The organism is Chitinophaga sp. 22308 (genome assembly GCF_052045305.1).
Lineage (GTDB): Bacteria > Bacteroidota > Bacteroidia > Chitinophagales > Chitinophagaceae > Chitinophaga > Chitinophaga varians_A.
Map to the genome: position 1 here is coordinate 922744 of NZ_JBQEOP010000004.1, position 95204 is coordinate 1017947.

General features: G+C 50.2%; 72 protein-coding genes (1 of these 72 running past the window's edge). 43 read left to right on the forward strand and 29 right to left on the reverse strand.

All coding sequences use genetic code 11. The features are described from left to right. A protein-coding gene (locus tag ACTJJS_RS19835) for a class I SAM-dependent rRNA methyltransferase (RefSeq protein ID WP_168869963.1) crosses the window boundary here: on the forward strand, nucleotides 1-289 show its end. It extends 884 nt beyond the left edge of the window; the window shows 289 of its 1173 coding nt (coding positions 885-1173); its start codon lies beyond the left edge, outside the window; its stop codon occupies nucleotides 287-289. Between the two features lie 88 nt (nucleotides 290-377). On the opposite strand, the gene ACTJJS_RS19840 is transcribed toward ACTJJS_RS19835, so the two are convergent. From ACTJJS_RS19840 to ACTJJS_RS19860, 5 genes are all read right to left on the reverse strand, one after another. Continuing rightward, nucleotides 378-731, reverse strand: a complete 354-nt coding sequence (locus tag ACTJJS_RS19840; RefSeq protein WP_247654837.1) for a T9SS type A sorting domain-containing protein — start codon at nucleotides 729-731, stop codon at nucleotides 378-380. Between the two features lie 185 nt (nucleotides 732-916). Further along, nucleotides 917-1948, reverse strand: coding sequence for a PorP/SprF family type IX secretion system membrane protein (locus ACTJJS_RS19845; protein ID WP_440664967.1), 1032 nt, complete (start codon nucleotides 1946-1948; stop codon nucleotides 917-919). A 16-nt stretch (nucleotides 1949-1964) separates the two neighbouring features. Beyond that, the gene (locus tag ACTJJS_RS19850; RefSeq protein WP_440664968.1) at nucleotides 1965-4817 is read right to left on the reverse strand and encodes a PKD domain-containing protein; all 2853 of its coding nucleotides are present in this window, start codon (nucleotides 4815-4817) and stop codon (nucleotides 1965-1967) included. 115 nt (nucleotides 4818-4932) lie between these two features. Then, the gene (locus tag ACTJJS_RS19855) at nucleotides 4933-9783 is read right to left on the reverse strand and encodes a PKD domain-containing protein (protein WP_440664969.1); all 4851 of its coding nucleotides are present in this window, start codon (nucleotides 9781-9783) and stop codon (nucleotides 4933-4935) included. A 90-nt stretch (nucleotides 9784-9873) separates the two neighbouring features. Then, the gene (locus ACTJJS_RS19860) at nucleotides 9874-14709 is read right to left on the reverse strand and encodes a PKD domain-containing protein (protein ID WP_440664970.1); all 4836 of its coding nucleotides are present in this window, start codon (nucleotides 14707-14709) and stop codon (nucleotides 9874-9876) included. A gap of 47 nt (nucleotides 14710-14756) precedes the next feature. Between ACTJJS_RS19860 and ACTJJS_RS19865 the strand changes: the two genes are divergently transcribed. Continuing rightward, the gene (locus ACTJJS_RS19865) at nucleotides 14757-15374 is read left to right on the forward strand and encodes a methyltransferase domain-containing protein (protein ID WP_440664971.1); all 618 of its coding nucleotides are present in this window, start codon (nucleotides 14757-14759) and stop codon (nucleotides 15372-15374) included. A 6-nt stretch (nucleotides 15375-15380) separates the two neighbouring features. Beyond that, on the forward strand, nucleotides 15381-16067 hold the full coding sequence (locus ACTJJS_RS19870) for a rhodanese-like domain-containing protein (protein WP_440664972.1): 687 nt from the start codon (nucleotides 15381-15383) through the stop codon (nucleotides 16065-16067). A gap of 66 nt (nucleotides 16068-16133) precedes the next feature. Here the strand turns inward: ACTJJS_RS19870 and ACTJJS_RS19875 are convergent, their stop codons facing one another. Both ACTJJS_RS19875 and ACTJJS_RS19880 read right to left on the reverse strand, forming a co-directional pair. Beyond that, entirely contained in the window at nucleotides 16134-16925 is a 792-nt protein-coding gene (locus ACTJJS_RS19875; RefSeq protein WP_440664973.1) for a DUF4382 domain-containing protein, read from the reverse strand. A 263-nt stretch (nucleotides 16926-17188) separates the two neighbouring features. Further along, nucleotides 17189-18700: a carboxypeptidase M32 gene (locus ACTJJS_RS19880; RefSeq protein WP_440664974.1), complete on the reverse strand. Its 1512-nt coding sequence runs from the start codon at nucleotides 18698-18700 to the stop codon at nucleotides 17189-17191. Nucleotides 18701-18744: 44 nt separating this feature from the next. Here ACTJJS_RS19880 and ACTJJS_RS19885 point away from each other — a divergent pair, with 44 nt between their 5' ends. The 5 genes from ACTJJS_RS19885 to ACTJJS_RS19905 all read left to right on the forward strand — a co-directional run bounded on the left by ACTJJS_RS19885 (nucleotide 18745) and on the right by ACTJJS_RS19905 (nucleotide 24982). Then, complete coding sequence (locus ACTJJS_RS19885; RefSeq protein ID WP_440664975.1) at nucleotides 18745-19839, forward strand: Nif3-like dinuclear metal center hexameric protein; 1095 nt, start codon at nucleotides 18745-18747, stop codon at nucleotides 19837-19839. 3 nt (nucleotides 19840-19842) lie between these two features. Then, on the forward strand, nucleotides 19843-20595 hold the full coding sequence (locus tag ACTJJS_RS19890) for a zinc ribbon domain-containing protein (RefSeq protein WP_168810381.1): 753 nt from the start codon (nucleotides 19843-19845) through the stop codon (nucleotides 20593-20595). 282 nt (nucleotides 20596-20877) lie between these two features. Then, entirely contained in the window at nucleotides 20878-22365 is a 1488-nt protein-coding gene (locus ACTJJS_RS19895) for a tetratricopeptide repeat protein (RefSeq protein ID WP_168869953.1), read from the forward strand. 39 nt (nucleotides 22366-22404) lie between these two features. Beyond that, nucleotides 22405-24051, forward strand: a complete 1647-nt coding sequence (recN, locus tag ACTJJS_RS19900; RefSeq protein ID WP_168869952.1) for a DNA repair protein RecN — start codon at nucleotides 22405-22407, stop codon at nucleotides 24049-24051. 115 nt (nucleotides 24052-24166) lie between these two features. Next, nucleotides 24167-24982: an enoyl-ACP reductase FabI gene (locus ACTJJS_RS19905; RefSeq protein WP_440664976.1), complete on the forward strand. Its 816-nt coding sequence runs from the start codon at nucleotides 24167-24169 to the stop codon at nucleotides 24980-24982. A 166-nt stretch (nucleotides 24983-25148) separates the two neighbouring features. Here the strand turns inward: ACTJJS_RS19905 and ACTJJS_RS19910 are convergent, their stop codons facing one another. Next, nucleotides 25149-25370 (reverse strand): DUF2795 domain-containing protein, encoded by a 222-nt coding sequence (locus ACTJJS_RS19910; RefSeq protein WP_012794455.1) that lies wholly within the window; start codon nucleotides 25368-25370, stop codon nucleotides 25149-25151. A gap of 100 nt (nucleotides 25371-25470) precedes the next feature. On the opposite strand from ACTJJS_RS19910, the gene ACTJJS_RS19915 reads away from it, so the two are divergent. Then, nucleotides 25471-26121 carry an ABC transporter ATP-binding protein gene (locus ACTJJS_RS19915; protein ID WP_343745406.1) on the forward strand — a complete coding sequence of 217 codons (651 nt, stop codon included), beginning with the start codon at nucleotides 25471-25473 and terminating at the stop codon, nucleotides 26119-26121. 102 nt (nucleotides 26122-26223) lie between these two features. On the opposite strand, the gene ACTJJS_RS19920 is transcribed toward ACTJJS_RS19915, so the two are convergent. From ACTJJS_RS19920 to ACTJJS_RS19930, 3 genes are read right to left on the reverse strand one after another with little or no spacing between them, the layout of a single operon-like run. Further along, entirely contained in the window at nucleotides 26224-27126 is a 903-nt protein-coding gene (locus ACTJJS_RS19920) for a histone deacetylase family protein (RefSeq protein ID WP_440664977.1), read from the reverse strand. A 13-nt stretch (nucleotides 27127-27139) separates the two neighbouring features. Beyond that, the gene (pdeM, locus tag ACTJJS_RS19925) at nucleotides 27140-27805 is read right to left on the reverse strand and encodes a ligase-associated DNA damage response endonuclease PdeM (protein ID WP_168869948.1); all 666 of its coding nucleotides are present in this window, start codon (nucleotides 27803-27805) and stop codon (nucleotides 27140-27142) included. 20 nt (nucleotides 27806-27825) lie between these two features. Then, complete coding sequence (locus tag ACTJJS_RS19930; RefSeq protein ID WP_440664978.1) at nucleotides 27826-30276, reverse strand: ligase-associated DNA damage response DEXH box helicase; 2451 nt, start codon at nucleotides 30274-30276, stop codon at nucleotides 27826-27828. A gap of 51 nt (nucleotides 30277-30327) precedes the next feature. Between ACTJJS_RS19930 and ACTJJS_RS19935 the strand changes: the two genes are divergently transcribed. After that, nucleotides 30328-31650: an NCS2 family permease gene (locus ACTJJS_RS19935; protein WP_440664979.1), complete on the forward strand. Its 1323-nt coding sequence runs from the start codon at nucleotides 30328-30330 to the stop codon at nucleotides 31648-31650. Here ACTJJS_RS19935 and ACTJJS_RS19940 read toward each other — a convergent pair whose 3' ends face one another. Both ACTJJS_RS19940 and ACTJJS_RS19945 read right to left on the reverse strand, forming a co-directional pair. Further along, a complete protein-coding gene (locus tag ACTJJS_RS19940; RefSeq protein ID WP_440664980.1) occupies nucleotides 31651-32682 on the reverse strand; it encodes a S66 peptidase family protein in 1032 nt (343 codons plus the stop codon). Between the two features lie 85 nt (nucleotides 32683-32767). Then, nucleotides 32768-33352, reverse strand: a complete 585-nt coding sequence (locus ACTJJS_RS19945; protein WP_440664981.1) for a porin family protein — start codon at nucleotides 33350-33352, stop codon at nucleotides 32768-32770. A gap of 201 nt (nucleotides 33353-33553) precedes the next feature. Between ACTJJS_RS19945 and ACTJJS_RS19950 the strand changes: the two genes are divergently transcribed. Beyond that, on the forward strand, nucleotides 33554-34138 hold the full coding sequence (locus ACTJJS_RS19950; RefSeq protein ID WP_440664982.1) for a hypothetical protein: 585 nt from the start codon (nucleotides 33554-33556) through the stop codon (nucleotides 34136-34138). Here the strand turns inward: ACTJJS_RS19950 and ACTJJS_RS19955 are convergent. Continuing rightward, entirely contained in the window at nucleotides 34135-34740 is a 606-nt protein-coding gene (locus ACTJJS_RS19955) for a hypothetical protein (RefSeq protein WP_440664983.1), read from the reverse strand. The genes ACTJJS_RS19950 and ACTJJS_RS19955 overlap by 4 nt on opposite strands. A gap of 43 nt (nucleotides 34741-34783) precedes the next feature. Then, a complete protein-coding gene (locus ACTJJS_RS19960; protein ID WP_168869941.1) occupies nucleotides 34784-35275 on the reverse strand; it encodes an Lrp/AsnC family transcriptional regulator in 492 nt (163 codons plus the stop codon). 120 nt (nucleotides 35276-35395) lie between these two features. On the opposite strand from ACTJJS_RS19960, the gene ACTJJS_RS19965 reads away from it, so the two are divergent. Further along, nucleotides 35396-36784, forward strand: a complete 1389-nt coding sequence (locus ACTJJS_RS19965) for an MFS transporter (RefSeq protein ID WP_440664984.1) — start codon at nucleotides 35396-35398, stop codon at nucleotides 36782-36784. 3 nt (nucleotides 36785-36787) lie between these two features. Here ACTJJS_RS19965 and ACTJJS_RS19970 read toward each other — a convergent pair whose 3' ends face one another. From ACTJJS_RS19970 to guaA, 4 genes are all read right to left on the reverse strand, one after another. Beyond that, nucleotides 36788-38431 carry an ATP-dependent DNA ligase gene (locus ACTJJS_RS19970; protein ID WP_440664985.1) on the reverse strand — a complete coding sequence of 548 codons (1644 nt, stop codon included), beginning with the start codon at nucleotides 38429-38431 and terminating at the stop codon, nucleotides 36788-36790. Continuing rightward, nucleotides 38394-39401, reverse strand: a complete 1008-nt coding sequence (locus tag ACTJJS_RS19975; protein ID WP_440664986.1) for a ligase-associated DNA damage response exonuclease — start codon at nucleotides 39399-39401, stop codon at nucleotides 38394-38396. Before ACTJJS_RS19975 ends, ACTJJS_RS19970 begins: the two co-directional genes overlap by 38 nt. An 86-nt stretch (nucleotides 39402-39487) precedes the next feature. Then, nucleotides 39488-40798, reverse strand: coding sequence for an ABC transporter substrate-binding protein (locus ACTJJS_RS19980; protein ID WP_440664987.1), 1311 nt, complete (start codon nucleotides 40796-40798; stop codon nucleotides 39488-39490). A 123-nt stretch (nucleotides 40799-40921) separates the two neighbouring features. Further along, nucleotides 40922-42460 (reverse strand): glutamine-hydrolyzing GMP synthase, encoded by a 1539-nt coding sequence (gene guaA / locus ACTJJS_RS19985; protein ID WP_343745397.1) that lies wholly within the window; start codon nucleotides 42458-42460, stop codon nucleotides 40922-40924. A 94-nt stretch (nucleotides 42461-42554) separates the two neighbouring features. Between guaA and ACTJJS_RS19990 the strand changes: the two genes are divergently transcribed. From ACTJJS_RS19990 to ACTJJS_RS20035, 10 genes are all read left to right on the forward strand, one after another. Further along, on the forward strand, nucleotides 42555-43283 hold the full coding sequence (locus tag ACTJJS_RS19990; protein WP_440664988.1) for a head GIN domain-containing protein: 729 nt from the start codon (nucleotides 42555-42557) through the stop codon (nucleotides 43281-43283). Nucleotides 43284-43565: 282 nt separating this feature from the next. Continuing rightward, a complete protein-coding gene (locus tag ACTJJS_RS19995) occupies nucleotides 43566-44486 on the forward strand; it encodes a hypothetical protein (protein ID WP_440664989.1) in 921 nt (306 codons plus the stop codon). 182 nt (nucleotides 44487-44668) lie between these two features. Further along, complete coding sequence (locus tag ACTJJS_RS20000) at nucleotides 44669-45805, forward strand: beta-ketoacyl-ACP synthase III (RefSeq protein ID WP_440664990.1); 1137 nt, start codon at nucleotides 44669-44671, stop codon at nucleotides 45803-45805. 23 nt (nucleotides 45806-45828) lie between these two features. Next, nucleotides 45829-46227: a hypothetical protein gene (locus tag ACTJJS_RS20005; RefSeq protein ID WP_168869933.1), complete on the forward strand. Its 399-nt coding sequence runs from the start codon at nucleotides 45829-45831 to the stop codon at nucleotides 46225-46227. A gap of 107 nt (nucleotides 46228-46334) precedes the next feature. Continuing rightward, entirely contained in the window at nucleotides 46335-47339 is a 1005-nt protein-coding gene (locus ACTJJS_RS20010; protein ID WP_440664991.1) for a BtrH N-terminal domain-containing protein, read from the forward strand. A gap of 48 nt (nucleotides 47340-47387) precedes the next feature. Next, a complete protein-coding gene (locus ACTJJS_RS20015; protein ID WP_168869931.1) occupies nucleotides 47388-48134 on the forward strand; it encodes an ABC transporter ATP-binding protein in 747 nt (248 codons plus the stop codon). 17 nt (nucleotides 48135-48151) lie between these two features. Next, on the forward strand, nucleotides 48152-49444 hold the full coding sequence (locus tag ACTJJS_RS20020; protein ID WP_440664992.1) for an ABC transporter permease: 1293 nt from the start codon (nucleotides 48152-48154) through the stop codon (nucleotides 49442-49444). A gap of 92 nt (nucleotides 49445-49536) precedes the next feature. Next, on the forward strand, nucleotides 49537-49794 hold the full coding sequence (locus tag ACTJJS_RS20025) for a phosphopantetheine-binding protein (RefSeq protein WP_078668748.1): 258 nt from the start codon (nucleotides 49537-49539) through the stop codon (nucleotides 49792-49794). 13 nt (nucleotides 49795-49807) lie between these two features. Then, complete coding sequence (locus tag ACTJJS_RS20030) at nucleotides 49808-51022, forward strand: beta-ketoacyl-[acyl-carrier-protein] synthase family protein (RefSeq protein ID WP_440664993.1); 1215 nt, start codon at nucleotides 49808-49810, stop codon at nucleotides 51020-51022. Between the two features lie 16 nt (nucleotides 51023-51038). Beyond that, nucleotides 51039-52055 carry a beta-ketoacyl synthase chain length factor gene (locus ACTJJS_RS20035; RefSeq protein WP_440664994.1) on the forward strand — a complete coding sequence of 339 codons (1017 nt, stop codon included), beginning with the start codon at nucleotides 51039-51041 and terminating at the stop codon, nucleotides 52053-52055. Here ACTJJS_RS20035 and ACTJJS_RS20040 read toward each other — a convergent pair. From ACTJJS_RS20040 to rpsT, 3 genes are all read right to left on the reverse strand, one after another. Next, nucleotides 52052-53194 (reverse strand): PDDEXK nuclease domain-containing protein, encoded by a 1143-nt coding sequence (locus tag ACTJJS_RS20040; protein WP_440664995.1) that lies wholly within the window; start codon nucleotides 53192-53194, stop codon nucleotides 52052-52054. The genes ACTJJS_RS20035 and ACTJJS_RS20040 overlap by 4 nt on opposite strands. Nucleotides 53195-53368: 174 nt before the next feature. Next, nucleotides 53369-55099, reverse strand: a complete 1731-nt coding sequence (locus tag ACTJJS_RS20045) for a M14 family metallopeptidase (RefSeq protein WP_440664996.1) — start codon at nucleotides 55097-55099, stop codon at nucleotides 53369-53371. An 88-nt stretch (nucleotides 55100-55187) separates the two neighbouring features. Next, nucleotides 55188-55442: a 30S ribosomal protein S20 gene (gene rpsT / locus ACTJJS_RS20050; RefSeq protein WP_168810442.1), complete on the reverse strand. Its 255-nt coding sequence runs from the start codon at nucleotides 55440-55442 to the stop codon at nucleotides 55188-55190. Between the two features lie 253 nt (nucleotides 55443-55695). Here rpsT and ACTJJS_RS20055 point away from each other — a divergent pair, with 253 nt between their 5' ends. From ACTJJS_RS20055 to ACTJJS_RS20065, 3 genes are all read left to right on the forward strand, one after another. Continuing rightward, nucleotides 55696-58452: a 2-oxoglutarate dehydrogenase E1 component gene (locus tag ACTJJS_RS20055; RefSeq protein WP_168869925.1), complete on the forward strand. Its 2757-nt coding sequence runs from the start codon at nucleotides 55696-55698 to the stop codon at nucleotides 58450-58452. Nucleotides 58453-58554: 102 nt separating this feature from the next. After that, complete coding sequence (odhB, locus tag ACTJJS_RS20060; RefSeq protein WP_440664997.1) at nucleotides 58555-60120, forward strand: 2-oxoglutarate dehydrogenase complex dihydrolipoyllysine-residue succinyltransferase; 1566 nt, start codon at nucleotides 58555-58557, stop codon at nucleotides 60118-60120. 70 nt (nucleotides 60121-60190) lie between these two features. Beyond that, entirely contained in the window at nucleotides 60191-61348 is a 1158-nt protein-coding gene (locus ACTJJS_RS20065; protein ID WP_440664998.1) for an Fmu (Sun) domain-containing protein, read from the forward strand. A gap of 54 nt (nucleotides 61349-61402) precedes the next feature. Here the strand turns inward: ACTJJS_RS20065 and ACTJJS_RS20070 are convergent, their stop codons facing one another. Both ACTJJS_RS20070 and mnmA read right to left on the reverse strand, forming a co-directional pair. Further along, the gene (locus tag ACTJJS_RS20070) at nucleotides 61403-61945 is read right to left on the reverse strand and encodes a GNAT family N-acetyltransferase (RefSeq protein WP_168869922.1); all 543 of its coding nucleotides are present in this window, start codon (nucleotides 61943-61945) and stop codon (nucleotides 61403-61405) included. Between the two features lie 79 nt (nucleotides 61946-62024). Then, nucleotides 62025-63137 (reverse strand): tRNA 2-thiouridine(34) synthase MnmA, encoded by a 1113-nt coding sequence (gene mnmA / locus ACTJJS_RS20075; RefSeq protein ID WP_168869921.1) that lies wholly within the window; start codon nucleotides 63135-63137, stop codon nucleotides 62025-62027. Nucleotides 63138-63337: 200 nt separating this feature from the next. Here mnmA and ACTJJS_RS20080 point away from each other — a divergent pair, with 200 nt between their 5' ends. From ACTJJS_RS20080 to ACTJJS_RS20100, 5 genes are read left to right on the forward strand one after another with little or no spacing between them, the layout of a single operon-like run. Continuing rightward, entirely contained in the window at nucleotides 63338-64831 is a 1494-nt protein-coding gene (locus ACTJJS_RS20080) for a tagaturonate reductase (protein ID WP_440664999.1), read from the forward strand. Between the two features lie 10 nt (nucleotides 64832-64841). Then, on the forward strand, nucleotides 64842-66236 hold the full coding sequence (gene uxaC / locus ACTJJS_RS20085) for a glucuronate isomerase (RefSeq protein WP_440665000.1): 1395 nt from the start codon (nucleotides 64842-64844) through the stop codon (nucleotides 66234-66236). After that, the gene (locus ACTJJS_RS20090; protein WP_440665001.1) at nucleotides 66237-67235 is read left to right on the forward strand and encodes a PfkB family carbohydrate kinase; all 999 of its coding nucleotides are present in this window, start codon (nucleotides 66237-66239) and stop codon (nucleotides 67233-67235) included. 2 nt (nucleotides 67236-67237) lie between these two features. Continuing rightward, the gene (locus ACTJJS_RS20095) at nucleotides 67238-67900 is read left to right on the forward strand and encodes a bifunctional 4-hydroxy-2-oxoglutarate aldolase/2-dehydro-3-deoxy-phosphogluconate aldolase (protein ID WP_168869917.1); all 663 of its coding nucleotides are present in this window, start codon (nucleotides 67238-67240) and stop codon (nucleotides 67898-67900) included. Between the two features lie 36 nt (nucleotides 67901-67936). Further along, nucleotides 67937-69223 (forward strand): MFS transporter, encoded by a 1287-nt coding sequence (locus tag ACTJJS_RS20100; RefSeq protein ID WP_168869916.1) that lies wholly within the window; start codon nucleotides 67937-67939, stop codon nucleotides 69221-69223. Between the two features lie 237 nt (nucleotides 69224-69460). Here the strand turns inward: ACTJJS_RS20100 and ACTJJS_RS20105 are convergent, their stop codons facing one another. Further along, on the reverse strand, nucleotides 69461-71107 hold the full coding sequence (locus ACTJJS_RS20105) for a UxaA family hydrolase (protein WP_440665002.1): 1647 nt from the start codon (nucleotides 71105-71107) through the stop codon (nucleotides 69461-69463). A 294-nt stretch (nucleotides 71108-71401) separates the two neighbouring features. Between ACTJJS_RS20105 and ACTJJS_RS20110 the strand changes: the two genes are divergently transcribed. From ACTJJS_RS20110 to ACTJJS_RS20145, 8 genes are all read left to right on the forward strand, one after another. Then, nucleotides 71402-73348 (forward strand): heparinase II/III domain-containing protein, encoded by a 1947-nt coding sequence (locus ACTJJS_RS20110; RefSeq protein WP_440665003.1) that lies wholly within the window; start codon nucleotides 71402-71404, stop codon nucleotides 73346-73348. Between the two features lie 231 nt (nucleotides 73349-73579). Beyond that, on the forward strand, nucleotides 73580-73720 hold the full coding sequence (locus ACTJJS_RS20115; protein WP_440665004.1) for a hypothetical protein: 141 nt from the start codon (nucleotides 73580-73582) through the stop codon (nucleotides 73718-73720). 265 nt (nucleotides 73721-73985) lie between these two features. Further along, nucleotides 73986-74828 carry a 5-dehydro-4-deoxy-D-glucuronate isomerase gene (kduI, locus tag ACTJJS_RS20120; RefSeq protein ID WP_440665005.1) on the forward strand — a complete coding sequence of 281 codons (843 nt, stop codon included), beginning with the start codon at nucleotides 73986-73988 and terminating at the stop codon, nucleotides 74826-74828. 21 nt (nucleotides 74829-74849) lie between these two features. Further along, nucleotides 74850-77069 carry a DUF4861 family protein gene (locus tag ACTJJS_RS20125; protein WP_440665006.1) on the forward strand — a complete coding sequence of 740 codons (2220 nt, stop codon included), beginning with the start codon at nucleotides 74850-74852 and terminating at the stop codon, nucleotides 77067-77069. Nucleotides 77070-77078: 9 nt separating this feature from the next. Beyond that, entirely contained in the window at nucleotides 77079-77840 is a 762-nt protein-coding gene (locus ACTJJS_RS20130; RefSeq protein WP_440665007.1) for an SDR family oxidoreductase, read from the forward strand. 27 nt (nucleotides 77841-77867) lie between these two features. After that, on the forward strand, nucleotides 77868-78920 hold the full coding sequence (locus ACTJJS_RS20135; RefSeq protein WP_440665008.1) for a LacI family DNA-binding transcriptional regulator: 1053 nt from the start codon (nucleotides 77868-77870) through the stop codon (nucleotides 78918-78920). Nucleotides 78921-78942: 22 nt separating this feature from the next. Beyond that, complete coding sequence (locus ACTJJS_RS20140; protein WP_440665009.1) at nucleotides 78943-80136, forward strand: glucuronyl hydrolase; 1194 nt, start codon at nucleotides 78943-78945, stop codon at nucleotides 80134-80136. 8 nt (nucleotides 80137-80144) lie between these two features. Next, entirely contained in the window at nucleotides 80145-81401 is a 1257-nt protein-coding gene (locus tag ACTJJS_RS20145) for a DUF2264 domain-containing protein (RefSeq protein WP_440665010.1), read from the forward strand. Nucleotides 81402-81416: 15 nt separating this feature from the next. Here ACTJJS_RS20145 and ACTJJS_RS20150 read toward each other — a convergent pair whose 3' ends face one another. The 3 genes from ACTJJS_RS20150 to ACTJJS_RS20160 all read right to left on the reverse strand — a co-directional run bounded on the left by ACTJJS_RS20150 (nucleotide 81417) and on the right by ACTJJS_RS20160 (nucleotide 86633). Further along, on the reverse strand, nucleotides 81417-81929 hold the full coding sequence (locus tag ACTJJS_RS20150) for a GNAT family N-acetyltransferase (protein WP_168869907.1): 513 nt from the start codon (nucleotides 81927-81929) through the stop codon (nucleotides 81417-81419). A 9-nt stretch (nucleotides 81930-81938) separates the two neighbouring features. Further along, a complete protein-coding gene (locus tag ACTJJS_RS20155; protein ID WP_440665011.1) occupies nucleotides 81939-85895 on the reverse strand; it encodes a Pls/PosA family non-ribosomal peptide synthetase in 3957 nt (1318 codons plus the stop codon). A gap of 318 nt (nucleotides 85896-86213) precedes the next feature. Continuing rightward, entirely contained in the window at nucleotides 86214-86633 is a 420-nt protein-coding gene (locus ACTJJS_RS20160) for an SRPBCC domain-containing protein (protein ID WP_440665012.1), read from the reverse strand. Nucleotides 86634-87139: 506 nt separating this feature from the next. On the opposite strand from ACTJJS_RS20160, the gene ACTJJS_RS20165 reads away from it, so the two are divergent. Together ACTJJS_RS20165 and ACTJJS_RS20170 are read left to right on the forward strand one after the other, a co-directional pair. Then, complete coding sequence (locus ACTJJS_RS20165; RefSeq protein WP_440665013.1) at nucleotides 87140-90268, forward strand: SusC/RagA family TonB-linked outer membrane protein; 3129 nt, start codon at nucleotides 87140-87142, stop codon at nucleotides 90266-90268. Nucleotides 90269-90276: 8 nt separating this feature from the next. Continuing rightward, nucleotides 90277-91743, forward strand: coding sequence for a RagB/SusD family nutrient uptake outer membrane protein (locus ACTJJS_RS20170; RefSeq protein ID WP_440665014.1), 1467 nt, complete (start codon nucleotides 90277-90279; stop codon nucleotides 91741-91743). Nucleotides 91744-91923: 180 nt separating this feature from the next. Here ACTJJS_RS20170 and ACTJJS_RS20175 read toward each other — a convergent pair whose 3' ends face one another. Further along, nucleotides 91924-92754 (reverse strand): bifunctional helix-turn-helix domain-containing protein/methylated-DNA--[protein]-cysteine S-methyltransferase, encoded by an 831-nt coding sequence (locus ACTJJS_RS20175; protein ID WP_168869903.1) that lies wholly within the window; start codon nucleotides 92752-92754, stop codon nucleotides 91924-91926. Between the two features lie 242 nt (nucleotides 92755-92996). Here ACTJJS_RS20175 and ACTJJS_RS20180 point away from each other — a divergent pair, with 242 nt between their 5' ends. The 3 genes from ACTJJS_RS20180 to ACTJJS_RS20190 form a co-directional block, all read left to right on the forward strand. Further along, nucleotides 92997-93398 carry a c-type cytochrome gene (locus ACTJJS_RS20180; protein ID WP_168869902.1) on the forward strand — a complete coding sequence of 134 codons (402 nt, stop codon included), beginning with the start codon at nucleotides 92997-92999 and terminating at the stop codon, nucleotides 93396-93398. 222 nt (nucleotides 93399-93620) lie between these two features. Then, nucleotides 93621-94949: a DEAD/DEAH box helicase gene (locus ACTJJS_RS20185; protein ID WP_247654835.1), complete on the forward strand. Its 1329-nt coding sequence runs from the start codon at nucleotides 93621-93623 to the stop codon at nucleotides 94947-94949. A 54-nt stretch (nucleotides 94950-95003) separates the two neighbouring features. Further along, a partial coding sequence (locus tag ACTJJS_RS20190) for a hypothetical protein (RefSeq protein WP_440665015.1) occupies nucleotides 95004-95204 on the forward strand: 201 nt, incomplete at its 3' end.

Here is a 95204-nt window from a genome sequence, read left to right on the forward strand (position 1 = left end):
GCCGGCTTTCACCAAGAGCCGTGAGAATATCCGGAAAGCCGTTACCGGTTATAAGGAAATTAATCTCAGGGGTATGAAACTGCTCAATCAGGGCGGTTTTCTGGTCACAGCTTCCTGCACCAACCTGGTATCACCGGAACTCTTCCTGGAAACGATCGACGCTGCTGCAAAAGATGCTAAAAAACGCCTTCGCCAGGTCACTTTCCAGACACAGGCAAAAGATCACCCCATTTTGAGGAATATTGAGAATACGACGTACCTGAAATTTTTGATCGTGGAGATCGCGTAAAAAAAGATAAGTAGAGTAGCTTTCGGTATAGGCTTTCTTTAGGATAATGTAAGCATAATCTGTTTGAGGGAAAGTCGGTAGCTGAAAGCTATTTTACAACATTGAACTTGCCTGATTCCACCAGGTTCCCCCGCTGATCACGAAGCTGGAAGATATAGAGACCATTGTAGTAGTTGTCCAGATTGACAGTAGTACGACTGCTGATGCTCTTTATCTGATCAATTTTTTTACCGAGGAAATTGTACACAATAAGATCGTATATGCGGTCGTTATTATGCTGTTGAATTTCAAAATTGATGACGTTGGTGGCAGGGTTGGGGTAAAGTTTTACAATTTGCCTACCCCCCTCCGGATTATTCGGCAGGGACCCGCTTTGAGCTTTACCCACAAGGGATAAGAGGCAGAAAACTGTAAGAAAAATGAGGGTAGAGGTTTTCCACATAGTATTATAAAAATAAAGTTTTTTTCAAATATTTCCCAATTTTTTGTTTGTTAATAACAGCGCATTAGCCCTTTGTCTCACTCATAAAAATAACAAACTATGCGCCATTTTGTTAGGTTTCCCGCTTTTTTAGATAAAATTTAACGCTTTTAATTTGGTGATGTAAGTTGTTGGTTATCAATAGTTTAGAATCTAGGACAGTTCAAACGCTCCAAAGTGCTGTTCCTGCTGTTGAGGAAACCCTTGAAAACCAATGACACTTCAAACCCGCCGAAGCTCTGACTGGCAGTCCGCAACTGCGAAATATTGGCATCGTAGCTCATGGCCACCTCAAATTTTTCCATATCTATTTTTATAGTGGGGATAATGGCGTCATTCCAGCGGAGAAATAGGCCGCCATATATGGCCCGGGTCGACTCCAGTCCTTCGTTCATTAGGCCATAACCAATCAGTGCGCCGCCGATATACTCGGAATAACCACCCTGATGCAGCTGGTTATAATGTGCAATCAGCTTCACCCGCTCTTCCAGCGGAATGGTGATACCGGCATTGAAGGTCAGCTTGGGCGCCAGCTCGATGTTTTTATCATTGTAGAAGGAAATCTTTGCCCGGTTGAAGTGGTACAAGGCGGCGCCGATGAAGTAGGCCACATCTTCCCCTATCACGCTGTTGTAGCTAAGGCCCACCCCCGCATCAAGATAGGTATAACCTTTCAGTGCCAGTTTGCCCTCTTCGCCTGTAGGTGCTGCCGGATCAAAACGGCCGTTGGTGTACTGATTGTTGAACGTCATGTTGGTAGGATCAAACTGCCGCTGTACCAGTCCGCCCATAACGCCGAGGGAAAGAAAACTTGTCTTGTCTTCATTCAGTGACTTGTGATAGTTGAACGCCGGAAAGATCTGGGTGGATTGCAGTTTGGAGGTACCGGCCCGGTCATAGGTCAGTTGCAGCCCGGTGGTAATATAGTCGTTGCTGTTACCTACAGGAAACTTGATTTCACCGCTCACGGTGCCGGTTTGATATGGAATGGTCACGCTGTTCCACTGGTTGCGGTATACGGCCTGAAAGCGTACATCACCGTTGAAAATACCGATCAGGGCCGGGTTACGGAGTATCGGTGTTTCATAAAACTGTGACAGGTGTATGTCCTGTGCCTTCAACTGTAATCCACAGCTGAGGCCAATGACTGTCAGTAAGACTTTATATACAGTTTTCATATAGAACCGCTTTTTATTATCTGAGTAATGTTACGTTGCCTTTCAGGCGGAAAAATTCGTTGGCGTCGCAATATGCTTCCACGAAATAAATGTATACGTCTGATCCCTGTGGCAGCCCGTTGAAGGTGCCGTTCCATCCTGCATTGACATCTTCCACCTGAATGTTTTCCCGATGGAATACTTCCTGTCCGAGGCGGTTAAAGACGCGGAACGATTTCACCAGGCTGATGCCTTTACCGCGCAGGTAGAAAATATCGTTTACCCCGTCACCGTTAGGCGTGAAAGTATTGGGAATGAATATCAGGTCCGTATTGCAGACGAGGTCGATTTTTACCACGTCACTTTTCGTACATCCGTATTGGTTAGTTCCCGTGATAGCATAGGAAATGGACTTTCTGACCGCCGCATTGGTAAAAGGCGACGTCGGATTATCGAGATAGTCGGCGGGTGACCATTGCCATTTCACGATATCGGAGCTGCCGTTGGCCATCAGGCGGACCACATCTCCGGCCATGACTGTCTGGTCGTTGCCGGCGCTGATAGTGGGCACTTTTTTTACAGACACTTTTACAGACAGCGGTGCGCTCATCGGGCAGAGCGCATCATTGGTACCAGTTACCTGGTAGGTAATGTCTTCAACAGGCGTGGAAACCGGATTGGCGATAGTATTGCTGGTCAGGCCGGTAACCGGTGTCCAGTTATAGATGGCGGCGCCGCTGGCTTTCAGTTGTACAGAAGAACCGTAGCAGGCGATCGTGTCTTTGCTGACGGTGAGGTTTACCTTAGGCACTACAGCGATGTCAGTAGAGTCCCTTGTCGTACAACCGTATATGTTAGATGCTTCCACCAGGTAGCGGGTATTGATCACCGGAGAGGCTACCGGGTCCGGGCAGTACGCGCAACTGAGGCTGGCTGCATTGAGCCATTGCACGGTGGCGTCGGACTGGGCGTGCAGGGTTACGGCGCTGCCTTCGCAGATTTTAGGTTGTGCCGCGGAGGCGCGGACAAAAGGCGTAGCATTGATATTGATATCTTTCGTCACAGAATCCTGACAGTTGCGGGCATCGGTGATCACCAGTTTCACCGGATATCCGCCGGAGGCGGAATAAGTGGTGGCAGGCGGTGTTTGCGCGGACGACACTTTACCATTGCCAAAGTCCCACTGCCATCCGGCAATCGGGATGTTGGTGGCAGGCGTGGAATTGTTGGCAAAAGAAACTGGTTGCCCTGCGCAGGTGGTGGAGGCGATCGTAAAGTCTGCCTGCGGCGCCAGGATGCTGATATTGTTTGCTTTGGTAACAATATCGGCGCAATAGGCGGGATCTTTATAACGGATGGTCAGTTGGTCGGTGAAGATACCGGCGGTAGTCCATGTTTTTACAAAACGCTGCTCGGTAGTGATATAGGTGGAGCCGTCGCCAAACTGCCAGGTGTAATCGGCCACCAGGTTGACGGGCACGTTCAATACCTCATAGGTGGCTTTGCTGCCGCGGCATATGCTGCTTACGCCTGCCGAGAAGTCGGCTTTGAAATAATACACGGTCTGATAACTGCTGTGGGTGCAGTTGCTGCTGTTGTCGCTGATAGTCAGGCGTACTGTGTATTTGTCCGGTGTGGTATAGGAATGAGAAGCATTCAGACCGGTAGTCACCGGCGTGTTGTCGCCAAAGTCCCACTGGTAGGTGGTAGTTGGCGTTGTGCCGGTGGAAGTGTTGGTGAAAATGAATTTGCTCTTGTCGTTACAATCCCGGGTAACGGTGAACTGTGATACCGGACCGGTAATGTTAACCATAACCGGGGCTGCGGGCGTATAACAACCGTTGCTGCCGGCTTTCATATTGATCGTGATAATGCCGTTGGTGGCAAAACCATGACGGATATCGTTGGTATATACTTCTTCTTTGGTGCCGTCACCATAATCCCAGCTATAGCTGTCGGCGTATTTGGCGCTGGCCAGCAGTCTTACGGGCGCGCCTACGCAGGCGCTGGCAGGTGTGGCGGTGAAACTTACGTCTGATGGCGGATTGCCGGTACGTACCTGTTTATCGAATGTTTTACTGATTTCACAGCCGCCGTTGGTGCGGATGGTCACTGTTACAGTGTAGGTGCCGGTTTGCACATAGGCGTGTGAGGTTGTGCCGGTGGTAGTGGTGGCAGTGCCGCCGTCGCCAAAGTTCCATTTCCATTCGGCCACCGGATCATTGAGGTCGTTGGTGGACGTGGCATTGAAAGTGGCAGTATAAGGTACGCAACCGCTTACAGGTGCGTCCAGGGATATTTGCGGCTGGGAGATGGTGATGTAGGCCGCTTTTTTCAGCACAGCCTGGCAACCGTTGCTGTTGGTAACGGTCAGTGTTACATCGTATTTGCCGGCTTTCGTGTAGGCGTGCGAGATAAATGCGTTACTGGTGGTAACTGGCGTGGTGCCATCGCCAAAGTCCCATGTACGGGCCATGGCGTTCGGCGTGGCGTCTGTAAAATTGGCGGTATAGAGCTTGCAACTGTTGGTCACATCGGCGCTGAAAGCTACTTGTGGGGTAGCTCCCACCTCAAAGGTACGGTAGTAAGTGCTGGTCCCGTTGGAAAAAGTAGCTACCAGCGTTACTTTTTTGGGTCCCGGCGCCGTATAGGTGATCTGCGGATTGGTGTCGTGAGATGTCCTGCCGTCACCGAAATCCCAGCTGTAGGCAGTGGCACTGCCTGTGCTGTTGTTTTTAAAAGTGAGTGTGACCGGATTGCATAATGTAGCCGGTGAGGAGGTATAGGAAAAATCAGCCTGCTGTGCCAGCAAATAATTGCCCGGCACGAGGAACATCAAAAGCAATAAGATGCTCAGACATTTAACCTGGTGGTATTTCAGAGGATACATACCACAAATTAACTAAAAATATTATATATGTAATTTATTAATTTATGATTTTTTGATTTATTTCCCGTCTTTCAGCCGCCGGAGCAGGGTTTTAGTGGTCTGAACCAAACACTGGTTACCGGATCAGCGTAATATTTCCTTTCAAAATGGTGGATTCCCCGTTGTCACAAACAACTTCCGCATAATAGACGAATACGTCCGGATTGAGCAGGACACCTTTGTAACGTCCGTCCCATCCGGCGGAAGCGTCATCGGTAGCCAGGCCAAAGCGTTCAAACATCACCTGCCCCAGGCGATTATAGATCCGGAAAACACGTACGCTCTGTAAACCGGTCCCTCTGATATAGAAAACATCGTTCATACCGTCCCCGTTAGGAGAGAAGGTGTTGGGTATGAAGATGTTGGCCCCGTTGCAAAGGGTGGTGATGTGGATATCATCCCCTGCAATACAGCCGTATTGGTTCATCACGCTGATGTGGTAGGTAATGGACGATTTGGCGGTAGCCACAGGTGTGAGGCAGTCGTTACAACTCAGGCCTGCTGGCGGTTGCCATGTAATGCCGGTGATATCGCTGCTTCCTTTGGCGGTAATGGGCACTTTAGTGCCAGTAGATACAGTTACGTCCGGCCCGGCGTCCACCTGTGGCAGCGGGTTTACAGTGACCGTGGCGAAAGTGGTATCGGTGAAACATCCTGCCTGGTCAAACCCTACTACCCGATAGGTGATGGTACGGGACGGACTGGCAACAGGTTCGGCTATGTCAGGGTGGTCCAGCCCTTCGGAGGGAGACCATTGGTACCTGAAGGCGCCGCCTGTCTGCATTTGTATGCTTTTCCCAAAACAGATGCTGGCATTGAGCGCAAACATTTTGAATGGCTGTATCACCCTGACAGAGACAGTCGCTTCGTTTTTACAGCCAAACTCGCTGACAGCCTTTACAGTGTAGGTAGTATCCTGGTCAGGTCTTACCACGGGTGTTTTACTGGTGGCGCTGGAGATATTGTATGGCGTCCAGCTGACGGTGGCGGCAGGGTCGGTATTGGCGGATAGCTGAAGGGAGGCACCCTTGCAGATAGTGGCTTCCGCTGGTGTAGGACGCAGGTTGGGTGCCGGATGTACAACGATATTGGTGTTGGCCACTCCGGGGCATGATCCGTCGGCGTTGGTAATAGTAAGCGTCACCGGCGTAATGCCAACAGTATTGATATTGACATCAGGGGGATTGGGGACGTTGTATTGCAGTCCATTGCCCAGCTGCCATTTCCAGAGTGTGTTTGGGATGTTCCTGTTGTCAGTGCCATGCAGCTGCACCGTGCCGGAAATACACAATTCCGGAATAGGCGTGATGGTGGGTTGCGGTTGTGTAGGAACCAATACCGGCAATGTTTTGCTGTCTTTGCAGCCATAGCTGCTTGTCATTTCCAGTGTTACCTGGTAGGTGCCTGTGGCAGGATAGGTAAAGGAGCCATTTGTGTTGACGGAGGTACTGCCGTCACTGTAAATCCACTTGCTGCTGAAGGGCAGATGGAGTGAATCGTTGGTAACAGCGGTACTGGTATTTTTAAACAAGACGTTTCCGCCGCCGCAGGCAGCGCTGTTATCGACCGTAAAGTTGGCAGTCATCTTATCTGCTACGATCTGGTAGTTACCATCTGCTTTTACTGCACAGCCCCTGTTGTCTACCAATGAAACGCGCGGCGTATAAATACCCGGCTGGGCATAGGTATGTGGCGGCGCTTGTGGCGTTGATGTTGTGACTACAATTCCGTCGTCAAAATCCCATTGGTAGGTAACGGTTTTATTGGCGGTGGCAGTCATCGTTACCGGCAGCGGGACGCAGCCAGTAACAGGAGTGGCGGTAAACGATCCCTGTGGGCCTTCCACAGTCACCGGCGCCGTTTTAACAGCGGAACAATTACCATCTGCATAAACGGTGAGCGTGACATTGTAGGTCCCGGGTTTGACATAGATGTGCGCACCAGGATCGTTTTGAGTGGATGTGCTGTTGTCGCCGAAATCCCAGGCTGACCTGGTAAAGCCGCTGGAAGTATTGGTAAACTGCACTTTCACCGGCGGACAGAGTTCCTGGATAGACGGGAAGGTGAAATCCGCTACCGGGTTGGGCACCTGTAATATGCCTGGCTTACTGATCTGGTCTGTGCAACCTATGCGGGATGTGACTTTTAGTGAAACATTATAGGTGCCGGGGGCGCTGTAGGTTTTAACAGGATTGGCACCTGTGCCGGTGGTATTGTCACCGAAATCCCATGCGTAATCTACAATATCACCGGTTGATGTACTGGTAAAGGTAATGGGACTGTTTTTGCAGGCTACGCCTGACTGAACGGTGAAGTCGGCTTTGACAACTGAGATGTTTACCGTTTGTTGTGTCTTTGTCTGGCAGCCATATTGATCGGTGGCCGTTAACGTTACTACATAGGCATTAAAATCCGTGTACCGGTGTGTTGTTTGTAAAGGCTGTGTCGTGCTGCTTTCATCCGGACTGCCATCTCCAAAGTTCCATGTCCAGTTGACAATACGGTTCCCGGCATCTATAGTGGATTGGTCCGCAAAAGTAAGCAGGTTGTTTTTGCATGGCTGACCAGTGACCGTAAAGTTGGTCATCGCGCCGTGTACGGTTATTGTTACAGGAGGAGCAATTCTTTTGCACCTGTTGGAGTCGCCAAGCGTCAGTTGAATAACATAGGTGCCGGAGCGTTGGTAGGTATGGGAGAGTCCTTTTGCCGGATCGATGTCGGTACCTGCCAGTTCCAATACAGTCCCGTCTCCCCAGTCCCACAGATAGTATCTGATATTGGCGGGGTTCACCGGACCTATGCCTACATGCAATGATTTACCAAGACATATCTGGGTTGTGTCGGGGAGTAATACCGGTTTTTCATCGATGATATAAATGTCTGTGGAGGTTGTTGAGTGGCAGACACCATCGAATATTGTTAAGGTGACGGTTTTCTTACCAGTGGAGGTATACCGGAAATCAGGATTTTGCAGCGTGGAAGTGGCGCCCCCTTCGCCGAAATTCCACAGCCATTGTTTTTGGGCCGGGGCCGGTCCGAAATTGGATTGGTCAGTAAATTTCCGGTGGTAGAAATCATCACAATCGGGCGTGGTCGTAAACTCCGCTTTAGGAGGCTGAATTTTGATGTACTGGGTTTTGACCAGCTGGCTGATACAACCGTTGTTATTAACGATCAGGCGGATATCGTGCAGGCCGGGTTCCGTAAACCGGTGAGCCGGATTTTCTTCCGTGCTGGAGCTATTGTCCTGCGGGAATATCCACAGATAGGTGACGCCCGGTCCCTTTGGGGTAGAAAGATTTGTAAACTGCACCGGCTCCATGGGACAAGACTGTAACGGTGAAGCAGTGAAGTCAATCACTGGCGGTGTGCCTACGCGGAAAGCAACATTGGCATTCACTATGCAGCCCAGGGCAGATGTTGCCCGGAGCGAAACAGTATAAGCACCCTGTTGCGTATAGGTGTGAGCGGGGTTGGGCAGTGTGGAAGTGGTGCCATCGCCAAAATCCCATTGATAGTCGGTGATGGCTTCGGCGGGGTTAAGGGCGGCGGTAAAACTCACGTTGTAGGGAATACAGCCGGAGTCGCCTGACGGCGTAATAGTGAGTGCCGGCAGGGAAATGTTGATATAATTAGTGCGGGTAACGGTGGTGGCGCAACCAACACTGTTGGTGGCAGTCAGCGTCACTGAAAAAGTTCCGTTGCTGGTGTACGTGTGGAAGGGATCTTTTGCGGTGGAAGTAGTGCCATCACCAAAGTTCCATTGCCAGGAGTCTGCAAATTGTGACTGTGCCTGAAAGGACGTTGTAAAAGGCGCCGTGCAGCCACGCAGGGGCGTGGCGATTGGGTCCACAACCGGACGTGGATCGACCACTACCGTTTGTTGAATTTCCCGCGAGCAGCTGCCAAACCTGAGTGCCATTTTTACGGTATAGGAACCTGGCGCGCCGGCAATAAAACCAGCGGTGAAGCCACTGGCAGTACTGCCATCCGGCAGTGTCCAGGTGATATTATCCGGTGTTGGCGTGGTAGTGCTGGTAAGTGTTACCTGATCACCGGGGCATTTTGTTTGCGCTGAAAACCCCGGGACAATTTGCTGGATGACGATATAGTTTTTTTTCTGCAGGGGCGTTGCGCAGCTGTTGGGCGTTGTAGGTATCAGTGTTACGGTATAGCTGCCTTCTGCTGTATAGGTATGACTGGCATCGGTGCCAGTGGAGCCGTCGCCGTAGTCCCACATATACGAAATGGGCGTGCCGGTATTATTGACAGTAGTATTTTGAAACGTAACGGTGAAGGGTGCAGAACAGCTTTTTGTCTGGTCTGCGGTAAAAGACAGCACTGGTATTTCTTTCACAGTGATGCTCACCGGGTTGCCGGACGCTTTGCAACCCTGACTGTTGGTCACCAGGCTGATAACATTGTACGTGCCCGGGGAGGTAAACTGGTGGGTAACGGTTGTCCCCTGATCGGCGGCACCGTCGCCAAAATTCCAGAGGATATTGGCGATGGTGGTTCCCTGGCCGGGATCGGACTGATCTGTAAAGTGGGCTGTCAAAGGTGTACAACCACTGGTGTTATCCACAGTAAACGAAACCTGTGGATTGTTAAAGACGTTAATGTCTACAGATTTGACTATCTGAGTTCCCGGGTATTGAACTGTTAAGGTAACATGATAGGTGCCCGGTGTCGTAAATATCCTGGAGGGCGACAGATTGCCGGTTACCTTCGCGCCTACACTAAAGTCCCATTCCACATTGGTATAACCCGGATCGAGTCGGGCATTGAAATTTACCGTTAGCGGAGCGCAGCCGCTGGTTTTATCGGTGATGATCGCCACACTTTGTGCTAACAGCGCGCTGGTGGGGGCCAGCGGGATGAGAAAAGTGCTGAGAAGCACCATGAGGGGAATGTGCGTCTTTATCATCGGGGCAGTAGGTGTCAGTTGGTTGATGTACCAATAAACATAACGCCTGTCCCTTTAATATAGTTTACACGATCACGTGGTATGTCCGTGTTATCTGATCAGTGTCACATTGCCCTTCATGATGATTGATTCCCCGCTGTCACAGATGACTTCTGCGTAATACACATATACGTCCGGGTTGAGTATGGTGCCTTTGAAACGGCCGTCCCAACCGAAGGAAGGATCATCGCCATTGATACCGAAACGCTCAAACATTACCTGGCCCCAGCGGTTGTATATGCGGAATACACGGACGGTCTGCATGCCACGGCCACGGATATAGAAAATATCGTTCGTGCCGTCGCCATTGGGCGAGAAGGTATTGGGAATGAAGATATTACCACCGTTGCAGATCGTTTTGATATGGATATCGTCGCTGGCGATACAGCCGAAGCGGTTTGTCACACTTACGTGGTAGGTGGTGTTGCCTTTGGGCGTAACCACGGGCGCCAGGCAGTTGTAACAGCTCAGGTTCGTGATGGGCGTCCATTCCACCTGCGTGATATCACTGCTGCCTACGGCAGGTATGGGTATTACGCTGCCGGCAGCTACTTCCATGTCAGGCCCGAGGTTGATCTGCGGCGATGGCTGTACTGTCACTTTTGCCAGCACCGTATCGGTAAAACAACCGATATCGTCATGTCCTATTACCTGGTAACTGGTGGTAGTAGCGGGACTGGCAACAGGGTCCGGGATAGTGGCGTTGCTCAGTCCTTCGGAAGGCGTCCATTTATAGCGATAAGCGCCGCCGGATTGCATTTGTACGCTTTTGCCAGAACAGATGGTGGCATCCAGCGCAAACATCCGGAACGGCTGTATCACAGTCACGCGTACACTGCTTTTGCTTTTACAGCCAAACTCGCTGGTGGCCTGCACTTCGTAAACCATGTCCCTGTCAGGCGTGACGAGCGGAGTTTTGCTGTTTGGACTCGAAATATTGTAAGGTGTCCAGCTTACGGTAGCATTGGCGTCTGTGTTGGCAAATAATTGCAGCGATGCGCCTTTACAGATGCTGGACTCCGGCGGTGTGGGTTGGAGGCCCGGGGCGGGATGCACCACGATATTAGTAGCGGCTGTTGCAGGGCAGGAGCCATCAGCATTGGTGATGGTCAGTTTAACCGGCGTTACGCCAATGGTATTAAAATCCATGTCCGGCGGCGATGGAACATCAAACTCCTGTCCATTGCCCAACAGCCATTTCCATTTGGTGGCCGGGAGATTTTTGGTATCGCTGCCACGCAGCTGTATTTTTCCTGCTATGCATAACTCAGGGATAGCGGCGATAACAGGCTGTGGTTGCGGCGGTATTACCACCGGCAGTGTTTTCTGGTCTTTACAGCCGTAGTTGCTGATTATCTCCAGGGTAACGTTATAATTGCCGGGCTGCGGATAATTAAATGAACCGTCTTTTCCGGTGCTGGTGTTGGCGGGCGCATACGTCCATTTGCTGGCGAAGGGAAGTCCCAGCAGATCGTTGGTCACAGCGGTACTGTTGTTTTTAAACAGCACGTTGCCACCACCACAGGCGGCAGTGTTATCCACCGTGAAATCCGCCACGGCATTGTCTGCCACCACCTTGTCGTTTCCTTCGGCTTTTACAGCGCAACCTTTATCATCTATCAGTGATACCCGGGGTGTATAAATGCCCGGCTTGGTATAGGTATGCGCAGGCGCAACAGGAGCCTGTGTTTTTAATACGGTGCCATCGTCAAAGTCCCACTGGAAATTGGTGGTTTTGTTGGCGACAGCTGTAATGTTTACTGCCAGCGGCACGCAGCCGGTTGCCGGCGTCACGGCAAATGATCCGTCAGGTCCTTCGATCGTCACCGGGATGGTTTTGCTGGCGGGACAATCTCCTTCTGAATACACTGTCAGTTTAACGTTGTATGTTTTGGCCCTCACATAGATGTGGTTACCGGGATCGTTTTTAGAAGAGGTGCTGTTATCGCCAAATTCCCACAGGGATTTCACATAATCGCTGGATTTGTTGGTGAATGGTACAGTTACCGGCGGACAGAGCTCCAGGTTGGGCGGGAAAGAGAAGTCTGCCACGGGATCGGGTACACGCAGCGCCTGTTTTTTGGTGATCTGGTCCGTACATCCTTCGCGGGTGGTGATCTTCAGCGTTACATCATAGGTGCCGGGGGCGGTATATACTTTAGCCGGATTAACACCGGTGCCGGTGGTGTTGTCACCGAAATCCCAGGCATAGTCCACTACGCTGCCGGCGGACCTGTCGTTGAAATAAAACCGGCTGCCTTTGCACACCACGTTTGCCGGTTGCGCGAAGTCGGCTTTCACCGTTTCCAGGTATACCTGTTGCTGCGCCGGAATGATACATCCAAATTGATCGGTGGTGGTCAGCGTTACCGTATAGGCTTTGAAGTTAGTATAGGTATGTTTGCTGTTGAGCGGTTGGGTGTTATTGCTTTCCACGGGGCTTCCATCGCCGAAGTCCCATGTCCAGTTAACGATTTTGTTGCCGGCGTCGATGGTGGATTTATCCGTAAATGTCAGTTCATCTTTGATACATTTTCTGCCGGATACGGTAAAGTCGGCCAATGCGCCGTGTACAACAGCAGTAACGGGAACGGCTGTACGTATACATCCGTTTTTATCCGTTATTGTGAGTTTGATGGTGTAGGTGCCTGATTTCCGGTAGATGTGAGACAGTCCTTTAGACGGATCAATTTCATAACCCATGAAGTAAAGCTGTGTGCCGTCGCCCCAGTCCCATGCATAGGAGTTGATATTGCCGGCAGTCAGCGGACCGAGGCTCACATGTAATGATTTACCGATGCATACCCAGGGAACATCTGGTATCAGTACAGGTTTTTCATCAATGATATTGATATTTATGATGGTGTCGGATTTACACACGCCGTTGTCCACGCGCAATTTCACTGTTTTACTGCCGGTAGTGGTATAGCGGAACTCCGGGTTTTGCAGCGTGGAGGTGGCACCGTTTTCTCCAAAATCCCAGAACCATTTTTTCTGTGGCGCTGGTTCCGGCCCGAAATCAGAGGCATCATTAAATTGCCGGTGATAGGGGTCCACACAGTCTGGAATCACTGTGAACCGGGCCTGTGGCGGTAATATCTGAATGTATTTGGGTTTGAACAGTTCGCGGATACACCCGTTGTTGTTCACCACCAGGCGTACATCGTGCTGGCCTATGTGGTTAAAGCTGTAGGAAGGGTCTTTGCCGGTGATGGTGCCGTTGTCCTGTGGGAAAATCCACATGTAGGTCACATAAGGGCCCACCGGTGTGGACAGGTTGGTAAACTGCACGGGGTCGATCGCGCAGGAAATGAGCGGTGTCGCCGTGAAGTCCACGACGGGCGGTGCTCCGGTATGGAAAACAGTACTGGCCTCCGCCGTACAGCCACTGGCTGTGGTTATCTTCAGCGTAACGGTGAAAATTCCCTCTTTGTCAAAAATGTGCGTAGGATTTTGCTGGTTGGAGGTAGTGCCATCGCCGAAGTTCCATTCATAGCTGACCACGGCATCGATACTATTGACCTGCGCCTGAAAGGGGATGGTCATCGGCAGACAGCCTTCCGTACCGGCGGGAAAGATGGTGGCAGACGGCGGCAGTATGACAACGTAGCCGTCTTTTCTGGCTGTGGTGGTGCAATTGCTGCCGCTGGAAGCCTGGAGCGTAACTGAATATGAGCCCTGGCGTGTATAGGTATGCGTTGGATTTTCTTCTGTAGAAGTAGTGCCGTCGCCGAAATCCCATAACCATGAAGTAGCGTTCTGCGACTGTGCTTTGAAGCTGGTGGTCAGCGGGGCAGCGCAGGACCTGGTAGGAGTGCCTGTCGGATCGATCGTCGGGCGTTCATTGATACGTACTGTTTGTTCAATATCCTGAGCGCAGGTGCCAATGATAGCGCTCATCTTCACTTTATAATCGCCGGCGGTGGCCGCAAAAAACGAAGCGTTGGTACCTGTGGAAGTGGTACCGTCGGGCAGTACCCAGGTGACCTTGTCCGGTGTGGGCACGGTAGTGCTGGAAAGTGTGGCCAGTGAGCCTGCGCATCCCTGTTTCAGTATGAAGCCGGGCGTCAGTTTTTTGATGACGACAAAGTCCTTTTTTACCAGTGGTGCTGCACAACTGTTGGTGCTGGTGGGGATAAGCGAAACGGTATAACTGCCCTCGGCGGTGTAGATGTGTGTGGCATCGGTGCCGGTGGTGCCGTCGCCGTAGTCCCACACATACGAAACAGGATCGCCGGTAGTGTTGGTGCTGGTATTCTGAAAGGTGACCGTTAATGGCGCTACGCAGCTCTGTGTTTTATCTGCCGTAAAAGACAATACGGGTGCTTCTTTGGCGGTGATGGTCATGGGATCGCTGCTGGTACGGCATCCTTTGCTGTTGGTCACCAGGCTGATAACGTTGTAGGAGCCGGTCTCCGTGAATTCATGGGAAACCGCGGGACCGCCATCCGCGCTGCCGTCGCCGAAGTTCCAGATAATACTTTCGATGGTGCCGTCGCCCGGTGTGGAGTGGTCTGTAAAATTGACCTTCAGTGGTTTGCAGCCGCTGGTTTTATCTGCCGTAAAGGAAACGACCGGCCTGTTGTAAACCGTGATGTCTACTGTTTTAACGATTTTTTTGCCGGAATAGTCCACCGTGAGGGTGACGTGATATACGCCCGGATCGGGGAATATCCTGGAAGGAGCAGGGTTGCCTGTCACCCTGGCGCCAATGCCGAAATCCCATTCCAGGCTGGTGTAGCCGGGATCGAGCCGGGAGTTGAAGGCAACTGTGAAAGGCGGACAGTCGGCAGTTTTATCAGGTAAAATCTCTACGTTTTGCGCGAACAGGTCACAGGAAAATACAAGCAGGAGTAGCAAAACGATGGCAATCGTAGTGTTTTTCATCAGGCATAGGGTGGTCAATCTGGAAATAAAGTATAAAAATAACAATTATGTTTGTAAATAGCGATTTTAAGAAGAATGATAACATGGAGACTACAGACCCGCAATACTGGAATAATCGTTATCTGACAGGAGATATTGGCTGGGATATGGGACGGGTATCACCGCCCATGCAGGCATATATCGATCAGCTGGAGCACCGGGACCTGGAGATACTGATACCGGGCGCAGGGAACAGCTACGAAGCGGCTTATTTGCTGGAGAAAGGATTTCGGCGGGTAACGGTGCTGGACATAGCGCCGGCACTGATAGAACAGCTGCGGAAAGCTTTCGCCGGTACTGCCTTACAGATCGTGGAGGGTGATTTTTTCCGGCATCAGGGCAGCTATGATGTGGTATTGGAACAAACGTTCTTCTGCGCGCTGGACCCTTCCCTCCGCCGGGACTATGTCACGCATATGCATACGCTGGTCAAGCCTGGTGGGCATCTGGCGGGTGTATTGTTTAACAGAAGTTTTTCACATGATGGCCCGCCTTTTGGGGGGACCATGGCTGAATACCGGGAGTTGTTCTCGCCGTTGTTTGAGCTGAAAACATTGGAGATGTGTTATAATTCCCATCCTGCCCGGCAGGGATCTGAAGTGTTTATTAATTTTTTACCGAAATAATCAAGTATGTACCGTTTTTTGATGGCCGCCCTGCTGGTATGCATGGGTGGCGCTTTACAAGCCCAACAGCCGCAACAGGAAGATGCCAGAACTTTTGCGAAGGACATTCAACAGCCAGGCGTACAGGTATTTGATGTGCGTACGGCGGAGGAATACAACACGGGTCATCTGCCTAAAGCTTTACAGGCTGATTATACCAACAAACCGGAGTTTAACGAACGGGTGAAATACCTGGATAAACAGAAGCCGGTGTATATCTACTGCCTCAGCGGAGGACGCAGCAGCAAAGCGGCGCAATGGATGCGCGAGAATGGCTTCACCAGGGTAGTGGAACTGGAAAATGGCGTGAATGCCTGGAAGCAGGCTGGTTTGCAATTGGAAGGCGTGAACACTAAAAAAACACAGCTGACTATGGAGGCCTACAACAAAGGAATCGCCAAAGGTGTGGTGCTGACAGATGTAGGTGCTGAGTGGTGCCCTCCCTGCAAGCAGCTGGAGCCGGTGCTGGCAGCTTTTCTCAAAAGCCATCAGCAGGTGAAGCTGATGAAGGTGGATGGCGGCAATGATACCGATGTCATGAAAGCCATTGGTGCCAAAGGGTTACCGACATTGATCGTGTATAAAAACGGCAGGGAAGTGTGGAGGAAGCAGGGGGTGGCCACTGCAGAGGAACTGGCCGCAGCCGTGAAGTAGCGGAGGAAAAGATATTTACAGTAGAAGCCCCGGGCCACGGCCCGGGGCTTTGTGTTATAGATTAGATTACAAATGAAGTGTGATGGAGTTGACAGTAGTTACCTGGCCGGTGGTGACATTCACATTGGTTACCAGCGTGTCTTTTACGGTGCCGTCCCCTACAATGGAAACGTTATAGGCGCCGGCGTTCAGACCAGGGATCAGATAGGCGCCTGTCAGCGGATCGGGCTTGGCCACTGCTATGGTATCAGCATTTTGCAGCGCATAAACGCCGGACACATGGAGCAGCGGTAAGGCGATGCCTTTGATAGAGCCGCTGGTAGCCTGTGTGTAAGTACGGATAACCGGTTTCAGGATATAGTTGCCGTTGCCGGTAGTTACTACAGAACGGTTCGCATCAAAGTCCAGCCACAGGCGGTATTCGATGCCGGCCGTCAGCGAAGCGTGCACGTTAAGTTTCAGACCTGACTGTTGTGCGGAAGGCGTAGACAGCGGATAAGAAGTACCGCCTATCACTACGCTGTTGTTAGTGCCCAGCACCAGCCTGATTTGTGAAATATCGCCGGCGGGCAGGTCCTGTGAAGCCAATACGGTGTCAAGGCCGTTCCTGAAGTTGAGCAGGTTATACACCCCGGGGCGCAGCAGATGGATGGATTGCCAGCCATTGTCGGTGTTGGTGGCGTTCACCTGAACGTCCTGGATGTCTACATTCACTGCGTCATAGTTGGCCGGAGCATCGGTAAGTAACACCGTCATTTTAGCGGAGCCACTGTTGTTAGAATCATTTTTGTTGCAGGCGGTAAATAGCAGTGTAAGTGCAGGCATGGCCATGATAAAGGCCCAGATTCGGTTTTTCATGATTAAATGTTTAGACAGATATTGAATTGCAAAAAAATAATATATGTATTTAATATTTCATGTATCGTTTTTCCGACAATCTGATTTGGTCGTTTGGCTGTCTGGTGATTTGCATTTCCAACATTCATCAACGTTATAACAAACCACAGGCCAATTCCTGTGACTGCTTGTCTGTGTTGAAGTTTAACGATGTGAATAACTGAAAAGGCCTGCTGACGCAAGTCTGCAGGCCTTTTTTCCGGGTATCTTTTTATTGGCGTGGCTTACCAGTTGTAAATGCCAGCATATTTCTTCTCTGCATAGTCAAGGAAATAGCTGAACTGTAGTTCCTGGCCGGTCACTTTCTTACAAAGTTCGTTGGACGTATAAAACCGTCCGAAAGGATGGATATGGGTGCGGAGCCATTCCAGCAGTGAATGGTAATTGCCGTGGCTGATGGCATCGTCGAGTCCGGGCACCTGCTTTTGAGCGGTGGTAAAGAACTGGGCGGCGTAGAAGCTGCCAAGGGAGTAGGTCGGGAAATAGCCGAAGCTGCCGTGCGACCAGTGGATATCCTGTAAAACGCCCTGTGCGTCGTCCGGTACGGTAACGTGCAGGTATTTCCGGTAGTATTCATTCCAGACGTGTTGCAGCTCGTTGACCGGGATACTGCCGTCCATCAGCCCTTTTTCTATTTCATAGCGGATCATGATATGGAAATGATAGGTCAGTTCATCTGCTTCCGTGCGGATCAGGGAGGGCTGCACCTGGTTGATGGCCTGGTAGAACCTATCCAGCGATACGCCGCCCAGGTTTTCGGGAAACTGTTGCTGGAGGCGGCCGTAGTGGAACTTCCAGAAATTAAGGCTGCGGCCTACGTTGTTTTCCCACAGGCGTGACTGTGACTCGTGGATGCCCAGGCTGGTGGCTTCTCCGCAGGGCAGGCCGTATTGTTCGGGCGGGAGGCCCTGTTCATAGAGGGCGTGGCCCCCTTCATGGATACAGCTCCAGGTCATGTTGCCGAAGTCATTTTCATCGATGCGGGTAGTGACCCTTACATCATGGGGGTTGAAGCTGGTGGTGAAAGGATGTTCTGAAATATCCTGCCGGCCGGCCTGGAGGTCGTAACCCATTTCTTTCAGCAGGTCGAGGCCCAGTTGCCATTGTTTGTCCCGGTCGTAGTGTTTCAGCAGAAAATCTTTTTCCACCTGTGGCCTGGCTTCGATTTTAGCCAGCAGGGGAGACAGGGCGTTTTTCACGTCCTCGAAGATTTTATCCAGCATGGCAGTGGTGGCTCCTTTCTCGTATTCGTTGAGCAGTGCGTTATATGGGTGCCCTTCATAGCCCAGGATGGTGGTTTCCTGTTTTTTGAGGGCGATCATTTTAGTGAGGGCCGGTGCAAAGATGCTGTAGTCGTTGGCTTTGCGGGCTTTGATCCAGGCATGGTAACTTTCGTTGGTGGCGTTGGACATCTCTGCCACGAACGATGCCGGGTATTTTTTGTTTTTATCGTAGTCTTCCAGCGAGAGGGTTATATTTTTCTGCTGGAGGGCGTCAAGTTCGTTGTGGCCGTGCAGTTGCCGGAGGAGGTCGCCGAGGGCGTCTTCGGTGAACAGTTCGTGGGCGATACCACTGAGGGTAGTGAGTTGCCGGCCTCTGAAGGCGGCGCCTTTTTCAGGCAGGTATGTTTCCTGGTCCCAGCCCAATACAGCCATGGCATTTCTTACGTCTGCAATTTTTTGCATCTTTGACTGGTACCCGGTATATTGTTCTGCAGTAGATTTGCTTCCTGTCATAACTGGATTTTTTTGCAAATGTACAGGATACCAATTGCTTTGCTATGAAGATAAAAGAGATCATACAGGTACTGGAGGCTTATGCGCCTTTGCCGTACCAGGAGAGTTACGATAATGCCGGCCTTATTTTCGGTGACCCGTCATGGGAGGTGACCAATGTGCTGCTGACGCTGGATGCCACCGAGGCGGTCATCGATGAGGCGATTGCCCGGGGGTGCAACCTGGTGGTGGCGCATCATCCGATTGTTTTCGGCGGTCTGAAAAAGATCAATGGCCGGTCTTATGTGGAGCGGGTGGCTATTAAAGCCATCAAGCATGATATTGCGGTATATGCAGCCCATACCAACCTTGACAATGTGCGCAACGGTGTATGCGCGCAGATGGCCGGCAGGCTGGGACTGGAGCGGTGCAGGGTATTGCAGCCGAAGACCGGTCTGCTGAAGAAACTGTACACTTTTGTGCCGGTGGCTGATGTTGAGAAGGTAAGGGCCGCTTTGTTTGCCGCCGGTGCCGGTCATATTGGGAATTACAGTGAATGCAGCTTTAATGCCGCCGGGGAGGGCACTTTTAAGGGCGGTGAGGGTACGGTCCCATATGTAGGCACGCCGGGGGAAAGACATTTTGAGGCGGAAATAAAGTTGGAAGTGATTTTTCCGGTATATTTGGAATCCGGGATTGTACAGGCCCTGTTAATGAGCCATCCCTATGAAGAGGTGGCTTACGATGTGGTGACGCTGGACAATGCCTACCAGCAGGTAGGTTCAGGCCTGGTGGGAGAGTTGCCGGAGCCGATGGAGGAACAGGCGTTCCTGGCATGGGTGAAGCAGCAGTTCGGGACTGGTTGTGTACGGTATACTCCTTTGAGGGGCCGTCCGGTAAAGAAGGTGGCTTTATGTGGGGGAGCGGGCAGCTTCCTGCTGAAGCGGGCCATTGCGGCGGGGGCTGATGCCTACATTTCCGCGGACTTCAAATATCATGAATTTTTTGACGCTGATAATCAAATAGTTATAGCAGATATCGGACATTTCGAGAGTGAGCAGTTCACAGTGGAATTATTTTATCATATATTGACTGAAAAATTCCGTAATTTTGCGCCTCTTAAATCTACGATTAAAACAAACCCGGTAAATTATTTATAATACATGGCTACCGTAAAAGAATACTCCGTTGAAGAAAAATTAGCATCTGTGCTCAAGCTGCAGAAGATTGATTCCAAGCTGGATGAAATCCAGGTGTTGAAAGGGGAGTTGCCGATTGAAGTAAAGGACCTGGAAGATGAGATCGAAGGGTTAAATACACGTCAGTCTCATATTGAGAATGAGATCAAAGGTATCCAGGACTTCGTTGCCAGCAAGAAAACTGCCATTAAAGATGCAGAAGCGCTGATCAAGAAGTATGAGAAGCAGCAGGACAATGTGAAGAACAACCGTGAGTTTGAGGCGATCACCAAGGAAATGGAGATGCAGTCACTGGAGATCAAACTGGCTGAAAAGCATATCAAAGACGCAAACGAAGAGATAAAAGAAAAATCCCGCACCCTGGAAGTGGCTAAAAAGGCGATTGCTGACAAAGAAGCTAACCTGAAGCATAAGAAAGGGGAACTGGAGAAAATCGTGGCTGAAACCGAGAAAGAGGAGAAAGCTTTCCGCAAGGAAAGTGAAGATGCTAAAGCTAAAGTAGATCCCCGTTTACTGGCTGCCTACGAAAAAATCCGCAAAAACTACCGTAACGGCCTGGCCGTGGTAACAGTAGAGCGTGATTCCTGCGGCGGTTGCTACAACGCGATCCCTCCTCAACGTCAGGCAGAGATCCGTCAGCACAAAAAGATCATCGTTTGTGAGCACTGCGGCCGTATCCTGGTAGACAACGACCTCGAGGCGACTGTCACCATCTGATGCGATCAGGCATATCAAAAACATTGAAAAGGGCATCCATGGATGCCCTTTTTTCGTATAAGCGTTATCGTTATAAAAATATACTAATTTATTTAGCTTTGTTTTACTAAATATGTTAGCTTTGCCCCTGTGCACCGTACGCAGGTAGTTTGCGTAGCAGTTCTTTTAATTTGTGGCAGGAAATTGGTGGGGGCATGCAACATTTAAAAAATGTGAATTGTTAATTTGGGATTTGTGGAATTGTTATGTGAGATTTGAGATTATTCCAGGAATTTTGCCCTTATGCGTATTATTTTTTCTTTGATTCTTTTGCTGGGATTAGGATTTACAGTTGATGCAAGACAGAAGACCTATGATTTCAACAGCCGTTGTGAACAGGCGTACGAAGCGATCATGGAGTTGCGGTTAAACGCCGGAAAGGCGCTGTTGGAAGCAGAAAAGAAAGAAAACCCGGACAACCTGGTGCCTTATTTTCTGGATAACTACGTGGATTTCTTCCCGTTGTTTTTCAATGAAGACCCGGCGGAATACGCCCGGAAGAGAGGCATGCGCTCCATCCGGCTGGACAAGATGCTGGAAGGGTCACCGGATTCTCCCTATTATCTGTACACACAGGCGGCTATCAAGTTTCAATGGGCGATGATCAAAATCAAGTTCAATGAAAAATGGGACGCTACCTGGGAGATACGCAAAGCATACATGACCCTGAAGGAAAATCAGCGCCGTTTCCCGGATTTTATGCCCAACCGGTTGTTGCTGGGGGCCATGCAAACGGTCTTCGGTACTATCCCGGAAGGATATAAGTGGATCACCAACATCCTCGGAATGAAGGGCAGCATCCACCAGGGCATGGATAATGTGAACGCGTTTATCGAAAGTAATGCGCCCGAAGCCAAACTGTTCAGGGAAGAATCCTATTATTACTACTGTTACCTGATGCTCTTTATTGTGAATAAACCCGAAGACACCTGGGCTTTTCTGCAAAAGAAGCAACTGGACACAAAGAATAACTACCTGTACGCCCTGATGGTGGCCAACCTGTCGCTGAACAACCAGAAAGCGGCCAATGGCATACGGGTGCTGGAAGAACGGCACGACAGCAATGAATACGCAGACATAGCATACTATAACTACGTATTCGGCTTATTGAAACTGACCCGGCTGGACAACGATGCGCATGTGTACCTGGAGAAGTTTGTCAATGAGTTTAAAGGGAAGTTCTATGTAAAAGAATGCCTGCAACGGTTAAGCTGGTTCTATTACCTGGAGGGCAACCAGGCCATGGCCAACAAGTACAGGAATATGATCCTGAGCCGTGGCGGTACGGAAACAGATGCAGACAAGCAGGCGCTGAAGGAAGCTGAAGGCGGCAAATGGCCCAATCCCTTCCTGTTGAAAGTGCGGTTGCAAAGTGACGGCGGATTCTTTAGCGAGGCACTGAAACTGCTGCTGACAAAAAAAGCGGCCGATTTCCCTGCCATGGAAGACAAACTGGAATACGCCTACCGCCTTGGCCGTATCTATGATGAAACCGGGCAAGACGACAAAGCCATTACCATGTATGAGGTAACGATCAAGGTAGGGGCTAACAGGCCGGAGTATTATGCCGCCAGGGCTTCCCTGCAATTAGGGTATATTTACGAAAAAAGAAGAGATAAAAACAAAGCCATTCAATGTTATCAGCAATGTCTGGACATGAAAGGCCACGATTATAAAAACTCCCTCGATCAACGGGCAAAAGCAGGCATGCAACGTGTAAATGGCAGTTGAGCGGGGAGGAAAATTGTGATTCAAGTTATTTCCTGACTTATGTTACAGCGACTAATCATTAAAAACTACGCCATTATTGACCACCTGGAAGTGGATTTTTCAGGTAACCTTAATGTCATCACCGGTGAAACCGGCGCCGGTAAATCCATTTTACTGGGCGCCCTGTCCATGATCCTGGGAGAACGTGCTGATCCCGGCGTGCTGTTCGACAAAACCGGCAAATGTGTGATCGAAGGCATCTTCAAGGTGAAAAAATCACAAGTGGCCGCTTTTTTTCAGCAACATGAGCTGGACCTGGAAGATTCGCTGATCATCCGCCGGGAAATCAGCGCCGCCGGGAAATCAAGAGCGTTTGTGAATGATACTCCTGTCAACATATCCCAGCTGTCTGAACTGTCGGGCTACCTGGTAGACCTGCACCAGCAGTTTGACACCCTGGAACTGGGCAACGCCGATTTCCAGCGGGAAGTAATTGATGCACTGGCCAAACCGGCCGCCCTGCAGGTATATCATAACCTGTTCCTGCAATACCAGCAGGTGCAGAAAAAATACAAACAGCTACAGGATGACCGCGATCAGGCCAATAAGGAGCTGGACTATAACAAGTTTCTGCTGGACGAACTGCTGGAAGCGGATTTCAGTCCCAACGAAGTGGAGGAGCTGGACAATGAGCTGCAGCTGCTGACACATGCGGAAGAGATCAAAAACACCCTCAACCGGGTATTTTTCCAGTTGAAAGAAGATGAACAACCGATCCTGCAACAGCTGAAACAACTGCAATCCTCTATTCAACATATCTCCTCGTTCCATAAAGACATGCCGGCCGTATCGGAAAGGATGCTGTCAGCCTATCTGGAGCTGCAGGACATTGCCGGAGAAGTAGACAGTATCAACGACCAGGTACACTACGACGCACAACGCATAGAACAGGTAAATGAACGGATGACGCTGGGATACCGGCTCTTCAAGAAACATGGCGTCCAGACGACAGACGAGCTGCTGGCCATCAAAGACGCACTGACCGCCAAAGTGGACGGTGTGCTCAACCTTGATGAACAACTGGCCGCGCTGGAGAAAGAACAGGCGCAGCTGCATGAAGCCCTGATAAAGGACGCGGCAGCCATTACCGCTGAGAGACAAGAGCAGGTGGCACCCTTTGAGAAAAAGGTGAATACGCTGCTGGCACAGGTAGGCATGCCTAATGCCCGTCTTAAAGTAGATATTCTGCAGGGTGAATTGAACCCCTACGGACAGGATACGATCGAATTCCTGTTCGACGCCAACCGCAGCAACCAGTTTGCACCGGTAGGCAAAGTGGCTTCCGGTGGTGAGTTGAGCCGTTTAATGCTCTGCATCAAATCACTGGTGGCACAATCAGTGGCGTTGCCTACCCTTATCTTCGATGAAATTGATACCGGTATTTCCGGTGAAGCCGCCAGACAGGTGGGCGTTATCCTGAAAGACCTCGCCAAAGCGCATCAGATCATCTGTATCACGCACCAGCCACAGATAGCCGGTAAAGCAGACGCACATTATTTTGTATATAAAGATGCCCGTGCAGAGAAAGTGACCACCAGCGTAAGGCTGCTGTCTATGGAAGAGAGAATAGACAAGATCGCGCAAATGCTCAGTGGAGAACGGCCTACAGCCGCCGCCCTTGAAAATGCCCGCGAAATGGTAAGATAACACAGGCGTAACCGTTATTGCTTCCCTGCCCGGATGCTAAAAAGCCATGGCAGGGAAGCAATAACTTTTTTTTTCAACTATAACGACTATTTTTGCCAAAATTAATTTTGACCAAATGGCTCATAACTTATTAAAAGGAAAGAAAGGTATCATCTTTGGTGCACTGGACGAAAAGTCACTGGCCTGGAGAACTGCGCTCCGTTGTGTGGAAGAAGGCGCTGAAATAGTGCTCACTAATGCACCTGTAGCGCTGCGTATGGGTGAGATCAACAAACTGGCTGAAATCTGCAAGGCCCCTGTTATTCCGGCAGATGTAACCATCACGGATGACCTGAAAAATCTTTTTACCAAATCCATGGAGCATTTTGGCGGTAAAATAGACTTTGTGCTCCATTCTGTGGGCATGAGCCTGAACGTTCGTAAAGGACGCTCCTATACAGACCTGGACTATGACTTTTCGCTGAAAACCCTCAATATCTCCGCGCTGTCCTTACACCGTGTATTGCAGACCGCTTATCAGATGGATGCCATCAACGAATGGGGCTCTGTAGTGGCACTTACTTACATCGCCGCACAACGTGCATTCCCTGACTACAGCGAAATGGCCGACGCTAAAGCCATGCTGGAATCCGTAGCCCGCAGCTTCGGTTACCATTACGGCATCAAAAATAAAGTACGTGTGAACACCGTATCCCAGTCCCCTACGCCAACTACTGCCGGCAGCGGCGTGAAAGGTTTCGGTGGCTTCATCGGTTATGCAGAAAAAATGAGCCCGCTGGGTAACGCTTCTGCCGACAACTGCGCGGATTACCTGGTAACCCTGTTCTCCGATATGACCAAAATGGTCACTATGCAGAACCTCTACCATGACGGCGGATTCTCCTTCACCGGTGTTTCCAATGCTATCATGGACGCATTGGACAAACAATAACATTAGTCATTTAGTTATTTGATTATTTAGGGCTTTTCCTTCAGAGAGTACCTAAATAATCAAATGACTGAATACCCAAATAAAAAAGCCGTTACAACAGTAACGGCTTTAATTTTTTATCAGGCACAGGGTGCCGGGGAGTGTACAATCTATAAACGCTCAGGATCTAGTATTCATCTTCATTGAAGAAGAAGTCGTCTTGCGACGGATAATCAGACCAGATATCTTCAATCCCCTCATAAATTTCTCCCTCATCCTCCAGCTCCTGCAAATTCTCGATTACTTCGATCGGTGCACCGGAACGAATGGCGTAATCAATGAGTTCGTCTTTAGTAGCTGGCCATGGAGCATCCTCCAGGTATGAAGCTAATTCTAATGTCCAGTACATCTTATTAAAATTTTTACTTTTTAATTTTCCGCAAAAGTATTATTTAATTTGAAATAAACAACTTTTACTATTTTATCGGTTATTTACTTTTCTTTGGGTTATGCTAACCGCTCGCAATGTTACCAAAAATTATTCCAACTTACCGATTCTCAGGGGAGTAGATATTACTGTCAGTAAAGGTGAGATCGTAACCATCGTTGGATCGTCCGGAGCAGGCAAAAGTACGCTGCTGCATATACTCGGTACGCTGGATAAGCCCACCCAGGGCGAAGTATGGCTGAATAATGTCAATCTGACGGGTTTAAGTGGCAATGAGCTGGCCGACTTCCGGAACCGACATATTGGCTTTATCTTTCAGTTCCATCACCTGCTGCCTGAATTCAGTGCATTGGAAAATGTCTGCGTTCCCGGTTTTATTGCCGGCACCCGCAGAAACGAGGTAAAGGAAAAAGCGGCGTTCCTGCTGAAAACCCTGGGCCTGGAGCATCGTTTGGAGCACAAACCAAATGCGCTCTCCGGTGGCGAACAACAGCGGGTGGCCGTGGCGCGCGCGCTGATCAATAACCCCGACGTGGTCATGGCCGATGAACCTACCGGTAACCTCGACTCCCATAATGCCCGGGAGCTTCATAATATGTTCCTTCAACTGAGAGACCAGTTTCAGCAAACCTTTATTATCGTTACCCACAACGAAGAACTGGCGCCGCTGAGCGACCGGCAGTTATTGATGAAAGACGGACGGATCATTTAGAAATTTTAATATTTTGATATTTGACGGGCTGTTTTACAACAGTTTCTGTTATTTAACCTCCCGGTTGCCAAAGGATTTGCTAAATATCAAAATGACAAAATCTCAAAATCCGTAAATACTCAGTCCTGTTTTAAAGGTATTGCAGTGTGCGTTCACTATATCGCTGATCCGGGTGGAATAACCGCCACCCATGGCCACAGCGCAGGGTATGCCATGCCTGTACAGCAAGCTGAAAACGATTTCATCCCGCTGTTGGCAGCCTGCAGTGCTTACTTTGAGCTTGCCAAACCGGTCTGTCTCCAGAACGTCTACCCCTGACAGGTAACACACGATATCCGGTTTAACCTGGTCTATGAGCCGTGGAAGAGCGTCTTCCAGCAGCTGAAGGTAAGGGCCGTCAGTCAGGCCGTCAGGCAGGGGAATGTCCAGATCGGAGGTTTCCTTATGGAAGGGATAGTTATGGGCGCCGTGCATACTGAAGGTAAAGACCTGGTCATTGCCGGCAAACAAGGCCGCAGTGCCATTGCCCTGATGCACGTCCAGGTCGGCGACCAGCACTTTTTTCACTTTCTTTTGTTGCAGCAGATAATTGGCCGCAATGGCGAAGTCGTTGAGCAGGCAGAAACCTTCTCCCCGGTCGGCGAAGGCATGGTGCGTGCCGCCGGCCACATTGAAGCCGATGCCGTGGTCCAGCGCATGCAGGGCGATATCGATAGTGCCCTGTGCTATCACGATTTCCCGCTGTGTCAGGCGGGGCGACTGCCGGAAGCCGATATGCCGCTGTTCTTTCTCTGACAGCGTCTGGTCGCGCAGCTTATGCCACCAGTCGGCGGTATGGGTGGCCAGTATCACGTCTTCGGTGGCCGCTTCCGGCGCAAACAGCTGCTCCTGGCTGATAACGCCTTCCCGCAGCAACTGGGCCGGTATCAGCTCGTATTTCACCATGGGAAAACGGTGGTCGGCCGGTAACGGATGGGCATATATGTCGTGGTAAGCTATTTTCATGTGGACAGAAAACTTATTGCGTCCGGATAATCGATTTTCCGGCGATTACAAACACCGGCTCGTCCGGGTAAGGGTCAAGGGTGGCAAGGCCGGTAAAGTCGCCAAAAGCGGGTAAAATGCCGCAATGCCGGCCAAAATAAAAGCAGGGTAGACGCAGCCGTTGCCTGGCAGGGCCGGCCATCACCACTGCGGGATGCAGGTGGCCGGAGAACGTGTATTTGTAACCGTTGTCGTCGCCACAAGGCTCATGGATAAAGTGAATGTCCCGGACGGTAAGGGTGTCGTGGGTATTTACCTCCAGCTGGCTGTATACTTCATCGGCCATGATGTCGTGATTGCCCAATACCAGGTCGACCTGAATATGGGAAAACTGGCCGCGCCATATTTTAAAATACTGTACTTCATTGTTGTGACGGCTATGGAACATATCGCCGACGATAATGAGCCGTACCGGCAGATAACGCGTGATCAGCTGCTGCAGCCGGAACAGGTCTTCCTGCATAATGCCTGCCGGCACAGCGATGCCGGCCTTACGGAAGTGGGCCGATTTGCCCAGGTGCAGGTCTGACAGGACCAGTGCTCTTTCTTCTTCCCAGTAAATCGCCTTTTCCGGCAACAGGTGCCAGTGTTGTTGTTTGAACCGGAATATCTCCCCCGCCGCGGTGTCCTTGTTTTGCATGGGCTGCAAATTATTAATTCTTATTCGTTGACGGCAATCAATTTTTTGATCCTGTCTTCCAGCTTCTCGCTGGTCATGGTGTCCCGCAGGCTGTCTACCTTGATCGGGAAGCAGAAAGGCGTCAGCTTGTCCGGCTCGGTGATCACGATGCGGCTTTGCGCAATACGTTCCAGCGTTTCCCGGAGACGGGCTTCTTCCATCTGGTAGAAAAAGGCTTCGTTGAAAGCCTGCTTCAGCAGCAGGTTCTGCGGATCGTAGTCCTTAAATACGTTGAACAGCAGGGAGGCTGAAGACTGCAGGTGGCGGTTGGCTTTGTGTTTGCCCGGATATCCCTGGAAGATAAGGCCGGCAATCACAGCAATATCGCGGAATTTGCGGCGTGCCATCTCAGTGGCGTTGACGCTGGTTTGCAGCTCTGTCAGCAGGTTGTCTGTGGTAAACAGTGCTTTGGCATTTTCGGCCGTCAGCGGTATGGGCTGGTCTGACAGCAGTTCAAAGCCGTAGTCGTTCATGGCGATAGAGAAAGTGATCGGCGTGATGCGGCTGATACGGTAAGCCAGCAGGGCGGCCATTACCTCATGTACCAGCCGGCCTTCAAAAGGATATACGAAAAGATGGTGACCATCTTTGGTGTTGATTTTTTCGATCAGCAGTTCATTGTCCTTCGGGATATGGGACAGTTCTTCCTGGCGGCTGAACAGCGGTTGCAGTGCTATCAGTTCCGGGTCTTTCGTGCGGCGGGACAGCGCTTCGTTGAATTTCTGACGCAACATCCGGCCGAGGTTGGACGACAGCGGGATACGGCCGCCCATATAACTGGGCACGATAGTGCGTTTGGCGTTGGACTTGCGTACCAGCACGGTCATGTCTTTGATCATCACAAACTCGAGGTTGCGGCCGGCGAGTGTAAAGCTGTCGCCCGGCGAGAGCCGTGAGATAAAGCTTTCTTCGATCACGCCTACATAACCGCCGCTCATGAATTTGACTTTAAGCATGGCATCGCTGACGATGGTGCCGATATGCAACCGGTGCCGCATGGCCAGCATACGGCTTTTGCAGTAGTAGTGATCTCCCTGCCTTTCCAGTTTGCGGAACTCATCATAGCTGCCCAGCGCATCGCCGCCGGTGGTCAGGAAAGCGAGTATCCATTGCCATTCGTCTTCTGTGATATGCTGGTAGCAGAAGGTTTTACGGACTTCTTCGTATATCTCCGGGGCATGGAAGCCATCGGAAACGGCGAGGGTCATCAGGTATTGCAGCAGTACGTCATAAGCCAGCAGCACCGGCATGCGGCTCTCTATAAGGTCTTCTTCCATGGCGGCTTTGAGGGCCGCAGCTTCCACCAGTTCCAGCGCGTGGGTGGGCAAAAAAAAGATACGGCTGACAGCCCCCGGCTGGTGGCCGCTACGGCCTGCCCGTTGCAGGAAGCGGGCCACTCCTTTGGGGCTGCCCACCTGTATGACCGTGTCTACCGGGCGGAAATCCACGCCGAGGTCAAGACTGGCAGTACATACCACTGCTTTCAGTATGCCGTTGTGCAGCGCTTCTTCCACCCATATACGCAGTTCCATATCGATGGAACCGTGATGGAGCGCCAGGGCGCCGGCCAGCATAGGCTCGTGTTTGAGCAGCGACTGGTACCATATTTCCGACTGTGAGCGGGTATTGGTAAAAACGAGGGTGGTCTGGCTGTCGTTGATGATAGGCAATGCCTGCGGCAGCATCCGGATACCGAGATGGCCGGCCCATGGGTAGTTCTCTATCTCATGAGGGATCACGCTTTGCAGGGCGATATTTTTTTTCAGGTTGGCGCGGACAATGAGGCCATTGTTATGGTACGGCCCCAGCAATACTTCCAGTGCCTCGTCGAGGTTGCCGATGGTAGCGGAGATGCCCCATATTTTCAGTTCAGGCCTTAGCCCGCGCAGGCGGCTCAGCCCCAGTTCCACCATGACGCCTCTTTTGCTGCCCAGCAGTTCGTGCCATTCGTCTACCACCACCGTGTGGAGGTGCTTGAAAACAGCAGGGTATTCCTTTTGTGCCAGCAGCAGGTGCAGGCTTTCCGGAGTGATGATGAGCACTTCCGGCATTTGTAATTTCTGGCGTGCGCGGGTGGCTACCGGCGTATCACCGCTGCGGATGCCTACTTCCCACGGAATGTCCAGCTCCCGCAATACCTCGTCCATGGCACGGCCCAGGTCTTTTGCGAGCGCGCGGAGCGGTGTTACCCACAGCAGTTGCAGGCCATTTTTAGCTTTTTTATGATAGTCTTTCGGATGGGCATCGATCCAGGCGATCACGGCGCCGAGGAAGAGCGAGAAGGTTTTACCAAACCCGGTAGGTGCATTCACGATCCCCGACTGGCCCTGCAGGTATGCCTCCCAGGCATCTTCCTGGAACTTAAAAGGCTGAAGGCCTTTGTCTGCCAGCCATCCGGTAATCACTTTCCATCCACGCGAATGTTGTTGCATGAAATGAAATTAGGATAAAATGATAAATCGTGAATCGCTTATTTTTGCAGCATGCTCGCAAAATTTTTCAGGCTCTCCGAAAACAATACTACGGTAAAGAAAGAAGTCCTCGCTGGTTTGACCACCTTTTCCACCATGGCATATATTCTTGCCGTGAACCCCAGTATCCTGTCCAGGACGGGGATGGATTTTAACGCATTGATCACTGCCACAGCCCTGGCGGCAGCTATCGGCACGCTGGTGATGGCGTTGTACGCCCGCCTGCCTATAGGCGTGGCGCCGGGCATGGGACTGAACGCCTTCTTCGCCTACACTATTGTGTCGGGAATGGGCTATAGCTGGCAGTTCGCGTTGACAGCGGTTTTCCTGGAAGGGGTTATTTTCATCATTTTATCCATGTTCCGGATAAGGGAAGCGATTATCAACAGTATCCCGGAAAACCTGAAGCATGCCATTTCTGTGGGCATAGGGTTGTTGATAGCCCTGATAGGCATGGCGAATGCCGGTATCATAGAAACCGGTATGCGGCATGTGGGAGACGGCCGGTTGGAAGGCGTGATCCTGAAAATGGGGAATGTCACCAGCATCGGGCCATTGATTGCGTTAATAGGCCTGATCGTCAGCGCGGTGCTGATGTACCGGAAAGTAAATGCCGCTTTACTGATTGGCATTCTGGCGGCTACGGTGATCGGTATCCCGCTAGGTATTACGCATCTGCCCGAAGGGCACCTGGTAAGCCTGCCACCGTCTGTAGCGCCTATCGCGTTTAAACTGCAATTCGATAAAATATTCAGCCTGGACATGTTGATGATTTTATTCACACTGTTGATGGTGAACCTGTTTGATACCGTTGGCACCCTGATCGGACTTTGCAACAAAGCCGGACTGCTGGATGAAAACGGCCGGCTGCCGAGGGCTAAACAGGCGCTGATGGCCGATGCGGTAGGTACTACAGCAGCCGGACTGTTAGGCACCAGCGTGGTGACTGCCTACGTGGAAAGCGCCAGCGGCGTGGCTGCGGGTGGAAGAACAGGTCTGACGGCGCTGACGGTGTCTGTGATGTTTTTACTGTCGCTGTTTTTTGCACCGGTATTTGCTATGATACCACAGGCGGCCACAGCTCCGGCGTTGATCATTGTCGGGATGCTGATGATGGGCGCGGTGGTGAAAATTGATTTTAACGATGTGACAGAAGCTATTCCGGCTTTTCTGGCTATTGTGATGATGCCTTATACCTACAGTATTGCAGAAGGGATCGTGTTCGGCATGTTGTCTTATGTATTGTTGAAAGTATTGACAGGCCAATATAAACAGATCAGTCCCGTGATGTACGTACTGGCTATCCTGTTTATCGTCACTTTTATGGTGAAATAGTTATTCCTTTAACAGCACTTTATCGTCTGCCACTGTGAGAGTGTGCATCATACCGCATTTGAGGGCATAGTTGTTTTTTTGGTGGCCTGACGGGAAATTGAAGCACACCGGATATTTGAAATTCTTCACTTTTTCCATTACGATATCGTATACCGTGCGGCCAAATTCTTCGCCGGGATCATCTGGTTTTATTTTGTTGAAGCCACCGATGATGAGCCCGGCGAGGTTGTCCAGCTTATGGGAACGTTGCAGGGTGTTAAACATCCGGTCGATGTTGTACAGATATTCCCCCACTTCTTCCAGAAAAAGGATTTTGCCGTTGGTATCAATTTCAGAATAGGTGCCTGAAATACTTTGTATCACTGACAGGTTGCCGCCTATCAATACACCGCGGGCGGTGCCTTTGCGGTTGTTGGCATCCGGAGCTGCAGTATACTGCATTTTTTTACCTGTCAGTGCCTGGTAGATAGACATGATCGTGTCTTGTACTACCGGTTCTGCTTTATTAAAGTCGTCCGGAAAACTGTTACACATTTTGGAATGCAGGGTAGCGATACCAAAGTGGCGGTTGACATGACAGTGCAATGCTGTGATATCACTGAAGCCGATGATCCATTTGGGATGGCGTTGAAAACGGGAGAAGTCCAGCTGGTCCAGTATCCGTGCTGTTCCGTATCCACCTCGGCCGCACATAATCGCTTTTACGTTGGGGTCATTGAGCATGGCTTGCAGGTCTTTTGCTCTATCCGCATCTGTGCCGCCGAAAGAATAATCCCGCATGCCAACGGTATTGCCTATACGAATATTGAATCCCCATCTTTCCATGATACGCAGGGATGGCAGCACTTCTTCCCTGCTAATATAACCTGCGGGGCAGGTGATACCGATGATATCTCCGGGTTTAAGATAGGGTGGAATTTGTGGTTCTTTGGAGGGGGCGGTACCGGTAATACCCATGGCAGACAGGCTTTTGGCGGCAGGTATGCCAATGCCGGCAGTCATCAGGGCAGATAAAAAATGTTTACGGTTCATGGAATTAAAGTAAACATATTTTGGGAGAATAACGAAGTGTTCCCGCAAAGTTGTTTTGCGGGAACGGTAATGGAGAAAAGGCCGGTTACTTAGAGGGAAAAGTATAGGTAATGCCGATTTTTGCAGTGTTGTTATAAGTTGTGGCACCCGCATCAGGTGATTGTACGCCGAGTGAATACCTGGCGTTAACACCAAAGCCATGCGGAAGCTGATAGCCAACACCAATAGAGCCGCTCACGTTGAGCCGGTTGTAGTGCCCGATAGTGTTATATGACCTGCCAGGAACATCCTCTTTGGCATTCAGGAGAAAATTTACTTCCGGGCCTGCTTCCACATACAGTTTAGGTTTGATGTAATACTTTACTATCAGTGGAATGGCGATATAATCCTCTTTTCTTTTGCCTCTTGCCAGATGATCGTCCGCTGCCAAATACACCAGGCCCGGGCTCTGATTGCGGTAATACAAGAGCTCCGGCTGTATTGCCCAGTGTTTGTTAAGTTTAATTTCTGTAAAGCCACCGGCATAGATACCTGCCCGGAAGAAATCAAATTCTGCATTGTTGTTGGAGAGATTCAGTCCTCCTTTTAAGCCATAGGTAACTTTTTTTTGCGCGTAGGTTCCCGTTGCCACTGCCATAGCGGCCAGTGACGCAAATAGAAATTTTCTCATTTTTTTTAACAGTGTTTTATTTCGGTGATGTGAATACGACTGATAGGTTGTGACAGTAATGCATTACGGATGTAAAAGTAGCCGTGTAATTGTTAAGGAAATCTTTACAAAACGGTTTTTAATTTTTTTTAACGTAACTGATAAGTTGGCTTGAAAACCAGCATGGCAATGTTTTTGCGGCATGATTACAAAACTTCGTATATGCGCTGTCTGTTTGCTTTAATTGCATCGTTATTCATCACCTCCGTAGTCAACGGTCAACAGGAAGCCTGGCAGATTGTGCCGGGAGCGTCCATTGGACATGTAAAACTGGAGATGCCTGCCAATGACCTGGCTTCACTGGGAAAGCCGGATGCCGGCGATGCAGCCATGATGAAAGCATGGCGGATATGGTACGGCCATAAAAAAGACGGTACGACAGATTCCTCGTCTGTATTGGCTGTATTCACGGCCATGCGTACACAGGACACACAGTATGTAAAAGAGATCAGGGTTACCTCTCCCCGCTTCAGGACAGACAAAAACGTGGGTGCCGGCAGCGCTATGAGCGCCATCAGAAAGGCTTATCCCGGCCTGCATCTCGCGAAAGTGTACGTGTCAAAAAACAGGGCCCGCCGCATAGAAGTATATGACGACGAAAAACTGGGAATTGCCTTTGAAACTGCCGGTTCCCGCAGCCGTCGGGCATTATGCAGCATGGTGGTGGTGCATACGCCGGGCGAAGCGCCGGGTAGTTACCTCGATTATCACATTGGTTTCGACAACCTGCTGCCGGCGAAACGTTAGATGCCTCTGCGGGAGGAATGAAAATTATAGGAAAGCCCTGCGCTGCCGATACCGTTTATATCGGGATTGTAATGGTTGCTGTTGAACAGGTAACTGAAATGAAGCCCCAGGGAAGTACGGCCGATCATAAAACGGCAGCCGGTGGTCAATACGGGGCCGGACACATGCACCTGGTCACTGTCGTTATCTTCTTCGTCCACATTGTCCATAACGCGGCTGCCGTTGTGGAACCCATAACCTGCGCCGGTAAAGATGCCCAGCCGGCTATGTGATCCGGACGTGGCAAAGTTGCCATAGTTGTACGTAATAAGAATCGGAACATCTGCCATAAAAAAACTGGTGGAATTACCTCCTGAATAACGGTTGTAGCTGGCGCGCAAACTGCTTCCCAGCGCCAGTTGTGTGCCTATGGCAAAGGCAGAACGCCTGGAGAGCACGCCGAAATTAAATCGTGGTGAATAAACGATGCCTCCGGCAAAATGACTGCTGGCCGTAAACAGTCCGGCGCCTACGGAGTGCGCGAAATAGCGCGACTGGCTGTTGGCCGGCAATATGGAGAATAAAAGGCATGCTGTATACAACCATGTGTATAACTTTAACATAGGTCCGCAGTGTAGGTTTAGGGTATTAGATTACTGTCCGCCCCTAATATACAACCTGATGTGTTTCTTTTATCACAGAGATCACAAAAATACTTTGGGTATGGCTCAGATTATCTAATTCTCCCAGTTTATTCACATAGAACTCCCGGTATTCGTCCATGTCTTTTACCTGTACCTTGATCATAAAATCAAACTCCCCGGAGATATTGAGGCACTCGGTCACTTCCTGGAATGAGACGATTTCCTGTATGAATTTTTTGCCGTTTTTTTTGTTGTGTTCTTTCAGGGTGATGTAAACCAGTACGGTCATCCCTTTATTGATTTTCCTGGGATCTACGATGGCGGCGTATTGTTTGATGACCCCTGCGTGCTCCATTTTGCGGATACGTTCATATACCGGCGTGGTGCTCAGGTTCAGCTGCCGGGCAATATCGCGGATCGTCATTTTAGCGTCCTGTTGCAGCAGGCGAAGGATGCCCATGTCTTTTTCATCCAGCGTCAGTGGAGGAGGCGCCTGTTCTTTTTTATGGTCCATTTTATCTGTTTTTTGGGAAAATAATCTATGTATAGACTTATTTGTGTGTATTTGTTCCAAAATTATCAAAAATGATCGGTTCATGTTCTAAAATTTTAGGTTTGTGGCGAAAAGGAGACTATGGAAAAGCGAATTATTCTGACAGTGGCCTGCATGGCAATATTTTTTGAAGCGCTGGACGTATCGGTGTTAAACATGGCATTGCCGGGCATGCAGCAGTATTTTCATTTCGGCCCGGATGCTATTCAGTGGGTACAGACAGTGTATGTGTTGTTTTATGCGGGATTTGTATTATTGGGTGGCCGTTTGTCAGATACCATAGGCCGCAGAAAAATATTTATTACCGGCGCTGTCCTGTTTGTACTGGCTTCGCTGGGGGCAGGTTTTTCCATGTCATTTGCCTGGCTGTTGGGCTTCCGCGCCCTGCAGGGCCTGGGCGTTGCATTGGCCATCCCTGCGGCCATGGCCATTATCAGTCACACCTTCACAGTACCGGCAGAGAAGAACAGGGCCTTTGGCATCTTCGGCGCTATGGCGGGCATCGGCTTTGCCACCGGACTGGCCATCGGTGGACTTATCAGCGCCTGGATGGGATGGCAGTGGGTCTTTTTTATCAACGTGCCGGTAATTGGCGCGGCCATAGCGCTGGCTTTCCGGTTTATTCCGCGTGACCGGCGGCCGGAGCGGCAACTGGACAGTAACCTGCTGAGTGGCATATTGATTACTGTGTTACTGATGCTGTCTGCCTGGCTGATACATGACCTCGGCCATATTGCGGCACATCCGGCAACGTTCGGGTTGTTGCTGGCAGCCCTGGTGACCGCCGGGATTTATTTTGTCAGAAGAGAACGCGTGCATGCGTCACCGTTAGTGGACTTTGATCTTTTCCGGTTGAAGGGAGTGGTGACCGGCAATATTGGCGCCACCTTGCTGGGCAGTACTTTCCTGCCCTATATTTTCCTGTTGACGTTATACCTGCAGGAGGTGCTGGGCTTCAGTTCTTCACAGGCGGGACTGTTACTGTTTCCCTTCAGCATTTTGTCCGGGTTGATATCCAAATATGTGCTTCCTCATTTGTTTCACCGGCTGGGCGTAACCCTTACCGGCATAACGGGCAGCTGCTTCATGCTGGCCGGTATCCTGTTTTTTGCGCTGAGTTATTTCACTGTGTGGCATCTGCCATTTATGCTGTTGGCGGTGTTATGTATCAATTCACTAGGCATGTCGGTCACTTTTCCTGCGATTACGATCCTGGCCATACAGGCGGTCCCTGAAGCACAGCATGGACTGGCTTCCGGCATCAATGGCACCTGCAACGCCATGGGAGGTGGATTGGGGCTATCGCTGGTGGGGCTGATGATGCAACTGGCGGGCACTTATCAATGGAACAGCTATGCCGCGGGATTGCTGGTGCTGGCGCTAATTGCCATCGGCGCTATCCTGCAGCTGTACCGCTTTTGGTGGCGCGAACCGGTGGTGAAAGCTCAACTGGTAAAAGTGCGTTCCTGAGGTTTATGTTTCCTGGCCGCCGCTTTGCCGCAACAGTGCTTTCAGATCATCCAGGGTGTTGATTTCAGCCACTGGTTTATCCTGCCTCCATCTGTTGATACGAGGGAAACGCAGGGCCACGCCTGATTTGTGGCGGTTGGAGGCTGCAATGCCTTCAAAAGCGATTTCAAATACCAGTTGTGGCTGTACCGTTCTTACCGGCCCGAATTTCTCCAGTGAATGCCGTTTTATCCAGTTGTCCACTTCTGCAATTTCTTTGTCGGTAAGGCCGGAATAGGCTTTGGTAAAAGGTACCAGCTGATCGCCGTCTTTCACGGCGAAGGTATAGTCGGTGTAGAGATTGGACCGGCGTCCGTGTCCTTTCTGGGCATATATCATTACTGCATCGATAGTGTACGGATCTATTTTCCACTTCCACCAGTCGCCCCGCTTGCGGCCTACCTGATAGGGCGCGCTTCTTTTTTTCAGCATCAGTCCTTCACTGATTTGTTCGCGTGAGAGCGTGCGTATCTGTGCCAGGTCGTCCCACGAGGGCGCGGTTACTTCCGGCGACAGTAGCAGTGCCGGCTGTTGTTGTGAGTGAATGAGCTGTGTCAGCAATGTTCTTCTTTCTATCAGTGGTTTTTCCCTGATATCGGCGCCTTCCCATTCCAGCAGGTCATAGCTGAGAAAGGCCACGGGCGCTTCCTGCAGCTGTTTGCGGGTGACGTTCTTTCTGCCGATGCGTGTTTGTAAAGTCTGGAACGGCAATGGTTTTCCATTGGCATAGGTGAGTATTTCACCGTCTATCACGGTGCCATCGGGAAGGGTGTTTGTCAGCTCCGTGAATTCGGGGAATTTGTCGGTGATGAGTTCTTCGCCGCGTGACCATACAAACAGCTGACCTTCTCTTTTGATGATTTGTCCGCGAATACCGTCCCATTTCCATTCCGCCTGCCAGTCTTCGATAGGGCCGAGGCCGGCGGGGGCATCTTCCAGGGCATATGCCAGGTAAAAAGGATAGGGGCGTGATGCATCGGCGCCGCTGGTGCTTTGATGCAGCAGGGCTTCGATGGTCACAGCGCCGGGGTCCCAGGTGCCGCTGATCATGTGCGACAGTGTGGCGGCGGGGATATCGTAGGTTTTAGCGAGCGCATTGACCATCATTTTTTGTGATACGCCGATACGAAAACCGCCGGTGATCAGTTTGTTGAACACAAAGCGTTCGCCGTCATCCAGCGCGTCCCAGGTTTGCAGGATAAAAGCCTGTTTCTCTGCTTCCGTGGCTTTTTCCAGCTGTTGCAGTTGTTGCAGCCAGTAGTGTAACGGATGACTGGCCGGATGGGTACATGGGGGCAGCAGGAGCGCGATGGTTTCGCCAAGGTCGCCTACAGTGAGGTAACATTCATTGAACAGCCATTCAGGCAGCCCGGTGGCCTGTATGCACCATGTCTTCAGCTGTGTGCTGTTGACGGTACGTTTGGGCCTGCGGCCGGAAAACAGCGCCAGCACCCAGGTTTTGTCTTTATCCGGGGCGGTGGCGAAATACTGGCTGAGCGCATCCAGTTTTTCGTTGGTTTTGGTGCTGTTGCTCAGCACTTTGACGAGTTGGGCGAACTGTTGCACGGTATTATGTTTCCGGGTTAGTAATGGTTTCTTCGTCGCCATAGGCGGTGCTTACCTCCCTGGCGTCGATGCCTTTTTCACTGAGATAGCGGGCAAATACGCTGCTAAAGCCATGCGTGGCATACACGCGTGTGGCGCTGGTGGCGGCCACCGCTTCCAGCAGCCCGTTCCAGTCAGCATGGTCGGACAGTGCAAAACCTGCGTCGGCGTTACGTCTGCGCATATGTCCCCTTACCTGCATCCAGCCGCTGCATACGCCCAGCGAGTAAGGGTTGAAGCGGCGCATCCAGGCCGAATCATCCGCCGAAGGCGGAGCAATAATCACTGCATTCTTAAAAGCTGATTTAGGAGTATCGGGCGTTATTTTTTCGACATGGGGTAATGGATATCCCTGTGCTATCAGCAGGTCGTTTACGTTGGTAATGGCGCCATGGCCCATCATACGGGTTACTTTGTCCTGCAGATGAAGGAGCAGCCGTTGGGCTTTACCGAGACTGTAAGCGGTGATGACAGAGGCTTTGCCGGCCTGCTGATTTTCGTATATCCAGTTGGTGATACGGGAGAACAGCTGCTGTTGTGGTTCCCATCGGTAAACAGGCAGTCCGAAAGTGGATTCCGTGATGAAGGTATGGCAGCGTACTGGTTCAAACGGCGCAGAAATGCCATCAGATTCCAGTTTATAGTCTCCGCTGGCCACCCACACCTCCCCGTTGAGCTCTACCCTTACCTGTGCCGAGCCGATCATATGGCCGGCAGGATGCAGTGAAAGTTTTACACCGTTAAGATAAATGCTTTCGCCATAGGCGATGCCCTGCACGCTAATATCATTGCCCAACCTCAGTTTGAGCAGGGGAACGCTGGCTTGTTCGCAGAGATAGGACTGGTTGCCCCAGCGGGCATGGTCGGAATGCGCATGTGTGATCACCGCACGTTGTACGGGTTTCCAGGGATCAATATAAAAATCACCTGCTGCGCACCAGATGCCTTTGTCGGTAAATTGTAGCAGCTCCATATCCATGAATATACAAAAAAAGGCCATGGCTGCTGCCATGGCCGTGTTCGACTCAACAAGCTATCTCATGGACAGCTGTAAAAAGTTTATTGGTTCATTTTCACATCCGCGCTGTCGCCTTTCTGGATGATGAAGATGTTTTTGTTTTCGAAGTAGGAAGGTGTTTGTTCTCCGTCGCGTACATATACCGGCTGGAAATTAAAGCGGGTAATAACAGCGGGAGATGATTCCACCGCGCTGTTGAAATATACGCCATTATTATGAAGAAGCCTTACAAAATAGTAGGTAAGATCAAAACCTTTATATGCCATATCGGAAGGGCGTGCCCTGTATGTTCTGCGGAAATAGTCGCTCAGGTAGCGGCTGTAAGAGTCTGATTTGTCGTTAAAATAGGGAGAGGAGTAGAACACCTGCAGGCTTTTGAATTCAGGCTCTTTCAGCTTTAACACGTCCCAGGTGGGCATACCGAATATCTGCATCGGGTAGGTAGCATTGGCGGTGGCAAGTTTGCGCAGGATGCTTTTGGCGCCGGCTTCGTCGAGCGCGGTAACGATCACGATGTTGGGCCGGTCGGTGAGCAGGTATTTGGAAAGCTCTTCCGGGGTGGTGCTTTCGTTCCAGATAGCTTCCCGTATCCTGGATTTTTTAGGGTTGTTCATTTTGTCGTAGGAACCTTTGAAATCAGCGGCGAGGCGGTTTTCGAAAGTGGTGTTCCGGCGGAGCAGTACAATGTTTTTATTGGAAAAAGCCTCCTGTACGTAGTTCTGGATGGCTTCACAGTGTGTTTTCAGGGTGCTGTTGGGAATGAACAGGAAAGGGTTGTCGCTGATGCCCACATCATTAGGGAGCGTACCGGACACGAGGTTGATTTCTTTCTTTCTGGCGAAGTCGCTCACTTCCTTCAGTTCCGGGTTGTTGAACGAACCAATGATCAGATCGGTGGCGTCCAGTGCTTTGTTGTTGATCAGGGAAGTAATGCTTTGACGGCCTTTACTGTCGTATACATTGACTTTCAGGTTATAGCCCTGTTGTTGCAGGGTATCGAGGGCCAATTGGGCGCCTTCATAAAATTCAAGGCCGGCCATTACATAGCGGGGCATGGTACGGCCGGGAATATCGTTGGAGTTGGCAAATACGGAGTCGAGATACAGCGGGGCAAAGAGCGCAACGTTATAAGTAGGTTTCTTCACTTCCCGGGCGAAGGCTGGTACATTGAAGGGGGCTGCTTTGGCAGCTTCGTTTTTGTTTTCTGGCTTCTTTTCCGGTGTGGGCTTGCTCAGGGAGGGTGGGGGACCGTCCACACGGCTGGTGCTCTTTCTGGAGGAAGAACAGGCTGTGAACAGTACCGACAGAGCCAATCCGGCCAGCAGGTTTTTAACAGATATCAATTGGTTCATAATGGGCGCTAATTTACAAAAATCATTCCGGGGTAGTGCACGCAAAGTAAAATAAGAAAGCAAAGGCGCAAAAAGATAAAATAATCCCTTGTGCCTTTGCTCTTTGTATTTTTCAGGGAAATATTATTCCCATTCGATCGTAGCAGGTGGTTTGGAGCTGATGTCGTATACCACGCGGTTGATACCTTTTACCCGGTTGATGATGTCGTTGGACATTTTAGCCAGGAATTCGTAAGGCAGGTGTGCCCAGTCGGCCGTCATACCGTCGGTAGACGTTACAGCTCTCAGGGCCACGGTGAATTCGTAGGTACGTTCGTCGCCCATTACGCCCACGCTTTGTACGGGGAGGAGGATGGTGCCTGCCTGCCATACTTTATCATAAAGGCCTGCTTCGCGCAGCCCTTCGATATAGATAGCGTCAGCTTCCTGGAGCATGGCCACTTTCTCGGGGGTGATAGCGCCGAGGATACGGATAGCGAGGCCTGGCCCGGGGAAAGGATGGCGTCCGAGGAAGACGTCGCTGATACCGATTTCGCGGCCTACGCGGCGTACTTCGTCTTTAAACAGGAAACGCAGGGGTTCTACCAGCTGCATGTTCATTTTTTCAGGCAGCCCACCTACGTTGTGGTGGGATTTGATGGTAACAGAAGGGCCGTTTACGGATACGGATTCGATCACGTCGGGGTAGATAGTACCCTGTCCGAGGAAGGAAATGTCTGTCAGTGCAGCAGATTCATGCTGGAATACCTCGATGAAGAGGCGACCGATGATTTTACGTTTTTTCTCCGGATCAGAGACACCATCGAGCTGGCCGTAGAAAAGGTCTTTTGCGTTGACGCCTTTCACGTTGAGGCCCATATGTTTATAAGATTCCAGTACGGTTTCGTATTCGTCTTTACGCAACAGGCCGTTGTCTACGAAGATGCAGAAGAGGTTTTTGCCGATGGCTTTGTGGATCAGTTCTGCCGCCACGGTAGAGTCCACGCCGCCGCTGAGGGCCATTACCACTCTTTTATCGCCAACCTGTGCTTTGATTTTTTCGATGGTTTCCTGTACAAAAGCAGCTGGTGTCCAGTCCTGCTGGCAGTTACAGATATGTACCAGGAAGTTGCGGATGATTTGTTTGCCTTCCAAGGAGTGGGTCACTTCCGGGTGGAACTGCAGGCCGAAGATCGGGTTAGCCGCCAGGGTAGTGCTTTTGAAAGCTGCTACCGGGATGTTTTCGGTGGTAGCGATGATCTGGAAGCTCTCAGGGATACGTTTGATGGTATCGGAGTGGCTCATCCAAACCTGGCTTTTGCCGGAGATATCGTATAATAATTTTTCCTCTTTGTCATTGTGTTCCATAAAAGCGCGGCCGTATTCACGGATGTTGCTTTTAGCCACTTCACCGCCGAAGTTTTTAGCCATCAGCTGAGCGCCGTAGCAGATACCAAGTACCGGCACTTTAGCGGCGATGGCAGCGATATCGAGGGTGGGCGCTTTCTCGTCGTTTACAGAGAAAGGGCTGCCGGACAAAATAACGCCTTTGATGGAATCGTCCCAGGCTATTGGCTGGAGACAAGGTTTAATTTCGCAATAAACATTCAGTTCCCGGATGCTGCGCGCGATCAGCTGTGTGTATTGGGAACCGAAATCGAGGATAAGTATCTTTTCTGTCATGGTGGTGCAAAGATAAAGTCCTTCCTTCAATTTCGGATTCTGAAAATAGAAAATAGGAAATCTAGTTGTATCTTTCTCGTTATAATCTAAACTTATGCAAACCAAAATCACCCTCTGCTGCATGACTGTAGCCCTGTCCATCGCGGGCCTTTTCAGCGCCTGTATCGGTCAGAACCGCGTAAAAGGTAGCGGCAACGTTATCAAAGAAGAAAGAGACGCCCCATCCTTTCATAAAATCAAGGTAGAAGGCAGTATGAACGTATTCCTTTCCCAGGGAGCTGCCAAGAAGGCCGTGATTGAAGCGGAAGACAATATTGCGCCGCTGGTGGAACTGGTGAATGAAGACAGTCGCCTGAAAGTGCGTTTCCGCCACGATGCCAATGTTTTCACCCGCAAGGGCGTTAATGTATACCTGACCACTCCGGAAGTGGATGAAATTGCGCTGTCCGGCTCTGGTGATATAAAGCTGGTAGACAAGTTTAACAGCAAAGACGAAATGAAACTCACCCTCTCCGGCTCCGGCAACCTGAATGGTACCATCAATGCGCCGGAAGTAAAGGCTTCCATTGCCGGTTCGGGTAATATGAACCTGCAGGGAGAAACCAAAGCGGTGCGGGTGTCTGTTGCCGGCAGCGGCGATTATGTGGGTGACAACCTGTTGTCCGAAGACGCAGAAGTAAAAATTGCCGGCAGTGGTGATGCTGCTGTTCATGCCAGCGTAAAACTGGAAGCGAAAATTGTAGGGTCCGGTGATGTGAAATATAAAGGAAATCCCAATGTATCCAGTTCTGTAGCGGGTTCTGGCTCTGTCAGGAAAATATAGCCCGACAATATTTACAAATTTTTAACATTTCAAAAATCATATCGAAAGCAGTTTTGCTGTTATTTACATTGATTTTCAAAAAAATCTAAAGTCCTTTTGTCCAGATACTGCCGCAGCAATAACAAGCCGGCTGAGGCAGTATCTGGCTGGGGCACAAGCCAACAGAGAATGCCCCCACCCCCAAAGCTCAGCCTTACATCTGTCAAATTATTATTAAATGACATAAATAATACTCCTTTTTTGTATGTTTACAGTTTGAATTGTTGAACTCCTATTCCTTTTATGAACGAAAGACCGAAGGTCCTGGTGGTATACTATACCCAGACAGGCCAATTAAAAAGGATTATTGATCATGTGTTGGCGCCACTGGCAAATAGTGTGGATATTACATACGAGGAGCTGGTCCCTGAAAAGCCATTTCCCTTTCCATGGGGGAAGCAGCAGTTTTTCGATACAATGCCTGAAACCGTACAGGACACCCCTCGTGGTATCCAGCCGCTGAAGGTGGATGTAAATGCACACTTCGATCTGGTACTGCTGGCTTATCAGCCCTGGTTCCTGTCGCCTTCCCAGCCGACAGCCGCTTTCCTGCAAAGTGAAGCAGCCGCCCGCTTGTTGAAAGGCAAACAGGTGATCACATTGCTGGGCAGCCGCAATATGTGGCTCAATGCGCAGGAAAGGGTAAAGGGATACCTGCACAGGCTGGGGGCTAACCTCGTGGGAAATATTGTGCTGGTGGACAAGTCGCCCAACCTGGTTTCACTGATCACTGTTCTGCGTTGGGCATTCAAAGGAAAAAAAGAAGCTACCCGTTTTTTGCCGCAGGCAGGTGTGCAGGAAAATGAGATACTCACCTCCAGCCGTTTTGCCGGCCCTATTGCTAAGGCGCTGGAAACACGGCAATGGCAGGAGCTGCATCCGCAGCTGATGTCGCTGGACGCAGTGGAATTATTGCCTAACCTTGTACTGCTGGAAAACAATGGCGTCAGTGCTTTCCGGTTCTGGGCCAAATTCATTAGCGCCAAAGGAGGACCTGGTGCTGCGGCCCGTCAGGGCAGGGTAACGATGTACCGGTTATTGTTGCTGGTAGGCATCTTTGTGTTAACACCCATTACACTGATTTCTTCGTTCATCAAACTCAACCTGAAACGGAACGAGTTGAAAGGAGAGGTGGATTATTACAAAGGCATTACTTTGCGTTAACCTTTTGCCGGTACCGGAATATCAGCAGGTGGCGTGATAATTGTAATTCCGTTTAGAGTTATATATTTACGTCCGCTTAAAAAGTATACTAAAACAAACATGTTTATCTCCGCAGAAAGGCTGGCCAATAACGGTTGTCACTATGGGATTGCATGCGGCCTTAAAAGACGAATTATTTTCAAATGAAGGAAGTTTATATTACCAGGCTATCTAAATTCTTACCCAACAAGCCTGTTGAAAATGAAGAGATGGAGAGTATCCTTGGCATGGTAGACGGAAGACCTTCCCGTGCGCGGTTGAAGATTTTGGGCAATAACAAGATCAAAAACCGGTATTATTCCCTGGATAAAGACGGCAATTCCACTCATTCCAACGCTGAGATGACCGCCAACGCTGTCAGCGCATTGTTTGATGAAAAATTCCCCATCAGCAAATTACAGTTACTGGCCTGCGGTACTACCTCGCCAGACCAGCTGCTGCCTAATCATGCCGCGATGGTACATGGTCTGCTGAGATGCCAGCCCGTGGAACTGATCGCTGCTACCGGCGCATGTGCAGCGGGCATGCAGGCTTTTAAATATGCCTGGATGTCTATCCGTTGCGGTAACACTGCCAATGCGGTCAGCACCGGTTCTGAAAAATTCTCTGCCTGGATGCTTGCACAGAAATTCCAGCCTGAAGCAGAGAACCTGAAAGCGCTGGATGAAAATCCGATCATCGCTTTTGAAAAAGACTTCCTCCGCTGGATGTTGTCTGACGGCGCCAGCGCCGCTCTTTTCCAGGACAAGCCTAATGAAGAAGGACTGTCATTGCGTGTAGACTGGGTGGAAATCCTGTCTTACGCCAACGAACTGGAAACCTGTATGTACGCCGGTTCCATCAAAAATCCGGACGGCACCACCAAAGGCTGGATTGATATGACCCCTGATGAATGGGCACAACACAGCGTATTCTCCTTCAAACAAGATACCCGCCTGTTGGGTAAAAATATAGTGCCTTCCGGCGCGCAGATGTGGAAAGAACTGGTAGAAAGACATAACATCAACCTCGATGAAATTGACTTCTTCCTGCCACATTTATCTTCTGAATTTTTCCGTTTAAAGATCGACGAAGAAATTACCCGCCTCGGTGTTCCTATTCCGCTGGAAAAATGGTTCACCAACCTGGCCTGGGTAGGTAACGTAGGTACCGCTTCGCCTTACCTGATGCTGGAAGAGCTGATGAATAACGGCCGTTTCAAAAAGGGACAGAAAGTGGTGATGATGGTGCCTGAAAGCGCACGTTTTTCCTATGCTTACGCACACATCACGGTTGTATAGGCATTCACTTCTAAAACGCAGTCATGAAAAAAGACGAAGTGCCACAGGATAGTGATAACCTCCACGAAGGCACATTCAAACAGATTATGTATGCGGTAGACAACACCGGGAATTATGTACAGGTGCAGAGTTCAGGGTGGGAGCCGGAGAACATTGCCATGACACAGGCCTGGGAGGAAGTAAACGAAAAAGTGGCGGCGGCCAGGGTGCTGGTACAGTCCGGCGAAATCAGCCCTGTCGCCTATTACATGGAAAAGAGCCTGATGGACCTGGCCCTGCTGGCCAATTACGTGGGGAAATTCCAATGGCAGGTGAAAAGGCATATGAAGCCGGCCGTGTTCCGGCGCCTGAGCGATAAGATGCTGCAGCGCTATGCAGATGCCTTTAAGATTAGTAAGGACGATTTATTGCATATCAAATAATGCATTATCACGCAAAGTCGCAAAGCAATAAAGCAGCAAAGAAATTTATGTTGAATGATCTTTGCTGCTTTATTGCTTTGCTGCTTTGCGTGAACACATAAACAACTATGAACAATCATCAGTTTCATCATACGCAGACAGCCCACTGTGAAAGTGGTGTGATCTCCAACCTGCTGGGGCACCATGGCCTGAAGATCAGTGAGCCGATGGCATTTGGCATTGGTGCCGGTATCTTTTTCGGGCACCTGCCGTTTGTGAAAGTCAACGGTGTGCCCGGTACCACTTACCGTATCTGGCCGGGCGCCATTTTTCAGCGGGTATGTAAACGGCTGGGCGTGAAAATGGAGACGGCAAAGTTTTCCTCCCCTGAAAAAGGAATGGCGGCGCTGGACCGGGTAATTGCCGACGGCACGCCTGTAGGGTTGCTTTCCGGCGTTTATTACCTGCCTTATTTTCCGCCTTCCTACCGTTTTCACTTCAATGCCCATAACCTGGTGGTATATGGTAAACGGGAAGACCAGTACCTGGTGAGCGACCCGGTGATGGACACCGTTACCGAAATAGATCCCGACAGCCTGGCACAGGCCCGCTTTGCAAAAGGGTTTCCTTCCCCCAAAGGGAAAATGTACTACCCGGTGCACGTCCCCGGAAAAGCCTCTTTCGAAAAACCGATCAAAGAAGGGATCGCGCAGACCTGTCATTATATGCTGAAGATACCGCTCCCGCTGTTCGGGGTAAAGGGTATCCGTTTTCTGGCCAACCGTGTAAAGGACTATCCGCAGAAAGTGGGTGAACGTAAATCTGCTTTGTACCTTGGCAATATCATCCGGATGCAGGAGGAGATCGGTACCGGTGGCGCCGGTTTCCGTTTTGTATATGCCGCGTTCCTGCAGGAATCGGCAGTGTTGCTGAACAAGCCGGAACTGAGCCGCCTGGCCACAGAACTGACACAGGCCGGAGACCTTTGGCGTAATTTTGCTTTTGCTGCCGGCAGGGTGTGCAAAAGCAGGGCCGCTGATAATGTGTCCTATAAAGAGCTGAGCGAGATGTTGCTGCAATGTGCGGCAGCCGAAGAAGCCTTTTTCAAAAAATTATCACTGACGAAAATTTAGCAATGTGCTGATGGAAGTAACTTTCCATCTTTCAATAACCCGGTGGATATGGCAAGTATAGCAGTAAAGGAATTGCGCAAAACCTACAAAAGCGCGGCGGAAGCCACGCTTAAAGGGTTGACGTTTGCCTTTCCGGAAGGGAAAATAGGAGGGCTGCTGGGCCCTAACGGCGCCGGTAAAACGACCACTATCTCTATTCTGTGCGGCCTTGTGCAGGCAGACAGCGGAGAGGTGATGATACATGGCCTGCCGCAGAACGCCGCCCACAGGGAACAGATCAAAAAAATCATAGGCATTGTACCGCAACAGATAGCGTTGTACCCGCAACTGTCGGCCGTGGAAAACCTGACGTATTTCGGTAACCTGTACGGACTGAAAGGCAAATCGCTGCATGAAAAAGTGATGCATTATCTCGAAGTATTTGGCCTGGAAAAAAGCGCACACAAAGAAATTCATAAATATTCAGGGGGCATGAAACGCCGTGCGAACATTATCGCCGCTATCCTGCATAACCCCGATTTGCTGGTCCTGGACGAGCCCACCGCAGGGGTGGACGTACAGTCACGCAGCATGATCCTGCAATTCCTGCGCAGCTACAACGAACAGGGCGCCAGTATCCTGTATACCTCCCACCTGCTGGAAGAAGCGCAATCACTTTGTGATGAGGTGGCCATCATGGACGAAGGTAAAATGATACTGCAGGGCCGGCCCCAGTCGCTGATCGATGAACTGCCGGAGTGCCGCAACCTGGAAGATGTTTTTTTACACTATACCGGGCATGCGTTGCGGGACTAACAAAATGAAAGAAAGCTATGCTTAGATTACTGGCTACCATAAGAAAAGAATGGCAGCTGCTGTTGCGCGACAAAATGGGGCTTACGCTGCTGTTTGTGATGCCGGTGGTACTCATCACCGTGATGGCCCTGATACAGGACGCGCCTTTTAAGGACTACCAGGACGTGAAGTTTGATATATTGACCGTAGACAACGACCATGGGCGTTTGGGCAAATATATCCGGGAAGGGCTGGCATCCGGCGGGCAGTTCAATATTATCGATACGTTGGACGGGCATCCCGTTACCGAGCAGCAGGCCCGCGAGCTGGTCAATAACGGCCGCTATAAAATCAGCATCATTGTGCCGGCAGGTTCCACGGCGGCGATCGTAAGCAATGCAAACAGGATCGTGAATGATATCACACAACGGATGGGCATGAGCGTGTCTTTACCGGTAAAAAAGGGGGCTGACTCCCTGAATGTGGTCATCTATTTTGATCCGGCGGCCAAAAAGGCTTTTAAAGGGGCTATTCACCAGGCATTGGACAATTTCCTGACGCAGGTGGAAACAGATATGCTGCTGAACCGTATACAGCAACAGTTGCGCCGCAAAGACACCACGGCCGTTCCCAATGACACGTTGCCTATCCGTTTACAGGCAGTTGGGCTGAAGGAGCATGCCACGGGCAACAGCAAACAGCTGGACGTAGTGTCCAACTCCGTACAACATAACGTGCCCGCCTGGAGCATTTTTGCGATGTTTTTTATCGTTATCCCTATAGCCGGTAATATGATCCGGGAGCGGGAAGACGGCAGCCTGTTGAGAATGAAGCTGATACCCGGTTCTTACCTGTTGATCCTGGCGGGAAAGATGTTGTTTTTCGTGGGAATCTGCCTGTTACAGTTTTATCTGATGATGCTGGTAGGCATTTATGCCATGCCTTTGCTGGACCTGCCGAGGCTGGTGATGGGGCACGACCAGGGCGCCACGCTGCTGGTAGCCGGCTCCATAGGACTGGCCGCCACGGCTTATGGCATACTGATCGGCACGCTTTTTAAAACACCTAATCAGGCCCTGAACTTCGGCGCTATTTCCATCGTGATCCTGTCGGCCATTGGAGGCATCTGGATACCGCTGGAAGTAATGCCTGCCAATATGCAGATGATCGGCCGTTTATCGCCGCTCAGCTGGGGACTGGACGCCATCAATGATATTTACCTGCGTAACGGCGACATCGGATATGTGTGGAAGAATGTACTGCGTCTTGTGCTGACAGGCGGGGTGATGCTGGCTGTGGCCGGATTTGTCGAAAAACGAAGAATGAACTGATAAACTATTTTCTAAACAACAGTAAAACTGTATTTTTACTCCCCACAAAGGGAATCTCCGTGTACAGCCGGAGATAAACCTACAACTTGATTATGGAAGATTTAAAAAGCAAACTCAAAGTGCAGATCATTGAAGCCTTAAATCTGCAGGATACCAAACCGGAAGATATTGACGACAACGCCCCTTTATTTGGTGAAGGGCTTGGTCTGGACAGCATTGACTCCCTGGAGCTGATGGTGTTGCTGGAAAGACAATATCACATCAAAGTGGAAGATCCCCGCGAAGGGCGTAAGATCCTGCAGTCAGTGCAGTCTATGGCCGACTTTATTCAATCCAAACAGCCAGCATAAGTAAGAAGCTGACATGGCGGAAAGAGTGTTTATAACAGGGATGGGAATGATCACCGCCATAGGTGATAACGTGGCTGAAAACCTGGAGCAATTGCGGCAACAACGCAGTGGTTTGGGTTATTCCAGTTATATCGATACCATATACAAAGAAGTGTTGCCGGTAGCGGAGGTGAAGCATCATAACGACGCTTTGTCTGCCCTTGCCGGCATCACTCCCCGCGAAGGATATACACGTACCGCCCTGCTGGGGCTTACCGCCATGCGGGAAGCATTGCAGCAGGCCGGTATTACGGACGTACAAACAGCCCCTACCGGCTTTATCAACGCCAGCACCGTAGGCGGCATGTGTGACACCGAAAAGGTTTATTTTGATATTGTTGATCCCGCCAAAAGCGGCACTTTCCTGCAATATATCGATACGCTTGACTGTGCGGACTGTACACAACGTATAGCCGACACCGTAGGATTCAGCGAGCATATCGCCACTATCAGCACGGCCTGTTCTTCATCGGCCAATGCGCTGATGTTTGGCGCCCGTATGATCAAACAAGGATTTCTGCCCCGGATGGTCTGCGGCGGCACAGAAGCGCTGACCCGCTTTACCCTGAATGGTTTCAACTCCCTGAAAAATGTGGACAAACAATTCTGCCGGCCGTTTGACCAGCAGCGTACCGGTTTGAACCTGGGTGAGGGCGCCGCTTATCTTGTACTGGAAAGCGAGTCGTTTGCCAGGGCCAACAACAGCCGCATACTGGCAGAGTTTACCGGGTATTGTAATGCCAACGAAGCATTCCATCCTACGTCCCCTTCGCCGGACGGCGACGGCGCCTATGAAGCCATGAAAGCCGCATTGGCCATGAGTGGCCGAACACTGGAAGAAGTGGACTATATCAATGTGCATGGCACCGCCACGCTCAACAATGACGTGTCTGAAGGAAAAGCGCTGGAACGGTTGTTTGGCAACAATGTTCCATTGTTCAGTTCCACGAAACCTTTCACCGGGCATACGTTGGCCGCTGCCGGCGCCATAGAGGCCATCTACGCTGTATTGGCCATTCAACAGGGATTGATATTCCCCAATCTCAATTTCAAGGAAAAAATGGAAGAGCTGAACATCGCTCCGGTAACGGAATTGATGGAAGGCGTTTCCGTGAACAATGTTATTTCAAACTCATTCGGCTTTGGGGGTAACAACGCCTCCCTGGTGATCAGCAAATATGAAGGTTAAGTGTTACATACAAGGAATGGCGGCTATTTCCCCGCAAGCTACTTTTGAGGGGGATATTCTTTCTGCGCCGCTGGTGCATACGGACAGTAACCTGCTTACCTGTATGGAGCCTGATTACAAACCGTTTATTCCGGCCAACAGCCTGCGCCGCATGACCCGGCTGCTGAAAATGGGATTGACCACCGCGCTGCAAAGCATCCGTGACAGCGGCGTGGAAGCTATCGGTCCTATTGTGACCGGCACCGGCAAAGGGAGTCTCCAGGACACTGAGAAATTCATCCGGGAGATAGAGCAGTACAAGGAAACTGCGCTGAACCCCACTCCCTTCATTCAATCGACGTATAATTCTGTCAATGGTCTCATTGCCCTCCAGGTAAAGGGGACCGCTTACAACAATACTTTTGTGCACCGTGGCTTTTCTTTTGAAAACGCGCTGCTTGACAGCATGATGCTGCTGGCAGAAGGTGCTCCCAATACCCTCACCGGCGCTTTGGAGGAAATGACCGCAGAGCATTTCTATATCAAAAGCCGTATCGGTTTCTGGAAATCGGCTCCTACAGACAGCCGTCAGCTTTATGATCAGCTGTCGCCCGGCAGCATCGGCGGAGAAGGCGCTACTTTCTTCGTACTAACGGGAACGCCTGCTCCAGACAGCAAAGCTGCCGTAACCGGCTTTAAGATGCTGTACAAACCCACAGTCGCTAAGGTAGCTGCCGGTTTGACGGAGTTCAAAGACGGCATTGACCTGGTATTGACCGGTCGTAATGGCGACAGCCGTTATGAACATTTCTACCAGCAGGCAGATGCCCTGTTTCCCGGCGTGCCTCAACTGCCTTTCAAACATCTTTGTGGCGAACATGACACAGCCGGTGCTTTTGGCATGTGGCTGGCCGCACAGATATTGCATACACAACAGGTCCCCACACAGTGGTTCCCTATGCTGAAGGAGCTGCCAGCTGTGGTAAACAGGGTGTTACTCTATAACCATTTTTATGGGGAGCAGCATACGGTGATTGTGCTGGAGCGGGTTTAATCGTCATATCTTCTCAATTCATCCGCAATAAATTTTTCGAGGCGTTCCTGCGTAGGTAGTTCGATACTGTATTTGGAGACAAACAAATCGATGTCTAATCCGGCAGTCGCATATTTTACCAGGGCAGCATCTTTGTCTGCTACCAAAAGAATACCTATGGGAGGGTTATCTCCCGGTTGCATCATTTCCGCTTTGTAATACTGAATATAAGTGTTTAGCTGGCCTACGTCGGCGTGTCTGAAGGTATCCAGTTTTAGCTCAACCAGAACATGGCATTTTAGTATACGATGGTAGAAAAGGAGGTCTATGAAAAAATATTCCCTTCCAATTAATATCTTCTTTTGTCGTCCTTCCAAACAGAAGCCATGACCCATTTCCATCAGAAACTCCTGCAGATGATCGAGTAGCCGTTGTTGAAGCGCCGTTTCTCCAACGGTCAGTCTATCAGCGATACCAAGGAATTCAAAGGAGTATTCGTTCTTGATAAAGTCGGCAGGTGTAATGGTTTGTGTGGTTTTTTGCTGAATGATGCGTGATAGTTTTTCAGGATCGTCGCTTAGTCCCATTCGTTCAAAATAGAAGGAATTGATTTGTCTTTTTAATTCCCTTACGCCCCAATTGCCCTTGATACACTCATGTTCATAGAATACCCGTTTTAATGGGTCCTCTAAAATGAGCAACGCTACAATATGGGTAAAGGACAGGTTGTTAATGAGCTTTTCGGGAGGTAGCTCTAGTAAGATAGAGTATGTATAGTTATTTTTTGTATTTGAATATATTTCATTCGACTTATAATCAATTAATTGTAATTGGTCAGTCACTGACTGACCAATTCGCATGGTGTTTTTTCTTAATTCATCTTTTGCTACTTCCCATATTTGAGGGTAATACAAATAAAACTGCCGGCATAGCTTCAAATTAGTCATGGATAGTTTTAAATCGGGCAGTTTTTGGGCAATCTCTGCTAGCAGCCGTTCACCGTACTTAGCCCTGTCTTCTCCTTTTTGTTCGTATTCAAAGATATAATGCCCGATTATCCAATTGCGAATAGTGAGCGCACGGTTAACTGCCTTCGCTGCTGTTTCTTGAAAGTGGCTGTGTGTCGTCTGAATAGAGGTTAACAATTGTTTGAATTTCATATTGAAATGATTTTAATAAAGTGGGGTAACAACCTGATTGGTATTGGTTAATAATATCAAGCTTTAAACGGAGTAAGCAACAATAAGTACTATTTCCATTTACATCTTTTGTTAAAAAGAAAAGGAGACCCGATATTATCGCGTCTCCTTTCTTTTTGGCAAATTTTATATCCGCTACAACACCCTGTACACCGGATACCGCATGTATTCCGGTTCTGCGTATGGTGAGTTTTTGTAGATGAAATTCAGTTGTGCGCTGGCGCTGTTGGCAAAAGCGGTGTCGGTCGCCTTTTTCTTGTCCAGTAACGTTTGTAGTTCCGGATGGGTCTTCAGGTATTCAGCGGCGGTATCTTCAAAGACGTAAGGGGAATAACCTTCTTTCTGGCCGAGGATAGCGTCAAAGAAATTCCAGGCGAAGAAAGAGTCGCCGCCGGTGGGCTCCAGTGTTTCCATTAGGAAGCGGTTGGCCGTTTGGTCCATGGGAATATAGTAGTCACCGCTGCGGAAGTGAATAGAATCTTTGGTGCTGGTGGCTTTGATGTCTGTATGGAGATAGTGTTTCTCAAATGGTTTTGGATATGTTTTGAAATCGCTGATATGGTACACTTCCACGTAGATGGTGGTGTCTTTGGGCAGCCGGCGCATTTGTACGCGGTTGTTTTTCAGCTGATCGATAACAGCCCACCAGCCCTGGGAAATGATATATGCCTGTGGTTTGTCCACATAGTTTTCTGCGTTGGCGTAGTTATAGAATTTTATCTGCTTTTCATAAGGTTTGCTGCGATCGTAGTAGAGGCGTGGCAGGCCGGAGATAGCGCTGGGCTTGTGACCGGAAGCAAAACCTTTAAAGGTGATGAGACTGTATTTGTTCATATCAAACTTCCACGACAGGGGAAAGCTCTTTTGTGTAACAACGCTTTGTTTGGCCTGGTCGCGCAGTTGTTTGATGGTGGCGCTGTTCTCACTGGTGAACTGTATAAAGGATTCCATCAGGGCGTAAGTAGCTTTTACGCGCTGTGGATAAGGTTTGAGCATATGTGTTTCCGGCACAAATCCGAAAGTATGGAAGAGGGTGGTATAGCCGGAGGAGTAACGGGGGAGGTCGGAGAATTCGACCCAGCCGCTGTCCGGTGTTTCGTCGAAGTGGTTCACGTAGGGAACGAGGTCGTACCCTTTTGTTTTCATCAGTTTATACAGGCCTGGTTCAAAGGCGTTGTGCATAAATTCACCCATAGGACCACCCAGTTTATTGTACTGGGTAGAGAGGAGGGTGATGATATGTTGATAGTCGGCGCCGTTGCTAACGTGGTTATCAATGAACACGTCAGGGTCGGTGAGGTGATATATTTCCTGGAATGTCCTGGCGTTTTTGGAGTCAGTTTTAATGAAATCGCGGTTTAAGTCGAGATTTTGGGCATTTCCGCGGGAGCCGAAGGCGTCGGGACCGTTTTGATCGACCCTGTAATTGGGCGAACGGTTGAGTGCGCCACCGATATTATATACAGGGATGACTGCGAGGACGATGTTGTCCGGCAGTTTGGTTTTACCCTGAGCGATATCGCGGAGGAGCATCATGGAGGCGTCTATGCCGTCGGGTTCGCCGGGATGTATGCCGTTATTGATCAGCAATACCCGTTTATTCTTACGGTGGAGGCTGTTAAAGTCAAAATCTTTCGTAGGGGAGCAGATGACCAGGTGCAGGGGGAATCCGGCGTCTGTGGCGCCGACGGTGAACATTTTCAGCAGTTGCGGATAGCGGGTGGTCAGTTGCCGGTAATATTGGATCACTTCGGGATAGGTGGCTGTTTCGCGGCCGTCTGTTTTTTCATAGCGGGTGATAAACTGCTGGGCCCGGGTAGTGGCGAATGTCAGCATAAGCACTATGATAGTGAATAGCTTTCTCATAAGAAGAAAATATATATGAAGGCGATAGGAAAAACAAAAAGCCCTTCCTTTGGTAAGGAAGAGCTGTAAATATTTGTTACTGAAAGGACTAAGCCAGGGTAGCTATTTTCTTAGCGAGCTTGCTTTTCAGATTTGCAGCTTTGTTTTTGTGGATAACGTTACGTTTAGCCAGCTTGTCAATCATAGATGCCACATCAGATAATTCTTTCTCAGCTTGCGCTTTGTCAGTTATCGCCTTCAGGTCACGGATGGCATTACGAGTAGTTTTACCGTAGTAACGGTTACGCTCATTACGCTTTCTGCTTTGACGTACGTCTTTTTTCGTTGCTTTATGATTTGCCATTTTTCAAATTTCAAGTTTCGGACGGCAAAGGTAAGGATATTCCAAATACCAAACAAACAAAAAACAAGTTTTCCGTCCGGCGATCAAAGTTAGGCATTAAACCATATTTACAATCAACCTAAATCATATGATATTTTCTCATTTTTTCCATCCTCTGTATTAAAAAACGTGCGATATTTGCAATCCCATATATTAATATATCGGGCACCAACAGAAAAGTATTTGAACTGAAGATCAGCAAAACTCGTTGTAAATGAAGGACTTCTCATTTGTCACTAACTCACATCCTGCTTACATTGAATCGTTATACCAGGATTTCCTCAAAGATCCCAATTCTGTAGACCCTGATTGGGTGAAATTTTTTGAAGGATTTGATTTTGCGGTTTCCAACGCAAATGGTAAAGCGTCAGGTGCGGCTCCGGCAGCAGGCGGCGGCTCCGTGCCGGTGAGTGGTGATCAACAGGCCAAGGAACTGGGCGTATACCGCCTTATCCAGGCATACCGCAAAAAGGGCCATCTCATTGCTAAAACCAACCCTATCCGCGAAAGAAAAGACAGAAGGGCCAATCTCGATCTGGCCAGCTATGGACTGGGAGATGCTGATCTCAAAACCCGGTTCTATGCAGGTATCGTGGTTGGACTGAAAGACGCCACACTGGAAGAGATTGTGGCGCATATGAAAAAGATTTACGCAGGCTCTGTTGGTATTCAGTATACCTATATCAATGACCGCGATAAATCCAAATGGCTGGAAAAAGAATTTGAGGCCATTATGACGCAACCGCTGTCTCTGGAGCAACGCCGCAGGGTGTTACAGAAACTGAACCAGGGCGTTATTTTTGAAAAATTCCTGCACACCAAATATATCGGTCAGAAACGTTTTGGCCTGGAAGGTGGTGAATCCACTATTCCGGCACTGGACGCGATGATCAACGTGGCTGCTGAATACGGCGTAAAAGAATCCGTGATCGGTATGGCACACCGTGGCCGTTTGAACGTACTGGCCAATATCCTGGGTAAGACCTACGAGCAGATCTTCAACGAATTTGAAGGCCTGGCCGTTCCAGACATGACCATGGGCAGTGGCGACGTGAAATATCACCTCGGCTTCCGTTCACAGGTAAGTACGCCTTCCGGTAACACGGTGAACCTGCAGCTGATGCCTAACCCGTCTCACCTGGAAGTGGTAGACCCGATCGTGATCGGTTTCTCCCGCAGCAAGGCTGACGTGATCTACGACAGTGACTATGACAAGATATTGCCTATCCTGATCCATGGCGACGCCGCCGTGGCTGGTCAGGGCATTGTATACGAAGTGGAGCAGATGAGCAAACTGAAGGGTTACTCCACTGGTGGTACCATTCACTTTGTGATCAACAACCAGATCGGTTTCACTACTGATTTTGATGACGCCCGCTCTTCCGATTACTGTACCAGCGTTGCTTCTATCGTGCAGGCGCCGGTATTCCACGTAAATGGCGATGACACCGAAGCCGTGGTGAAAGTAGCCCAGCTGGCTGCCCGCTACCGTCAGGAGTTTAATGAGGACATCTACATCGACATGGTTTGCTACCGCAAACATGGCCACAATGAAGGTGATGAGCCTAAATTCACCCAACCCAGCCTGTATGCGCTGATCGACAAACATCCGAATCCGCGTGAAGTATATACCCAGTACCTGCTCAACAACGGCGAACCCGATGCGCAGGCGCTGGCCAAAGAAATGGAGACAGCCTTCTGGGGCGACCTGCAGGCCCGTCTGGATGAAGTAAAACAACATCCGCTGCCTTATTCCAACCAGAAGCCGGAAGAATGGTGGCAGGCGCTGCGCAAAGCGACCCCGCAGGATTTCGAAAGCTCTCCGGTGACCGCTATTAAAGAAGAGGACTTCAAACGCCTGTTTGACGCCCTGATGAAATGGCCGGAGAACTTCGTGCCACTGCGTAAAGTGAGCAAACTGTTACAGGACAAAATCAAACTGTACCAGGAAGAAGGCAAAGTTGACTGGGCTACCGGTGAACTGTTGGCTTATGCCAGCCTGCTGATTGAAGGCAAAGACGTACGCATGAGCGGAGAAGACGTGAAACGCGGTACTTTCTCCCACCGTCATGCTGTACTGTTTGATGAAAATACCAACGAAACGTATAACCGTTTAAGTAATCTGGCCGAAAAACAAGGCAAGTTCAGAATATACAACTCCCTGTTGAGCGAATACGGTGTGCTGGGCTTTGAATATGGTTATGCCATGGCCAACCCTAACGCCCTGGTACTCTGGGAAGCGCAGTACGGCGACTTCGTAAACGGCGCGCAGACTGTTATTGACCAGTATATCAGCAGTGCTGAACAGAAATGGACAACGCAGAATGGCCTGGTAATGTTGCTGCCTCATGGTTATGAAGGCGGTGGCCCGGACCACTCCAACGCCCGTCCGGAGCGTTTCCTGCAGACCTGTGCAGAAGAGAACATGGTGATCACCAACATCACTACTGCTGCCAACTTCTTCCATGCGCTGCGTCGTCAGTTGACCTGGCAGTTCCGCAAACCATTGATCAACTTCTCACCGAAAGCCAATCTGCGCCATACCGGTGCTTATTCCACTATGGAAGAGTTCACCCAGGGCGGGTTTAAAGAAGTACTGGACGATCCGTTCGTTACAGATGCTTCCGTGGTGAAAAAAGTGTTGCTCTGTACCGGTAAAATGTATTTTGACCTGAGCGACAAACAGATGAAGGAAGACCGTAAAGATGTGGCCATTGTAAGACTGGAACAGTTGTACCCGCTGCCTGTAAAACAGCTGGAAGCGATTGCGCAGAAATACAAAGGCGCTACTTTCTTCTGGGTACAGGAAGAGCCGCTGAACATGGGCGCTGCAGCTTACCTGCAGATGAACCTGAAGCAGATCAACTATGGTGTTATCAGCCGTAATCCAAGTGCGTCTACCGCTACCGGTTATGCGAAAGTGCATGCCCGTGAGCAGCAGCAGATCATCGATACAGCTTTTAACATCTAACTAAAACAGCAAACAATAAACAGAAACGAGTGTTCAGCTGTTAGCCTTTAGCGACGAAGATCGTCAGCAGCTAAACACTGGTTCACCATCAACTGATAAAATATGGTTATCGAAATCAAAGTCCCTACGGTAGGAGAATCTATTAGCGAGGTAACAATTGCAAAGTGGTTGAAAAAAGACGGAGATTATGTGCAGCAGGACGAAGTGTTGTGTGAAATGGAATCAGAGAAGGCCACCTTTGAACTGAATGCAGAGAAAGCAGGTATCCTGAAAATCGCAGCACAGGAAGGAGCCACGCTGAAGATTGGTGATGTGGCTTGCACTATTGATACCGCTGCGGCAGCGCCTGCCCAGGACGCCGCTCCTGCGCCGGTAGCACCGGTTGCAGCCGCCGCTCCGGCAGCAGCAGCTGAAGCGCCTGCAGCACCGGCGGTGAACAAAGGGGTCATTGAAATGAAAGTGCCTACAGTAGGTGAGTCAATCAGCGAAGTAACGCTGGTAAAGTGGACCAAAAAAGAAGGCGACTATGTAGAAAGAGATGAAGTGCTGTGTGAACTGGAATCAGAGAAAGCCACTTTTGAGCTGAACGCCGAAGAAGCCGGTGTACTGAGCCTGGTAGCCAAAGAAGGAGATACTTTAAAAATAGGCGATGTAGCCTGTAAAATAGATACCAGCGCAGCGCGTCCTGCCGGTAAAGCCGCACCCGCCGCTGCGCCGGCCGCTCAGCCAGCTAAAGCTGCCGCCCCACAGGCCCAGCAGGCCCCGGTGACCAGCATCCCGAATGATATCCGCACTACGCCGGTAGCGGCCGCAGTGATTGCCGATAAACAAGTAGACCCGGCTACCATCAAAGGTTCCGGCGCTCACGGCAAAATCATGAAAGATGATGTGTATGCCGCCCTGCAGAACCCGGGCGTAGCCATCGGCCAGGAAATGTTCTCCCGCAACGAACGTCGCGAGAAAATGAGCAACCTGCGTAAAACCGTTTCCCGCCGCCTGGTAGAAGCCAAAAACACCACCGCTATGCTGACTACCTTTAACGAGGTAGACATGACCAACATCATGGCGCTGCGTGCCAAATACAAAGACATCTTCAAAAAACAGCACGAGGTGAACCTGGGCTTTATGAGCTTCTTCACCAAAGCCTGCTGCTTTGCATTACAGGAGTTCCCTTCCGTAAATGCCTATATCGATGGCGAAGAGCTGGTATACCACGATTACTGTGATGTTTCCATCGCAGTGTCCGCGCCTAAAGGCCTGGTAGTGCCGGTGATCCGCAACGCTGAAAGCCTGGACATGGCCGGTATCGAAAAAGCCGTGCTGGAACTGGCTACCAAAGCGCGTGAGAACAAACTGACCATCCCTGAAATGACCGGTGGTACTTTCACCATCACCAACGGCGGCGTATTCGGTTCCCTGATGAGCACACCGATCATCAACATCCCGCAATCCGCTATCCTGGGCATGCACAAAATCCAGGACCGCCCGATGGCGGTTAACGGTCAGGTAGTGATCCGTCCGATGATGTACATCGCGCTGAGCTATGACCACCGTATCATCGACGGCCGTGAGTCAGTGAGCTTCCTCGTAAGAGTGAAAGAAATGCTGGAAAATCCTGAACAACTGCTGTTCGGTAAAGATCCGCTGAAAGCGCTGCTGAAACTCTAATAATAGCTTTTTAAAAATATAGCGGGGCGAAGAGCAATCTTCGCCCCGTTTTTTTAGGATACCTTTGTATATGACCCGTTGGGAGAATTATGTAGCCTCTGCTACCAAAATTATTGGCGCCTATCAGGGCAGCCTGCCATTACATCATTTCCTGAAAGCTTTTTTCAAGGAACACCCTTACATGGGCAGCCGCGACCGGCGCTGGATTTCACAGCTGGTATATCACTATTACCGTTTAGGTGACTGGGGCCGGGAACTGAGCACAGCAGAACGTTTGATCGCAGGCACTTTCCTGTGCGAAACTGCTTCTACAGACCTGCTGAAAGCACTCAGGCCCGAATGGGATGAAAAGGTAACTTTGCCACTGGCAGATAAAGCCGCATTGCTGGACTTACCGGTACCGGCTACACGTATTTTTCCTTTCCTGGACGAACTGTCCCCCGCTATTGACGCGGAAGCTTTCGGGATGTCGTTTTTGCAACAGCCGCGGCTGTTTATCCGTGTGCGGAACGGCCGTATGGACAAGGTATTGAAGCTGCTGCAGGAAGCTGCCGTGCCCTATGAAGTTTTTGAAAACAACGCTACTGTGGCCTTGCCTAATGGTACTAAAGTAGAAACGCTGCTGACCGAGAAAAGCTGGTACGAAGTACAGGACGCTTCCAGTCAGCAGACCGGCACTTTATTCCATCCGGCGCCTAACCAGCGTTGGTGGGACTGCTGCGCCGCCAGCGGCGGTAAATCCATCTTGCTGAAAGACCAGCAGCCCAATGTACAATTGCTGGTCAGCGATGTGCGGCGTTCCATTCTCGAAAACCTGCAGCAACGTTTTACTGCCGCCGGTATCAAAAACTATGAAGCGCGCGTGGCTGACCTCACCGCCGATCGTTTCCCTGAAACAATGGGGCAGCAGCGGTTCGACGGTATCATCCTCGATGCGCCGTGCAGCGGTTCCGGCACCTGGGGACGTACACCGGAAAGCGTCAGCTTCTTCAAACGCGAAGAGATCACCCAATACCAGCAGTTACAAAAACGTATAGCCCATAACGTTATACCGTTCCTGAAAAAGGGCGGTTCATTGATTTATATTACCTGTTCCGTGTTCCGGCAGGAGAATGAAGAAGTGGTGAAATATATTGAGGAGACCAGCGAACTGCGGAAGCAGGAGGGTGGCGTAATTGCCGGATATGGCAAGGGTGCGGACACGATGTTTGCGGTAAGGTTTTCTTAAATGGTTGACAAAAAATTTATTGTTAAAAAATTTGACAATAAATTTTTTGTCAACCTACTCTCTCACTAAAGCCCACATATTAATATCAAACAATCTCCCTTCCCATTCCATCCATTTTTTGAGTGTGCCTTCCTGGTGGAAGCCGTTTTTTATCAGTACTCTTTCGGAGGAAACATTGGCGGGCATTACTTCCGCTTCGATGCGGCTGAGCTCCAGTTCACGGAAGCCGTAGCGTACCAGTTCCAGGATGGCTTCTGTCATGTATCCCTGGCCCCAGTAGGCATGTGCGAGGGCGTAGACGATCACGCCGCGGTGCAGTTGTGGAAAGCTGTTGAAGCCGATGGTGCCGATGAGTTTTGACTGTCCCTGAAGGGTGATGCCCCATCTGATGCCCAGCTGGTCTTTGTAGCGGTGATAGAAATAGGAAATGACCCTTTCCGCGTCCAGTTCTGTTTTCAAGGGCATGACGTGGTAGTATTGCGTAACCAGGGGATCGCTGAAGAGTTCCAGCAGATCGGCGGCATGCCAGGGCTGCAGCTCTACAAGGTCCAGGCGTGAGGTGTACAGTTGTGGAAATACGTTGGGTAACGGATGCATACAATTAGATGGTTGTCTTTCTAAAATACAAAAAAAGGGCGGGATGGTTCCCGCCCTTGTATGTTTATTGTGTATAAGATTATTGGTGCAATGAAATCGGTCCGCGCTGGATGATGCCACCACCGATTACGTCGTCGCCTTCATAGAAGACGGCTGATTGTCCGGGTGCGATACCTTTTACGTGTTCAAAGAAGTTGACTTTCACTTTACCGTCTTCATTGTGCAGGACGCTCAGAGCGCCTGGATCTTTGTAGCGGATTTTAGTGATGGCTTCCATGCCTTCAGGGATAGTTTCATACTTGCCCATGTTGAGGCCGCTCACGAACATTTCATTTTTCTGCAGTTCGTCTTCGTTACCGAGTACGATAGTATTTGTTTCCGGGATGATTTCCGTTACGAATACCGGGCGTCCGAGGGCAATATCGAGGCCCTTCCGTTGTCCGATGGTGTAGAAGGGATAACCTTTATGTTTACCCACGATGGTGCCATCAGCCAGCACAAAGTTGCCGCCGTTGACTCTTTCTTCCAGTCCTTCTACTTTCCGTTTGAGGAACCCGCGATAGTCGTTGTCGGGCACGAAGCAGATCTCATAGCTTTCTGCTTTTTTGGCCAGTTCGGGGTAACCGAAGTCGAAGGCCATCTGCCTGATTTCCGTTTTCCGGTACTTCCCGAGGGGGAGGATGGTGCGGGCGAGCACATCCTGTTGGATGCCCCACAATACGTAGCTCTGATCTTTTGTTTCGTCGATTCCTTTGCTGATAACCATGCGGCCGTTGTCGTGGCGCCGGATCTGACCGTAGTGTCCGGTGGCAATAAAATCACAGTCCATGGCATCGGCCCGTTTCATGAGGGCGCGCCATTTGATATGTGTATTGCACAGTACGCACGGATTAGGGGTGCGACCGGCAATATATTCGTCTACGAAGTTATTGATGACAAAGTCCCCGAATTCATCGCGGATATCCAGCACGAAGTGCGGAAATCCGTGATGCACCGCGGCAGCGCGGGCATCATTGAACGAGTCGAGGTTACAGCAGCCGGTTTCCTTCTTACTGGAACCGGCAGAAGCATAATCCCAGGTTTTCATGGTGATACCCACCACTTCATAGCCCTGCTCATGCAACATCAGCGCTGTAACGGTACTGTCGATACCGCCGCTCATGGCCACCAGCACTTTACCATGCTTGCTCATTTTTTATAGTTTAAGGATGCAAAATTACTGATTTTCCGGGCAACCGCCTATTGATAGAATTAATGCGCCCATTGAGGCTGCTTATGGGCTTGATAGCATTTTACCCAGTTTTGGCTAATATTTGTCCACACACTATAATTTGTAATAGCAAGATTATATATTTATTGGATTAAGTATCTATTTAGCCTAATTTAGAAGAGATGCTACACATATTAAACAAAGAGTATATATTAAATCAGACAAATTCCGGCGTTGATGAAAAAATCTTTCATTTCCCGGAAAAGATATTACAGTTTGGTACCGGCGTATTACTACGTGGGTTGGTAGATTACCTGGTGGACCAGGGCAACCGCAGCGGCTGCTATGAAGGCCGTGTTGTGGTCGTGAAATCCACGGATGGCGATACCAGCGAATTCTCCAGCCAGGACAACCTCTACACCACGCATATCAAAGGTATTGCGCAGGGAGAACTGGTTGACCAGGTGCTGATCAATTCTTCTATTAGCCGGGTTTTGCAATCGAATGCAGATTGGGGTGAAGTGTTGGCGGCAGTACGGCAGCCGGGCTTACAAACCATCATCTCCAACACCACGGAAGTGGGCATACAATATGTCCCGGAGAAAATCGGGGACAGCGCCCCGTCATCTTTTCCGGGCAAACTGCTGGCAGTGCTGAAAGCGCGGTACGAATACTTCCGTGGCAGCAGCAATACAGGCTTTGTCATAGTACCTACTGAACTGGTCGTGGACAATGGACGTTTATTAAAAGAAATCGTATTAAAGCTGGCGGCTTATAACGATATGCCGGCTGCTTTTGTGCAATGGATTGAAACAGAGAACCAATTCTGTAACTCGCTGGTGGACAGGATTGTGCCAGGCAAACCCCGCAACCTGGCAGAACAGGAGGAGAAAGCTGGCTATACCGATAAACTGTGGATCGAAGTAGAACCTTTCCTGCTATGGGCAATTGAAGGAGACGCCCACGTACAGTCAGTACTGGGTTTCCATCAGGCAGACGAACGGATGCTGATCACTCCCAGCATCGTGCCTTTCCGGGAACAGAAGTTGCGCCTGCTCAATGGCAGTCACACCGCGGCGGTGCCACTGGCATACCTTTCTGGCCTCAACACTGTATATGAATGCATGCAGGACGACTATATGCGTCATTTCTTCCAGGAAGTAGTGTTGCGGGAGATATTGCCTACCATCGAACAAACCTGTCCGCAGGCGGCCAGCTTTGCACAGGACGTGCTGGACCGTTTCGCGAACCCGTTCATTGCACATAAGCTCATCAGCATCACCTTCCAGGAAAGCTCGAAGATGAATGCGCGCAACGTACGCACCCTGACCCGGTATTTTGATCAGTTTAAGACGCTGCCTGAATTCATGTGCCTCGGTTTTGCCGCGATGCTGTTGTTCCTGAAGCCAGTCCGTGTGGAAGACGGTAAGTACTTTGGTAAACGGGGCGACGAAGAGTACCAGATCACCGATGATAACATCGCCATTTTTGCCGCACATTGGGAAGCATATTCTTCTCCATTGCAACTGGCAGAAAGCGTATGTGCCGATGAAAGGCTCTGGGGGCCTGATCTGGCTACTATTCCGCAGTTTGCCGAAACAGTAGCGGGTTACCTCGAAGCACTGATGGCCAATGGTGTGAAACACTTTATGCAACTCCAGCAACAAAAAAATTAATCATTAGTATATGAAGGGATTTCTGACGGAAGATTTTTTATTGCAAACAGAAACGGCTAAACGATTATATTTTGATTATGCGCAATCAATGCCGGTGATTGATTATCACAATCATCTGCCTCCTGACGAAATTGCGCAGAACAAGGTCTTCAAAAACATGACCGACATATGGCTGCGCGGCGATCACTACAAGTGGCGCGCCATGCGGGCCAACGGTGTGGCGGAGACGTACATCACCGGCAGTGCGGACGACTTTACCAAATTCCGTCACTGGGCAGCTACCACGCCCTATACCATGCGTAATCCGCTGTACCACTGGTCGCATATGGAGCTGAAAAATCCTTTCGGCATCACCGATCTGTTGAGCGAAGCCACTGCCGAAAAGGTATGGGAAGCCGGTAATGCCAGGCTGCCACAGCTTTCCACGCAGCAGTTGCTGCAACATTTTAAAGTGGAAGTAGTATGCACCACCGATGACCCCACAGATTCACTGGAACATCATAAAGCCTTGGCCAACAGGCCTTTCGGCACCCGTGTGCTGCCTACCTTCCGGCCCGATAAAGCGATGGCAGTAGACAGTCCGGCAGCATTCAATGCCTTTGTGGATAAACTGGCGGAGGTCACCAACCACGAGATCCGTTCCTATCAGGACCTGGTAGCGGCGCTGCAACAGCGTCATACCTATTTTCATGAAGCAGGCGGCCGGTTAAGCGACCATGGCATCACCACTTTCAGTTTTGCTCCGTATACACAGAAAGAGCTGGACACTATTTTCCTCAATGCCCGCGACCATCAGGCTGCCACTCCCTATGAGAGTGAGCAGTTTAAAACCGCTATGCTGCTGCAAATCTGTGAATGGAACCACGAGCGGGGCTGGGCGCAGCAATTCCATGCAGGGGCTATCCGTAACAACAATTCCCGGTTACTGCAGCAGTTAGGCGCAGACGCCGGTGTGGACTCCATCGGTGACTGGAGCATGGCCTCCGCCATGAGCGCCTTCTTCGACGCACTGGATAAGAAAAACAAACTGGCAAAGACTGTTGTCTATAATCTCAATCCCGCCTGGAATGAAGTGTTTGCCACCATGGCCGGCAACTTCCAGGATGGTACCGTTCCAGGCAAGATCCAGTTCGGGTCCGGCTGGTGGTTCCTCGACCAGAAAGACGGGATGGAGAAACAAATCAATACCCTGAGCAATATGGGGCTGCTGAGCCGTTTTGTAGGTATGCTGACAGATTCCAGGAGTTTCCTATCTTTTCCCCGTCATGAATATTTTCGTCGTATTTTGTGCAATCTCATTGGTCGTGATGTGGAAAACGGTGAACTCCCCAACGACATTCCATGGTTAGGGAAAATGGTCCAGGATATTTGTTACTACAACGCAAAAGCATATTTTGATTTTTAGATGAAAGCTGTAAAAGTTATCACTTTCGGGGAGCTGTTGCTGCGCCTGTCACCCGACCTGGGCAACAACAGTTCCGCTATTTTTGTCGGTGGCGCAGAAGCTAACGTGGCCGCCGCATTGGGATGTTGGGGCACGCCGGTGGCCTATATCAGCAAGGTGCCGGAAAACGGTTTTTCCCGGGAAGTGCTGCGTCAGCTGAACCACAGGGGCATTGCTACCGACCGTATGTTATGGGGAGGCGACCGTATCGGTATTTATTATCTCGCACAGGGCAGTGACCTGAAACATGCAGAGGTGGTATATGACCGTAAATATTCTTCTTTCAGCCAGATAGTGCCTGGAACAGTTAACTGGGACGAACTGCTGGGCGATGCCGAATGGTTTCACTGGAGCGCTATCAGTCCCGCGTTGAACCCGGACGCGGCGGTTATCTGTAAAGAGGTGCTGGAAGCCGCCACCCGTAAGGGAATGACTATATCCACCGATCTTAACTACCGCAGCAAATTATGGCAATACGGAAAGCAGCCGCATGAAGTGATGCCTGAGCTGGTAGCTTATTGTGACGTAGTGATGGGGAATATCTGGGCTGCTCATACCATGCTGGACACCGCACTGGACACCGCAGCGCTGGAAGCAGATACCAAAGCGGCATACCTGGCGCAGGCACAGCAGGTAGCAGAAGAGATAACGGGAAAGTATACACGTTGTAAAAGAGTGGCTTTTACTTTCCGGTTCAGTAAGGACGCCACGCATGCGCAGTATTACACTTTCTATTACCATAACGGGCAGATTAGTATTTCAAGGGAATATGAAACGCGGGAAGTAGTGGACCGTGTGGGCAGCGGGGATTGTTTTATGGCGGGACTTATCCATGCCCAGCTGGAAGGAAGGGATGATCAGGGTATTATTTCCTATGCCGCCGCCGCCGCTTATTCCAAGTTTTTTGTAAAAGGAGATTTTAACACGACCTCTTACGAGGACATTATAAAACTGATGTAATTATGGCACCACGCCCGGAAACCATTATTGCTGCATTTGAGCAGAGCGGTATTATTCCAGTATTTTATCATGACGATGCCGATGTGTGTTGTGAAGTACTGCAGGCTTGTTATGACGGAGGCCTCCGCGTATTTGAATTTACCAGCAGGGGAGCGCAGGCGCAGCAGAATTTCTCCCGGTTGCTGGAGCTGAAGCGGGCTAAGATGCCTGATTTGTACCTGGGTATCGGCACCATCAAAGATGCCGCCGCCGCCGCCGCCTATACGCAGCTGGGCGCTGATTTCATAGTATGCCCCGTCACCGATCCGGAAACCGGCGCTTACTGCCGTTCACAGCAGGTCCTGTGGATACCGGGCTGTATGACGCCTACCGAAATTTCCGTGGCGGAAAAAAATGAGGCGAAGCTGGTGAAACTGTTTCCCGGCAACGTGTTGGGCCCGGCTTATGTAAAAGCTATCAAGCCGCTGTTCCCGAATCTGAAATTTATGCCTACCGGTGGTGTGGAGCCTACCCGTGTGAGTATGGACGCCTGGTTTGATGCCGGTGTTGTTTGTGTGGGCATGGGCAGCAATTTGCTTGCTAAATCCCTGATTGACAGTCGTGATTGGGCATCGCTGAAAGAGAAAATAGTGCAAACGTTTGCATTTCTCAGTGACAAGGCGTAAATTAAAGCCAACTTATAAATTTCCAAATCAGCCGTAATGAATTCCACAACTTTAGGTAACTATCGCTGGCGTGTGTGCGCACTTCTCTTTGTAGCTACCACGATTAACTATATTGACAGGCAGGTGCTGGGTTTACTGAAAAGTGACCTTTCCAGTGAATTCAACTGGACTGAACAGGATTATAGCAACCTGGTCATGATCTTCTCTGCGGCCTATTCCGTTGGTTTATTGTTTTTTGGGCGATTGGTAGATAAAATGGGGTCCAAAAACGGATACAGCATTTCTATCATCGTGTGGAGCCTTTCTGCCATGGCGCATTCGCTGGTACGCTCCACCATGGGTTTTGGTATAGTACGTTCTATCCTGGGCGTGAGTGAAGCGGGCAATTTCCCGGCGGCGATCAAAGCTACTGCGGAATGGTTTCCCAAAAAAGAAAGGGCCCTTGCTACCGGTATCTTTAACAGCGGATCTAATATTGCCGCAGTGGTAGGACCGGTGATGGTATACTGGCTGGCCCGTAACCATGGCTGGCGCCATGCTTTCTTCTGGACCGGTGCCATTGGTTTCATCTGGCTGGTATTATGGTGGATTTATTATGAAGTGCCTGCCCGTCAGAAAAGAGTAGGCAAAGCGGAATTCGATCATATTCATTCTGACCAGGAAGTGGAAGAAGCAGCACCGCAACCGGTGAAATGGGGAAGATTGTTGGGCATCAGGCAAACCTGGGCTTTTGTGTTTGGCAAACTGCTCACCGACCCGGTATGGTGGTTTTTCCTTTTCTGGCTGCCAGGATACCTGGAATCTATCTTTCACGTTAACCTGAAAGCCAATCTGGGGCTGCCTATTATCATCATCTATTCGGTGACCAGCTTCGGCAGCATCGGTGGCGGATGGTTATCATCTCACCTGATAAAAAGCGGATGGCCTATTTTTAAAGCCCGTAAGGTATCGATGCTCATATTCGCATTGTGTGTGGCACCGATCGTATTGATACAGTATATCAACAATGTATGGCTGGCGATAGCGCTTATCAGTCTTGCTACCGCAGCCCACCAGGCCTGGTCTGCCACCATCTTCACCACCGCTTCAGACATGTTCCCTAAACGTGCTGTAAGCTCTGTGGTAGGCATCGGCGGTATGGCCGGCTCTATCGGCGGTACGCTGTTCCCCATCGTAATAGGCGCTATGCTGGAGCATTATAAAGTGCTGGGCAATATCGGCATCGGCTACAACATCCTTTTTGTGATGTGTGGCGTGGCTTATTTGCTGGCATGGACAGTGATGCATTTCTTTGCCCCGAAAATGGAACAGGTGAAGCTATAAATGCCTGGAGTCCCAGGGCTGAAGCCCTGGGCTACGATTTGTTGGTGCTTTTGATGAATAGAGATGAAGTGAGAATGGTGAGCTCGTTTTTACACAACTAAACTCCAATAAAAAAGGAAGGCCGTCTGAAAGATTCAGACGGCCTTTTTTATGATGACATTCTCAGAAATAAGTGCATTAGTAAAGTCAGCCTTTGCTGATTGGTCTAAACGTAGCCCAGGGCTTCAGCCCTGGGAACTATAACGAAACGCCTCTTTTCCACGGAATGAAGTCATCCTGGTTCAGTTGTTCGGCTTTGGTATGTATTTCGCCGCTGGCCGCTTTGATGACGTAATCGAGGATCTGTTCGCCCATTTCGGCGATGCTGTGTTCTCCGCTGATGATAGTGCCGGTATTGATATCGATGATATCTTTCATGCGGGTGGCCAGTTTGGTGTTGGTGGCCAGTTTCACCACGGGAGCGATCGGGTTGCCGGTAGGCGTGCCGAGGCCGGTGGTAAACAGTACGATGTTGGCGCCGGAGCCTACTTCCGCAGAGGTGGACTCTACGTCGTTGCCCGGTGTGCATAACAGGTTCAGGCCTGGTTTGGTAACGTATTCCGTATAGTCGAGCACGTCAGTCACCGGAGAGGTGCCGCCTTTTTTAGCAGCGCCGGCAGATTTGATCGCGTCAGTGATAAGGCCGTCTTTGATATTGCCCGGGGACGGGTTCATATAAAAACCGGAACCCACTGACTGGGCCTGGTTTTCATAAGCGCGCATGATCCGGATGAACTTATCAGAAATTTCTTCTGTGACGCAACGGTTGATCAGTTCCTGTTCCACGCCGCAGAGTTCCGGGAACTCAGAGAGGATGGAAGTACCGCCCAATGCAACCAACAGATCGGAGGTATGACCTACTGCGGGGTTGGCAGAGATACCGGAGAAACCGTCGGAGCCGCCGCATTCCAGGCCTATGACCAGTTTGGACAGCGGGCTGGGTTGGCGCGACTGTTTGTTCGCTTCAATCAGTGCCAGGAAGGTATCCTTGATGGCGGCTGACAGCATGGCGAATTCAGAAGCGCTTTTTTGTTGTTCATACACCAGTACGGGTTTATTGAACTGAGGATTCAGTTTTTTCAGGGCTTCCTGGAGAATAGACACCTGTGCATGCTGACAGCCCAGGCTGAGGATGGTTGCCCCCGCCACGTTGGAGTGGTGGATGTAGCCGGCCAGCAGGGCGCATAATGCGTCCGAATCCTGACGGGTACCGCCGCAACCACCTTCATGGGTGAGAAACTTGATACCGTCGATATTGGGAAATATAACATTACGTTTATCCGTTGCCGTTATATTGCCTGCTTCGTATTGTTTTACCGCTTCTATGTTGCCGCTTTTATAGAGGGTAACGAGGTCCTGCACCTGTTCATTGTAAACCTCTGCCGGCGCAAATCCTAACCCTTTTTCAAAAGCTGTTTTAATCACGCTCACATTCCTGTTTTCACAGAATACCAGTGGAATAACGAGCCAGTAGTTGCGGGTGCCCACCTGTCCGTCTTCGCGCTGGTAGCCCATGAACGTGGCATTTTTCCATTTGCTGATATCGGGCGCCTGCCACTGCATGGCGCCGTCTTTTTCGTGGAAGGCATTGGCATCGTGTACGACATTATCTGTAGTGATGCTTTCCCCTTTTTTCAGCGGACGGGTGGATTTTCCTACCAGTACACCGTACATGGTAATAGGCGCATTGCCGTCAATATCGTTGATCAGGAATTTATGTTTCGCAGAGATATTTTGCTGAAGCTGTATGTCTTGGCCGTTAAATGATATATTGGTACCGGCGGGGATATCTTGGAGGGCCACCAGCACATTATCATTCGGATGAATTTGTAAGTAAGTGTTCATAAAAGCTAAAGTAGTAAATAACGTTACCGGCTGTTAATACTATAATATTAATCCTTGATAAGATTTTGACTATTTGCCTGACACGCTGTAACGTTTGATGGTAGCAAGTTACGAATGATTTATCATTTCCCGCGGGCCTGTTGAACCTTAAAAAATTACCTGTTTTACACTGATGTTTTTTAATCATAACCTGATATGTTTTTGATGGCATACCAGCTTGTCCTGTTGTGATCATCCTGTGATCTGATGGAAAACATGCAGCATATTTTATATCTTACCCGAAATAATTGTTGTATGCGCATTTCACTGTTGTTGATCTTAGTATGTTGTAGTTTTCAGCTGTTTGCCCAGCCGGCGCCAAGGGACTACCTGTATACCGCCTGGAAAGCGGCGGATGGCAGTTCCGCCTTCAGCAATATGAGCTGGCGGGAGAACCAGCGCAATCACATTCTGGAAGTGATACAACAACTACCGGCAGTGACCCGCGAGCGCATGCTGGCGGATGCTGATAAGGCGATGAGCTTCACCTGGCCCGCCTTACCGGCATCTTTGTACCTGGAATACCGCGACAACGGGAACCGGGTCAATTTCGAAAATGCGCAGTTCGAGCGGCGCAAGGTATTGTCAGTGCTGGTGGCGGGTGAACTAGCCGGCGGCAATGGAAAGTACATCCCACAGATCGCAAATGGCTTGTGGGCTATCCTCGAGGAAAGCACCTGGGTATTGCCGGCACATATCGGGGCCCAGAAAGCCGGCAACGGCCTGGCAGATCCTGCTGAACAGATCATTGACCTCTTTGCCGGGGAAACGGCGGCCACCATCAGCTGGGCGCAGTTCCTGATGGACAGAAAGCTGGATAAGTATTCGCCTATGATCAGCAAACGGATCGACTATGAGCTGAACCGGCGTATTGTTGTCCCGTTCCTGGAGCGGACTGATTTCTGGTGGATGGGCTTTAATGGCAAACCGATGAACAACTGGAATATCTGGATCAATACCAATATTCTGCAGACAGCCCTGCTTGCTGTAAACGAGAGGAATACACGTAATAAAGTGATAGAGAAGGCTATTCGCAGCGCTGATTTTTTCCTGAACGGATATCCCGAAGATGGTGGCTGTGATGAAGGCCCCAGTTATTGGGGACATGCCGGCGGCAAACTGATAGAGTTTGTGAACTGGATGCGTTGGGCTTCCGCCGGCAAGGCGGACCTCAGTAAAAATGAACTCATACATCGTATCGGCGCCTATATCTACAAGATGCATATCGACAGCAGCCGGTTTGTGAACTTCGCTGACGCCTCCGCCAGCACCATCCCGCCGCCACATACCGTATTCCTGTATGGCGAAATTTTCAAAGACCAGCAGATGAAGGAGTTTGCTGCCTATCTGTACCGGCTGGCCAATCCGGATACCAACCGCATCAAAACCAATTCCCTGCTGACATTTATATATGATCTGGAAGGACGTAAGTCTTTTCTGAGCACCACGCCGGCCGCACCTTTTACCGGTATAAACTGGTTGCCCGACTTGCAGGTGCTGTCTCTTCGCTCCGTGCAGGGCAGCTCACGGGGACTGTTTTTTGCTGCTAAAGGCGGCCATAACGCCGAAAGCCATAACCATAACGATATCGGTAATTTTGTGCTGTATATGGACGGCCAGCCTGCCATCATAGACGTTGGCGTGGGCACTTATACCAAACAGACTTTCAGCAAAGACCGGTACCAGTTGTGGTATATGCAATCACAATGGCATAACTGTCCAACGGTGAATGGTGTGCAACAACAGGATGGACGCAGGTTTCAGGCGAAGGAGGTATCTTTCTCAGACAAAGGCAGCACGAAGATATTGGATATGGACATTGCCGCAGCCTATCCTGAATCGGCCATGGTAAAGAGTTTGAAGCGTACTTTCACTTTTACGCCGGCAGATTCCCGGTTGAAGCTGACCGAGGCCTATGAGCTGCAATCCTGGAAAGCGCCTTACCAGCTCCATTTTATAACCTGTCTGCCTCCGGATACCAAAACACCGGGAAAGGTATTGTTGACAGAAGACTTTGCCACCATGGAAATCGCGTATGATGTTTTCCGTTTTGAAGCCGTGGCGGAGCGACAGGCCGTCGATGATGATGGCCGGTTGTCGCCGGTGTGGGGCAACGCCGTGTACCGCATCACGCTCAAAGCCAAAGGACAGGCGTTAAAAGATAAATACAGTGTTGATTTTGCTATCAAACGCCGGCACTAGCCCTGGCAAATAATATTATGACTTTTTTAATGTAAAAATGCTGCGTATGTCCTGAAAACAGGGCAGAACAAAGGAATAGGATAGTATAATTGTCATTTATACAATTAAATTTTTACTATCTTTCCATAAAAGCTTTGTATTTTGCAAACGTTTGCATTACTTTAGATGAAGTCTTAAAGAAAAAGTGGTCCTGGTTGGACTTCGCGGGAGGGCCACTCCTGAAAAATATGTTTGAACAAAAAAGTGGCGGACGGTATCAACAACCCGAACGTACAGGATTCTGTAGTACAAGCAGCATCAGGGGCCCTTCAGTATCTCATCGGGGTCAATGGTAGCGAAGCGGGGCTGTTGAATAACGGTACAGAGATGTGAAAGGAATTGAATGGAAGAGAAGTTTAACAAAGTAGTGAAGCTAGAAGCGGAGCGGTGCGCCGGAAAACAAATACGGTGAAGCATACTGCCTATTTGCTTCAAAACAGTGAACAAAAGCATTCAGCAAGGCAATCCACGTTAGTGCATGCCGTCATCCTACATGACGCGCTACAGCCGGACCGTGTATGTCTTCCTGAAACAACCGGCGGGTATCCACCAATAAGAAACATCAAACTATCTGTAAATAAAAAAGATAACCAACGATATGAGCACACAGTATGAATCAAGGTATGCCAGCAGCCCTTCAGAGGTGAAAAGCATGGATACCGAAGCGCTGAGAAAGGCATTTCTGATAGAAAAAATTTTTGAGGCAGACCAGATTTCATGGGTACACACGCATTACGACCGGTACCTGACAGCCGGCGCCATGCCGGTGAAAGGCGGCCTTGAACTGCAAACGATTGATCTGCTGAAAGCCGCGTATTTCCTGGAGCGCAGAGAACTGGGAATGATCAATGTTGGCGGTGCGGGCATGGTGGAAGTGGACGGAGAACAATTTGAGATCGGCTTCAAAGAAGCATTGTATGTAGGGAAAGGCAAACAAAAGGTGGTCTTCCACAGTAAAGACGTTGCACAGCCGGCGAAATTCTATCTCAACTCCACCCCCGCGCATCACAGCTATCCTACCCGTAAGGTATCCAGGAATGAAGCGGAAGTAGTGACGCTGGGCGCACTGGAAACATCTAACCATCGTACCATCAACAAGCTGCTGGTAAATTCCGTACTGGAAACCTGCCAGCTGCAAATGGGCATGACCGAGCTGAAACCCGGCAGCGTATGGAACACGATGCCAGCGCATACCCATGACAGGCGAATGGAGGTATATTTCTATTTTGAAGTACCGGAAGGCCAGTCCGTTTGCCACTTTATGGGGCAGCCACAGGAGACGCGCCATATCTGGATGCAGAACGAACAGGCCGTGATTTCTCCGCCCTGGTCCGTGCATTCCGGCGCCGGTACCAGCAACTACACCTTTATCTGGGGTATGGCCGGAGAGAACCTGGATTATGGCGATATGGACCATTGCAAGATCACTGAATTACGCTAAAACCCGATCATCATATTTATCATGAAAATGAAAAACATCATTGCAGGAAGCCTGCTGGGCCTGTCGGCCCTGCACTTCGGGCCGGATGCGGGGGCTGTTCCGCAGCAAACGGCTATTGTGGCGCCTTCGCTCAATGCATTGTCGGCGCAGTTTATCCGTGCTTACATGGAGAGAGTGGCCAACTGGCAATGGCAGTCCATCGAACGGAAAGGTTGGGCCAATCCACAAACCAACTGGACCAACGGCGCCATGTACGCCGGCATGATGGCCCTCAGCCAGGTGACCGACAATCCGTTTTTTATACAGCGGTTGATACAGGTAGGAAAAGACAATAACTGGAATACAGGGCCTGACCGTTTTTTCGCGGATGAGTACTGTATCGGTCAGCTCTACGCCCAGCTGTACCCGTATTATAAGGACCCTGTGATGATTGATAAATTCAGGAAGCTGGCAGACAGTATTGTAGCTGCGCCTCATACCGAGCCGCTGGACTGGAAGAACGGTATCCATCACCGGGAGTGGGCCTGGTGCGACGCCCTGTTTATGGGCCCGCCAGCGTTAGGTTATCTCTCTGCGGCCACCGGTGACCCGCGTTACCTGGAGACCGCTGATAAATTGTGGTGGAAAACCACCGACTTCCTGTTCGACAAAAACGACAGCCTGTACTACCGTGATGCCCGCTACTTTGACCAGAAAGAGAAAAACGGCGCCAAAGTGTTCTGGAGCCGTGGCAACGGCTGGGTGATGGGCGGCCTGGCCCGCCTGCTGGACAATATGCCCGCAAACTACGCTAACAGGGCACGTTTCGTGGAGCTGTTCAAAAAAATGGCTTACCGTATTGCTGCACTGCAAACAGCCGATGGCACCTGGCATGCCAGCTTGCTGGACCCTGACAGCTATCCTTCCAAAGAAACCAGCGGTACCGGCTTCTACGTGTATGCGCTCATGTGGGGCGTAAACAATGGTATTTTACCGGAGAAAGACTTCCTGCCCGTTATCCACAAAGGATGGCAGGCGCTGACAGACTGCGTGCAGCCGGACGGTAAACTGGGCTTTGTGCAGGTAGTGGCGGCTGCCCCCGGCAAAGCCACTGCCGATGATTCGGAAGTATATGGCGTAGGTGCTTTCCTGTTAGCCGGCGCTGAACTGATCAAATATAATCTTCAGCAGAACAGCCCCGGTGATATCGCCATTACCAACCCTACGGGCCTGAACCGCGAGGGTGAGATCGTAGAGATTCCTTACGATCAGTTTACAGCGAAACTTAATAAGGACACACGCAAATCTTTCAAAGTGATGGACCTGTTGTCCGACCAGGAAGTTCCTTACCAGTTGATATACGATGGCGGTAAAACGCCGAAAGCCGTATTACTGCAGGTGAGCGTAACGCCCGCCGGCAGCCGTCAGCTGGCGGTGAAGGCAGGCACGCCCGCAGCGGTAACACCAAAAGCCTATGGCCGTTTTGTACCGGAAAGGAAAGATGACTATGCCTGGGAAAATGACCGGATGGCCTACCGCATGTATGGCCCCGCACTGGAAAAAACGCCCAAGGAAATGGCTTACGGTATTGATGTATGGGCCAAGCGTACCACTGATATGGTGATCGACACCTGGTACAAGCTGGACAACTACCACCATGATAACGGCCAGGGGCTTGATTATTACAGTGTAGGACTTACGCTGGGCGCCGGTGATATCGCGCCTTATGGTAAGGATACTATCTATTTCCCGAAGAATTACCGTCAATGGAAGCGGCTGGACAACGGTCCGCTCCGCACCGTTTTTGTACTCACCTACGATACATGGCAGGCCGGTAATATACCCGTTTCCGTTACCAAAACCATCTCCCTGGACGCCGGTTCCCAGTTGAACAAAATGCAGGTGCAATACACCTTCAAAGGCGATCAGCTGCCGGTGGTGACAGGCATCGTAAAACGGAAAGACCCCGGTGCCGTGCTGCTGGACGAGAAGAATGGCGTAATGGGTTATTGGGAGCCACAACATGGTGAAGACGGCACCCTTGGAATAGGCTGTGTTTTCCCTGCTTCCGTGCCCGGCATGAAAACAGATAACGTGCATTTACTGAGTCCCGGAATAGCCCACAGCCAGCAGCCGTACGTGTATTATTTCGGCGCCGCCTGGAACAAAGGCGGACGGATTACGAATGCCGAAGAATGGTTTAAATATCTGGAAGCATTTTCACAACGCGTTAGAGAACCACTTAAAGTAACGATTCAATAAAGTTGACATATGGACCTGTTTCAATTGAAAGGAAAAACCGCGCTCGTTACCGGTTGTAAGCGAGGTATCGGAAAAGCGATGGCGGTGGCGCTGGCCTCTGCCGGCGCGGACATCATTGGCGTATCAGCCTCCCTGGAATTGCAGGGCAGCGAAGTGGAGAAAGAGGTGACAGCGCTGGGCCGCAGTTTTAAAGCCTACCAGAGCGACTTCTCCAACCGCGAGTCATTGTATGCCTTTATTCGCCGGTTACAGCAGGATGTAAAGACTATTGACATCCTTGTCAACAATGCCGGCACTATTCTCCGGAAACCGGCAGCAGAGCATCCGGACGAGTACTGGGACGAGGTGATCAACATCAACCTGAATGCCCAGTTTATCCTTACCCGTGAAATCGGTAAGGGGATGATTGAAAGAGGCGCCGGAAAGATTATCTTTACAGCCTCATTGCTCACCTTCCAGGGTGGGATCAATGTGCCGGGATATGCCGCCAGCAAAGGGGCGGTAGGCTCACTGGTGAAAGCGTTCGCCAACGAATGGGCCGGCAGGGGCGTGAACGTCAATGCGATCGCTCCGGGCTATATCGCCACCGACAACACGGCTGCCCTGAGGGCGGATGAAAAACGCAGTACCTCCATACTGGACCGGATACCGGCAGGACGCTGGGGTGAACCGGAAGACTTTGCGGGGCCCGTTATTTTCCTCGCTTCCAAAGCTGCTGATTATGTACATGGTACCATACTCACAGTAGACGGCGGCTGGATGGGCAGATAACTAATATTTACCGTTAATGGCTAATACATGAGCAAACGTACAGAAAAAACAATCGTTGATATCGCAGAAGAACTGAAGTTATCGGTATCTACTGTATCCCGCGCCCTGAACGACAATCCTAACATCAGCGCACGTACGAAAGACAGGGTTAAAAAGATGGCCCGCAAACTGGGCTACCGCCCTAACGCGCTGGCTGCCGGTTTACGCAACAACAAAAGCAAAACCATTGGCCTGATCATTCCGCGTATCTCCATGTTTTTTCCCGCTGCCATCAGTACCATTATCCAGAATAAATTACAGGAACACGGCTACAACCTGATCATCTGCCAGTCCAACGACTCCTATGACCAGGAAGTAGCCCTGGTCAATACGCTGTATTCCGCCCGGGTAGACGGCCTGGTAGTCAGCACTACGCTGTATACCACCGACTTCTCCCATTTTGATGTTTTTAAAGACAACAATATCCCGCTGGTATTTTTTGACCGCGTGCCCAAAGATTACAACGTAAAAGTGATCAAGGGAGATGATTACCTGGGAGGGTTTACCGCTACCAGTCACCTGATTGAAAGAGGATGTAAAGACATTGTGCATATCTCCGGGCCGCTAACCTGTAACCTTTACCTGGAGCGGGTAGCAGGATACAAAAGCGCTTTGCAGCAGCATAAACTGCCTTTCCGTAAAACCAGGGTTTTTTACCAGGAGCTTACGCGCGACAATGCATGGCAGGCCTGCGAAAAAATTTTCGCGCAGAAGCCTTATCCCGATGGCATTTTCGCGTCTAATGATACTACTGCCATTACGATCATGGAGTACTGTCGCAAAATCAACCTGCGGGTGCCGGAAGACCTGAAGATAGTAGGTTACTCCAATGACCCCAGGACCGAAATCGTTACACCGCCTATCACTAGCATAGACCAATACGCGGCCATGATGGGCGAGCGGGTGGTAGCAGCGCTGATGGAACTGGTCACCAGCCGTCAGACCGGTACCCCGCGCTATTCCCAGGAGATCATTCCTATTCAGCTGATAGCCAGAGAATCCAGTGCCGCCAATACAAAGGCCGCCTCGAAAAAGAAATAAGTCAACCTATAACTAACTTATTATGAAAAAGAACCTGTTCTTTACCCTGCTGCTGTTGCCTGCGATGTTTATGCAATCGTATGCACAGTCTGGTAAAGCCAACCAGGCATTGCTTCGCAAAGCCGATGAAACACTGCAGTTTGCCGCCAGACAATATAAACTGATGATGCACCATGTGCCGGACACCGTGCTGCCCCGCAGCACTAATAAAGACGGCAGCCTGATGACTTCCAACGCCGGTTGGTGGACATCCGGATTTTATCCCGGCACTACGTGGTTCCTGTACGAATACACGAAAGACCCGGCTTTTAAAACAGAAGCCCTTAAACGGATGGCGCTCTGTCAGAAGAACGAATTCAACACCCGCACGCACGATCTCGGATTTATGATGTATTGCCCTTTCGGCAACGCCCTGCGCATTACCGGCGATACAGCGTATAAACGTATTTTGCTTAACAGCGCCCGGTCTTTGTCCACCCGCTTTAACCCTACGGTAGGCTGCATCAAATCATGGGACCACGGCACCTGGAAATTCCCGGTGATCATCGACAATATGATGAACCTCGAATTGCTGACATGGGCCACCCGCGAATCGGGCGATCCTCAGTTTGACAAGATAGCCCGCACGCATGCCAACACCACGATGAAAAATCATTTCCGTCCGGACTACAGTTCCTATCACGTTATTGATTATGATCCTGCCACCGGCGCTGTATTGCAAAAGAAAACACACCAGGGACTGGCAGACAGTTCTGCCTGGTCACGCGGTCAGGCCTGGGGGCTGTATGGCTATACCATGATGTACCGTGAAACCAAAGACAAAGCATATCTGGACCAGGCCCGTCATATTGCTGAATATATCCTGAACCATCCGCATATGCCGGCCGACCTGATCCCTTACTGGGATTATGACGCACCGGATATTCCGAATGCACCGCGTGATGTTTCCGCCGGCGCCGTAGCCGCTTCCGCCTTACTGGAACTGAGCCGCTACACCAACAAAACAGAAGGCAAACGTTACTGGAACGCCGCAGAGAAAATGCTCACCAGTCTTTGCAGCCCGGCGTACCTGGCCAAAGAAGGAGAGAACAACGATTTTATTTTGATGCATAGCGTAGGTTCCCTGCCTCACCAGTCTGAGGTGGACGTACCGCTTACCTACGCCGACTATTATTTTGTGGAAGCTCTACTGCGTTACAAGCAGTGGGCTAAATAACTGACACCTTGGACAGACGTTTTTTTCTCAAGGCTGTGCCGATGGCCGGTATAGCCGGTTCGCTGAAGACAGATAAAAGCATGCTGGCAGATATAGCGGCACCACCGCCCGTGAATGACCGTGCCTATAATCTGGACCTGTTACTACGTATAAGCCGTCCCGTTATAGAGCATCTCAGTAAAGGGAAACTGGTGGCCAATATGCCTGCCGAAGTAGCGCCGCATTACAGCAAACCGGTACGTAAAGTGACTTACCTGGAAGCCTTCGGCAGAACACTGGCCGGCCTGGCGCCATGGCTGGAACTGGGATGGGACAATACCATGGAAGGCAGCAAACGGATTGAAATGCTGGAGCTTACCCACAAAGCGATGGCGCAGGCAGTAGATCCTTCCTCTCCGGACTTTATGAATTTTACCGGGCAGTTTGATGCGCAGCCGCTGGTAGACGGCGCCTTTCTGGCACATGGCCTGATACGCGCGCCGGAACAGGTGTGGCAGCCATTGTCTGACCGTACGAAACAGCAAACGGTGGACGCCCTGAAAAACCTGCGCAGCATCAAAGCCTTTAGCACCAATAACTGGGTGCTGTTTGCCGCGATGATTGAAATTGCTTTGCTGCGGTTCGACGGCGGGTGGGACCGCAAGCCGGTGGACTTTGCCATTGAGAAAATCATGGAGTGGTACAAAGGAGACAGTATGTACGGCGATGGTCCTCATTTCCACTACGACTATTACAATTCTTTTGTGATACAGCCGATGCTGGTAGATGTACTTAAAGTACTGACGGAGAAAGGCGAAGGCGGTAAAGAACAATATGAGCTGGCCCTGAAGCGGATGCAACGCTACGGGGCTATCCTCGAAAGGCAGATTTCACCGGAAGGGACCTTTCCGGTAGTAGGCCGCTCGATGCCCTACCGCAACGGTGCTTTCCAGGCGCTGGCACAACTGGCCCTTGAAAGGAAATTGCCGGCAGAACTGCAGCCGGCACAGGTACGTTGCGCACTAACGGCGGTGAATAAACGAATTTTTGAAGCGCCGGATACTTTTGATAAAAACGGCTGGCTACAGATCGGTTTCTGTGGTCATCAGCCGGAGATAGCCGATGTATATACTTCTACCGGCAGCCTTTATCTATGCACCACCGGTTTCCTGGATTTGGGATTGCCGGCGCATGACCCTTACTGGAGCGCTCCTGCTGCGGAGTGGACGGCACAGAAAGTTTGGAAGGGAAAGCCTGTTCAGAAAGACCACGCTATTGATATGTAGGGGCTTTAAAAATCCCTAAAATAATTTGATCGCTTCTTTTCCATCCGGCGTAAGCCATTTTTCATACACCAGCCTCACGGGTTCATACTGCTGAGATGCCAGGAACTGTTGCATCCGCAGGTTATTGCTGAGTGTATAACGCACTATTCTCCGGACGCCTTTTTGGATGTAGATGGCTTCCAGCGCGTCGTTGAGCTGCCGGTAGATACCCATGCGGCGGAAGGCGGGTGCCACATAACCATCAGAGACATAGAGGGTGTTGCCGGTATAATCTTCAATGCGGCTTTCGTCCGGTTCTTCTACATAAGCGAAAATAAAGCCTGCCGGTTCGCCGTCTTTCGCAGCGAGCAGGCAGGTACCGTCATTTTCTTCCTGTGTGGAAATGACGTGTTGCATATAGTCCGCCTGAATATCTTCCCAGGCGGCTGTTTTCGGGAAAAATTCCAGTTCAGACAAATGGAGCTCCTTCAGCATTGCTGAAAGGAGCTCGTAATGATCTTTTATGCGTATGGGCGTAATCGTTATCATAGCGTCGGATTATTCCGGTCTGATAGGGCTGCCGGTCCAGTCGGTGTGGGGCTGCAGTTTTTCTCCTTTCATGACGAGCGACAGTGGCGCGATATTTACATCATCACCGATTTCGCTGTCATAGAGGATAATGGTACGTGCCCCGATGCTGGCGCGGTCGCCGATTTTGATGGGGCCGATTTTCATGACACGGTCTTCAAACAGGTGGGTCTGTGGCCCGCTGTCTTCATTGAGGGCAGCGTCGGTGCCTATTTCCACCATATCAAATTCCGTGATGTCGGTGGTGTTGAGCCATACGCGGTAGCCTGTTTTTACGCCCAGCAGGCGCAGTAAAACCGGCAGCCATGGCGTACCCCGGAGGAAGTCGAGCAGGAACGGCACAGACAGCGCTTCATAGGTGGAAGTGGTGCCTTCGCTGCGCCACACTTTAGACGTCCACATGGGATTCTGTATAGCGTGGTATTTACCTGTCAGTATCCATTTCATCATGACGGTGAAAAGGAATGCCGGCATACCGAGGAAAAATAGATAGTAGAAAGGCAGTTTAAGTAATATCTGCCACCAGGCTTGTTCAGTTACCAGGTCATGCCCGTAGGCGATGAAGAGGATACTGCAACAGATGACCATTGTTTCCGGTATAAGGATACGGATAAATTCTGCCAGGCCTCTGGCCATTCTCCGTTGGGGAGATGGGTTGGTGGTCAGTTCTGGTGGAAAGAAACGGCTTTCCTGGCGGCGTGGCAGTGCGATGGCGGGAGAGCCGAACCAGTCGCGCGCGGTGCTGTTGGCCAGCTGTTCTTTTGTGGGCGGTGTGGACAATACGCCGATCAGCATGTTGGGCGGCAATACATATCCCTGCGGGATCAGTGCGCTGTTACCGACGAAGCTGGTATCGTGTATGATTGTTTTTTCGAGGATCAGTTGTTGTCCGCGTACATCGGATTCGCCGAGGGTAACGGCATCAGCGATGAAGGCGCCATTGCCGATTTCGAGCAGCGGGTGGGTAACGCTGCTTGCGGTAGACACTTCCGTGTTTTTACCGATACGGGCGCCCAGCGCGCGGAACAGGCTGGAGATATATACTGTTGCAAAGATAGGATGGATAACGATCAGCGTGAGTGACATCAGCTGGTCGGCAAACCATTTGCGTACATAAAACAGGCTGTAGATAGGGTAGGTGCCGGGTTTGATGCCCCATTGCAACAGGCGGCTGAGGACAACGGTCTGCGCGGTGAAGAGGATAATATAACTCAATGCCAGTGATGGTGTGATGACCATATAGTTGAAATTATAATCCGGCGCGGCGTTATCGAGCTGGTTGAGCGTGATGATGGTGGGCAGCAGTGGCAGCAGGATGGTGAAAGGGAATACCAGCAGGAACAGTGAAAAGATAAGGCTGTATTTCCTGCGGGTAGCTGCCGATACCGGCAGTGGCTGCGGCATTTCGCTCATTTCTTTTTTCACTTTCAGTTGCGCGGGGCTGCCATACCATACTTCACAGGTACCGATGCGGCTGTTGGCGGGCAGGTAGCTGAGGTCCTGCAGTTCGCTCCATGGTTCCATGACGGTGTCGCCGGCGATGACAGCGCTGCTGCCGATATAGGCGTGGTCATCGAGATGTACGGAACGTAGTTTGAGCCAGCCGTCTTCTACCCAGGCATTATTGATAACCGCCTGGGAGCTGATGCTGACATCGCTGCCGATGGTCACCAGGTCTTCCGCGCCGATGGTGACGGCTGCCAGCTGTGCGTCAGCGGCGATTTTCACGCCAAGCATCCGCAGGTAAGTAGGATACAGCGGCGTGCCGTTAAGGAACTGGGAAGGCATGAGGCGTTGCATGGTTTTCACCAGCCACCAGCGGAAATAGTATTGTCCCCACAGCGGGTAGTCGCCTGCTTTCATTTTGCCGATGATCAGCCATTTGATGATGATGATCAGTGCGGAGAAAACGGGAGGTAGCAGGCAGAACATGCACAGTGCCGTAATGATGGCGTATCCCAGGTGACTGGTTTCCTGTTCAATGTAGTAGTATCCCAGGTAAGGCAGGAATATCTGCATGGCAAACAGGCCGAAGATCACCAGCAGGGAAACGCTCTGTGCTGCCCAGCAGGCGAGGTGGCGCCACCAGGGCACTTCATTAAAGCTGCGTTCCTTTTTCTTACTGTTTTGCGGCTGTACGTTCCAGGTATCTACGAGCGCCTGGAGCGGCCGGTGTATATAAATATCTTTCAGCGACGCCTGCGGCACATTGGCTTCGCGGCGTAAGCGGGACACGAAAGCGGCGGCCAGCAGGGAGTGCCCGCCAAGGTCGGTGAAAAAGTCCTGTTGCAGGTTAATGTTCCTGTCAGGGAACACTTTGGTGAGAATGGCCAGCACCCTGTCTTGCAGCGGTGCGCTGGTATCTATCGCTTCGTGTGTGACGGGCTGTGTGAAAGCCGGTGGCAGTGGCAGCGCCTTACGGTTGATTTTTCCACTGGGGAGGCGTGGCATGTCGTCCAGTTCGAGGATAGTGCCGGGCACCATGTAAGGAGGCAGTACTTTTGCCAGTTCCGCGCGGAAGAAGCTTTCATCGAAAGCCTGCGTGTTTTCCATCACCACATATCCTACCAGCTGGTCTTGTTCGTTGTTGTCTTTTTTCACCGCTACGGCAGCGGATATCACGCCGATGATAGCATTGAGGCGGTTTTCTATTTCGCCGAGCTCGATACGGTAGCCGCGCAGTTTTATCTGGTCGTCGAGGCGGCCCTGGAAGTCGATATTGCCATCGGGGAGAATGATGGCCGCGTCGCCGGTGCGGTAAACCGTATCGCCGGGGACCATGTCCATGGACGCCGGCTTGGGAACGAATTTTTCGCGGGTGAGCTCGGGGCGGTCGATGTAGCCGTTGCCCACGCCGGGGCCGGTGATCACCAGTTCACCTCTTTCTCCGAGGGGGAGAATATTGAGTTTATCGTCTACCACCGCCATATTGTAATTGGGCAGGGGATGACCGATGGTAATGGCGTCGCCGGGTTTGAGGGCCGCAAAGGTGGCGCTGACCGTTGTTTCCGTAGGGCCGTAGCTGTTGTAGAACGTCCTGGGAGGGGCGCCCCACCGGGCCAGCACCTGTGGCGTACAGGCTTCTCCGCCGGCATTGATCAGGCGGAGAGTGGGTATATCGTCTTCCATGACGGCCAGCAGGCTGGGGACGGCATGGAGGATGGTGATTTTTTCATCGCGCAGCACACTGCCGAGTTCATCGATGGCTTTGGCAGTGGTGGCATCGGCTACCCAGAGGGTGGCGCCGGCGAAGTAGCTGACCCATGTTTCTTCGCACCACATATCAAAAGATACAGAGAAGCCCTGGTATACTTTGTCGTGCGGGGTAATTTTCAGAACGGTCTGTTCCGCTCTTACCAGGTGGCATATCTGGCGGTGCGAGATGGGGATGCCTTTGGGTTTGCCGGTGCTGCCGGAGGTATATAATACGTAGGCGATATTGTCGGGTGAGGGGCCGGCCGTGAGCGTAAAGGTTTCCGTTATGTCCGGTACCGGCGGAACGGAGAGGATGGCCGCGTCCAGGTGCAGCGATTCTTCACTGAAGCAGGCGGCGGCCTTTACTTCGGTAAGCACGCCTTCCACTCTTTCGGCGGGCATTTCGCGGTCCAGTGGCACATAGGCTGCGCCAGCCTTTACAATGCCCAGGATGGCCGCATGCAGTTCCAGTCCGCGGGGCCACCATACGCCTACCACGCTGCCGGGGCCTATGCCGCGTGCCTGCAACATGGCAGCCACTGCATCGCTCCAGTGGTCCATTTCAGCGTAGGTGAGGGACTGATGTTGAAAGATCAGAGCAGTGTGATGAGCATGCTCTTTAACAGATTGTCTGAAGATATCCGCCAGTGTTTCCTGATGCAACAATTCCTGAAGCTGGGGTCCTTGTACTATACTATAGCCGTTCATAATTTTGCTTCCCGTAGTATTCATTGGTCTTGGTATTAACAAAGTTACAGGGTACAGTGATAGGTATGCCTTATAATTAGCTTAAAAATAAGTTATTATAGGCGAATTTAGCTTTACGGGCGCCCAAAATGCCTTAACTGTCGGTGAATCCACATGACCGGCGCCATGGAGGCCGGTTTTTCCCATTCGGGCGGTTTCCCTTTTTAACGTTTAGCCGGTCCGTCCCTTATAGCTATCTATGGGAAAGAGGTTATTACCCATCATGTGAAGCATGTTGCAAACGGTTTTCCATGATTAGAACGGTTGATAACGTTAACGGATATACGATTTTTATGACTGCCGTTAATTGTCTGATGCCTTTCCGATTTCATCCAGCACATGCGTCCAGTAGGATTTCATCGCTTCGCGTTCTTTGTTGTTGGCCAGCCATTCATGATGAAAGCTGACGGTCGTTTTATCTTTTGCCGGAATGACCCTGATCTGTAACGTGGAAGCGGCTGCCTGTCCTTTGGCGTGCCATTTCATGCGGATGACTTTTACTTCGGTAACACTGGTGATGGTAATAGTGGTTCCGGAAACAGTGGTGTAAGTATCGTTTTTCTGAAAGGCGATGCCGGCTTTATGGTCCAGCCATACATCGAGGACCGGCTGACTGAAAATTATTTGCCATGCAGCTTCGGGGGTGAGAGCGAAGGTGCGTCTTACACCAATTTCCCAACCCTGTGAGGCGGTGTGTCCGGTGATATTTTCCTGTGTGCTCATTTTTTTGTTTAGATAAAGATATAAAAAAATATTTTGGCGTCTTTGTAATATGTAACAAATTAATTATCATTTATTTTTAAATAAATCTTGTCTTGATGGAAAAGATCACGGAAGAGAAAGTGTATCGGGGTTGAAATTTTTTTTTATTTTTATTCCGACCTGTTCACTTAGTGATCGTAGAGGATAACGATGGTATTGCAACCAGAATCTAAATCAGTGATACATCTCGTGACGACTGTAGCATAAAAGACCAAAATCGAACCGTTTTTCTTAACCAGTTAAATTTAAAAAAACAAGCGAGGAAAAAATCTAAATCTAAAGCTAAAGCAACCTGCAGCAGTGCTGTGGATCTATGTCAGAATATCATTAAAACCAAACAGCATTCTTGAACTCAAACGCCGTGAAATATATCATCATGAGTGGCCTCATGATGCTGGAGAAACTATGACCAAAATCTGATTGATCAGACTTCTTTTTTAATAATCTAAACCAAAATCTGCAATTACATGAGGAAGTTCTTACTCGTGGTAGCCAGCATGCTGTTCCTAGCATCGACCTTGTTGGCACAATCTCATCGCACGGTAACAGGGAAGATCACCGATGAGCAAGGCGCTGCTTTGCCAGGTGTATCAGTAAGCCTGCCCGGTGGTAAAACCGGTACTGTAACAGACGCCAAAGGCGCGTTTTCCTTATCTGTTCCTTCGGAAGCAAAAACATTGCGCATATCCTTCGTAGGATATGAAGCTAAGACCTTACCTATTACCGGAGAGAGCATGGGGACCATTCAGCTGACATCAGACACCAAAGCTATATCTGAAGTAGTGGTGGTGGGTTATGGTACGCAACGTAAAAAAGAAGTAACCGGTAACATCGCTTCGGTGAAAGGCACGTCACTGGCCAATTTACCGGTACAGAGCTTTGAGGCAGGCCTGGGTGGCCGTGCCGCCGGTGTACAGATCACTGTACCAAATGGTGTGGTAAACAACCCGCCTGTATTCAGAATCCGTGGTGTTAACTCCCTCTCCATGAGCGCTTATCCGCTGATCGTAATTGACGGTGTGCCTACTTTCAGCGGCGACGTGGGATCTACCAGCGCTCCGCTGAACCCATTGTCCAGTATTAATCCTGCTGATATCGAATCTATTGATATTGCGAAAGACGCCGCCGCTACTGCTATTTACGGTAGCCGTGCTGCCAACGGCGTGGTACTGGTGACCACCAAAAAAGGTAAAGCTGGTCGTCCGCGTGTGATGTATGATGGCTGGGTAGGTATGACCTCCCCTAACCGTTTACCTAAACTGTTGAACGCACAACAGTATGTTGACGTTAAAAATGAAGGGTTGGCCAACGCTGGTGATGCCAGACGTTATGAACTCAACAAAGACGCCAATGGCAACATCATTGATACGAAATGGCTGGACGTGGTATACCGCGACAGGGCCATCTCCCAGAGCCATAGCCTGAGCGTAGGCGGTGGTACTGAAAATACCAGCTACTACTTTTCTGCTGGTTACACCAAACAGGAAGGTATCCTGAAACAAAATGATTTTGTCCGTAAAAACCTGATGGTGAATGTAGACCAGAAAGTGGGCAGGATTTTCTCCGTAGGTACTAAAATAGCCTACTCAAATGAGTTAAGCCTGATTTCCGGTTCTTCCGGTTCACTGGAAGGCGAGGCTTTTAACTCCGGTGGCCTTGCCCGTCTGGCGTTCCTGACCTCTCCGATCGTATCACCGTATAACAATGACGGTACTTACAATACCAATGGCGGTTCCGGTATCGGTGGCGCGAAAGGTGGTTTGAACGTAGGCATCTACAATCCTAAAATCCTGTTGGACCTCGATCACTCCAATACAGAAGCTAATCACGTACAGGGAAACGTGTATGGCCAGTTGAAGCCCTGGGAATGGTTGACCTTACGTACACAGTATGGTATCGACTATATCCTGATGAACAACGACATCTATCAGAATAATAAGAATGGTGATGGTTTTAGCAGCAACGGTGATGCTACCAGCACCTATACACAGTATAAAAGATGGACGTGGACCAACACCGCGCAGTTTGACAAAACCTTTAACCAGCATAGCCTGAGCGTACTGTTCGGTACAGAGCAACAGCGTGATCAGCGCGAGCGTTATGGTATCGGCCGTCAAAACCAGATGGACTCTTACTTCAATAACTCTGAAGGTGGCTGGTTGACAGATTTGAGCCGTAACATGTTACGCCGCAGCAACTACCTGCTCTCATGGTTCTCCCGTGCCAACTACAACTACAAAGAAAAATATTTCCTGAGTGGAAGCGTGCGTCAGGACCAGTATTCAGCCTTTGGTGAAGACAAGAAGAAAGGTACTTTCTTCAGCGTGTCTGCCGGTTGGGAAATCACTAAAGAAGATTTCTGGGCCAACAGCAAACTGGCTAATGTGTTCTCTTCCCTGAAACTGCGCGGCAGCTACGGTAAAGTGGGGAACTACGCCGGTCTGGGCGACTATGACGCATTATCGCTCTACAGACCCGTACCTTATGGTGAAAGACCTTCCCTGTATTTCAGCCAGGCGGGCAACCCGAACCTGGGATGGGAAGTAAGTAAAAAAACAGATGTGGGTATCAGTTATGGGTTCCTGAACAACAGGATTACCGGTGAACTGAGCTACTACTATAATAATATCGACGGCCTGATCCTGTTTGTGCCTCAAATCCCTTCCGCCGGTATTCCTTCCTCCACCGTTATCGCCACCATTCCATCCAACGTAGGTAAAATGTATAACAAAGGCGTGGAATTCAGCATTAGTGCAGCAGCGGTAACTAAAAAGGACTTTACGTGGAATACCTCTTTCAACATTGCTTACAACAAAAATGAAATCACTGACCTTGCCGGCAGCCTGGATAAAATCCCGTTTGTGACCAGCTCCCTGGAACAAACCAGTGTAAACCAGGTAGGCCATCCCGCCAGTATGCTTTATGTTGTTCGTACAAAGGGCGTGGATCCGCAGACGGGCAGAAGGATCTTTGTGAATAAAGCAGGAGAAGATGTTTACTACAATCCGGTAGGAGCTGTGTACAGCTATGCCGACGGTAAACCTGCGCCTGCTGTAGGCACCAAAGACGCGGTGGCTTATCAAAACACCAACCCTAAATTGGTAGGCGGTTTTGAAAACACTTTCCGCTACAAAAATTTTGAACTGAACGTATTGCTGACATACCAGACTGGTTTCTATGTTTACTACGGCAGCCTTGCCGGTATGAAAGACCAGCGTTACTGGAACAACAGCGTTGACGTGTTGAGCAGATGGAAAAATCCGGGTGATGTGAGCGAAACACCTAAAGTGGTGTACGGCGATAACATCTCCAATGGTTCTTCCTTCGCTATCAGCGCCAATGCATTCAAAGGAGATTTCCTTAAACTCCGTACCGTGGGCCTGACTTACATTCTGCCTGAAACAGCGTTGAAATCCATTCACCTGAGCGGCGCCAAAGTATATGTAAGAGGTCAGAACCTCGCCATTATGACGAAATACCCCGGTCCTGATCCGGAAGTATCTTCCAATGGCAACAACGCTTCCGGTCAGGGTATTGACCGTAACACGCTGGGTAATGGCCGTACTGTGACAGTGGGTTTAAATGTTAATTTCTAAAATGATCGATGATGAATAAAATTAGTGCATATATACTGGCATTAGGTATCGCGGTCCTTGGCTCTTCCTGCCAGAAAGACCTGCTTACACCGAAACCGACAACCGATATCCCTGACTGGGAGGCGTTTACGCAGAAAGAACGGATTGGTAACGAAGCTACCGGTTTGTACACCGTGATGAAAAACGGTAAGTTCCTGGGTGGTAAAGTACTGATCGCAAACGATGTGAGAGGCGAAGATTTTGTGAACCTGACCACGAACAACGTAACACTGAATGCTACCTGGAAAATGACTGCCGTGGGCGAGTCCCAGGAGATCAAGGAGATCTGGTCCCAGGGTTATATGGCCATTAACAATGCTAATGTATTCCTGGCTGGTATGGCAGCCAAAGGCAATGCCGTGGTAGGCGACTCACTGGCAAAGATATACGCCGGCGATGCCAAGTTCGTAAGAGGTCTGTCTTATTTTTCCCTGCTGCAGTTATTTGCCCGTCCTTACTGGGATGGCGCAGGCAGCAAACCCGGGCTGATCCTTTTCTGGGAGCCGCATACCAAACTGGGTGATTATTCCCGTGCACGCAGCACCGTAAAAGAAACTTATGACCAGATCATCCGTGACCTGGACTCTGCAGAAGCGCTGCTGCCTAAATTGACTGCCTCTACCAAGTTCGCTGCCAACAAGGGTAACTCCTACAGTGCTATTGCGCTGAAGATGAAAGTATACCTGCAAATGGGGCAATACGATAAAGTGCTGACAGAAGGCGCCAAGCTGATTGCCGGAACAGGTCCGTTCACTTCCCCTGCCGGTTACGTGCTGGAGTCTGACCTGAAGAACCTGTATACGCCCAAGTATGCTGGTAAAGAAGCAGTGATATACATGCCGTTTGGTGCATCCCCCGGCGATTTCCCGGGCACGCAGACGCAGTTGGGATATTACTACAGCCCTGCTTCCGTTGGTGGTAACGCAGAGTACGCCCTGAACACTGCTACCGGTAGTATCGTGGCAGATGCTTCCTGGAAAGCCAGCGATGCCAGAAGGCAGTTTATTATGCCGGTTGGTTCACGTTCTTTCCTGGTGAAATATTCCGGTCCGAGCCCTTACCTGGACTTTGCACCGGTACTGCGCTGGGCAGAATTGCTGCTGATTGAAGCGGAAGCGAAAGTACGTGTATCCAATACCGTAGATCCTGCCGCCATCGCTTTGCTGAATGCCGTACGTGGCCGTTCAGATGCGACAACAGTGTTTACAGCAGCTGATTTCCCGACAGCGAACGATCTGATTAATGCTATCCTTAAAGAAAAACATATTGAGTTACTGGGAGAAGGTAACAGGGCCATGGAAATTATCCGTCTGGGTATTCCGTTCCCTGCCAAGAGCGCTACAGTGCTGGCGGTACCGCCAACAGCTACTGGCTACATCTGGCCTCTCTCTTCCGATGAGCTGGTGTATAACAAGCTGGCCGTGGATAACCAGTAATGCACATTATCCTCTAATAAACAGACAGGCACTCTCTAGTGCTGGTCCTCTTTCATAAGCAAATAAGGGCTGCCCTTCACGAGTGGGCGGCCCTTTTCATTTACGGATTTTTTGAGTTACGATTTTTTGCTTTCGTGAGTCAGGAGTTTGTTGACTAAAATATTAGCATGGCCCCATAACTCAATGATTAAATGATTGTGCTGATTCCCAGCCGATCATGGCCTGTTTACGGACGTCTCCCCAATGGTAATGCCCGAATTCGCCGGTCGATTTAATAACGCGATGGCAGGGGATCAGGAACGCCACGGGGTTCTGGCCTACGGCGGTACCTACCGCCCTTGATGCTTTCGGGTTGTCTACCGCGGCCGCCAGCTGCTGATAGGTGGTGAGATTGCCCATAGGTATTTTCAGCAGGGCTTCCCATACCTTCAGCTGAAAAGCGGTGCCTTTCAGGTGAAGCTTGATCTCTGAGAGGCGATGTTGTTCTTTGGTGAAGATGTACAGCGTATTTTGCTGAATGAGGTCTGTCATCTGTGTAAACTGCGCGTTGGGAAAACTGGCGATCAGGTCCTGTAGCGCCTCTTCGCGGTTGTCCGCAAAAGCCATATGACAGATGCCTTTGCCGGTGGACGCCACCAGTATATTGCCAAACGGGCTCTCTGCGAAGCTGTAGTTGATCTGCAAAGACTTTCCGCCGTTTTTATATTCTCCCGGTGTCATACTTTCAATATTGATGAACAGGTCATGCAGCCTGCTGGTGCCGGACAGTCCTGTTTCGAAGGCTGCATCGGACAAGGTTGTTTTCTCCTGTTTCAGCAGTTGCTTGGCGTGGTGCAGCGTAAGATACTGCAGGAATTTTTTAGGTGTAACGCCTGCCCATTCACTGAACACCCGTTGGAAATGAAACGGGCTCATGTGAACGGAAGCCGCCATGTCTTTGAGTTCCGGCTGTTCCTTGTAATTGTCGTTGATGTATGCAATTGCCGTGGCAATTTTATCGTAATTGTTCATGGCTTTATCATTTTAAGACAAAGTTACCCCTGCGAAAGTCGGCAAAAAACCCGGAACTTGCGGACATGGAAAAACGCTGTTGCTTCCCTGTTCCTACCGTCCGTTTTTGAGCTGCCGACTAACGTTTTGGCCCGTACGAAGCCCTCAAACGCTTACCCCGTCTGTCAAAAAAATTCCATTACATATATATTTTTTTGTAGATTCAGTATCAGGAAGCTTTACATACTATTAAAACCATGGTCATGAAAATGAAAAAAACATTCATGGTAGCAGCTGCGTTAGCAACAGCGGTTACCCTGTGTTCACTGGCTTTGCCTCAGGAACCTGAGAAGCCTAAAAACCTCAAAGTATTACCCAAAAACATCAGCCATGATGAGCTGATAGCCACCATGCGCAGCTTCAATGCTGCCCTGGGCGTAAAGTGCGGCTACTGTCACGCAGCACAAAAAGATGATCCTAAAAAACTGGACTTCGCCAGTGATGAAAATCAACACAAAGACATCGCACGGTCTATGATGAAAATGACACACCGCATCAACAAGAAGTTCTTCAAAGGAACAGAAGTGATGTCCGTGTCCTGCTACACCTGTCACCATGGTAACGAAGAGCCAAAAACCAAACCTGATGAAGCGCCGGCCAAATAAGTCGCGCTAATGACATTACCGGAAGGGCTGGCTCCCATGGGGTTAGCCCTTCTATATGTGTAAATAATTGAATGATAGTGTTTTTTACTGAATAAATTTTCACATATAACCAATCTCCACGCCCCTACCGTTTACTGACGGGAAAATCCGTATCTTTACGTTCGTTATGTTGAGTTCAAAGCATAAAGCTCTCTCCAGAATCTTTCTTTACTGCTCTCCTCAATGCTGAACGCTGGCTATAAAGAGGCGTTTAATTTTATTACCGAAGATTATAAATACAATATGCTATTTGAGCAATTAGGGCTGATCGAGCCCATTTTAAAAGCAATTAAAAAAGAAGGTTATACCCAGCCTACCCCCATACAAGTACAATCCATACCGATCGTTTTAGAAGGGAAAGACCTGCTGGGATGTGCACAGACCGGCACCGGTAAAACGGCCGCTTTTGCCATTCCTATCCTTCAACAGTTGTACAACACCCGCTCCGGCGTAGAAGGCGGTTATAAACATATCCGTGCCCTCATCCTGACGCCTACCCGCGAACTGGCTTCACAGATCGACGAGAGTTTCGAAGCGTATGGGAAATTCACAGGGCTGAAACATGATGTGATATTCGGTGGCGTACCACAACACCGGCAAACGATCGCGCTGCGCAACGGCACAGACGTGCTCATCGCCACGCCGGGCCGCCTGCTGGACCTGATGAACCAAGGCTATATCTACCTGGACCACCTCGAGATATTTGTACTGGATGAAGCAGACCGTATGCTGGACATGGGTTTCATCAACGATATCAAAAAAGTGGTGCGTGAACTGCCAGAGCAACGACAGACGCTGTTCTTCTCTGCTACCATGCCGCCCAATATCGCCAAACTGGCCAATTCACTGCTGTACAAACCGGAGAAAGTGGAGATCACACCAGTGTCCACTACAGCTGAAAGAGTGGAACAGTGCGTGTTTTTCGTGAAGAAAAAAGACAAACAGCAACTGCTGGACCACATCCTGCAGGATAAAACTATCAAACGTACCATCGTATTTACACAGACAAAACACGGCGCCGACAGGATAGCCAAAAACCTGCGTAAAAGGAATATCAACGCTGACGCGCTGCATGGCGACAAGTCACAGTCCTCCCGGCAAAACACGCTGACCAACTTCAAAAGCGGTCGTTTACGGGTGCTCGTTGCCACCGATATCGCCGCAAGAGGCATCGACGTGGAAGCACTGGAACATGTGATCAACTACGACCTGCCTAACGTGTCAGAAACATATGTACACCGTATCGGCCGTACCGGCAGAGCAGGCGCCACCGGTTACGCACTCTCTTTCTGCGCTACCGAAGAACGACCTTTTCTGAACAGCATCAACAAACTGACGAAACAGAAAATCCCTTCCGTGCGTCACCCTTTTGAAGAAGCTGCACTGATAGAGGCCAACAACGCCGATCCGGACGCACCAAAAGCAGAACCAAGAAGACCGAAACCGCGCAACCGAAACCGCTACGGCCGCCAGGGCAAAACCGACAAACGCGATCAGAAAATAGATTTTTAATATTTAGTTCCCAGGGCTGAAGCCCTGGGCTACAATAAGTTTTTTGGGCTGTTTTTGAGAACAGTGATAAGGGGGGCTGGGGAGGCTCCTTTTTTTGTTCTCAGGGCTGAAGCCCTGGGCTACAATAAGTTTTTTGAGCTGTTTTTGAGAACAGTGATAAGGGGGGCTGGGGAGGCTCCTTTTTTTGTTTCCGGGGCTGAAGCCCTGGGCTACAATAAGTTTTTTGGGCTGTTTTTGAGAACAGTGATAAGGGGG

Bases quoted from the DNA above. Each gene is read 5' to 3' on its own strand.
- ACTJJS_RS20170 (WP_440665014.1), top strand. From the start codon at position 90,277: ATGATGAATAAAATTAGTGCATATATACTGGCATTAGGTATCGCGGTC.
- ACTJJS_RS20080 (WP_440664999.1), top strand. From the start codon at position 63,338: ATGCTACACATATTAAACAAAGAGTATATATTAAATCAGACAAATTCC.
- ACTJJS_RS20175 (WP_168869903.1), bottom strand. From the start codon at position 92,754: ATGAACAATTACGATAAAATTGCCACGGCAATTGCATACATCAACGAC.
- ACTJJS_RS20020 (WP_440664992.1), top strand. From the start codon at position 48,152: ATGCTTAGATTACTGGCTACCATAAGAAAAGAATGGCAGCTGCTGTTG.
- ACTJJS_RS19980 (WP_440664987.1), bottom strand. From the start codon at position 40,798: ATGAACCAATTGATATCTGTTAAAAACCTGCTGGCCGGATTGGCTCTG.
- ACTJJS_RS19880 (WP_440664974.1), bottom strand. From the start codon at position 18,700: ATGACAGGAAGCAAATCTACTGCAGAACAATATACCGGGTACCAGTCA.
- ACTJJS_RS19920 (WP_440664977.1), bottom strand. From the start codon at position 27,126: ATGAAAATAGCTTACCACGACATATATGCCCATCCGTTACCGGCCGAC.
- ACTJJS_RS20185 (WP_247654835.1), top strand. From the start codon at position 93,621: ATGCTGAACGCTGGCTATAAAGAGGCGTTTAATTTTATTACCGAAGAT.
- ACTJJS_RS19840 (WP_247654837.1), bottom strand. From the start codon at position 731: ATGTGGAAAACCTCTACCCTCATTTTTCTTACAGTTTTCTGCCTCTTA.
- ACTJJS_RS19995 (WP_440664989.1), top strand. From the start codon at position 43,566: ATGAACGAAAGACCGAAGGTCCTGGTGGTATACTATACCCAGACAGGC.
- ACTJJS_RS20065 (WP_440664998.1), top strand. From the start codon at position 60,191: ATGACCCGTTGGGAGAATTATGTAGCCTCTGCTACCAAAATTATTGGC.
- ACTJJS_RS19975 (WP_440664986.1), bottom strand. From the start codon at position 39,401: ATGGAGCTGCTACAATTTACCGACAAAGGCATCTGGTGCGCAGCAGGT.
- ACTJJS_RS19970 (WP_440664985.1), bottom strand. From the start codon at position 38,431: ATGGCGACGAAGAAACCATTACTAACCCGGAAACATAATACCGTGCAA.
- odhB (WP_440664997.1), top strand. From the start codon at position 58,555: ATGGTTATCGAAATCAAAGTCCCTACGGTAGGAGAATCTATTAGCGAG.
- ACTJJS_RS20135 (WP_440665008.1), top strand. From the start codon at position 77,868: ATGAGCAAACGTACAGAAAAAACAATCGTTGATATCGCAGAAGAACTG.
- ACTJJS_RS19910 (WP_012794455.1), bottom strand. From the start codon at position 25,370: ATGTACTGGACATTAGAATTAGCTTCATACCTGGAGGATGCTCCATGG.
- ACTJJS_RS19885 (WP_440664975.1), top strand. From the start codon at position 18,745: ATGAAGATAAAAGAGATCATACAGGTACTGGAGGCTTATGCGCCTTTG.
- ACTJJS_RS20015 (WP_168869931.1), top strand. From the start codon at position 47,388: ATGGCAAGTATAGCAGTAAAGGAATTGCGCAAAACCTACAAAAGCGCG.
- ACTJJS_RS20165 (WP_440665013.1), top strand. From the start codon at position 87,140: ATGAGGAAGTTCTTACTCGTGGTAGCCAGCATGCTGTTCCTAGCATCG.
- ACTJJS_RS19940 (WP_440664980.1), bottom strand. From the start codon at position 32,682: ATGAACCGTAAACATTTTTTATCTGCCCTGATGACTGCCGGCATTGGC.
- ACTJJS_RS20160 (WP_440665012.1), bottom strand. From the start codon at position 86,633: ATGAGCACACAGGAAAATATCACCGGACACACCGCCTCACAGGGTTGG.
- ACTJJS_RS20000 (WP_440664990.1), top strand. From the start codon at position 44,669: ATGAAGGAAGTTTATATTACCAGGCTATCTAAATTCTTACCCAACAAG.
- ACTJJS_RS20180 (WP_168869902.1), top strand. From the start codon at position 92,997: ATGAAAATGAAAAAAACATTCATGGTAGCAGCTGCGTTAGCAACAGCG.
- ACTJJS_RS19950 (WP_440664982.1), top strand. From the start codon at position 33,554: ATGCGCTGTCTGTTTGCTTTAATTGCATCGTTATTCATCACCTCCGTA.
- ACTJJS_RS20030 (WP_440664993.1), top strand. From the start codon at position 49,808: ATGGCGGAAAGAGTGTTTATAACAGGGATGGGAATGATCACCGCCATA.
- ACTJJS_RS20110 (WP_440665003.1), top strand. From the start codon at position 71,402: ATGCGCATTTCACTGTTGTTGATCTTAGTATGTTGTAGTTTTCAGCTG.
- ACTJJS_RS19845 (WP_440664967.1), bottom strand. From the start codon at position 1,948: ATGAAAACTGTATATAAAGTCTTACTGACAGTCATTGGCCTCAGCTGT.
- ACTJJS_RS20035 (WP_440664994.1), top strand. From the start codon at position 51,039: ATGGCGGCTATTTCCCCGCAAGCTACTTTTGAGGGGGATATTCTTTCT.
- ACTJJS_RS20010 (WP_440664991.1), top strand. From the start codon at position 46,335: ATGAACAATCATCAGTTTCATCATACGCAGACAGCCCACTGTGAAAGT.
- ACTJJS_RS20045 (WP_440664996.1), bottom strand. From the start codon at position 55,099: ATGAGAAAGCTATTCACTATCATAGTGCTTATGCTGACATTCGCCACT.
- ACTJJS_RS20150 (WP_168869907.1), bottom strand. From the start codon at position 81,929: ATGATAACGATTACGCCCATACGCATAAAAGATCATTACGAGCTCCTT.
- ACTJJS_RS20125 (WP_440665006.1), top strand. From the start codon at position 74,850: ATGAAAATGAAAAACATCATTGCAGGAAGCCTGCTGGGCCTGTCGGCC.
- ACTJJS_RS19915 (WP_343745406.1), top strand. From the start codon at position 25,471: ATGCTAACCGCTCGCAATGTTACCAAAAATTATTCCAACTTACCGATT.
- ACTJJS_RS20025 (WP_078668748.1), top strand. From the start codon at position 49,537: ATGGAAGATTTAAAAAGCAAACTCAAAGTGCAGATCATTGAAGCCTTA.
- ACTJJS_RS19850 (WP_440664968.1), bottom strand. From the start codon at position 4,817: ATGTATCCTCTGAAATACCACCAGGTTAAATGTCTGAGCATCTTATTG.
- ACTJJS_RS20155 (WP_440665011.1), bottom strand. From the start codon at position 85,895: ATGAATACTACGGGAAGCAAAATTATGAACGGCTATAGTATAGTACAA.
- ACTJJS_RS19870 (WP_440664972.1), top strand. From the start codon at position 15,381: ATGTACCGTTTTTTGATGGCCGCCCTGCTGGTATGCATGGGTGGCGCT.
- ACTJJS_RS19935 (WP_440664979.1), top strand. From the start codon at position 30,328: ATGCTCGCAAAATTTTTCAGGCTCTCCGAAAACAATACTACGGTAAAG.
- ACTJJS_RS20105 (WP_440665002.1), bottom strand. From the start codon at position 71,107: ATGAACACTTACTTACAAATTCATCCGAATGATAATGTGCTGGTGGCC.
- ACTJJS_RS19895 (WP_168869953.1), top strand. From the start codon at position 20,878: ATGCGTATTATTTTTTCTTTGATTCTTTTGCTGGGATTAGGATTTACA.
- ACTJJS_RS20130 (WP_440665007.1), top strand. From the start codon at position 77,079: ATGGACCTGTTTCAATTGAAAGGAAAAACCGCGCTCGTTACCGGTTGT.
- recN (WP_168869952.1), top strand. From the start codon at position 22,405: ATGTTACAGCGACTAATCATTAAAAACTACGCCATTATTGACCACCTG.
- guaA (WP_343745397.1), bottom strand. From the start codon at position 42,460: ATGACAGAAAAGATACTTATCCTCGATTTCGGTTCCCAATACACACAG.
- uxaC (WP_440665000.1), top strand. From the start codon at position 64,842: ATGAAGGGATTTCTGACGGAAGATTTTTTATTGCAAACAGAAACGGCT.
- ACTJJS_RS19855 (WP_440664969.1), bottom strand. From the start codon at position 9,783: ATGATAAAGACGCACATTCCCCTCATGGTGCTTCTCAGCACTTTTCTC.
- ACTJJS_RS20070 (WP_168869922.1), bottom strand. From the start codon at position 61,945: ATGCATCCGTTACCCAACGTATTTCCACAACTGTACACCTCACGCCTG.
- ACTJJS_RS19965 (WP_440664984.1), top strand. From the start codon at position 35,396: ATGGAAAAGCGAATTATTCTGACAGTGGCCTGCATGGCAATATTTTTT.
- ACTJJS_RS19945 (WP_440664981.1), bottom strand. From the start codon at position 33,352: ATGAGAAAATTTCTATTTGCGTCACTGGCCGCTATGGCAGTGGCAACG.
- pdeM (WP_168869948.1), bottom strand. From the start codon at position 27,805: ATGCAAAACAAGGACACCGCGGCGGGGGAGATATTCCGGTTCAAACAA.
- rpsT (WP_168810442.1), bottom strand. From the start codon at position 55,442: ATGGCAAATCATAAAGCAACGAAAAAAGACGTACGTCAAAGCAGAAAG.
- ACTJJS_RS20055 (WP_168869925.1), top strand. From the start codon at position 55,696: ATGAAGGACTTCTCATTTGTCACTAACTCACATCCTGCTTACATTGAA.
- ACTJJS_RS19865 (WP_440664971.1), top strand. From the start codon at position 14,757: ATGTTTGTAAATAGCGATTTTAAGAAGAATGATAACATGGAGACTACA.
- ACTJJS_RS19890 (WP_168810381.1), top strand. From the start codon at position 19,843: ATGGCTACCGTAAAAGAATACTCCGTTGAAGAAAAATTAGCATCTGTG.
- ACTJJS_RS20040 (WP_440664995.1), bottom strand. From the start codon at position 53,194: ATGAAATTCAAACAATTGTTAACCTCTATTCAGACGACACACAGCCAC.
- ACTJJS_RS19905 (WP_440664976.1), top strand. From the start codon at position 24,167: ATGGCTCATAACTTATTAAAAGGAAAGAAAGGTATCATCTTTGGTGCA.
- ACTJJS_RS20140 (WP_440665009.1), top strand. From the start codon at position 78,943: ATGAAAAAGAACCTGTTCTTTACCCTGCTGCTGTTGCCTGCGATGTTT.
- ACTJJS_RS20100 (WP_168869916.1), top strand. From the start codon at position 67,937: ATGAATTCCACAACTTTAGGTAACTATCGCTGGCGTGTGTGCGCACTT.
- ACTJJS_RS19960 (WP_168869941.1), bottom strand. From the start codon at position 35,275: ATGGACCATAAAAAAGAACAGGCGCCTCCTCCACTGACGCTGGATGAA.
- ACTJJS_RS19990 (WP_440664988.1), top strand. From the start codon at position 42,555: ATGCAAACCAAAATCACCCTCTGCTGCATGACTGTAGCCCTGTCCATC.
- mnmA (WP_168869921.1), bottom strand. From the start codon at position 63,137: ATGAGCAAGCATGGTAAAGTGCTGGTGGCCATGAGCGGCGGTATCGAC.
- ACTJJS_RS20005 (WP_168869933.1), top strand. From the start codon at position 45,829: ATGAAAAAAGACGAAGTGCCACAGGATAGTGATAACCTCCACGAAGGC.
- ACTJJS_RS20090 (WP_440665001.1), top strand. From the start codon at position 66,237: ATGAAAGCTGTAAAAGTTATCACTTTCGGGGAGCTGTTGCTGCGCCTG.
- ACTJJS_RS19875 (WP_440664973.1), bottom strand. From the start codon at position 16,925: ATGAAAAACCGAATCTGGGCCTTTATCATGGCCATGCCTGCACTTACA.
- ACTJJS_RS19955 (WP_440664983.1), bottom strand. From the start codon at position 34,740: ATGTTAAAGTTATACACATGGTTGTATACAGCATGCCTTTTATTCTCC.
- ACTJJS_RS20095 (WP_168869917.1), top strand. From the start codon at position 67,238: ATGGCACCACGCCCGGAAACCATTATTGCTGCATTTGAGCAGAGCGGT.
- kduI (WP_440665005.1), top strand. From the start codon at position 73,986: ATGAGCACACAGTATGAATCAAGGTATGCCAGCAGCCCTTCAGAGGTG.
- ACTJJS_RS19860 (WP_440664970.1), bottom strand. From the start codon at position 14,709: ATGAAAAACACTACGATTGCCATCGTTTTGCTACTCCTGCTTGTATTT.
- ACTJJS_RS19930 (WP_440664978.1), bottom strand. From the start codon at position 30,276: ATGCAACAACATTCGCGTGGATGGAAAGTGATTACCGGATGGCTGGCA.